Source organism: Thiothrix sp., assembly GCF_028714775.1.
In the GTDB taxonomy this organism is placed as follows: domain Bacteria; phylum Pseudomonadota; class Gammaproteobacteria; order Thiotrichales; family Thiotrichaceae; genus Thiothrix.
In genome coordinates this window covers 1-115343 of the sequence record NZ_JAQTLS010000006.1, presented here as the reverse complement: position 1 = coordinate 115343, position 115343 = coordinate 1, and the positions used below count along the sequence as shown (strand labels likewise).

Here is a 115343-nt window from a genome sequence, read left to right as displayed (position 1 = left end):
CGCACCCTGATCGGCGAACAGATGCAGGTTAATTGGCGCGAATTCGACGTGAACCACCCCGCTGTCGCGCATATCGGTTTTGGCGATGACTTGGGCAAGCTGCATTTCCAAGGTGTATGGCTGGCATTGGATGGTCAACGCCTCTACCCAGCACCCTTGTTGCTAATGCAAAAAGACCAAATATTTTATCGCTTAACGTTGGACACTAAAGGCATCTGGTGTGACTTAGGCAAACAGGTACGCCTACCGAAGTTACCCAATGACAATGCCAAAGGCAGCAAACCCCTGGAAAATACGTGGCTAACCGCCGATGGGCTGATTGCCGTATTGAATGGTGACAAGCCAGACGCCAAGCACGTTAAAACTGCCAAAGACTTATTCGGGCGGGAATCACGGGTTGGTATTGCCCGCGATAACACCAGCCGTACTGTCGAAAAGGGCTTGTTGTATCAGACCCAGCACATCCGCCCTCACCAAGGGCTGTCGGTTGAACTGGATGCCAGCGGCTTGCCGAATGATATGCCACCCAAAGCGATGATCCGTTTAGGGGGTGAGGGGCGTACTGCTTGCATAGAAGTTAAAAGCTCACCGGATGCGTTCCCCAGCGCAAGGATACTCAGCAACAAACCACAAGGGCTGCTGTTGTACCTGCTAACGCCGTTATCCATCCAACCAGCAGGCAAGGAATGGCAACCGCTCCCCGGCTTTACTCGCGAAGAACGCGATAACCAAACGGTCTGGACAGGCACACTCAATGGCATTGAACTGGAATTGCACGGAGCAGTTACCGGCAAAGCCTTGCGCGAAGGCGGCTGGGATATGGCAAAGCACCAACCCCGTGCTGTCACCAGCTTGATTCCGGCAGGTAGCGTGTTCTTCTGCACCGCCAAAAATGGCGATACGCAAGCGGCTATCCAAGCCTTAAACAATACACAAATCGGCGAACTCAGTGCATATGGCTACGGTCATCTGGCGGCTGGGCTGTGGTCAAAAGATTAAAAGGAACAACATCATGCAACAAGCAAACACTATTCTGGGCTTACTGGCACAAACCTCAATCCACGCTGGTACAGGTTCAAACACAGGCGTTATCGACCTACCTATCCAACGTGAAGGGCATAACGGCTACCCTTGCGTATTTGGCTCGGCGATGAAAGGCGCATTGCGCACTCGTGCTGAAACCCAATACGGCAAAAGCAATACCAGCGTGACTTTCGTTTTCGGCCCTGACACCAACAACGCCAGCGAACACGCCGGGGCAATCATGGTCAGCGATGCACGCTTGTTACTATTACCGATCCGCTCCCTGACCTCACAGTTCAAATGGGCAACATGCCCCGATGCGTTAAAACGTTTCCAACGTGATGCCGACCGCTTTGGGGTAAACACTGCAAAAGTGGCCATTCCAGAGGTGAATGGGAATAACGCCGTTGTACCAACGCAAACCACCGCTGGCGCACTCTTCCTGGAGGAATACCGTTTTGAGGCAAAATCAGAAAACGTGGATAGCCTGATTTCCTCACTGGCAAATCTGATCCAGCGTGATGATGCGCAAGCAGCCTTGCAACAGCAACTGGTGATCGTCAGTAACGATATGTTCGCGCATTTGTGCCAACATGCCACTCCCGTCAATGCTCACATTGCTATTGATTCTGACACCAAAACCGTCCGCAGTGGTGCATTGTGGTACGAAGAAACCTTACCACCGGAAACGCTGTTATACGTCGGTATCAGTGCCGTCAACGCCCGTGCCAAAGATGCCGAAATGCCCGCAAGCGCCATCTTGGGTGCGGTTACAGGCTTGTTTACTGATAAACCGTGGCTACAAGTCGGTGGCAATGAAACCGTCGGTATGGGCTGGTGTGCAGTCAAGAACATGGGAGGCAAATAATGCAAACCATCCAGCAACAACGTGCTAAATATGCCCTGGAAAAAGTCAATCAAGCAGCGACTAACCCACGTATTAGCCACAAAGAATACAAAAGCTACGCCTCCAACTTACCCGCGATGATTCACATGAATGGATTGGGGCAAGCTGCCGCGTTTTTCAAATCCAAAGGTGACACGCATGGCGAGTTGTATAACCTGCTATCTGGTTGGTTGTGCCAACAAGGTCAGCCGTATGCAGGCTGTGCCAACTTGCTGGAAGGCATTACAACCAAAGACATGCACGCTTACCGTCTTGCTCAAGCCGAAGCACAAGCCCTGATGGATTGGGTCAAGAAATTCGCCAAAGCCTTCATGACTGATGGCGATGATAATCAAGGGGGAAGCGGACAATGACAGCACCGTTATACGCCAACTGTGAAAAACCCACTAAATGTGAAGGCAACCTTGGGCTGTGGTTCGAGCGTTTCTTTGACCAATACGACCCGCGCAACTGGGATGTATTAAAACCAACCACCAATAACAACCAGATGGGGAATGCTTACTGGTTGCTCAGAAATTTCGCCAACAAGAAAGCAGGTGATGACAAACAGCTTGCCGCTCATATCCAAGCCCAAATGCGGTTAGCCGCCAGCTTGCAAGGGCAAAGCCATGTATTCAAAGCCAGTTGGCATTTTGTGACTGGCATGGGCAATCCGCATCCGGTAGAAAATGGTTTCGCGTGGCATCCAACCTTGGGCGTGCCCTATCTAATGGGTGCTGCGGTTAAAGGACTGGTACGTAGTTACATTGAAAACTATCTGGATGATACGCTTGAAAATCGCCAGAAATTGCTGTTCGATTGGTTTGGTAGTGACCACAAAGACCCTGCGAAACAGGTTTATGACAGTCAAGCGGGTAATCTGGTTTTCTTTGATGCGTTGCCTATCAAACCCGTGACATTAGGTGTGGACATCATGACCCCTCACATGGGGAAGTGGTATGAGAAAGGTGGGGACATCACTGATGTTACTCGACAAACCGAAGCCGTTCCTGCTGACTGGCATGACCCTGTTCCGGTTTCATTTTTGGTGGCAAAAGAAGTTACTTTACTGTTCAGTTTTGCGCTGCGCCAATACCCAAATGCTGACAGCAAACGCCCAGCGATTGATTTAGCCGATGTCGCGGATGTATTGAATCGCGTCTTGGAGCAAGCAGGTGCAGGTGGCAAAACAGCAACAGGTTATGGCGGAATGCAGCCAGAGTCTGCTAACAAAACCAATGCACCAACGATCCAGAAACAGGATGAGCAATGGGAAAAAGCCACATTCCAATACCAAAAAGGCAGTGGGGAAATTACCGCACTTGGCAATAAGAAGCGTGCGTCCATCAAGGGGGAAACCGCCAAAGGCTTATTGGCAAAGCTATCCGATGACAAGCGCAAGCTCTTGGAAAAAAACAGGTTAACAGCAACTGCTATTGTCCGTAGCCAAGGCAACTTAAATGAACTGTTAGATATAATGTGATGTTCATTTATATGACAAGCTTGCCAAACCTGCCAATCCGTTTCCCTTGAGGTACATTGCGCATTCTTGTAACAACAAAGGCATACCATGACTACCTACTTCATCTCCCGCCACCCTGGTGCTGCGGACTGGGCAGAATCCGAAGGCTTTCACGTCGATGAGCGACTAGCGCATTTCGATGTGGAAATCGTGCAGCCGGGTGACACGATCCTTGGAACACTGCCAATCAATCTGGTAGCTGAAGTAAACGCACGCGGCAGCAGGTATTTCCATCTTACGCTGGAACTGCCTGCTGGTGCGCGGGGCAAGGAATTGACAGCCGATGATATGCGCAGCTACGGTGCACGGTTGGAAGGCTATTCTGCCCACAAATCACAATGAACGTTATATCATGATAAATAAGGACACCAATACCTTGAGCAAGCCTACCCTAATTAGCTTTTTGGGTAAAAAGCCCCATAGCGGCTATAGCCAAACCAGCTACCAAATCGACGATAAATTATACAAAACTGCTTACTTTGGGTTTGCTTTGGCTGAACATGTGCAACCGGGAAAAATTCTGTTGCTGGGGACATCCGGTAGCATGTGGGATGTGCTGATCGAAGACCATGCCACCGACACAGAACAAGAAAGCAGCCGCTTGCGTCTGATGGAGTTGACGCAAAGCAACAGCGTGAATGAAACTATCTTGAACGAATTCGCACCACTAATTGAAAAACGTCTTGGTTGTGCCGTCGAGATGAAGATCATTCCCTATGCCCGTGATACCTCTGAACAGATTGGTATTCTTGCCGCAATTGCTAACCACATCCAACCACAAGAACATGTCATCATGGATGTAACCCACGGTTTCCGACACCTTCCCATGCTAGGTTTATTGGCAGCGCATTATCTGGAACGGGTCAAGCGCATTGAGGTCGAAGGTATCTACTACGGCGCACTGGATATGACCCAAGCGGGTAAAACCCCTGTGCTGAACTTGCGCGGCTTGTTGCGAACGATGGATTGGATTCAAGCCTTCGCCGCTTACGATGCTAGCGGTAACTATGCTCCATTTGCTGACTTATTGCCAAATGAAGGTTGGAGCGATACCGAATGCCAAACCCTACGCGAAGCAGCATTCTTTGAACGTACCACTAATGTGGTCAAAGCACGGCAAAAGCTTTCCAGCCTAAATCAGGCATTAGATCGGCGTAACGGCACATTCCTTTCCTTGTTTGGTGACGAACTCAAACGCCGCCTCTCATGGTGGAAACCAAACCAACGTGCCGAATGGGAAGCCTCACTTGCAGATGCCTACTACCACCAAGGTGACTATCTACGTGCCAGCATCTTTACTCAAGAAGCTTGCCTGAGTGACTCAATGCCTAATGACCAGCAAAGTGAATTTAACGACCAGCGCGAAACCAACCGAAAAACCATGCAAAAGACTGATGGACGTTTTGCACGTCTCAGTGACATCCGTAACGGCATGGCGCATGGCATCAAAGGCTGGCGACAAGAATCTAGTAAAGTTCTGCAAAATGAGCAATCCCTGCGTGCCACCCTCGGCGACTACATCAAAAACTGGCGGACACTAGGAAAATCATCATCACAGGGCATCAAGCATGACAACAATAACTAAAACCAAACCGGAAGACTTTGAGCAGCGTATTTTATTGGCGGTCGCAGGCGGCACACCTGCGATTGTTACTGAAACACTTTACGCACTGACCCAAAAAGCAGAACCACCTTATCTGCCGACGGAAATATATATCATCACCACAGCAGGAGTTTACGCAAATCTACAAGAAAAACTGCTGGGTGATACGGGCAAGATTTACCAACTGTATCGTGACTATGGAATGATACCCCCCGCTTCCAACAAAATTCACCTGTGCTGCATTGGTAAAGACAAGCGGTATCTGAATGACATTACCACATCAGAAGAAAATGAAATTGCCGCAAACTTCATCACCGATAAAGTGCGCAAACTGACAAAAGAAGATTCCAGCCTGCATGTTTCCATTGCTGGTGGACGTAAGACTATGACCTATTATCTTGGTTACGCCATGTCAGTTTTCGGACGCATCCAAGACTGTATGTCACATGTATTGGTCGATGACCGCTACGCTGTACCCGGTTTTTACTACCCCACTGCACAGAGTCAGATAATTACCAACCAGTGGACGGGTGATAGCTTCGATGCCCGCGATGTCAACGTAATGCTGGGCAAATTACCCTTCATCCGCCTGCGTGATGGTTTGACTGATGATTTATTGAATGACTCCGACAAAAGTTACAGCGACATTATCGCCATTGCTCAAAGGCAGCTTGCACCTATTAGCGTGCGTATCGTTTACGAGGCTGTGGTAACACTGTATTGCGGCGGGGAAGAAATCAAGTTGCCACCTGCTCAACTGGCATTATATGTATGGATGTTGCAACGTCACAAAGCCGGAAAAGTTGTCATTACGTTAGCTGACAAAGTGACAAAGTCGGTACTTGCCGAAGAATTCAAAGCCGTTTATGCCGAACTATCCAAGGAATCTGGACATTACATCCATGCTGAGGAGAGCGTTAATAGCATGGATACCGACTACTTTGGTGCACCACGCACGAACATTAATAAAAAACTTAATGCGACACTCGGCAAGCCCAAAGCAAAAGCCTATTTACTACAATCAAGCGGAAAAAAAAACGCCATGCAATACAGCTTATCTGACGAGTTGAAGCCTGAACACATCAGTTTTGAATACCCTGTAAAACAACTCAAGAAGCCCATTTTTTAACCAGCAAGCTTGTGTAAATCGTTGCCCTGATTTTTTCATTCAAACTGTCCCCATCGAAACAACAGATGAGGACAACAACATGAACTGCATCCCACGTATCCCCAAGGATAAGCACTTCCCGTTCCATGCCCGCCGTCCACGTGATTGGTGGGACATCCTCCACGACGTAATCATCGTCCACTGAGACACCGACCGATGGCAAGTTCGCAAGTTTGCCATCGGTTAAGCAGCCATCCAAATGCCTTAACCTACGCCCACTTTATTACACGCCGTTAAGGAGGCAACCATGAACCTGATCATCAACATCATCACTGCCATCGTCACCGTAATCCTCGACCATAACTGCGACTGCGACAACGACGACTGAGCCACAACCAACGTGCAGGCGGTCATAAGGCCACCTGCACAAAATAAACACAGTAATCCGTAAAAGCGAAGGAGAACACTATGCCCATTATCCTAATCGTCATGATCGTCGCGGCTGTTGTCGCTAAAGCCAACTGCCCCTGCAACAAACCCTAAACCGACACAAGGAGAACAACCATGCTGCCAATCATTGCGGCCCCCGTCCTCACGGACATCATCATCCCGATCACCATCGCGGTGGTGACAACCATCCTCAAACACAAGTGCAAATGCGATACCAAACGCTGACGCACACCAGCGGGTAGCCCTGCGGGGCTGCCCAACCCTATGCGAACCATTCAACTCCCACAAACGCAATAACCAATGAGGTGATTCCGCATGGCACTGAAAATCCGCTTCCTGCTGACCAGCCGCTGCACGGCTACCTGCGCTTACTGCCACAACGAAGGGCAGGACAAACAAGGTGCATCATTGCTGCATCTGCACACGGTCACGTCGATCCTCGACAAACTGGCGGCGGCGAACATCGTTCCGGCGGAAATCATCCTCAGCGGTGGTGAACCAACCCTGCACAAGCAAGTGGGTGAAATCGCCCGCCAGTGCAAAGCTACCGGCACGCACGTCTCGATGGACTCACACGCAGGCCATCCGCAACTGCTGCAAGCCGCCCTGCCGTACCTCGACGAGCTGAAAATGCACATCGACTCGTTCGACCCGGCAACGCAACAGGCCAGCATGGGCATCAGCATCCACAACGTGCTAGGCAGCATCCGCCTCGCGCAACAGTTCCCCGTGCAACTGCGGGTCAACCACCCACTGCGTGACGTGCAGGAAACTGCTGAGTTCGTGAAACGCACCCGTGAACTGGGCGTGGACTGCAAGGTGATCGAGATGTTCGGTGATGATACCTGCACCGCTAACCTGCGCACCGTGAACTGGGAAAAACTCGGTTACAGCCGTCAAGCCTGCGGTGACTGGCTGCACACCGATGGCGCACACCGCGTCTTCCACAAACGCTGCGGCGCAGAACACAACCAGCATGATAATGCGCTGTTCATCGGTGCGGATGGTGTGCGCCGCGCCCTCGACAGTGACGTGATCGGTACAGCGGACAACTTCCATGTGGACATGCTGCAAGGGGTCAACGCATGAAACGCAGCGCCGCCGTCATCGCTTACGACATTGTGGAAAACAGCCGCCGCCGTCAGGTACACCGTTGCCTGAAGGCGTGGGGGCTGGCTTCCCAATACTCGCTGTTTGAGTGCCAACTGGGTTCGCGGGAGGCGGAGGAGCTGTTCCTGCAACTCAGTGGGTTAATCGACCCGCAAACGGACAGCCTGATGCTGGCGTGGATGGATAAGCAACGCACCCCGCGCATGGTGACGGCGGTCAAGCAAAACCACCATTTCCAAGCGCCACTTTGGTACGAGGGTTAGCCCATGAAGCAATGGCACATTCTGGCGTATGACGTGCGTGATGAGAAACGCTTGCGCAAGGTGCATTACTACCTGAAAAAACAGGCCGTGCCACTGCAAAAATCGGTGTTTTTGCTGCATTGCTCGGCGGCTGACCTTGCCCAAACGCTGCAAGGGGTACGTGAACGGGCGCATCTGCGTGAGGATGACATCCGCCTGTACCCGGTGAATTCGCCGCACAGCATTTGGGCTGCGGGGCAACAAAGCAATGCCATGCAAGGGCTGTATGCGGGCAAAGCCGCTGCTACGCCGGAACAGGGCTGGATAGGTCGTGTCGTGCAAACCTTATTTGGGTAAAGGAGGGGAACCATGTTACTGGTCATTGACCGTAAAGAAACCACCGTGCGCCATGTCACGGGGGCATTACGTATCGAACGCCCGGACGAACCTGCCAAAACTGTGCCCATCCAGATGTTGGGGCAGGTTGTGGTCTACGGCAACCCGTTGGTGGAAAGCGCGGTGTGGCGTGCCTTGGCTGATGCGGGTGTGCCCGCCATCTTGGTGGACTTGCGTGGCAAGCAACAAACGGCCTTTTTGGGGGCTGGCTTGGCAACCCAATTGCCCGTGCGCCGGATGCAACACCGTTGTGCTGATGACGCGGGCAAACAGTTAGTGATGGCGCGTTATGTCGTGCAACAAAAACTGTTGGGTTACAGCTTGCCTGCACAATGCTTGCAAAGCCTGTTTGCTGCTGACCCTGATGGCGTGCAGCGTTTCCAACAACAGGTGACACAAACCTTGGCGAAACTGCCGGATGCCGCCAGCATCAATAGCCTCACCGGGTTGGAAGGCCAAGTGGCGGCAGCATGGTTTGCCCTGTTAGGGACAGTGCTGGCAGAACCATGGGGGTTCAATGGGCGCAACCGCCAACCGCCGCGTGATCCGGTCAATGCGTTGTTGTCGTTGGGGTATACGCTGATGCTGGGGGAAGTGCGCCATGCCGTGTTGCTGGCGGGGTTCGACCCGGCGTTGGGTTTTTTGCACCAAGATTATCCGGGACGTGAGTCCTTGCCGCTGGATGTGCTGGAAATCTTCCGCGCCAGTGTGGATGCCTTTGTGTTGGGGTGGTTGCATAACACCCGCTTGGATAAGGGCAGTTTTTACTACCGTGAAGCCGAAGGTTGCCGCCTGAGCAAGGGGGTGCGCCCACTGTTTTATGCGGCTTGGGCGCAATTCCGCCAGCATTGCCCGCGCCCATTTTGTCCTGATGGGGGTGGCGATTGGCCCCACGCGGGTTTGGGGGAAATCATCAATGGGCAGGTGATGCGTGTGCGTGATGTGTTAAAGCAAACTGATTTGGGATAACAAGGGGGAAAGACCATGAGCATTCTTGAAACGGCGATGCAGCCTGACATTCTGGACAAGGCATGGAATTTGCTGAAAACCGAGCATACGCCGTGGTCGGTGACGGTTGACCGCGACCAGTTGCAGCGCAACCTGATGCGCCACTTGCTGACTTGCCGGGAGGATGTATTATCCGGGCGTTACCAGCCGGAGCCACTGCGCCAGTTTGCAATGACCAAGCCCGATGGCAAGCAACGTATCATTTCTGCGCAATACTTGCGGGACAAGCTGGTGCAGCGTGCTTTGCTGATTGTGCTGGAACCGAATGCAGAGGCCATTTTCCATCATGACAGCTACGCTTACCGGCGTGGGCGCAGTGTCAAAATGGCCTTGGACAAGACCAAGGAACGGGTGCGGATCGGGCAGGATTGGCTGGTGGATGCGGACATCAGCAAGTTCTTTGACAATATCCCGCTGACGCCACTGCAAAAGAAGTTGAAAGCCTTCATCAAAGACAGCGACGCACTCAACCTGATCGACAAATGGCTGAAACAGGGTGTCCACAGCAGCAGCTTGTTTGGGACTTCGCGGGGGATTTCGCAAGGGGCGATTTTGTCACCGATGTTCTGCAACTTGTACATGAACGAGTTTGACCAAGCATTGGGTAATGCCCACATCCCATTCGTGCGCTTTGCGGATGATTTCCTGTTGTTCGCCACCGATCAGGGTAAGGCAGAAAAAGCCTTGGTGTTCGCCCGTAAAAAACTCAATGACATGGGCTTGACGTTGCACCCAGAGAAAACCCGCGTCATCCGTAGTAACCGCCGGGTCATCTTCCTCGGTGAGCCGTTGCCAGAGGCCAGACGGGTTGCCGCATAATCTTATGCGGCGCTGGTCGGAAAAACATAGTCCGGCTGAGCGTTTCGTTTTATTATGGAGGTATGGGTAATGGTGTTTACCCATGTTCTTGTAAAATTTGTCGACTGAAACCATGTCGTGTATGGCTGTTACTGGTCTATTCGTATTCGATCCATGCGCTGTAAAATGCTAACTCTGAAGTGTCGATTTGATGTCATTTTTCATACACCGCAACTCGTTGAAATTTAAAATATTTTTACGAAGCACGGGGTTTGAATGCTGCCCTGTTTGAGAAGGGATTAAGACAATCATAACCATCTTCAATATCGTCAACATCAACCGTTTGAATGCTGCCCTGTTTGAGAAGGGATTAAGACTAAACTCGTTCGGCGTCTCTATCCTGTCATTTAATGTTTGAATGCTGCCCTGTTTGAGAAGGGATTAAGACTAATAGATCGCCAACTGTTTCCTGTTTTGCAGAAAGTTTGAATGCTGCCCTGTTTGAGAAGGGATTAAGACATCAACATAACTGTTGACTTCCTCAATGGTACCGTTTGAATGCTGCCCTGTTTGAGAAGGGATTAAGACTTCACACCATTAACCAGTGTGGTCCACGCCCAGCGTGTTTGAATGCTGCCCTGTTTGAGAAGGGATTAAGACGTAACCACAGACGCAACTAAATTATGCTCTTCAGGTTTGAATGCTGCCCTGTTTGAGAAGGGATTAAGACCATTCAGCGCGGCATCATTGATTTGTTGAACTGGAGTTTGAATGCTGCCCTGTTTGAGAAGGGATTAAGACTTTAGCTCAAGTATGGAAGTACTTGGGGTAATAGGTTTGAATGCTGCCCTGTTTGAGAAGGGATTAAGACTACCAGTAGAGATGAAGCTTTCAGTCGCTGATGAGTTTGAATGCTGCCCTGTTTGAGAAGGGATTAAGACCTCAATCACCTTGGCATACCCAATACCAAGACAGTGTTTGAATGCTGCCCTGTTTGAGAAGGGATTAAGACTAACTTCAGAAAACCAGTATAGATGGCCTTAAAGTTTGAATGCTGCCCTGTTTGAGAAGGGATTAAGACTAATAGCTGCATACGGTACTGACGATAACATTGCCGTTTGAATGCTGCCCTGTTTGAGAAGGGATTAAGACGGTAGTGTTGCTGCCTATTATTTTAATCTTCCTGTTTGAATGCTGCCCTGTTTGAGAAGGGATTAAGACCTTCCTACTTTAAGGAAGTTAACAAATCTATCTGTTTGAATGCTGCCCTGTTTGAGAAGGGATTAAGACATTCTCAGTGGTTGCGCCAATACAGGCCATCTTAGTTTGAATGCTGCCCTGTTTGAGAAGGGATTAAGACGTTACAAGAGTACCAGCAGCGTTATGGATTCCATTGTTTGAATGCTGCCCTGTTTGAGAAGGGATTAAGACACTTTTACAGCCTCCAGTGCTTTGGCAACTGCGGTTTGAATGCTGCCCTGTTTGAGAAGGGATTAAGACTGAAAAAAGCTACTCCAGCAGTAAATCCAGAAAGGTTTGAATGCTGCCCTGTTTGAGAAGGGATTAAGACGGCCATCTTAAAATGTTGCCCTTCGCTAAGGGCGTTTGAATGCTGCCCTGTTTGAGAAGGGATTAAGACACCTGCGGCCTTCACCTTTGCTTTCGGAGTGACGGCGTTTGAATGCTGCCCTGTTTGAGAAGGGATTAAGGGCGACACAAACTGTACATTCCAGCCAACGGCCAAAGGGTTTGAATGCTGCCCTGTTTGAGAAGGGATTAAGGGTACCAACACTTTTCAGTCAGATCATGTATCAATCGTTTGAATGCTGCCCTGTTTGAGAAGGGATTAAGGGGGTAGCCCGCGCGTTTCAGCAGCTCAAACACAGGTTTGAATGCTGCCCTGTTTGAGAAGGGATTAAGACACTGTGAGACTCGGTGGCTCCAGAAGTGAAACGGTTTGAATGCTGCCCTGTTTGAAACAACCTCTGACAGTGGGGAAAAAGCCGAAGACGCTCAGGAGCGTTGACCTAAACACTGGGGACAGGCAGGGATACAGGGTGATGGTTTTCAGACTTGGGGGGAATACGCCGCAATGATGGCGCAGGAGCAGCACACACTGGCGGCTGGATTCACACTCTCAAAAAATGTCAACCGTATCCGCAAGGGTAATGCCACAGCCATGATGACCAACGTAGCACCGACATAGTAACGAAAAACGTTGGCTTTTTGACAACGAACAAAAAATCACTTAACTTGCTGATTTAACGGAGTTCGTTTGACGTATTAATGGTGCCCGGAGCCGGGGTCGAACCGGCATGACATCGCTGTCGAGGGATTTTAAGTCCCTTGCGTCTACCTATTTCGCCATCCGGGCAAGAGGGATAGCTGAAAGCTTAAGCAAAAGTAAGGCGTGCATTATAGGGATTCAGCGCCACCAACGCAACGCTGAGGCTACTTTTCAAGCGGCTTCAGCAAATCCATCAGATCATCGGCACTGAAACGTAACCCTTCGTCGGCTTCCTTGTCTGAATATAGCCCATCTGCCAGTGCTTGCTTCTTTTCTTGCAGCTTGAGGATTTTTTCCTCCACGGTTTCTTCTGTAATCAGCTTGTAGACAAACACCGGCTTATCCTGCCCTATGCGGTAGGCACGGTCAGTGGCCTGCTGCTCCACCGCTGGATTCCACCATGGGTCGTAATGGATCACGGTATCAGCAGCAGTCAGGTTCAGCCCCGTCCCCCCTGCCTTCAAGCTGATCAGGAACACTTTTGCGTCACCCTCTTGGAACATTGCCACCGCCTCGTCGCGGTTTTTGGTCTGCCCAGTTAACTTGCTGTAACTGATGTCCTCTTTGACCAACTCTTCCTCAATCAGCGCCAGCATGGAGGTGAATTGCGAAAACAGCAGCACCTTGCGCCCTTCTTCCAGCATTTCCGGCAACAGAGTCATGAGCAATTCGAGCTTGGCTGACTGTTTGACCTTTTGCGCTTTTTCAAGTTTGACCAGACGCGGGTCACAGCACACTTGGCGCAGCTTCAGCAGGGCATCGAGGATCATGATTTGGCTGCGGGCGAAACCTTTCTTGCTGATTTCTTCCTGCACCTTTTTATCCATCGCTAGCCGCACAGTTTCGTACAGGTCACGTTGTTTGCCATCCAGCGCTACGCTACGGATGATTTCGCTTTTGGGTGGCAATTCGCTGGCGACATGCTCCTTGGTGCGACGCAGCATGAAGGGTTGCACACGGTTGCGTAGTTGTTGCTGCCGCCCCATATCGCCCTGCTTTTCAATCGGGGAACGGAACAGCCGAGTAAATTTTTCATGCGCCCCCAGAAAACCGGGCATCAGGAAATGGTACATCGACCACAGTTCACCGAGGTGGTTTTCCAGCGGCGTCCCGGTCAGGCACAGGCGGTGGCGGGCTTTGAGGGTGTAAATGACCTGTGTGGTTTTGGAGGCGGCATTCTTGATGGCTTGCGCTTCATCAAGGATCAGGTAGTGGAACGCCTGCCGTTGGTATTGCTCTTCGTCACGCAGCATCAGCGGGTAGGTGGTGAGGATCACATCGTATTCGCTGAAGGAATCAAAATGCTGTTGGCGATCAGAGCCGTGGACAATCTGCACGCGCAAATCGGGGGTGAACTTTGCCGCTTCGCGCCGCCAGTTGCCCATCAGGCTGGTGGGCGCAATCACGAGGGAAGGCAAATCCATGCGCCCGCTTTGCTTTTCCAGCAACAAATGCGCCAAGGCTTGCAGGGTTTTGCCCAAGCCCATGTCATCCGCCAGCGTGCCGTTAAATTGGTATTCGCGCAGGAATTGCAGCCAGTTGATACCTTCGTGCTGGTAGGGGCGCAAGTCGGCGTTCAAACCTTCCGGCAAGGTAACGGTTTGGATGCCGCTGAAATCTTTGAGCTTTTGGGTCAGCGCCAAAAGTTCTTCCGCGCCTTTCCATTTCATACCGGGGGCATTGAGCAGGTCGGCAAGGTTTGCGCCTTGGTATTTACTCAGTTCCAGATTGCCGTCAGCGTTCAATGGCTGGTGATCGTAGAGTTCAACCAAGGTTTCCATGATGCTTTCGAGGCGGCGGGATTCGAGCTTTGCCCAACGGCTCTCAGAAACGGGCACGAGGATGTATTCTTGGCGTTGCAACAGGTCGCGCAGGGCTTGCGGGCTTTCCATCTGTGACAACATTTCAACCAGAATTGGCAGTAAGTTGATGCGCTGACCCTCGACTTCAAAGCCGAGGCTGATTTCAAACCAATCTGTACCGCTATCGCTTTCCTCCCAAACGGCTTCGAGGTCGTCTACCAAGTCGAATTGCAGGTCAAAATTATCCGCCAAGGTGATATTCCAGCCATCTAGCCGCAGCGCGTCTAAGCCGTGATCAAGGAAATCATGCCAGCGCAAGGCCGATAACGTCTTACTTTCAGCCAACATCAGCATATCCAGCGGGTGCAGGCTGGAAAACCGCGCAGGGGCAGGCTCAAAACCGTAATCCCGTAAGGCGTCGATAGCTTCCTGTTCGCCCTCTTTGTCACGGTGAATACGGTAGCGCGTACCATTCACCTTCAACAAACTGGTCACAGCGGGTGTTTCAGGGCGCAAGATATGCCCACTGTAATTGAAGCTTACGCAAGCCGTGTGGACAGTGCGACCCAATTCCGGCAGATGCACCGACTGCAACAGCAAACCGGGCTGCAATTCGCTGAGCAGGTCTTCCACTTGCTGGCGGGCTTTGGGGGAAGGTGCGGGAATATCTGCATCAGGCAATAATTCCAGCAAACGTTCGCTGACTGCTTCGGCTTGCTCCTCGGGGATCGGCGGGGCATTAAGCAGCTTTTCTACCTGTTGCGGATTGAGGTCGGGGTGTTCCAACAACCCGCATTCCAAGGTGCGGTTGTCGACGTACCACGCCTTGCCGTTCAGCCAGAAGTGCATGTCTATGGCTTGCTCGGGTTCCAAACTGACGGTGTATTGCGCCGCCTCGTTTTTCTTCCACTGGAACTGGAAATAGCGCGGTTCACCCGCCTGCAAGGCACGCGCATCGTGCTTCCAACCTTCTACCGTTGACCAAAACAAACGCCCGGTTTTCAGCACTTCGGTTAATACTTGCTCGCCCGTTTTACCTGTCAGCGCACCGCTGTTCCAGTAAGGCGAAAAGCGTAAGTCGGGAACCGCCAGCAGTTGCGCAATCATCAAATCATGCGGCTCGTAATGGTAGCTGCGTGCGCGTTGCGTGGTCAGCAGGCTATCCAAAGCCACTGCCGCCGGTTTGCCATAGCCGCCTTTTTTCAGCAGCGAGGATTTATACAAACCGAGTGTCACCAAGCCCTGCCTACGCAGGTCGGTATGCAACAAATACAGCAATTGGCTTTGGTAAGGTGCGGATTCTACGCTTGCCTGTTCCGAACTGGTCGTGGGTTTACCCGCCATCGCTACCGTCTGTAACCACATATCTATCGGGTTAACGGAAGCCGCACGTGCCGTTGGCAAGCTAGCCGCCGTAAACAGTGGAGTCCCCTTGCGCAGGGTTTCAATCACCTTTTGGCGGGAAGCGTATTCAAGGTAGGCAAACAGTGCCGCAACCGTGTGTTTGCAGCTCATGGTCACGGGGCAAGTGCATACGCCCGTAATCCACTTGGGTGCATTTTCATTGTAATTGACCACCGTCAAATACGGCTTTTTGCCACTGCCTTGAACTTTGGCGTGTAAGGATACATTGCCATTAGCGCTTTTTTCGGCATGGAAGCTGACAACCTTGCCAGCAGCAAAGTAGCTTAAACCACGCTCAATGGTGGCGGTGTCAAACACATTAAACAAAACCGGCTGGGGAAGGTTGCCGTCAGCCAGGAGGTCAATATATTTGGGTAACAGGTGCATGTATCCATCCGTGAAAAAAGCAAAATCGTGTTACTATGCCCCGATACCGGCAGCAATGCCACAATGACCACCAAAAAAGGATTTCGCCGTGATTACAGCAGAGCAGCAAAAGCAAGTCGATGGTGCGATGGAACTCTTGAGTGCCTACATCGCCAAAGCCCCGTGGGAAGAATGGATGGTCGAAGTGTTCACCGAAGCCGTCGACTACGCCGCCGAAATGCTGGAGCTATCCGCTGACGAAGTGCTGGATTATCTCGAAGAACAGCCGCTGGGGCAAATGGCGCACGCGCATGTGTTTGAACATTTTGTCACAACCGAGACCAATGAAGGCGACGAAAGTGTACTGAGCGAATTCATGCGCACCCGTGTCGAACAGGACGAAAACTCATTTGCCTGCCAATACTTAAAAGCGCTCAGCAAATCTGAACTCGCCATCTGGGAAGTATTGAACTTCAAAGCCGGAAAAACAGCGCAAGTACGGCGTTTGGGTACTGACGGCCCTACCCTGCAAGTCCCGATGGAAGCCGACAGCATCCCCGCGAACATTTGCATTGCCTCACGCCTGCTGCAATTGCCGGACGGTAGTTATACCTTCAGTTTCGGTTTGCTGCCGGTTGAACGCAGTGAAGCGGAAGACATCCTTGCCTATTTGCAGCAAGTGCGTACAGAAATGCTGGAAACCGCACAAAACGAAGACCAAACCTACGAAGCCGCCGATGTAGAAGCCGCTATCGCTGAAGAGTTAATTGACGTGATTTTCCATGAAACCTTTGCTTCATGGATTGCCCAAGGGTTTGAGGAATAAGCCTAACCCGCGATAGGCGGGAAGCAAAACAGGCGGCTAAACATGACCCACTGCGGCTTGTTCAGCCATGCTCGCTTCCCGCGTCATATTCAGCAGTTCAATCAAAGACGTAGCGTGCATTTTTTCCATCATGTGGCTGCGATGGAATTCAACTGTTTTGACGCTGACTCCCAGTTTTTCCGCCATTTCCTTATTGGAGTGATTATTTGTGACCAACTCCATCACTTCACGTTCACGGTCAGTCAGGTTAGCAATCCGCGCCCGGATCATGGTCAAACGGATACGTGCTTGTTGGTTTTCCTTATCCAGCGCTAAAGCTTCATTGACGTAATCAAGCAATACTTGGTCTTCAAACGGCTTTTCCAGAAAGTACATCGCCCCCGCTTGCATGGCACGCACCGCCATCGGAATATCGCCATGCCCGGTAATAAAAATGATCGGCACGGAATACTGCTGCTTGGTCAGGTGTTGCTGTAATTGCAGGCCACTCATACCCGGCATCCGCACATCCAAGATCAAACAACCAACCATGTGCATGGTATAAAACTTCAGGAAGGCTTCGGCAGATTCAAACGTTGCCACTTTCAGGCGCATGGACTCCAACAGCCAGCGCAAAGAATCGCGTACTGCCGGATCATCATCGACAATAAAAACGGTAGGCGGGTAATTCATCTGTGGGCATTTCCTTATAACGGCAGTACGAAGCTGAAGGTTGAGCCTTTGGTAAGGTTATTAGTGGCCTCAAGCTTACCACCATGCGCTTCGATAATGGAACTGCTGATCGGCAAGCCCATCCCCATCCCGTTCTTTTTGGTAGTGTAGAACGGGCGGAAAATATTCACCTCGAAATCCCCTGACAACCCCGTTCCTTGGTCAACCACCAAGACCCGCAAGGCATGTTTGCCCTCTTTTTGGGTGCGGATGCGCAACACCCCGGTTTTGCCATTTTCCGCTTCCGCCATCGCATCCAGTGCGTTTTGCACCATATTGATCAGGACTTGCTCGATCTGGATTTTATTGATGGAAACCTTGGGCAAATCGGTATCCAGTTCCACCACCAGTTTCACTTCCTTGAATTGCTCGGTTGTTTCCAGCAAATACAAAGTTTCTTGGATGACATCGTTAATGTCGCATGAAACCCGCTCAACATCTTGATCCTTGCGGGTAAAGTCTTTGGCATAACGCAGGATGTCGCCCGCCCGCCGCACTTGTGTGCTGACCAATTGCATCACTTCGCGCAACTCATCCATGCTGCACTCATCCATCTCTAAACGGCGCTCGCAGCCCCGAATATAGTTGGCAATCGCAGACAATGGCTGGTTGAGTTCATGCGCAATACCGGAAGCCATTTCCCCCAGTGTGTTGAGGCGCATGATGTGGGCAAGCTCTTGCTGGCGTTCGGCAAGCAATTCCTGCGCTATTTTCCGGTCGGTATGGTCGACAATAATCGACATGATGCGCAGTTCATCATCAGCAAGATGGATCAGCACCGAATGGATTTCTAACCAGCGGCTATTGCCCTTGAGCGTCTTGATCTTAACTTCACGTTTGCGGACTTCGCCTGTTTGCCCTATGCTGGTAAGGCAGTGTTCGATCTCGGCAACGTATTCGGGGAACACATATTCCTTGAGTGAATGCCCCACCAATTGCCCCGCATGTTCCACTTCCATAATGGTAAAACCTGCCGGATTGACCTCTTGGATAGTCCCATCCAAGGTGCAGATATTAATCCAGTTAGGTTGGCACTGAAAAATGGTGTCGAGCTTGGCACGTTCGATTTCCAAACGTGCTTCCGCCCACTTGCGCTCTTCAACTTCGTGGGTCAATTGCTCATTGGTGGCTTTAAGCTGTTGGTTGGCAGCTTCCAATTCCGCACTTTTGACGCTGACTTCCTGATTGACCGTGCGCAATTCTTCATTGGTGGATTGCAACTCCTCATTAGAGGTTTGTAGCTCTTCGGTGGAAGTATAAAGCTCCTCGTTGGTTGACTGGGCTTCCTCGTAGGTGGATTGCAATTCCTCGTTGGAGGTTTCCAGTTCTTCAATGGTGGTTTGTAAACTTTCGCGGGTTTCGCGTAATTCATCTTCCAATTCTTTCAGGCGGATGGTGTCAATCACCTGTTCCGCCGCACGTTCCGCCGCACCCGGATCGTTATCAGGCAGAACCTCAAAAATGACCACGCTGACTTCATTTTCCGTCAATTTACCTGCCGGAAAATGGCTGACGCGCATCACCACCCGTACATTTTCGCCATTGATACGCATGGCAATACGGCGGCTCGTAAGGGTTTCATCAGTACGCCGGGCTTTATACAACATCCCGCGCATATCTTGGCGTAGTTCAGGACGTATCAATTCCAAGGCACTCAGCGCGGCACGCCCTTCCATAAAACGCAGGAATGGGTCTACTTGGCCACGTACATAAGCAATTTCTTGGCGGTCATCCAGCAAAATACAGGCAGGCTGGTAGATGCTAACCAATAGTTTATCGAACACATCTTGGAGCTTCACTTGGCTCTTTTCACGCACGCCCGCCCCTTGGTAAGCAGTGCGTTGTTCGCGCTGGTGACGGTGTTGCAGTAAATATGGCAGATGGCCTTTCACATCACCCCGGCGGCGGTAGATGCGTGCCTTGCGATCAACCACGGTAAACAGGTGGTCAGTATTGCCAATGGTTTCGGATTTTCCCAGCAGCAAGATAGCCCCAGTTTCCAGCGCGTAATGGAAAGACTCCAGCACTTTACGTTGTAAATTCTGGTTAAAGTAAATCAACACATTACGGCAAGAAACCAAATTCAAGTGCGAAAAAGGCGGGTCACGTACCAAATTATGCCGGGCAAACAGCACCATATTACGGATCGACTGCACAAGCTGGTAAGCACCATCTTTTTGGATGAAATACTTATCCAATAATCGCGGCTCAATACCTGCTACCGCCGCTTTAGGATAACGTGCCTGACGCGCAATCGACAGCACCCCTTCATACAAATCAGTACCAAAAATTTGGACTTTATAACGGGTAATGCGATTACCCAAATACTCCGCCAACATAATGGCAATGGAATACGCCTCTTCCCCAGTTGCACACCCCGCAATCCAAATGCGGATTTCAGTGCCATTTTGCGGCAGAATATCTTCCAAAGAGCGGTGCAATGCTTGATACGCATCGGTATCGCGGAAAAAAGCCGTGACGGAAATCAGAATATCGTTATGCAACTCATACAATTCTTCCGGCTTTTCTTTCAAGAACGCAGAATATTCATCCAGCCGCTTGCATTTGTGTACAGTCATGCGCCGTTCAATGCGCCGCAGCAGGGTATTGCGCTTGTAATCACGGAAATCCGTACCAGTCTGCTCTTGCAATAAGCGCAGGATTTCCTGTATCTCGTCTTCGGAAGGTTCCGGCTTGTGCGCAAACAGGAAGGATGAGTTCGGTTGGCTCAGTAAGTCTTGGATTTGTTGGGCAATATCTTCCGGGGGCAGCACCAAGTCGACATGCCCGGTATTAATCGCCGCGTGGGGCATACTGTCGAAACGGGCGGTGGATTCCAATTGCGCAATGGTAATACCACCTTCCGCCTTGATCGCACGGATACCATGCGCCCCATCCATACCTGTACCGGAAAGGATAATGCCAATGGAACGTTCGCCGTGGTTTTCCGCCAACGAAGCCAGTAAACGGTCTACCGAAGGTTTAGGGCCAATACCAGTGGCTTTTTCCAAGAAGATACGTTTCTTTGCGTAATAAGCATCCATTCCCGGCGGGATAATATAAAGCTGGCCCGTTTCCAATACTTGGTCGTGCTGTAATTCATTAACCTGCAAATGGGTTTCACGCGCCAGAATCGGCACTAACATACTGCTGTGTTTAGGGTCAAGGTGTTGGGCTAGAATATAGACAACCCGATTATCAATCGGAAGTTTCGGAACCAGTTGGCGTAATGCCTCCAGTCCTCCTGCTGATGCCCCAATGCCGACAATGATTAGACCCTCATCATGATTATCATCATCAACTGAGCCAGAAGAACCCGTCATATACTGATCCTTGTCGTATGTCCTGAAAATTATGAAGTGAGTATGGTGTGAAGCAAACCTAAAGCCGATTATCAAGAAGGTTACGAAAAAAGAAAAGGGTCAGGGGAACTGACCCTACGATATAGGCTTTTTCTTGCTTTTGGCTTGGTTCTATTATTCTTACAAAACGTTATCACAACGTGAAAAGATGTACTTGCGTTCCTCCTAGCTTTGCGTCGAGCGCGTCGTCCAGCGCAAGTACAGGCTCGTATTATAAGTGGCAGGACTGCTAATGCGAATACTTTGCTACCAAGGAATATTGCAGTGCTGCCAAGGGTTTTCCCTAAAACGGGATGTCATCATCAAAATCTTCAAATCCACGGTCAGGCGTATGGCTTGCACTCGGGGATGCTGCCGGAGCGCTGCTACCGCCGCCGCCATAACCACCTGTATTAGCGCGTGGTGCTTCATCATAGTTACCAGCACCCATGCCACCACCTTGACGCCCGCCTAACATTTGCATTTCGTTGGCAACGATCTCGGTAGTGTAACGGTCTTGCCCATCCTGCCCCTGCCATTTGCGGGTACGCAGGCTGCCTTCAACGTATACTTGCTGGCCTTTGCGCAGGTATTCCCCGGCGATTTCAGCCAAGCGATTGAAGAATACAATGCGATGCCACTCAGTGATTTCCTTCTTTTCCCCAGTATTCTTGTCTTTGTAGGAATCGTTGGTTGCCAGCGTCACATTAGTGATTGCACCGCCGCTGGGCATGTACTTCACTTCCGGGTCGCGCCCCAGCGTGCCGACCAAAATAACTTTATTGATACCACGTGCCATGTCTTTATCCTTGCTTTAAATACGGTTGCCGATTTTACGCAGAAGGGGCAGAGAATGCATCCAGTGCCGCCTCATCCAAGGTGGCTTTATCGTATTTCAGATAAGCGATACATTCGTCAGCGGATATTGCCACTTCCTTGACCCCCGCGACTGCCGTTAGCTCGTCATACAGGCGTTGCTTGTCTGAGAAAAGCAACGGGTCAAGTTTGAGTATCTTGCTAGTATAGAACGTTGGGGCTGGCAATTGCAGCGCAACTAACAACCATACCAAGGTGATAAGTGCGCTAAAAATAAACACGCCCGTTGCACCCCACGTATGGTTGACCATGCCGCCGAGTGAACCGCCTGCAAAAATACCTAAAAATTGTGAGGTGCTGAACAATCCCATTGCCGTACCTTTGGTGTTGACCGCCGAGTATTTGACGACCAAGGAAGGCTGCACTGCCTCCAAAAAGTTGAAGCCAATAAAAAACAGTAAAAATGCTACCAACAACCAAACCGTATGCGTGTATCCCCAACCCATGACGAGTTCTGCCACAATCAGGGCAACGGTACAGCCCAGTAACAATGGACGTATCTTGTGCTGCTTTTCTGCGATGATAATCAAGGGGATAGACAGCAAAAACGAACCGAGGAAGACGGGCAAATACACTTTCCAATGTTCCGCACTGGGCAAGCCCAACTCATTTTCAAAAATGCTCGGGAGCACCAAAAAGTTGGCCGTCATGACCAAATGCAGGATAAAGACCCCCACATTCATACGCAATAAGGCAATATTCGCCAATGCTTTGCCCAAATACCCTTTAATAATGCCCGCATCATTATGCTGCAAAGTCCGTGCTGGGGTGGGGATGGCAAATATCACCAAGGCAATGCCGATGAATGCCAGCAACATGGTGAACCAAAAAATACTCGGTACGCCGCCGAGTTGGCTGATCACTGGCCCCAACATCATGCCCAACATGAAAGAGATGCCGATGGTCAAACCAATGATACCCATCGTGCGGATACGGTTTTCTTCACGGATCAAATCCGCCGCCAGCGCCATTGTCGGTGCAGCGACTGCGCCCATGCCCTGAATCGCCCGCCCCACCACAATCATCCACATGGTGTGCGAAAGGGCTGCTACCACGCTCCCTATTGCAAACACCAGCAAGCCACCGATGATCACTGGCTTACGCCCAATTTTATCAGAGAGGATACCCAGAGGGATTTGGAAAAGTGCTTGTGACAAGCCGTAAATGCCGATCGCCAAGCCCGCCAGCCACGGGGTGGAGTCGGGCAGTGTTTCTGCATACAGGGCGAACACGGGCAAAATCATGAACAATCCCAGCATCCGCACGGCATAAATCGCCGCTAATGAGGCTGTGACGCGCCATTCCAAACTATTCATTGATACAAGCTCTAAATTTCGAGGGGAGTGAAAAGGATGGCATAATAACACAATCGCCCACAAGCACCCGCCCTGCGATAAGGGCTTGGCGTGTGTTATCCTCTACCTCAAATAAAGCAAGCAAATGGATGTTATGCGAAGCAAATTTCTTCATTTATGGCTGGTGTGGCTTGCCCTGTGTGTACTGACCGCGTTGCCGGTACAAGCGGATAACAGCGCCACCCCAGCATTGTTGGAACCCATCAACCAGCAATTGGATGCTGCCGAACAAGCCTTGCCAGAAGCCAGCGCCGACCCACTACGTCTGGACAAATTGGCAACCCAAGCCGCCGCGCTATCGCAACAAGCCCAAACCTGCATCAACGATTACGGGCAACAACAAACCCAAACCAAACAAGCCGTCGACAGCTTGGGCGAAGCCACCCCAGAAGAGTCCGCCGATGTCAAACTCAAACGCAAGGAGCTGGAAAAACAGCAGCAGCAAACCGAAAAAACCCTGTCGCAATGCCGCCTTTCCAGCCTGCGGGCAACTACCTTATTGGAAGAAACCAACCGCATCCGCCAACTGATCCTCAAACAACAACTGTTTACCCCCTCCCCCTCAGTACTGGCGCATCTGTATGCCATCCTACTGGAACCGGGTGTGTGGAAGCTGGAAATCATCGACACCGTTTCGCGTCTGTTCCAATCGCCCATCCAGTGGGGCAACCTGTTGATGGCAATCCTGTATGGTAGTGCCGGATTGCTTGCCGGGCTATTTTGGCGCAAAAACATGCAGCAACGCCATCAAGGGCGAGCGCTTACTATTGCTACCAGCAGCCCCACGTTGGGGTATATGTGGCGTTACGTATTGCGATTCCTGCCGTATACGCTGTTTGCCCTGCTAATGGCATTATCCTTGTACATCGCCCCCGTTGGTTTCCCCTTGCTGCCAGAAAACCACCTGATTGGCCTGACGAGGATTTTCGGCGGAACGCTGCTGGGGCTGGTGCTGATCCGCTTCATTTGGTTGATGTCCGGGCGCTTTCCGTGGTTGCAAAATACCCGCCTGTACTTTTTTGTTTCGATTGCCTTGCTGCTTGCTGTTGGCAGTTTGTGGCTGGGATACCAGAATTTCTCGGCATTCTTGTTTAGCGGTGTGATCGGTACGCTGTGCCTGCTGCTGCTTGCGGGGCTGTTACTCAAAATTCCAGCGGAAATATTCGACGGACTGGATGAAGGCCGCGCCCCCTGGCAACAACGCATCCGCCAGCATCTGGGTTTGAAGGACAAGCAATTTGTACCGGGACTGGTATGGTTACGCCTGACCCATACGCTGACCATTACCGGCTTGGCTGCACTCCTGATGTTGCGCCTGTGGGGTGTGCCAGAACAATATCTGGCGCTATTCCTCAATCGACTCGACAATGGTTTTGAAATTGCCGGGTTCACGCTGGAACCGTTACGCATCATCGGTGGGCTGCTAGTGATTGCCTTGCTGATCAGCATGACCCATGTCCTCAAGACACATTTGGCAGACAATTGGCTGCAACGCACCGGCCTTAGCCGCGCTGCACAAGAAACAGCGACCACCGTTTCCGGTTATGTGGGCATTTTGCTGGCGATATTGCTGGGCTTGTCGGTGGCGGGCATTGAGTTCAAGAACCTCGCCATCATCGTCGGGGCACTGTCGGTCGGTATCGGTTTTGGCTTACAGAATATCGTCAATAACTTTGTTTCCGGCCTGATCCTGCTGTTTGAACGCCCTATCCGCAAGGGTGACTGGATCAAGGTGGGCAATGCGGAAGGTTACGTGCGTGAGATCAGCATCCGTTCCACCACCATCCAGACCTTTGACCATTCGGACATTATCGTGCCGAACTCGGACATCATTTCCGGGCAAGTGACCAACATGATGCTGACCGATAACATGGGCAGGATCATCGTCCCCATCAACGCCGCCAGTGGTTCGGATGCCGAACAGGTCATGCGGATTCTGCGTGAGGCTGCGGAAGCTCATCCGGCAGTTATAAAAGACCGCAGCAACATGAAAATCAACGTATTATTCCGTGGCTTCGGGGAAAATGGCCTGAACTTTGAACTGCGCTGCTTTATCCGCGAAATTGAAACCCGCTTCACCATCGCCAGTGACTTGAATTTGGCAATCAACAAGGCTTTCCGTCAGCAACACATTGAAATGCCACTCCCACAGCGCACCATACACTTGCTACCGCCGGAAACAGAGCCTGCCAAACCGACAAAAACGCCAGATTCATCTGCCAAACAGGTTGATTTGCGCTAGAATACCCAACCTGCACGGTGGCTCCATAGTTTAATGGATAAAACGGCCCCCTCCTAAGGGGCAGCTACAGGTTCGATTCCTGTTGGGGCCGATGCCCTCCCACCACCTCAAACATCGGTCGGATATATGCCTGCACCCCCTACCCGCTTTGACTTGCTGGACGCGCTACGCGGCTTTGCCGTGGTACTGATGATGGCTTTCCACTTCAGTTTTGACCTAAGCATGTTCGGCTATGTGCGGATTGATTTCTACCAAGACCCTTTCTGGCTGAATGCGCGGATTTTTATTGTCACGCTATTTGTCGGAGTAGCTGGAGCCAGCCTGTCGCTGGCAACGCGGGATGGCATCCATTGGCAACGTTTCCTGCGGCGTGAGGCTATCTTGCTGGCTTGTGCCTTATTGGTCAGCGCTGGCAGTTATGCCATGTTCCCGCAAAGCTGGATTTTCTTTGGTATCCTACACTTTATGGCCTTGGCGGGTTTGCTGGCAGTTCCATTCCTGCACTTTGGCATCAGCAATCTGGTAGTGGGCGTGCTGATCTTGCTGGCAAGTTGGCTATTTACCCACCCGCTGTTTGATGCGCCTGCGTTGCAATGGCTGGGGTTCATGACCCACAAGCCGATTACGGAAGATTACGCGCCGCTGGTTCCGTGGTTTGGTGTCTTGTTGCTGGGGATATTCATCGGCAAACAACTCCCGAACTCCAACCTGTTCCAATACCCGTTGCACACACAACGCTGGGCAAAACCACTGTTGTGGCTAGGCAGGCATAGCTTGCTGGTTTACATGCTGCACCAGCCCATTTTTATCCTCCTATTGGTGTTACTGGCACTGTGAATACCCCACTCCTTACCCTGACCGGTATTGTCAAACGCTTCGATGCGCAGGAAGTGCTGTCTGATTTCAGCTTGAGCATCCATAACGGTGAATTTTTTACCCTGCTGGGGCCTTCTGGTTGCGGCAAAACCACCGTACTGCGCCTGATTGCCGGTTTCGAGCAACCCGATGAAGGCAAAATCCGGTTGGATAGTGCCGATATTACCCAGCTTCCGGCAGAAAAACGCCCGGTGAATACCGTGTTCCAAAGCTACGCGCTGTTTCCGCACATGAGCGTATTCGACAATGTGGCTTTCGGCCTGAAAATGGCAAAGATTGGGGTGCAGGAACAAGCCTTGCGCGTAGCGGAAGCCTTGGCAACAGTGCAACTGACCGAATACGCCAGCCGCAAACCGCATCAGCTTTCCGGCGGGCAAAAGCAACGTGTCGCCATTGCCCGTGCGATGGTTAACCGCCCTAAAGTCTTGTTGCTGGACGAATCCCTCAGCGCCCTCGACCACAAATTACGCCAACAAATGCAGATCGAACTCAAGCAGTTGCAGCGCAAGTTGGGTATCACTTTCGTCTACGTGACCCACGACCAAGAAGAGGCACTTTCCATGTCTGATCGGGTCATGGTCATGCACAATGGGCAGGCGCAACAGGTCGGTACACCGCGCGAAATTTACGAATCCCCGCGCAACCTGTTTGTTGCCCGTTTCATCGGTGAAAGCAATGTATTTGCCGCCACCATCCTGCGTGACCTCGGTGATTACCGCTATGTTGTCGACATTTACGGCGTGGAAAAGGAAATCCGCACCAGCCAGCGCTTTGAAACCGGCGAACAGGTCAACGTCATCTTGCGCCCGGAAGACCTGCGCATTGATTGCCGCACCGATACCATCCGCCAAGGTTTCCCCGGCAAGGTCACAGAGCGCAACTACACGGGGCAAACCTTAAATTCGCAAATTCTGTTGGAAAACGGCCTGACGGTGATCGCGCATGAATTTTTCGACGAAGACGACCCGGATTTTGATTACCGCATCAACCAACAAGTGGGGGTAGATTGGGTCGCTGGCTGGGAACACGTCATTCGGGCGGAGTAGCTTGCTGCACGGCTAAGCACGCTGCTGCCCGCGCTTCAATCTCATAGGGGTTATCCCAATACCGATGCTTGCCCTGCCGCTGCACCCGCAAGCCCGCCAAGGCATAGATCAGCGGAAACAGCACACCCCAACGCTCAAACTGTGCCACATGGGTGCGCTCGTGTACCCGGCTGCATTCCAGATGGGCAGGTGAAATACCCACCACCAGATGCCCCAGCGTAAATGCATTCACCGCCCCGAATACCGGCAAACCACGATCCAACCATGCACCGACCTTACCGCCCCAAACTTCCAACACCCCGGTATGCACGGCAAAACCGCCCCCCGTCCATTTCGCCAGCCACGCCAAGGGCAAGCACCACAAGGTAATCGGTGCAACCCACAGGTAGAGCAAAACTTTCAGCCAAACGGGACGTGTTTTCATGCTTATAAAATGAACTATCCAGCAACAATAAGCGTCAAGAATAACGGAGATGGCATTTCTGCAACTGAATGTATTTGTTGCACCCGCCGAATCCGTTAAACTCTATCACAGCGACAGGCATAAATACTTCAAGACATGCAAACCTGCGCAAAGGGGACTATGTGGGACACACCATTGATCTATTACACGGCATCCTGCTGCTGCTGGTGCTTTCTGTTGGCGCGGTTACAGCCTTCCGCTCATTCAACCTGCCCCCCATTCTTGGCTATCTGCTGGTCGGTGCGTTAACAGGCGAATACGCACTGGGCTGGCTTAAGGAAAATGCCGATTTTGCCTTTATGGGTGAAGTGGGCGTGGTGTTCCTGCTGTTTGCCATCGGCTTGGAATTCTCGCTCAAACAATTTCTGTCCATGCGCAATACCATCCTCGGACTGGGCGGGATGCAAGTGCTGTTTTCGACGCTCGGCGGGCTGGCGATACTGTCTTACTTCGGCGTGCCTTGGAAAGGCGCTTTGGTCGCTGCTGGGGCGCTGGCGATGTCTTCCACCGCCATCGTAGTCAAACAATTGACTGATCAGGCAGAAATGCGGGCGCGGCACGGGCAACTGGCCTTGGGGGTTTTGCTGTTCCAAGACATTGCGGTTGTCCCGTTTCTGGTCATTATCCCGATCCTGTCAGGCGCTAATGCAGAAACCAAAACCGCGTTGGAAATCGGCCTGAACGTGTTTGCGGCTGCGATCCTGTTCGTCACCATGCTGGTGGTCGGACATTACACGCTGCGCCCGCTGTTCCATTACATTTCCCGTGCGCAATCCACTGAATTGTTCAACATTACCGTTTTGCTGGTAGCACTGACTGCCGCGTGGATTACTGAATCCCTTGGCCTTTCGCTGGCGCTGGGGGCATTCCTTGCCGGGATGTTACTGAGCGAAACCGAATACAAACATCAGATTGAAATTGAAATACGCCCCTTCCGCGATATCCTGATGGGGATTTTCTTTATTACTGTCGGGGCAAAACTGAATGTCGCTGTATTGCCAGAACTGTGGCAACCGATCCTGCTGCTGGTATTGGGGCTGACTGTCGGTAAAAGCCTGCTGGTGGCTTTCTTGACCCGTTATTTCGCCGCTGACGATGGCACTTCGCTGCGTACTGGCTTGGTATTGGCGCAAGGTGGGGAATTCGGTTTCGCTTTGCTGTCACTGGCGCTGAGCAACCATTTGCTGACGGCTAACGAGTCCCAAGCGGCGCTGGCCTCCATCATTATCAGCATGGCGCTTTCCCCAGTGATTATCCGTTACAACGAAACCCTGACTAAAAAACTGCTGGGCGACACCTACCTGAACCAACGTTCCAAAGACGCACACGATGTCAGTGCCGCCATACAGGAGGTTGAAGGGCACGTCATCATCTGCGGCTACCGGCGTATGGGGCAAAGCCTAGCACGCTTACTTGATACGCAGGGCGTACCTTACATCGCGCTCGACCTTGACCCTGCCATCGTACAAGAGGCGTGGGAAGCAGGTGACAAGGTGTATTTCGCCGACGGCACACGCCCCGAAATCCTGCTGGCTGCGGGGCTAGACCGCGCCCGCATGATCATCATCACCGTCATCGACATGGAAGTTGCCAAACGCACCACCGAAGCTGCCCGCCAAACCCGCGCAGACATTCCCATTTTGGTACGTACCCGCGATGACCGCTACATGGAATTGCTGGAAAACCTCGGATCAACCTGCGTACTACCGGAAAACCTCGAAGCAACGGTGATGGTTGCCGAACGCATGTTGCAGCAACTCGGCATGGCTCCTGACGAATTGTTGCCAGTCATCGAAAACATCCGCAGTGACGGCTACAAGAGCTTGCGCAGCTACTATCACGGCGATAAGGCAAAATCCGCCAAAGACACGGGGGAAACCTTCCTGCGCACCTTTATCCTGCAAGACAAAGACTACGCTAACGGCAAAGCCATCGGTGAACTCAACATGCTGCGCTTTGGCATCAGCGTCAAGACCTTACGGCGTGGGAACATCCGTGGTGATCACCCGGATATGTCCACCCGTCTGCAAGCGGGTGACAAGTTGGTGCTGGAAGGTAAAGTTGACCGCTTCCGTGAAGTTGAAAACCTGCTACGTAGCGGCGGGAAAGCCGCCAAGAATAACCTGTCAATGCTCAAGGAAGCGGAAGATAACCCCCACTAATTTGCCCGTTTCAACTACAATTAGACAGCTTTACACATTGAACCTTAAGAGGGACTCGACTGTGAACAAACGGATTCACTACCTATTTGTTTTTCTTTTCTGTCTGGGGATGCTCGGCGTTGCCTTGTTTTTCCAGCTAGTCGTCAAACTGGAACCCTGCCCTTTGTGCATCTTCCAGCGCATGGCAATCATGTTCATTGGGCTGGTCGGGTTACTGGCTTTCCTACATAACCCACGCGGCATCGCCGACCGGCTGTACGGGCTGTTACTGATCTTGGGTGGAATCGCCAGCGTCAGCGTTGCCTCGCGCCATGTTTGGCTGCTCAGCCTGCCCAAAGACGAAGCGGCATCCTGTGGCCCTGGAATGGAAATCTGGCTTGACCGTTTCATTGCGCTCCTTCCACAGGGGCAACTCACCGAAACCCTGCTCCGCAGTGGTGCAGAATGCACAGAAGTTACTTGGTCGTTATTTGGCCTTGGCATCCCTCAACTGACTTATCCTGTGCTTATTCTGTTCGCAGCCTACCTCGTATGGCTTTTTTTCAAACAAGATAGAAGAATGTTTTATTAAGCATTCTTGATAACATCTATTGTTCATTGAATAAGCTATGATTCTTCACTTTAGTCGCTTTTTTAGCCCGCTAGTCGGCTCAGTGAGTGATTTTAGTGCTGATAGTGGTAATCTTTTAGCTGAAGTTATGCGTTATCTGGATGCTTAGCATAGGTTCATATACACTGAAAAATAATCTGTTTCTCGCGCCCATGGCAGGAGTCACAGATTATCCATTTCGGCGTTTGTGCAGGCAGTACGGAGCTGCTGTAGCAACCTCCGAAATGCTCAGTGCGGATATGAGTTTATGGGGAAGCAAAAAATCCCGGACGCGGTTCCCCGAAGAACTGGAAGTTGCCCCGCGCAGCGTCCAGATAGCAGGCAGTGAACCTGAGCAGATGGCCAAGGCAGCATACGCGAGTGTGCAAATGGGCGCCCAGATTATAGACATCAACATGGGATGCCCTGCCAAGAAAGTCTGCAACAAGGCCGCTGGTTCTGCCCTACTTCGGGACAAACCGTTAGTACAGGATATTTTGCAAACCGTTGTTTCTGCTGTCGACGTGCCAGTGACCCTAAAGTTTAGGACTGGTTGGTCGGTATCAACACGGAATGCCGTGGAAATTGCCCAAATTGCCGAACAATCCGGCATAAAGGCAATCGCCATCCACGGGAGGACTCGTGCTGATGCCTATCAAGGATACGCCGAATACGAAACCATCCGGCAGGTTAAGGCTAACGTCACCATCCCCGTAATCGCGAATGGTGACATCCGAACCCCGCTGGATGCTGCTTTCATTCTGGATTACACACAGGCAGACGGCCTGATGATTGGGCGCTCCGCTTGGGGTCAGCCTTGGATATTCCAGCAAATTGGTGAATTTCTCAGAACTGGGGAACTCTCCGACGCGCCAGATGTCCATATTCGGCTACAGGTGGTAGTTGAGCACATCAGGGCTATTCATGACTTTTACGGTGCGGATACAGGTGTCCGGGTCGCAAGGAAGCACATCGGCTGGTATTTTGATCGGATGTTGTCCGATCCAAGGTACAAACAACGGATTTTCGCCATCACTTGTCCCAGTAAACAGTTAGCTGCGGTCAATGATGTATTAAATATGATCGCACTAACACAATATTAAAAAAGGTTATAGAAACATGACGAATACATCTTCTCGTGCAGTTGGTCTGGATTCATCCTTGTCAGAAACGGTCAACCGTACTCTGCAAGATTATCTGGATACATTGGGTGACCACGAAGCGAGTAACATTTACCGCCTCGTGCTGGATGAAGTTGAACGCCCCATGCTGGAAATCATGATGCGTTACACACATGGCAACCAGTCGCGGGCAGCCCAATGCTTAGGGATCAACCGTGCAACCCTGCGTACAAAACTGAAACGCCATAACCTGCTTTAATTGCGGATAAAATGGCATTTCTCCGGTAAACAGCGCCCGTAGTGGGCGCTGTTATGGTTTTTTACGCGCCTTTATTTTGCGCTTGAAAATCTTTCAGGCCTTTCCAATCGCCTTCTGCTGCCAGCTTAGCCTGCGCCGCCCACGTTTCTGCTGCCGTTTTGTTGTAGCGTACCCCGCTTTCGCTCAAGGACTTGCTTAGCTCATCACTGCTCATCGCTGCGATTTGTGCATAAGTCGTAATGCCTGCCGCATTCATCGCTTCCGCCAGTTTAGGCCCAATGCCGCCCAAACGGGTCAGGTCATCATCCTTTGCAGCTTCAACGGCTGGCGCTTCGGCTTCAAGCGTTTCAGCAACAGACTCTAGTTCCTCTACAACAGCTTCTGCCACGGGCACTTCAACCTCAACAATAGGCTCTGCTTCCACCGCTACAGGTGCTACCGCAGGTACTGCAACAGCCTTGAGGGACGCCTGCAATTCGCGGTTTTGTTTTTGCAGGTTTTCCACTTCCTTACGGCTGGCTTGCAAAGCAAGCTCGACTTTCTTCTTTGGGTTTGGCACAAATAAACGGACAAATATCCACTCCATCAGCCAGCCACTAAGAATCCCAAGAATAAATACTCCTAATAATGCGGACATCACAAACTCCATTAATTTTAAATATATGAGCGATCATAAACTGTTAGCTAAATCCTAAACCGATACGTACAGGGAAGGAATACACCAAATGGTAGGGATAAGCAGACAAACTACCTCTCTCCTTGAGCGGTGACGGTGTGATAATACTGGCATAAACCCCAAACATATTGCCTATATCATGCAGTTAAAATTTGTCGCATTGGCTTGCACATTGCTATTGGTTGCTTGTGAGGAAAAGCGTCCTCCTGATGCCGATAGCCATACCCCTTCCAACAGCACTGCCCCGGTGTTGCGCTCGGAGTTGGATATTACCCTGAACCACATTATTCAGCAGCACGGACTGACAGGTAATCCGGCACAGACGCCCTTACCCTCAATAGATTCGCCCAAAGCCCAATTGGGCATGAAGCTATTTTTCAGCAAAACGCTGTCTGGCAATCTGGATGTGGCTTGTGCCAGTTGCCATCACCCGCTCTTGGGCGGTGGGGATAATTTATCCCTGTCTATCGGCGTGGACGCTTCTGACCCGGACGTGCTCGGGCATACCCGTACCCTGAAAGGCAACAAAGCACCGGGCGTCCCGCGCAATGCCCCAACCACCTTCAATATTGGCTTGTGGAAACACGTCATGTTCCATGATGGGCGGGTTGGGCAAGTCACCGCAGGCATTACCACGCCCGACAGCACCTATCCCCAAGCTGACCCGAAGGCGGGGGATAATCTGGTCCATGCGCAAGCACGTTTCCCCGTTACGTCCTCGGCTGAAATGCGCGGCAAAAACTTTGACATCGGCGGTACGTCCCAATCTTGCCGTGACTTGCTAGCGGCACGTTTAGGTGGCTATGCGCCCGCACCGCATCCACTGCAATCGGCGGAAACCGCCTATTGGCTGACAGAATTCCGCAAGGTTTACCAATCGCCCGACAACAGTGCTAAAACACTCATTACGGAACAAAACATCGCGGCAGCATTGGGGGAATACCAACGTTCCCAAGTATTCGTAAATACCCCGTGGCGTGATTATGTGCAAGGTAATCTGGATGCGATCAACGAAACAGCCAAACAAGGTGCATTACTGTTCTTCAAGAAACGCGAAGATGGTGGGCGCGACTGTGCAAGCTGCCATAAGGGAGATTTCTTTACCGATGAACAATTCCGCAATGTACTGATACCACCGATAGGCCCCGGTAAAAATACCCCGGATGATGGTTCGCAGCAGGACTTGGGGCGTTCACTGGTGACAAATAAACCGGAAGACAAATTCCGTTTCCGCACCCCTAGCCTATTGAATGTGGCAGTAACTGGCCCGTGGGGGCATAACGGCGCTTACACCACGCTCAGCGGTGTTGTGCAGCACATGCTCAACCCCTTCGATACTGCCGTCAATTACGACGTGGCGCAACTGAAGCAACCTAATGTCCAGACGAAACAACTCCAGCAAAACCTGCGCGAAATGTTGGGGGAAAATACTGACCTCGCCGGGCAGCAGTACGAGGAACAGGACGTGCGGCAACTGGTGGCGTTCCTACAAACATTGACTGACCCGTGCGTAACAAACCCAATCTGCATGGCGAAATGGACACCACCACCGGATCAGCAAGACCCAATGGGGTTGCAATTGAACGCTAAATTGCCCTAATCAAATACCGTATTGGTTGCGGTATGCTTGTACTTTTTCCAACAGGGTGGGATCGTTCAGGCTGCTGCCAACGTGGTTGATCACTTCTTTTAGGCCAACAATGCTGATCACGGAAATGCCGTACAGGGCTTCGACTTCTTGCACTGCCGACTGTTTGCCCGTGCCACATTCTTGACGGTCGAGGGAAATGGCGACACCCGCCAGCGTTGCGCCCTGCCCCGCCACGATGTCAGCAGATTCGCGGATTGCCGTTCCGGCAGTGATCACGTCATCCACCACCAGCACGCGACCTTGCAAAGGAGCACCGACAATCGTGCCGCCTTCGCCGTGGGCTTTGGCTTCCTTGCGATTGAAGGCATAGGGGTAATCTTTGCCATGATGTTCGTACAGTGCCATCGCCGTAGCCGCAGCCAGCGGGATACCTTTGTAGGCAGGGCCAAACAGCATGTCGAATTCCAAACCAGAATCAACAATTGCCTGTGCGTAAAACTTGCCTAAGCGGGACAACGCCGAACCCGTTTGGAACAAACCGGCATTGAAAAAATACGGGCTGATACGGCCTGATTTGAGGGTGAACTCACCAAACCGCAACACCCCTTGGGAAATGGCAAATGCCAGGAATTCCTGTTGATACGCTTTCATCACATCCAGTCCTATGCTTGTAAATCTGCTAATGCCTGCCCCAATTGCAGCGGGACATCCGCGCCAAGGCCGTTTGCCCATGCGGTTTGCGGGTTTTCCAGCAGCAAAATGACGGTGGAACCCATGTTAAAGCGCCCCATTTCCGCACCTTTTGCCAAACTCACATCCGGGAACACTTGGCGCTTTACGCCCCAACCTTGCGGTGGCGTCACCAAGCCATCCCACACAGTTTCAATCGCGGCGACATTGATTGCACCGACCAGCACCATTGCCAGCTTGCCGTAAGCGGTGTCGAACATTGCCACCACCCGTTCATTGCGGGCAAACAGGCGCGGGATGGTGCGGGCGGTATGCCCTGCCACGCTGAACAAACGCCCCGGCACGTATACTTGCTCGGTCAGCGTCCCTGCCAGTGGCATGTGGATGCGGTGGTAATCACGCGGCGACAAGTAAATGGTTGCAAACTGCCCATTCATGAACGGTGCAGCACACTTTTCATCCCCGCCCAACAATTCCAGTGCGGAATAGTAATGGCCTTTGGCTTGGAAAATGCGACCTTCTTCAATCTTGCCCATCTGGCTGATACAACCATCCACCGGGCTTGCCAGCACGTTTTCACCTTCGGCGAGTGGGCGTAACCCCGGCTTTAGCGGGCGGGTGAAGAATTCGTTGAAGGTTTTATAACTGGCGGGATCAGGGTTGGTAGCTTCTTCCAGATTGACTTTGAAAACGTCGCTGAACAGGCGGATCGCGGACGGCACAAACGTCGGACATTGAATCCGCGTCAAGCGAAAAACCAAGCGGGAAATAAAATGGTGCGGCAACACATACAGTGGCCAAGATTTCAGGATGTCCAGTATGTTCATTTGAGTTGATGTACCCGTTGCAAATGCGGGATGATACGGCAATTTTAAGCCAGTGTATAACCCATGAATTTTAATCACGCCGAACTGCTGACCATCAAGGACTACATCCGCTGGGGTGCAAGCCGCTTTGCCGAAGCCGAATTGAGCTTTTCCCACGGCATGGCGTCTGCCATCGACGAAGCCGCTTATCTGGTGCTGCATACCCTGTTCATGCCAGTGGATACGCCTGATTTGTATTTCGACAGCCGCCTGACTATCGTTGAGCGCGAAGCCGTTGCCGACATCCTGCAACAGCGCGTGGAAACCCGCAAACCCGCCGCCTACCTCACGAATGAAGGCTGGCTCTGCGGCTTGCCGTTTTACGTGGATGAGCGCGTGCTTGTGCCACGTTCGCCGATTGCCGAATACATCGAAAAGCAGTTTGCGCCGTGGATTGAGGCTAACGACGTTAACAGCATCCTTGACCTTTGCACTGGCAGCGGTTGTATTGGTATCGCTTGTGCCTACGCTTTCCCTCATGCGCGGGTGGACTTGAGCGATATTTCTGCGAATGCCTTGGAAGTTGCCCAAGCCAATATTGAACGCCATAACCTGATCGGGCAGGCTGAAGCGATCCAATCCGACCTATTCGAGGGCTTGCGGGGGCGTAAATACGACATCATCGTCAGCAACCCGCCGTATGTGGATGCGGATGATATGGCGGCACTTACCCCCGAATTCCTGCACGAACCGGCGGATTTAGCACTGGCTTCCGGCAATGATGGCTTGGATCATACCCGCCGCATCCTGCGAGAGGCAGCCGAGCATTTGACCGACCACGGCATTTTGGTGGTGGAAGTGGGCAACAGCCAGTATGCGCTACAGGCCGATTACCCGGATGTGCTGTTCCATTGGTTGGAATTCGAGCGCGGCGGTGACGGGGTTTTCCTGCTCACCGCCGAACAAGTGCGTGAACTCGCAGCTTACTGATAGGAATAGTAAGAGCCATCCCCACGCCCACCTGTGTAGGGGTAGGTTATCCCATCGCTACTAGTGGTAGTGCTGGCGCTGCTATTATTGCCACGGTAGCAACTGGTGCGCTGCGCCCCCGGCAAGTCACTAAACAGGTAATAACCGTATGACCTTGCTGCGTTCACTGCATCGCTGGGGATGCTGAAAACATTGATTTTGCCATCCGCCCCGCCGCAGAACGCGGGGTACATGCGCCCATCCATCCCGCAACTGCTATTACTTACTGGAATGTTAGCGGCCTGTAATTCGCGCTGCATTTCAGCCAGCGGTACACCGCCGTTTTCGCACTGACGTGAGCCTTGGTATTTGTACACGTCGACGTAAGAAATCGGGGCTGGCGCGGGTGTTGAGTAAGGCGGTGCCCACGGGTTTCCGAGACCACCGTTTACCATGTTTGGCGGCAAACAGGCAGTCAGAAACAGGCTGGAAAACAGGGCAATTCCCCCAAGACGAATAACAGACATAATCCGCTCCCTAAGTGGTTGTTGTGTTGCTGGTTTGACCGGGAAAATACCACGGCAGTTCCCTGCCAGCACGTTATCAAAATTTCGTCAGACCGTCTGCCAATCTGCTCAAGTCGCTGACGGTTTCAACGTGTTCCAGTTGTTCATCGCTGATGGCAATATTGAATTCTTCTTCCATCGCCATCGCAACTTCAATCATGCTCTGTGGGTCTGCACCAAAATCTTTGAACAAGTGGCTTTCCGGCCTCACATCCAGCGCGACCAACCCCCACTCAATACAAATGATTTCTCTGATACGGGCGAACAGATCAAACAGATACCTACCATCTTGCTGCCCGAAGTGCAGCACTGTAGAACTCGCTTCCTGCATTTTTGACACTCATCCATCTACGTTATTATTAACCAGCACCGCCCCCTCGCTTAGTGGCAATGCTGACCTACGCTTAGGTAGACCGTGATAAACGTTATTTGTTCTCTGTGATTTTATACACAGAATCCAAACCCGCTGCGTTGTATGCTGAATCCCATCAACAAAACAGCACAGAACGGAGGGAACGCGAGATGAAACGTTTAATTTACATCAGCTTACTGGCAGCAGCCCTGATTCCTGCCGCAAACGCCAGCCAAGTAGCCGTAGAAAATTGGTACATGGGTGATTCCAACTGCACGATTGACGGTCGCCCTGCCCGCATGAACTGGAAAGTGGTGAGCGAATGGGTCGGCAGTTGTAGCGGTGACATTTGTTCGGGCTATGAAAGCGCGAAACTGGTCGGCAAGTTCAGCGACAACGGCGGCGCATGGGTTCCATTGGCGCGTACCAGCAGCAGCCACAACGCGCTGAACATCCGCTACTTGGGCGCGGAACCGGATAACTGGATGCTGCAATACAACCCACGCCTACGTCGTGCCATTGGCTGGACGACGTGGCATGGGAACCATTACCCATTGGTATGCTGGAAGTAGTACTCAGTCATCAGCCGCCTTGTACTGCGCCATCAACGCCTGCTGGGTCTTTTCCGTGGTCGGCTCGTAGTGGCTGAACTGGATGACCCAGCTACCTTCCCCGCCAGTTAGCGAGTTCAGGCGGGAAGCATAATCACTCAGCTCAGCCAGTGGAACCTTGGCCTGTACGACCATGTTACCTGCCGCATCAGCTTGCGTATCATGAATCTGCGCCCGGCGGGTCGCCAAATCGCCGGAAATGTCGCCCATCGCAACGGCAGGAACGGTCACTTCCAAATCAACCAGCGGCTCCAGAATAATGGGGCTAGCCTCGGCAACAGCTTGCATGAAGGCTTTGCGCCCTGCCACCACGAAGGCAATTTCTTTGGAATCGACGGAATGCATCTTGCCATCAACCAGCGTTACCCGAATATCCATCAGCGGGTGTCCGCTAACCACGCCGGATGCCAGTAGCTGACGCACACCTTTTTCCACCGCCGGTATCAATGAGCCAGAAATCGCGCCGCCCACAATGCGGTTGACGAATTCAAAGCCTGCACCGCGTTCCAGTGGCTCGACTTCAATTTGCACTTCGCCAAACTGCCCCGCGCCACCGCTTTGCTTTTTGTGGCGGTATTGCGACTGCACCGACTTGGTGATGGTTTCACGATACGGAATTCGGGGTGGGGCTGCATCGACTTCCACATGATATTGCTTGTCCATGCGTTCCAGTGCGATACGCAAGTGCAAATCGCCTAAACCGCGCAGCACGGTTTCATTGGCTGCCGCATCGTATTCAATGCGCAGGCAAGGATCTTCCGCGACCAGCTTGTGCAACACATCCGACAGTTTCTGTTCATCGCCGCGTTTCTTGGCACGCAGGGCAAAACCTACCAGTGGCGTGGGCAGCGTCATACCGGACATTTCGACGCCATCATCTTCATGGCGCTCGTGCAAAATGGTGTCTGGCTCAATTTCGCTGATCTTGGCAATGGCACAAATATCACCCGCTACAGCCTGCTGAACAGGAATGCGCTCTTTACCTTGTAAGCGATACAGATGACCGATTTTGACAGGTTTGCCTTCAGCGCCAACCAGTACCTGAGCGCCCAGTTTCAAGCTGCCTTGATGCACACGCAGCAACGCCAACTTGCCCACAAACGGGTCGAATTCCACGTGGAAAACATGCGCCAGTAAGGGCTTATCCGGGTCGGGAACAGCCCACGTTTCTACCGTCTTTTCACCTTTGTGACGAATAAATGGATGTGGCGTGGCCTCTAACGGATTGGGCGCAAGTTTGGCGATAATATCCAGCAGTTCGGGAATGCCAGCCCCCGTCCTAGCGGAGGTGAAGCAGACCGGAACCAGATGGTTTTCACGCAATGCTTGTTCAAAGGCTGCGTGCAATTCCTCTGCTGGCACTGTGCCCTCTTCCAGATAATGTTCCATCGCGGCTTCATTCGCCTCGACTACCTGCTCGATCAGCGAGGTATGGGCGGCATCCACGGAGGAAAAGTCCGCTTCGCCCGATTCGTGGTCATACACTTCCACCACAGTTGCGGCGTGGTTGACGGGCAGCTCCAGTGGCAGGCATTCACGACCGAAGACTTCGGTAATTTCTTGAAGGCACTTTTCCAGCTTTTCCGGTGCGGCGTCGATGCGGTTGATCACCACCATGCAGGGCAAATGCTGGTTGCTTGCCCACTCCATGATTTTGCGGCTCATTGGCTCAACACCCGCCACGGCATTGATGACCACCACGACAGTATCTGCGGCTGACAGGGCGGTCAGTACTTGCCCCTGAAAGTCGGGGTATCCCGGTGTGTCGATGAAGTTGATATGGCAACCAGCATGATGAGCGGTGGCGACGGAAACGTAGAGGGAATGTTGATGTTGCTGTTCGAGCGGGTCAAAGTCAGTGACGGTATTGCCTTTTTCAATATCGCCTTGTTGGGTGGTTTCGCCTGCTTGAAATAGCAGGGCTTCGATCAGGCTGGTCTTGCCAGAGCCTGTATGTCCGGTGAAGACAATATTTCTGATGTCCTGAGTAGTATGCACGCTGACTCCTTTTGGTTTGAGTTTTCCGCCCATTCTACTCCGCAGGGAGGCTGGTTGTCTGACCTATGTCACGTAAAATCCTCCCCCAGTCCCCCATAAATTCTTCCAACCTACATTGATGGCAACCTGAGACTTGAAAGAACTTCAGCATTATACTCTGCTGTATAATAGGTCAGCGTTCATCATTCACGGGAAATCTCCGATTAAAGGAACCATCATGAACTCCTCAAGCAAAATTCTCTTGCCGTTACACAACCCAGAGGCGGAGCAAAACGTTGCGTCTAGTGCGGAAGCCCTATCTCAGCGGCAGTCCGACGCACTCAAGGCGAATGTGTTTATCTCTCATCGTAAGCACGATACTGAGCTGGCGGAACGCCTGAGCCAGACATTGGAGCAGGCTGGACATACGGTATGGTTTGACGAATGGGAAATTAATCTTGGCGACTCCATTGTCGAGCGTATTAACCAAGGGTTGGAAGGTATGTCTTACTTGGTGTTGTGTTATTCTTCAGCAGGCATGTCCCCTTGGGTTAACCGCGAATGGATGTCTACCCTGCATCGGCAATTGAGCGACCAAAGTGTGAAAATTCTCCCCATCTTGCTCAGCGGCAACGGAAAACCTCCCGCGATTTTAGCGGACATCAGACACGCAGATTTGGCCAAGGATTGGGATAAGGGTGTGCAAGCCTTGCTGAAAGCGATTCGATAAATAAAAGACCGGGAACCAGTATGAGCATTAAAGTCCTGATAGCCCACGCCGAAGGCGAGGAAGATAAAGCGGAACTGCTGGCAAAGCCATTGGAGGAAGCTGGTTATGAGCCAGTGCATTACGGCACAATTCTGGTCGGTGAATCCTTTACCGAGGAAGCATCCAAGTTATTGAGTTGCAATGGTCCGGTGGTACTTTGTGGCAGTATCAAAGCGGCAGGTACTGGTTTGCCATATCGTTTAATCAATGCTGCTCGTAGCGGCGATAACATCCGCATTTTTCCAGTGTTGATGGAAACTGGCGCGTATCTGGGGCCGTTGGCACAAGATGGCAAAGTAACCAATTGGCAAAACCCCGCTCAAGCCGCGCAAGAACTTGTCGCCGCCCTCACCCGCCATTACCCTCTCGATGCTGACAGCCGTCAGGTACTGCAACAAAACGACCTTGAATCCCGCTACCGCGAGTTGCTGCTGAAGACCTACGACATCGTTGATTTGGCGGAAATGGGTGACGACGACCGCCATCTGGCGACACAAGACCTGAAAATCCGCCGACTGTATGTGGCGTTGCGGATGCGACTGGAAATTCAGGCCGGGGATGAGGTCAACGATGCCACTTTGGAAAAATTAGAAAAACGCCGTGCCACTGGCTGGGATTGGGAACAACAGCATTCCCGTGAGGATGAAGAAAAAGTTTCTTTGGGCGATCGTCTGCAAGCGGCACGGCGTTTGGTGGTGTTGGGTGATCCCGGTGCGGGTAAGAGCACTTTGCTGCGCTGGCTCACCACCGCTTATTTGTTGCGCCTGAAAAGCGACCCCGACTGGAGCGATTTGCCCGACATAGCGACCTTGCCAAATCAGGAATGGCTGCCGGTGTTGATTCGCTGCCGGGATTTACCGCCGAATTGCGGCACACTGGATGAGATGCTGCACCACAGCCTGCGTAAGGCGCAATTGAACGAGGCCGAATGCTGCGGTCTGCGTGATTTGCTGCGCGGTAAACTGGAACGTGGCGAAGCCCTGCTGCTAGTGGACGGATTGGATGAAATCACCGACCCCACCGCCCGGATTCGCTTTGCCAAAGACCTGGAACAGATTCATCGGAGGTTTTCCGATGCACCTGTCGTTATTACCTCGCGCATTGTCGGCTACCGTGAAATGGGCTACCGCATCCGCAGCGGTTTTGAACACCTTACTGTGGCGGATTTATCCAAGGAGGACAAAGACGAATTCGCGCAGCGCTGGTGCGAACTCACCGAAAAAAGCAGACCGCCAGCGGACGTGGCGGCAGAACTGATGCGCGACATCCACAGTAACAACCGCATCGAGCGCCTCACTGGCAATCCCATGCTGCTCACCACCATGGCGCTGATCAAGCGCAAAATCGGTCGCCTGCCGCAACGGCGGGTGGATTTGTACGAAAAAGCGGTGGAAGTGCTACTCAACTGGCGACGCGAAGTGGACACTCCGTTGGACAAGCGTGAAGCCCTGCCGCAACTGGAATACTTGGCTCATGCCATGTGCGATCGCGGCGTTCAGCAAATTCGCGAAGACGAAGTACTGGACTGGCTGCGCCAAGCACGACAGGACTATCCGAATATCCACTCTATGCAACAGCACAGCCCAGAAGAGTTTCTAGTTTTGCTGGAAGGCCGCACTGGATTGCTGATTCAAAGTGGTCACGTGCGCCACAACGGGCACAGTGTGCCGGTATATGAGTTCCGCCACCTAACTTTTCAGGAATATCTGGCGGGTATGGCATTGGTGCAGAAACATTATCAGGGGCACGACAAGAACAAGACTTTAGCTGAAGTAATTGCACCGTTGGCAGGGCAGGTAAAGAAAATCAAAAACCAAATAGGAGGGGAAGAATCCGCTGTGGTTGAAAACTGGCGCGAAGCATTGCGCCTGTGTTTGGCTGCCTGCAATGACGATGTGGTCGATACGGCATTGCTGGCGATTTTACGTCCGTTGCCGGAAGAAACCGATACTGAACGTGCACGTGCAGTGATGGCGGCACTATGTCTGGCGGATGAACCGAATGTCAGCTCAGCGGTGGCACGGGAGGTACTGGAGAGATTGACGGTACAGGTGGGGGACGATGATGGCAATGGAAGTGTTCAAACCGCCATAGATGCGGCGACGATGGAATTGGCGGTCTCGCGTTGGGCAGATAACTTAAGCGAGAGTTTGTTGAGTGAGTTTTTCCAGTGTGAGGCAGGAAGACGTGGCACTCTAGGAGTCCTTTGTAGCATGGTGCGAGAAGCACAAACACCGACGGAAGAAACCGCCTTCACTGCTTGGTTGAACACCCAAGCTGAACGCTTGTCTGGATGTGAGGAACAGGAAGCCACAGCCATTGCATTGACTGTAATGATCAATGCCTTTCGCGGTAAAAACTGCCAAGTGTCTGGCATGACGGATGCGCTGATTCAACGACTATCCGGTGGTACAGCATTGAGCCATGCGGCGGCTTGGGCTTTGTGCTGGATGAATCAACAAAGCAGTTGGCATCCATCGCCGGAGCAACTTTCTCAATTATTGGCGGCGACCGCCAATCCGAACTGTGATAGCGAAACAGTGCGCTGGTTGACCGAGATTTTCAAAAATGAACACACCGTCCAAGCGGTTGATGCTTTGCTGCTGCATTTGCCGCGAGTCCTAAACAATACTCGCAACGCCATTGTTGGAGCTTTAGTGGCTATCGGTGATGCCCGTGCCGTGGATGCCCTGCTGGAACGCCTCCAAGACCAGCAGGAGGACAAGGAACTGCGGGGCAAGGTGGTTGGGGCTTTAGGCCAAATTGGTGATGCCCGTGCCGTGGATGCCCTGCTGGAACGCCTCCAAGACCAGCAGGAGGACAAGGAACTGCGGGGCAAGGTGGTTAGGGCTTTAGGCCAAATTGGTGATGCCCGTGCCGTGGATGCCCTGCTGGAACGCCTCCAAGACCAGCAAGAGGACAGGGAACTGCGGATGAACGTGGCTGGGGCTTTGGGTCGAACTAATGATGCCCGTGCCGTGGATGTCCTGCTGGAACGCCTGCAAGACCAGCAAGAGGACAGGGAACTGCGGATGAACGTGGCTGGGGCTTTGGGCCAAATTGGTGATGCCCGCGCCGTGGATGCCCTGCTGGAATGCCTGCAAGACCAGCAAGAGAACATGGAACTGCGGGGGAGTGTGGCTGGGGCTTTAGGTCAAATTGGCGATGCCCGTGCCGTGGATGTCCTGCTGGAACGCCTGCAAGACCAACAGGAAAACAAGGAATTGCGGAGAACCGTGGCTGGGGCTTTAGGAAAAATCGGCGATGCCCGTGCCGTGGATGCACTGCTGGAACGCCTCCAAGACCAGCAAGAGGGCATGGAACTGCGGGACAGAGTGGTCGAGGCTTTAGGAAAAATCGGCGATACTCGTGGTTTGATAGTGGTGCGTTCTTACATGAAAGATGAAGACAAATCTCTACGTTGTACCGCGATGAAAGGCTTGGCACAGACCTGCAAAGATGAAATCGACCGCAAGTTGTTATCCCGAGATTTGGATGCGTTTGGTCCTTGGATAGACCCACAAGCCGTCATCCTGAAAAGCCGCATTGAACAAGCAGCACAAAAATTGAAAAAAACACCAGAAGAGATAAGGCAACACTACGCAATACTGGCGGAGCGGTTCGACTTGAAGTTGGAACGGCGAGAGTCAATCAGCATTCAAAAATGACTATTCAACTGCAAAACCTTCGTCAAATGCTGATGAGCAGATGAATGTTTTGCTAAAGCCCCCCTCACCCGTTTGGTGGGAGAGGGGGAGATGGTCTTTACGCGATTGCCAGCATCAGCCTGTTCAAGCGATGTACGAAGCCCGCCGGGTCTTCCAACTGCCCGCCTTCGGCAAGGATGGCCTGATCCAGCAGCACGCTTGACCATTCGGCAAAACGCGCATCGTCAGTTTCCGCTTCCATGCGCTTGAGCAGCGGATGGGTCGGGTTGATTTCCAGCACAGGCTTGGTAGTCGGCATTTCGTGCCCGGCTTGCTTGAGCAGGTTTTGCATGTACAGCGCCATATCCTGATCATTCAACACGATACAAGACGGTGAAGTGGTCAGGCGGTGGGAAACGCGCACGTCTTCCACTTTGTCAGCCAGCACTTTCTTGATGTGTTCGATGATATTTTTAGCTTCTTTTTCGACTTCTTCCTGTGCTTTTTTGTCTTCTTCAGACTCCAGTTTGGACAGGTCGAGTTGGCCTTTGGCGACGGATTGCAGGGATTTACCCTCGAATTCCATCAAATGCTGCACGAGCCACTCGTCCACGCGGTCGGAAAGCAGCAGCACTTCGATGCCTTTCTTGCGGAACACTTCCAGATGCGGGCTGTTTTTCGCGGCGGTATGGGTATCGGCAGTGATGTAGTAGATTTTTTCCTGACCTTCCTTCATGCGGCTGATGTAATCAGGCAGGGAAACGGTCTGCTCGGCGTTGTCATCCTGCGTGGAGGAGAAGCGCAGCAGTTTGGCAATTTCTTCACGGTTGGAGAAGTCTTCGCCGGGGCCTTCTTTCAACACCTTGCCGAATTCTTTCCAGAATTTTTGGTATTTTTCTGTCTCGTTGGTCGCCATGTTTTCCAACAAACCGAGGACTTTTTTCACCGAGCCGCTTTTCATGTTCTCGATGATTTTGTTGCCTTGCAGGATTTCACGCGAAACGTTCAACGGCAGGTCGGCGGAATCCAGCACCCCACGCACGAAACGCAGGTAGCGTGGCATCAGCTTGAATTCCTTGTCTTCCATGATGAACACGCGCTGCACATACAGCTTCAAGCCATGGGTGTTGTCGCGGTCAAACATATCAAACGGGGCTTTGGATGGCAGGTACAGCAAGGATGTGTATTCGTATTTGCCTTCCACGCGGTTGTGTGACCACGCCAGCGCGTCTTCCCAGTCGTGGGAAACGTGCTTGTAGAATTCTTGGTATTCCTCATCCTTGATGTCGGACTTGGAACGTGTCCACAGCGCGTTGGCTTTGTTGACAGTTTCCCATTCGTCCTTGATTTCGCCAGCTTCGGTTTTACGCATGTTGACCGGCAGCGGAATGTGGTCAGAATATTGGCGGATGATATTGCGTAAACGCCAGCCATCAGCCAGCAACTTTTCGTCCTCTTTCAAGTGCAGGACGATTTCAGTGCCACGGGTAGCCTTGTCGACATTTTCCAATGAGTAACCGGATTGTGCATCAGATTCCCAACGCACACCTTCGGAAACCGGCGTACCAGCGCGGCGGGTAGTCAGCGTTACTTTGTCGGCAACGATGAAGGAGGAATAGAAACCAACCCCGAACTGCCCAATCATGTGCGAGTCTTTTTTCTCGTCGCCAGTCAGTTTGCTGAGGAATTCCTTCGTGCCGGATTTGGCAATCGTACCGATGTTGTTGACGACTTCATCGCGGCTCATGCCAACGCCGTTGTCACGCACGGTGATTGTGCCTTCCTTACTGTCGTATTCCACTTCAACGCGCAGCTCGCCGTCGTTTTCGTAGAGGCTATCATTGGCAATCGCTTCAAAACGCAGCTTGTCGCAAGCATCCGAACCGTTGGAAATCAGTTCGCGCAGGAAAATTTCCTTGTTGGAATACAGCGAGTGGATCATCAGGTGCAGAAGCTGGTTCACTTCGGTCTGAAATTGCAGGTTTTCCTTATTCGCAGTCGCAGTCATGGGTGGTTGTTCCTCGTATCATCAGAATATAGTGGGGAGGAAGATGGGGCGGGCGCGAGGGATTTCAAGGGGAGCTTGCCCCCAATCCCAATGCACGTCTAAACTGCCCTACACTCCGCCACCAAGGTTTCCCATGAATTCAAAACTGCTTCTCATCCCCCAACTCGGTGCAGTCGTGCTGCTCGGTTTGCTTTGCGGCAACTTTATGGCGTTTACGCTGGATATTTCCCCCGCCCTGCAACATTTGGATGCCACCGCCTACACCCAAATCCAGCAGCAGTTGAACCAAACCGTCAGTAACAGAGGCTTTGCCGTGCTGTTTTTCGGCGCAACCCTGTTCCCCTTCCTGTCGGCGGGGTTCGCTGCGTGGCAAAGCCGCCGCTCTCTGGCGATGTACTGGCTGCTCGTGGCTTTGCTGCATTTTATTGGGGTGTATTGGGTCAGTGTCGTTACCAACATTCCCTTGCATCAGGAAATGCTGGCATGGAACCCACTTGCCCCGCCTTCCGATTGGCAAAGCACACGGGATAGCTGGGCAAGCAGCAACCTGATACGCACCTTCGTGGAACTGGCGTGTTTCAGTGGCGCGTTGATGCTCGTGGTGCTGCGCGGGAAGATTGCCGCACAGCCCGTATATGTGATGCGCAGGCAGCACTGAACTGATGCGCCCACATCCAATCGGCACTAAACTTACAACAATAGCCTTGATTGGCGAGAGGAGAATCCCATGAAACACTACCAACGCATTCTGGTTCCGGTTGATTTTTCCGAAATGGGTGATGTTGTGCTTGAGCAAGCGCAAGCCGCAGCGACCGCTTACCACGCGCAATTGACCTTGCTGCATGTGGTGCAAGACATCCCACCGAGCCTTGAACCCTTCGGCGAAACTTCCGGCTTGATACTAAACGGCGAACTGGAACAACAACTGCTTGAGGACGCCGCCGAGAAGATGCGCCAGTTGGCAGAAAAACTGGGCTTACCCGCCGAAGCCGCCCAAGTGGAGATGGGCATCGACACCACCGACACCATCCTGCAAGTCGCCGCAGACAGTCATTTTGACCTGATTGTGATCGGTCACAGCGGCAAAAAAGGATTTTTCGGGCTATTGGGGTCTACCGCCACGGCAGTGGTCAAGTCCGCCACCTGCGATGTATTGGTGGTGCGGCGCTGAAGCGCATTGGCAAATTAGCGTAAATTGCTGGTAAAACACTGGCGGGACGTGGCAGACTTCCCGCCTTATCATGGTCGTATCCTGAAAGCCCGGCGAGATGCATAGCCGCTCCCTAACCCTAGCTAACAACAAAGCACAATGACCAACAACACCTACAACGCCTCTGCCATCGAAGTTCTGACCGGGCTTGACCCCGTGCGCAAGCGCCCCGGCATGTACACCGACACCACGCGCCCCAACCATTTGGCGCAAGAAGTGATCGACAACAGTGTGGACGAAGCGCTCGCCGGACACGCCAACCAAATCGACGTAACTCTGTACCTCGACGGCTCCGTTTCCGTTTCCGACAATGGGCGCGGGATGCCAGTCGACATCCACCCCGAACAAGGCAAACCCGGCATTGAGGTCATCCTCTGCACGCTACACGCAGGCGGTAAGTTTTCCGACCAGAATTACCAATTTTCCGGCGGCTTACACGGCGTCGGTGTCTCCGTGGTCAACGCCCTCTCACGTAAACTGGAAGTGACCATCAAACGCAACGCCCAGCTTTACCGTATGACCTTCGCCGACGGCAACAAAGCCAGCGAACTGGAAATCATCGGCAAAGTCGGCAAGCGCGAAACCGGGACGACCGTGCATTTCTGGCCTGACGCCAAATATTTCGACACGGTAAAATTCTCCGTTGCCCGCCTCAAACACAACCTGCGGGCAAAAGCCGTGCTGTGTCCTGGCCTGCGTATCCGTTTCACCGACGCTTCGACCACCGAACCCGAAACGACCGAATGGTATTACGAAAACGGCCTGCGGGATTACCTGCGGACAGCGGTCAGCGAATACATCACCCTGCCCGAAGACCCATTCACCGGCTCACTTTCCGCCCCGCGTGAAGCACTCGACTGGGCGCTGCTATGGCTACCGGAAGGCGGAGAAAGCGTGCAGGAAAGCTACGTCAACCTGATCCCCACCGTACAGGGTGGCACACACGTCAACGGCCTGCGCACTGGCGTCACCGATGCACTGCGCGAATACTGCGAATTCCGTAACCTGCTCCCGCGTGGCCTCAAGCTGACTCCCGATGACGTGTGGGAAAACATTGCATTCGTGCTGTCGTTCAAGATGCAAGACCCGCAATTCGCCGGGCAAATCAAGGAACGCCTGTCTTCCCGCGAAGCCGCGAGCTTTGTCAGCGGAGTCATCAAGGACGCTTTCAGCCTTTACCTCAACCAGCACACAGGCATCGGCGAACAACTCGCGCAACTGGCGATCAACAACGCCACTAAACGCCAAAAAGCTAGCAAGAAAGTCATCCGCAAGCGCGTCACCGCAGGCCCCGCTCTGCCCGGCAAGCTGGCGGATTGTTCTTCGCAAGATACCACCCGCACCGAACTGTTTCTGGTCGAAGGTGATTCCGCAGGCGGCTCGGCGAAACAAGCCCGTGACCGTGAATTCCAAGCCATCATGCCCTTGCGCGGCAAAATCCTGAATACGTGGGAAGTTGATTCCGAACAAGTATTGGGTTCGCAGGAAGTCCACGACATTTCCGTCGCCATTGGTGTGGAACCGGGCAATGTCGATTTAAGCCAATTGCGCTATGGAAAAATCTGCATCCTCGCCGACGCGGATTCGGACGGGGCGCACATTGCTACGCTGCTTTGTGCCTTATTTGTCAAACACTTCCGCCCCTTAGTTAAAGCTGGGCATGTCTTCGTAGCGATGCCACCACTGTACCGCATCGACATTGGCAAGGAAGTCTATTACGCGCTGGATGAAGCCGAAAAACAGGCACGCCTCGACATTATCGCGGCTGAAAAAAAACGCGGCACGGTTGCCGTCACTCGTTTCAAAGGCTTGGGTGAAATGAACCCATTGCAACTGCGCGAAACCACCATTTCCCCCGACACCCGCCGTTTAGTGAAACTCAGCATTGACGACAGCGATGCCGCCGATACGGTCATGGATATGTTGCTGGCAAAGAAACGCGCAGGCGACCGCAAGCAGTGGCTAGAAACCAAAGGCAATCTGGCGAGCATCTGATGGATACGGCTGCCCTCACCCAACACCTGCGCCTGTTGCACACCAGCTTCCGCCACTACCTCGGGCGTGAGCTGGGCGGTCTGGCATGGCAAGGTGAAAGCACGGCACTTGCCCTCGACCAAGCCCCCTTCGTGCTGCTGTCGCACAACACCGCTGCCGACCCGGTTTTCACCTACGGCAATAAAAAAGCGTTGGAACTGTTTGAAATGGATTGGGAAGCCCTAACCCACCTGCCCTCGCGTTATTCCGCCGAACCATTGGCGCGGGAGGAACGCGAACACCTGCTGCAAACCGTCAACCGGCAGGGTTACATCGACCATTACGCGGGAGTACGTATTTCCAGCACAGGCCGCCGCTTCATGATCCAAAACGCGATTGTCTGGAATTTGCGGAATACGCAAGGCAATTACTGCGGGCAAGCGGCGTACTTCGACAACTGGCAATATCTGGCGTAAAAATCCCTATCTTTCCTGCTTCATCCACAAATCGGCACTTTTCATCGCGGATTAGCGCATAGCAGCTATACTCAAGCACATAATCACCCAACCAAAAACCAAAAGATTGCGGGGGTTCCCCCCGGATCGCCAAGGAGTTGTCCGCATGTCCAATGATGTAGAGAAGCAAATCAACGAAGAACTCGCGGCATTCGCCAGCGATACCATCGCCTTCATGAACCGCCAGCCGCCCAAGAAAGATGCAGCGGGCAATGAAATCAAAGGTTCCACGCTCTTTTCGGCAAAACTCATTGCTAACAAGGGTTATATCGAAGCCCGCGACAGCCAGCGTGCACACATCCTGCACCCTGCGGGGGAAATCGCTACCCGTGCGCCTATTGAGGCCAATGATAAGGCCGAAAATCTGGTTGATACGTTCAAGTACCAAAAACTGGATGAAATGGAAGCGGCTGGGCTAATGCAGTCCAAATTGGATGAATCCCCGTGGTCGGACGACTATTGGGGCATTTACAAAGGGATACTCGGCGCACGTTACGCTGACCCCAGTTTTCCGTCTGACGGGGATTGGAAGAAAAATCAGGATTACATCCGCGCCAACCCGACTGCCACCATCCTCAACAGCGGCAGCATTGCACGCATCAACAACCTGTCGCCTTCAGAAAAATATGACGCGCTGGTCGGCGATACCAGTGAAAGTTTGACCCGCCATTGCTGGGCAGAAGGCAAAGGCTATTACGACTCCAACGGTTCGGTAGAAACATGGATGGGTATCTGCCACGGTTGGGCTCCCGGTGCTTATATGCTCCCCCGCCCCACCAAAGCTGTTATCCTGAAAACCCCCAGCAATGTGCCGATTACCTTTTACCCTTCGGACATCAAGGCACTCTCATCGCTGCTGTGGGCTAATGCTGCCAGCAGCACCCGTTTCATCGGTGGGCGTTGCAACGATAAAGACCCTGCCACTGACACAGCAACTGGGCGCGTGACCTCAGGGCAATGTTTCGACACCAACCCCGGTACGTGGCATCTGGCTATTGTGAACCAAATCGGTGTATCGCGGCGCGGTATGGTGATGGACGTTACCTTCGACTACGAAGTTTGGAACCAGCCCACTTACGGCTACAATTACCGCTATTTCGACCCACAAACCCGCATTTACAAAGCCACGCTGGCGGAAGCCACCATCCCGATGGCGAGCTACACTGCCGATAAGTTCCGCACTTTCCGCAGCCCTGCGGCAAAGTTCGTGGTCGGTATCAAGATGACCGTGTTCTACGTGGTAGAAACCCGCCCCAGCCACCGCGAAGAAGATAACCCTAGCCACGACGCCATCCAGCAGGTCGATTACTATTACGACCTTGAATTGGATGCAAGCCAGAAAATCATCGGCGGCGAATGGTATCAAAACAAACACCCCGACTTCCTGTGGACACCGGGGAAAGGTGCAAAAGCCCAAACCAAGTACGAAGCACAAGCAAGCGGGACGTGGAAACAGGGCGACGCAGTGCCAGCAGCATGGCGGGTAGCGGCGAAATCGGCTGCCAGCAACCAAGGTGCACCACTGGCTGCTATCGTTGAGAACTTGATCAAGTTTTCCAATGCCAGTGCGGTAACGGTAACACCTACTCCGACGCCCGTGCCGACACCAACCCCAGTTCCAACGCCTACACCCGTGCCGACACCAACCCCAGTTCCAACGCCTACGCCCACATCGACCCCGGCTCCAACACCTAGACCGACGCCCGCACCTGCCCCGTCTTGGCTGACACGTCTGTTACGTAACTGGTTTCGCTGAAACCTGACGCCGTGCGCGGAAAAAAGCCCTCAAGCTTTCCGCGCACGCCTCTTCCAACACACCGCCGGTAACAGTTAGCCGGTGGTTATGGCGCTCATCCGTCAACAAGTCAAACATACTCCCAGCCGCGCCAGTCTTGGGATCAAATGCTCCAAAAACCACCCGCTCTACCCGTGCATGAACCATCGCCCCGGCACACATCGGGCAGGGTTCGAGCGTTACGTACAGCGTGGTTCCGGGCAGGCGATAATTACTGGCAGCAACTCCGGCAGCACGTAACGCCAGCATTTCGGCATGGGCGGAAGGGTCATGGAGGGTAATTGGCTGGTTCCAGCCTTCGCCGAGGATTTCCCCGTTACGCACAATCACTGCACCGACCGGCACTTCGCCTTGGGCAGCGGCTTTGTCGGCTAGGCTTAGCGCATGGTGCATCCAGTATTCATCGGTGGAAAAATCGTGTTCTTCATTCATGGCTCAAGCTTTACCATAAAAATCCACGCGACACAGCTTCAACGCACTTCCAGCACTGCTGCGGCAAAGGATATATCCGGTTTTGCCCGGCAAACGTCCAGACTTCGTTGGTAAAAAGCCGCAGTATCTGCCGAAGCGCTATGTTTGTTTTGCTGGCTCGGCATCAGGTACGCCCCCAACCACGCCTTGTAAACTGCTTCCCCCAAGCGCGAACGGGTACGTTGGACAACGGTTCCGCACTTATTCCTCCCAATGCCGACCACGGCAGCATCCTGCAATACCCTCTCGCGGTACTGCGGCTTCAAGGTGTCGGAGAGCTTGATGCCGATTTTCTCACGGGGATACACACTTGCCAAACGTTGCGCCAACACCTCACTGACCAGCGCGGCATAGTCATTTTTGTGTTTGCTATCCGCGCAACGGGCAACCGCCTGCTTGATCATGAAGGTATTGCTGGCATCTTTGGGGGTCAACATTTCCGCATGATTGGAAGCCAACAGCGCTTGGTTGTAGCGGGTTGTCCTGCCGTCAATCAGGGCGCGGTAGAGCAAAAAGGTTCCCGGCGCATCCGTTGCCTTGCCTTCGAGGCTGCCCAATAGCTGTGCGCACGTCCCATCGACCTTGAGGGTAACGGGGAAAACGCTGGCTTCATTCGCTTGCAAAAAGCTGCAACTCAACAGGAGGCAAAGGCAAAGCACTAAGGATTTCATTGACACACTTTTACGCTGACACAGGGGTGTAGCTTATATAGCAGTAAAAGCGCTTATCCACACCCTGCTTGCCAGACCAGCGGCATTATGGGCGGCTTATTGGGGCATTTTACTGACGCAGGGGTTTCTTAAAGCGACCGTGAATCCTATAATCCTGCCTTTGCCATAGCCGATATAGAAAAGCACAATGCGAGTATCCCGTTTCCCCCTGACCACCCTGCGTGAAACACCCGCAGACGCAGAAATTATCAGCCACCAATTGATGCTGCGGGCTGGCATGATCCGCCGCCTCGCTTCCGGCCTGTATACGTGGATGCCGTATGGCCTGCGCGTATTGCGCAAAGTCGAAGCCATCGTGCGCGAAGAAATGAACAACGCAGGCGCAATCGAAGTGCTAATGCCTTCCGTGCAACCGGCGGAACTGTGGCAAGAATCCGGGCGTTGGGAAAAATACGGCGCGGAACTGTTACGCATCAAAGACCGCCACCAGCGCGAGTTTTGTTACGGCCCGACCCACGAAGAAATCATTACCGACTACGCCCGCAAGGAATTGAGCAGCTACAAGCAGTTGCCGATCAATTTCTACCAAATCCAAACCAAATTCCGTGACGAAGTACGCCCACGGTTCGGCGTGATGCGGGCGCGTGAGTTTTTGATGAAGGACTCCTATTCCTTCCACCTCACGCAGGAATCCTTGCAGGAAACCTACGACATCATGTTTGCTGCTTACTCGCGCATCTTCCAGCGGTTGGGCTTGGATTTCCGCCCCGTACAAGCGGATACCGGCTCGATTGGCGGTAATGCTTCGCACGAATTCCACGTATTGGCAGATTCTGGGGAAGACGCAATTGCCTTTGCCAGCGGCAGCAATTACGCGGCGAATATCGAGTTGGCGGAAGCGGTTTGCCTGATTGCCGAACGCGCTGCCCCCACCGAGTCCATGCGCGAAGTCGATACCCCTAACGCCAAAACCATCGAAGAATTGGTCACGCAATTCAACCAACCAATTGAAAAGACAGTCAAAACCTTGATCGTTGAAGCCTCCGACACTGTTGATGCTGATTTCATTGCCCTGCTGGTGCGCGGCGACCATAGCTTGAATGAAATCAAGGCGGAAAAGCTACCCGAAGTCGCTGCTCCACTGCGTTTCGCCCGCGAAGACGAAATCCGTACCCTGATTGGCGCAGGCCCCGGCTCCCTCGGCCCAGTCGGTTTGAACATCCCGGTGATTGCTGACCGTACCGTTGCCAATATGTCCGACTTCAGCGCGGGCGCAAATGTCGACGGCAAACACCTGTTCGGCGTCAACTGGGAACGCGACGTAGCATTGCCTGCGGTTGCTGACCTGCGCAGTGTGCAAGAAGGCGACCCTAGCCCCGATGGTTGCGGCACACTGTCTATCGTGCGCGGCATTGAAGTCGGGCATATCTTCCAATTGGGCAAAAAATATTCCGAAGCGCTGAATGCCACCGTGCTGGACGAAAGCGGACGGGCGCAAGTCATGACCATGGGTTGCTATGGTATCGGCGTTTCCCGTGTGGTCGCTGCTGCCATTGAGCAAAACAACGATGAATACGGCATCCGCTGGCCTGCGGCGATTGCCCCCTTCACCGTGGTGATTGCCCCGTTGAATATGCAGAAATCCCCTGCCGTTGCCGCCAAAGCCGAAGAGCTTTACGCACAACTGCAAGCTGCTGACATCGACGTACTGCTGGACGACCGCGTATTACGCCCCGGCGCGATGTTCGCCGACCATGAACTACTGGGTATTCCGCACCGCATCGTGGTATCCGAACGTGGCTTACAGACAAGCGAATTGGAATACAAAGCGCGTAGCGGCGGTGATGCGATGAAAGTGCCAGTTGCTGAGATCATGGCGTTTGTGCAAGGTCTGATGGGCAAATAGCACGTAATAATCCTGTATGGACAATTCAGGTTGAAACGGACACAAGAGTCATGTAGCGCAGTCGGGTAGGTCACTCTGCTATAATCGGCACATTGACCAATACCAGCGAGCTAATTCATGACTCCGCAAGCACTGCAAACCCTCATCCAGCAAGGCGAAAACGTTGCTGTTGAATTCAAAGCGCTACCTGTTCGCCCAGAAGTTGTAGCGCGGGAAATGGTAGCATTTGCGAATGGTGCAGGCGGAACACTGCTGCTAGGTGTTGCTGATGATGGCACACCTACTGGAGTCGATGATATGGAACGGCTCGAAGAATGGGTGATGAATATTGCCCGAACTTTAGTTACACCAGCCATCGCTGTTCATTGTGAATTCGCTCAGTCAGCAGACAAACAAGTTTGCGCCGTTATCGTTCCCAAAGGCAAAGATAAACCTTATCAAACAGGTGACAAATACCTGATCAGGGTCGGCTCGACCAATCGACTAGCCACACAGTCTGAACTGATGCGTCTATTCCAAATGTCCGGGGTCTTCCACTACGATGCCATCCCTGTTGCGAACGCTTCCCTTAACGACTTGAATATGGCGGCACTTGATCGCTTCTTTGTCAGTTACGGTTTTGAATTCTCTAAGGAAAGCGAAGAGGCGCGGCGGCAATTACTCATTAACACTGATGTGTTAGCGACAACAGGTGAACCAACAGTGGGTGGTTTGCTGATGTTTGGTATTAACCCGACCCGTTACCTGTCACAAGCAGCAATTATGTTTGCGCATTTCAAAGGCAAGGAGATTTCGGATGAACTGATCGACCGGCAGGAAATTATCGGCACATTGCCTCAGCAAGTGGATACGGCAGTCGCCGTCATAAAGAACAACCTGCTGCAACCTTCCGTTATTGAAGGAACTAAACGCAAAGATACGGTTGACCTTCCACCGGATAAAGTACTGCGGGAAATGGTGGTGAATGCCTGTGTACACCGCAATTACGCCATCACCGGATCACGTATCCGCATTTTCATGTATGACGACCGAATTGAATGCATCAGTCCGGGGCGTTTACCCAATACCGTTACAGTGGAAAAACTGCGCTCCGGCGTTTCTTACGCCTCCAATCCCATACTGCTGAAATTTATGGATAACTTGCGCTACATCGACCGGCTAGGGCGTGGTTTTCCAATGATTTTCCGCGAAATGCAGCAGATTGGAAAAGCTGTGGAAGTGTATGAATTTGGTGAGGAATTACGGGTAGTGCTACCTTTATAACCCGCACTTACAATCACACACTGCGCAACCATTGCCTAGCTTCAAGGGAAGATAATGACCAGACGCTACGCCCCATAGGTCTTTTAAGCAATATTTCAGGCACTTCGCCATAATGGAGCTCGCAATATGCAGCGGCTTGTAAGCACACTTGGTTCCAGAAGAAATATTCCCTTCTCCTGTATTTTGTGCAATCCGTGTACGATGTGCGGCTCTATGCACGGCATGTTTCGCCAAGAATTTACTTTGTGACCAGAAAAACCGATGCCACCAACGTTTATTTTGGCTTTCACGGTTTTGACGACGCACAGCGAAACCCGAGTAGCTCGTCAGCTCTTCGGATCAAGCGCATCGCGCAGCCCATCCCCCAGAAAGTTCAAGCACAGCAATGTCACCGCCAAAAATCCGGCAGGGAACAATAGCATCCACGGCGCTGTTTCCATCTGCGCCGCACCTTCTGCGATCAATACCCCCCAACTGGTAAGCGGCTCTTGCACACCCAGCCCCAAGAAACTGAGGAAGGATTCAAACAGGATCACCTGCGGCACGGTCAAGGTTGCATACACGATCACCGCGCCCAACGTATTCGGCACGATGTGGCGGCGGATAATCCCGAAATGCCCTACCCCGCTAACCCGCGCCGCCTCAATGAACGCCCCGCCTTTCAGCGATAACGCTTGCCCACGCACAATCCGCGCCATTGTCAGCCATTCCACCGCACCAATCGCCACGAAGATCAGGAAAATACTGCGCCCGAAATACACCATCAGTAAAATCACGAAAAACATGAACGGCAACGCATACAGCACATCCACAAAGCGCATCATCAGCGCATCGGTGCGCCCCCCCAAATAACCCGCCGTTGCCCCATACAGCACCCCAATCAACAGACTGACTAGCGTCGCTGCCAAACCCACCATCAGCGAAATGCGCCCCCCGACCAACGTGCGCACTAACAGGTCGCGTCCATTTGCATCCGTACCAAAGTAAAAACCCGCTGCACTATCCGGCGGCGTGCCCATGTTATCCCAGTAAATTTCGTCGTAAGGGTGAGGGCTAAATATCGGCCCCAGCACGCACAGCAGCGCAATCGCCAGTAATACCAACGCACTGCCGATTGCCATGCGGTTGCGCATCAGACGGCGTAAGGCTTTTTGCCATAGGCTTTGGTTATTCATAGCGCACCCTCGGATCAACCAGCCCATACACCACATCCACCAGTAAATTCATGGCAATGATCAGTACCCCGTAAAACACCACCACGCCCATCACCAGCGTGTAATCGCGGTTCAATGCGCCTTGCACGAAATGCCGCCCAATCCCCGGAATCCCGAAAATCTGTTCAATCACCACCGACCCGGTAACAATTGCCGCCGTCGCAGGCCCCAACCACGAAATCAGCGGCAACAACGCGCCTTTCAGCACATGCCGCCATAACACCAGCCGCAGCGGCAAGCCTTTGGCAAAGGCCGTGCGGATATGCGGGCTGCCCAACGTTTCCAACATACTCGCCCGCATCATGCGTGCGGCGTAGGCAATCTGCGGTAAAGCCAACGCAATTACTGGCAGCACCACCGCTTTCCAACTGCCCTCTTGCCAACCCGCGACCGGCAACCAGTGCAGGAACACCCCAAACACCAAGGCCAACAACGGCGCCATGACGAAATTGGGGATGGTAATGCCCGTCATTGCCAGCGCCATGACTGTGTAATCCAGCGGACGGTTCTGGTTCATGGCAGCGAGCATTCCCGCCGGAATCCCGACCAGCAAGGCCAACAGCATGGCAAATGCGCCCAATTGCAACGACACCGGGAAGCCTTGCGCAATCAGTTCGCTGACACTGTGATCCTTGTATTTGAACGAAGGGCCGAAATCGCCCTGCACCACATTCAGCAAGTAATACCCGTATTGCACCGGCAACGGCTGGTCAAGGTGATAGGCACGTTCAAGGTTAGCGGCAATTTCTGCCGGAACCGGACGTTCGCTGTCAAACGGCCCGCCGGGTGCAAGGCGGATGAGGAAAAATGCTAGCGTAATGATCACCAGCAAGGTAGGTAATGCGCCCAACAAGCGCCTGACAATGTACCGCAGCATGTAAAACGCGACCTTTGTAAAATTTACAGGTGACAAACCATCCCAAATGGCATATTATTTAGTTTATTCTAATATACTAATAATCATGTACCTGCTAGGAACCTTTGAAAACATAACCTGGACGGGATAAATGATGCACGATCAAGATTACGATTTAACAATGGATGGTGTGCCGGTGCAAGAAGAAGACATCGAAGCTGCCTGCCGCTCCCTCAAAGCCATCGCTCACCCGTTGCGCCTGAAAATCATGTGCGTATTGGAAAAGCACGAGATGACTGTGCAAGAAATTGTCGATCACGTCGGCACTAGCCAAAGCAATGTTTCCCAACACCTGACCATCATGCGCGAAAAAGGCTTGCTGCATTCACGCAAGGATTCCAACCGCGTGTTCTACCGTATCTCTGAAAACCGCGCCAGCCTCCTCCAAGCCTGCTCATCCCTCCGCTAAACCGCCGCATCAAGGCTTGATGCCCAGATATTGCGTCTGATGCACATCCATCACATTATCCATCCACCCGGTGACTGCCGGGCTGAGCAAGTGTTGGGTGGTGTAATGGTACACCGGGATGATCGGCATGTCGGCGAGCAGCACACGTTCAGCCTGCTCCATCGCTTCTGCCCGCTTTTTCGCATCCGCCTGATTTTCCGCCTCTTGCAGCAAACGGTCGAATTCTGCATTTTTGTAATTGGACGGGTTCATTTCACCCACATCTGACTTGAACAGGCTCAAGAAGGTGTGCGCGTCATTGTAGTCGCCGATCCAACCGGAACGGATTACTTGGAACTGTTTCTGGCTGCGGGAACTGAGGTACACCTTCCACTCCTCATTGCGCAGCTTGGTTGTTACCCCCAAAACCTGTTTCCACATCGCCGCAACCGCAACTGCCAGCTTCTTGTGGTTGTCACTGGTGTTGTAGAGGATTTCGAGTTCCAAAGGCTTATCGGCGCTGTAACCGCTTTCGGCATAAAGCTGTTTGGCAAGCGCCGTGCGGGCAGCCTTATCCAAGGCTTTTTCTTCCATGCTCTGCTGGGTATAGCCCTCGACTGCCGGAACCCAACCGTAGGCAGGAATTTCACCGGACTGGGTAATCTTTTCGGTCAATATCTCGCGGTCAATCGCTAAGCTGAGGGCGCGGCGCAGCTTGGGCGCATCCTTGAAAGCAGCATTATCCAGATTGAGCGCATAGTAATACGTGCCGATGTAAGGCGAATTGTGGAAAGCATCCGGCAGGTTTTCTTTCACCCAACCCGTTTGGTCGGTGGGGATGTCGTCGGTAACATCCAACTCCCCAGCACGGAAGCGCTTGAGTTCAGTGTTTTTGTCTTCGGTGGGGATGTAATACACCGTGTCGACACCAACTTCCTTGGCGCGGCGGTAATTGGGATTCTTTTCCAGCTTGATCTGCGCTTGTGGTTGCCATTCGCTCAGGCGGTATGCGCCATTGCTGACGAGGTTTTCCGGCTTCGTCCAATCTTTGCCAAACTTTTCCACCACAGCTTTCGGCACGGGGTAAGCCATGTGGTGCATCAACATGCCGAGGAAATACGGGGTCGGGACTTTGAGATGGACTTCCAGCGTTTGCGGGTCAAGCGCTTTCACACCGATGCTGGCGGGGTCTTTCTGCGCCCCCTTACTGTAGCTTTCCGCACCGTCGATAGGCCACAGGATGAAGGCGTAATCCGATGCGGTTTCCGGCGCGAGCGCACGCCGCCATGCATAAACGAAATCATCGGCACTGACGGCATCGCCATCCGACCATTTGGCATCGGGGCGCAGGTGAAAAGTGTAAGTCTTGGCATCGGGACTGATGTCCCATTTTTCTGCCACACCGGGCTGGAGTTTGCCATCTGCACCTTCCGTAACCAGCCCTTCAAACAGGTCGCGCTGAATATTGGCCTCTGGGACACCGGAAGATTTGTGGATGTCGAGTGTTTCAGGTTCCGCACCATTGCCACGGTGCAGGACAGTTTCCGCCAACGCCAGCGGTGAGCAAAGCAAGTAAGACAGCAGTGCCAAACGGAGTGTTTTTCTTAACATCGGGTGGATTCCGGGGCTTATTGTTGGATACGGTGCGGGCATTATGCCACAAGGCTTTCCCAGAAAATATTCGCAAGCCCTTTTCTGGCATGGATTTATCTGTTATACCCTTTGGGCAACTTCCAATGCTAACTATTGGAAGTTTCAATGATTATATAATGAGGAGGAGCTTTACATGATCAAACACACGGCAATCGTATCCGGCCTGTTACTGCTGGCATCTACCCACGTACAAGCGGGCGAATTCATGGACGCGGCTTGGGCAAAACAAGCCTGCGCCGCATGGAACGCCGACGCCACCCTAACCGCAGGTCTGATGGATGCTGACGGTTATTCTTGGGTCAAAAATAACGCAGGTCGCAGTTATAAGCTGGTACAAATGTACCGCACCCAATGCGGCGACACTACTAAAGTCCAGCTCAATATTGTTGAGCAAGATGGCAAAGCTATCTGTAACTACGGCGGCGCACCGGATGGTAAAGCCATGGATTACGGCGTTGATTACCTGATGCACGCTAACGATGCCGACTGGACTTGCATGGGCAAGGGCGAATTCGGCTGCGGGGCAATGGGTGCAATGATGTCCGGCAAGCTGAACTTCAAAGGGCCAAAAGTCGAAGCCATGAAGGTCATGACGCCGTTTGAAAACTTCCTGAAGTTGACAGGCAAAGTTCCCGGCGACAAAAGCGAGTGCAAAAAGTAAGGATGCACCGGAGGGCGTAGCCATACGCCCTCTTTCACCCCGGTTTCGTGCTATATTCAGGCGCATTGAAACAGGATAATCTTCATGTCAGAACAAATCCCCCCCCCCTCCCGCCGCAGCTACTTGACTAGCCTTTACCAGTCGCTGGGCTTCCGCACCGTCGTGATCGCCTTGTTGGTACTGTTGATGTTGATCCCCTTATTCATGGTGGAAAATATCGTGCGTGAGCGCAACAGCTACCACCAACAGGTATTACAGGACATCGCCGCAACGTGGGGAGGCAAACAAACCCTCGTTGGCCCGGTCATGGTATTGCCATATGTCGAACACTTCACCAGCGTGGATACCGTAACTGACAAGGACGGCGAATCCCGTATCGTCAGCAAAGACATTTACAACGACCGTACCGCGATCCTGTTGCCGGAAAATCTGGAAATACGCGCCGACATCAAAGAAGAACACCGCCAACGGGGTATCTATGACGCGCTGGTTTACACCGCTAACCTTAGCCTGACGGGCAAGTTTGACCATGCGGTACTGTTGCAGGGCAATGCCGAAGGCGAACGCCGCATCCTGTGGGACAAAGCCTTTATCATGATCGGCGTCAGCGACACCAAAGCCATTGATACCGCTTCCGGTTTCATGCTGGATGATGGGCGTATCGGGCTGGAACCGGGAACACGGATACCTGCCTTGCTGCCTGCCGGTTTCCACGCACCGTTGCCCGCCAACAACAATACCGCGACTAGCCACGATTTCAAATTGACCATGAGCTTGCGTGGCAGCGACAGCTTGCTTTTCGCCCCACTGGGGAAAACCACCAAAGCGCGGATGACATCAAGCTGGACGCACCCCAGTTTCCAAGGCGAGTTGTTGCCGGATAAGCGTGAAATCAACGATCAAGGTTTTAATGCCGAGTGGGACATCCCCCATCTGGCGCGTAATTACCCGCAGCACTGGGTGGTTGAGGACAAACAGGATTACAAGCTGAATGAATTTACCGCTGGAGTAAGCCTGTACGAGCCTGTTTCCTTGTATACGCAAACTGCCCGTGCCGTTAAATATGCCATCTTGTTCGTCGGCTTGACCTTCCTAGCTTTCTTTGCTTTTGAAATCAGTCTGAAACGGCGCTTCCACAGCTTGCAATACGGGCTGGTCGGGGTGGCATTGGCGCTGTTCTACCTGATCCTATTGGCATTGGCGGAACACATCGGCTTCTTGTATGCCTATCTGGCGGCGGCAAGCACTACGGTGTTGCTGATTACGGGGTATCTGCGGGCAATCTTACGCGAGAAATGGCGCACGCTGGGCATTTTCTTGCTGCTATCCGCGCTGTATGGCCTGCTTTACCTGCTGTTGCAGATGGAGGATTACGCGTTGTTAGTGGGAGTCGGGCTGTTGCTGTTAGCGACGGGAACCCTGATGTACGTTACCCGTCACTTACCACAAGCGGATTAACTGGGACGCCGATGCCGTGAGGGTTTCCCTTCGCGGCGTGGGGCGTGCTGACCATCACCACGGTGATGTTCTACCCGTTCGCGCTGGGTACGTTGCGGGCGACGCAAATCAGTTGGCAGCAAATCAGCAGTGATTTTGCTGACCGGGATGGATTTACCCACGTACTCTTCGATTTCCGGCAAGTAGAAGGCAGTATCCTCGCACGCGAAACTGTGCGCTTCACCGGATGCCCCTGCCCGCGCTGTACGCCCGATACGGTGGACATAATCTTCCGCCATTTGCGGCAAATCGAAATTGAACACGTGTGACACATCCGGGATGTGCAAACCCCGCGCCGCCACGTCGGTGGCAATCAGCACTTGGAAATTGCCTGCCTCGAAATCTTTCAGCAAACGCTCGCGCTTATTCTGGCGCACATCACCGGAAATCAGGTCGGAAGAAATCCCGTTACCGCGTAAATAGTCATCAATCTTTTCCGCAATGTGCTTGGTATTCACGAACACAATCGCGCGGAACGGTGTCAACTTGCGCATCAGGCCAATCAGCAGCGGAATCTTTTCCTCATTCGCAGGAAAATAGACATGCTCGGTGATATTGTCCGCACGTACTGATTCGGCTTCGATCTGTACTTTTTGCGGGTTGTTCATGTGCTCGTAGGCCAGTTCCAGCACCCGATGTGATAGCGTGGCGGAGAATAGCATGTTCAAACGCTTATCCGGCGGCGGCAGCTTACGCATCAAGTAACGCACGTCTTGAATGAACCCCATGTCGAACATGCGGTCTGCCTCATCCATCACCATCGCCTGCACGTATTTGAGGGTAAAGACGTGCTGTTTCCAGTAATCAATTACCCGACCCGGCGTGCCGATCAGAATATCCACAGGCTCTTCAAACTGGCGGCGCTGCTTGTCATACCCTGCCCCACCGTAGACCAAGACCGTGCGCAAACCAGTGTGCTTACCCAAGCTTTCAGCATCACGGGCAATTTGGATCGCCAGTTCGCGGGTAGGCGCGAGGATCATGCAACGCACTGTCCCTGCTTCCGGGTTCGGCAAGGGGTTATCCAACAAACGTTGGAAGACCGCAATCAGGAATGCGCCAGTTTTGCCCGTTCCTGTTTGTGCTTGGCCTGCCACATCTTGCCCCGCCAATGCCAGCGGCAAAACCTCGGCCTGAATCCGTGAGCAATACTCAAAACCAGTCTCCCGCACCGAGGCCAGCAGACGTTCATCCAAGGGAAACGCATCAAAGCGTGTTTGACTTAAGTAGAGATTTTCCATGGTGCGAGAATATCACACTGACGGGTTTCGACGGCACAAAATCCATGATTATTTATTGGGACTTTAGCCAAAAATCTTTAAACCCAGACCATTATCAATAATGCGCCTGAATTAAAGCATTTTAGTGCCTAACATTCTTCTAAAAGTCGACAATATGCCTTATCATTCTTCGCCTCCTTCTGCTATACACACACTATTGTCGACACATATCCGCCACCGGAGGCGTAAAATGAGCACAACAACCGTCTTGGCACAACACCTAGCAAGTACGCTGGGTTTGGACAAGTTACAAAATATCCACTGGAACCAATCATCCCCCGTCCTCTACGAGCAAGCACTCAGCCGTTGCGAGGGCAAAATCAGTGCAGATGGTGTGTTTGTGGCCTATACCGGCATGTTTACCGGACGCGCCCCCAACGACAAATTCATCGTTGACGAACCTGACTGCCACGACAAAGTATGGTGGGGAAAAGTCAACAAAAGCATGACTGAAGCCAACTTTGACCGCATTCTGGGCGATGCCATCAAGTTTCTGGAAGGCAAGGAAGTATTCGTGCAAGACTTGCTGGCAGGCGCGAATGAAGCTGACGAACTGCCAGTGCGCATCATTACCCAATACGCATGGCACGCACTGTTTGCCCGCAATATGTTTATCCGCCCGGATGACCTGAACCGCACTTTGGGCGTTACCGAACCCAAATTCACTGTCGTCCACGTGCCAGACATGCAAGCTGACCCGGATGAACACGGCACAAATTCCGGCGCATTCGTGCTGCTGAGCCTGTCACGCGGGCTGATACTGATCGGCGGCACGCATTACGCGGGCGAGATCAAGAAATCCATTTTCTCCGTGCTCAACTACCTGTTGCCGCAACGCGGGATCATGTCCATGCACGCTTCCGCCAATGTCGGTACAGAAGGTGACGTTGCCATCCTGTTCGGGCTTTCCGGCACGGGTAAAACCACCCTTTCCGCCGACCCTAGCCGCGCCCTGATCGGCGATGATGAACACGGCTGGAGCGATCATGGCGTCTTCAATCTGGAAGGCGGCTGCTATGCGAAAGTCATCAACCTCTCGCATGAACAGGAACCACTCATCTACAAAACCACCCACACCTTTGGTACAGTGCTGGAAAACGTGGTAATGGATCAGGCCACCCGCATCCTCAACCTCGACGACAACAGCATCACGGAAAACACCCGTGCCTGTTACCCCATTACCCAAATTCCGGGCGCACTGTATCCCGGTAAGGCCGGACACCCGAAACACATCATCATGTTGACCTGTGATGCCTTCGGCGTGTTGCCACCGATTTCCAAACTGACCACCGAACAGGCGATGTACCACTTCATTTCTGGCTACACCGCCAAAGTAGCGGGCACTGAAAAAGGCGTTACCGAACCGAGCGCCACGTTCAGCACCTGCTTCGGCGCACCATTCATGGCGCTGCATCCATCCGTTTACGCAGGGCTGTTGGGCGAGAAAATCAACCAACACGGCGTTTCTTGCTGGTTGGTCAATACCGGCTGGACAGGTGGCGGCTATGGCGTGGGCAAACGCATGAATATCCACCACACCCGCCGCATGGTCAACGCTGCCTTGAATGGCGAATTGGATAACGTGGAAATGCGCACTGACCAGATATTCGGCCTGAACATCCCTGCTTCCTGCCCTGATGTACCGGCGGCGGTACTTGACCCTGCCTCCACTTGGGCGGACAAAGCGGCCTATGAAAGCAAGGCTACCCAGCTAGCTAAAGCATTCCACCAGAATTTTGCTGCTTACAGTGCTGGCGTAGCGGAAGAAATCCTTGCTGCGGGGCCATTAGCAGGCCGTTCCTAATACGAAAGCCAGCATCTGGTCATTAAGCCATTTTTTCAAGCCGTATCGGTTTTTTACTGATACGGTTTTTTTTCGCCACTAGCACCCTGATTTTTTCCCAAAACTCACCCCATTCAGACAATATTCATAAAACTTTTCTATTAATGCATTTTTTAGGCAAGATTAACCTATAATGAATGTAAGGAAAGATTTTTATGTAACGTAACTCAGCAGTGTCACGACACAAGGAGAGTTGTATGGTTATCAAATCAATACGTTTGATGGTTTTGGCTTCATGCATTGGTGCTAGTTTGTTCTTTACTTCCGCTGTTCCAGCAGCAGAAAGTCCTGTAAAGGGAAGCGTCAATCTGATGGCGACGCTGAAAGATGCACCGGCTTTTACGCCAGTTGAATGGAAAGTACTCAGGTTGGACAATAACAGTACAATTAAGACCACCCATGCCCATTCCCTCAACCTGCCGCTTAGTCCGGGGACTTACAAAGCTGTCGCAAGCTATCAGGATGTTACCCGTGACCGCACGTTCACGGTCAACAACAATGGGCAAGTCAACATTATCATCGCGATGGATAAATAAGCTGGCGATGGGTAAGGCCCGGCAATCTTAGTCCGGGCTTGTTTTTTGGCGAGGAGCTTTCCTCAATTCATTCAGCTTATCCCTGATCTTGATTTCCAGCCCGCGAGCTACGGGTTCGTAGTAGCGTCTGCCACGCAGTTCTTCCGGGAAGTAGTTTTCCCCCACTGCATACGCGCCCTTTTCATCATGCGCGTAACGGTAGCCTTTGCCGTAATCCAACGCTTTCATCAGCTTCGTGGGCGCATTGCGTAAGTGCATGGGTACATCCAGTGAGCCAGACTGTTGCGCATCTGCCTTCGCCAACTTGTACGCCGTGTAAACCGCATTGCTTTTGGGTGCGCAGGCCAAATACACCACAGCTTGGGCAATCGCCAGCTCACCTTCGGGGCTACCCAAACGCTCGTAAGTATCCCACGCATTCAGCGCCAGTTGCAGGCCGCGCGGGTCGGCATTGCCAATGTCTTCGGTCGCCATGCGTACTACCCGACGGGTAATGTACAAAGGGTCGCAACCGCCATCCAACATCCGGCACAACCAGTAGAGCGCCGCATCGGGGTCAGTGCCGCGTACCGATTTGTGCAAGGCTGAAATCTGCTCGTAAAACAGGTCGCCACCCTTGTCAAAACGGCGCACATTTTCGGTCAGCACTTCCTTTACTGTGCTTTCGGTCAGTTGTAAACCAGTGGGGGTTTCTTCGGCAAGGTCAGCCGCTTGCTCCAGCCAGTTGAGTGCACGACGGGCATCACCATCGGCAGCCGATGCCAAAGCATCCAGCACCACCTCACTGACTTGCACCTGCAAGCCACCCAGACCTTTATCTGCATCCTGCAAAGCCCGTTGCAGCACCTGCTTGATGTCAGCCGGAGTCAGCGAACGCAATACGTAAGTACGCACCCGCGACAGCAGCGCATTGTTCAGTTCAAACGAAGGGTTTTCGGTAGTCGCACCAATGAACAGCAAAGTCCCATCTTCAATATGCGGCAGAAAAGCATCTTGCTGCACCTTATTGAAACGGTGGACTTCATCGACGAACAGCACGGTGGTACGCCCAAATTGCTCACGGTTCTGGCGGGCAACATCGACCGCTGCACGGATTTCCTTTACCCCTGCCAATACGGCGGAAAGGGTAAGGAATTCGGCCTTCCAGTAATGGGTGATCAAGCGGGCGAGCGTGGTTTTGCCAGTTCCGGGTGGCCCCCAGAATAGCATCGAATGCGGGCGGGATTCCTCAATCGCTCGCCGCAGCGGTTTGCCAACGGCGAGCAGGTGAAGCTGCCCGGCATACTCATCAAGCGTTGCCGGGCGCATACGTTCAGCGAGCGGGGTCAAAAGTTGCCCCATTGGATCAGGATGGCTTGCCGATCACATCCGCCCCGGCTGGTGGTGTGAAACTAAAGCGTGAAGCGTCAATATTGCCGTTGGTGCTTAAACCTTGGAACTTGATGTAAGTCTGTTGCCCAAACTTATCGTTCAGGATCATTTCTTGGATACCAACATCGCTGATACCCAAATCCATGGTAGTAAAATCGGAATCCTTCTTGTGCGGGGTCAGGCGGAACCACTCCAGTTTGCTGCCATCCGCCTCCATGTCTTGCACGGAAAACTGCGCATCCACCGCCTGCTTTTGCAGCAACATGCCGACAGGTGCAGAAGAAAGCGCCTGTTTCATCGGTTTGACGGTGACTTGATCTAACTCCACGTCGTAAATCCAGACGTTTTTGCCATCTGCCACAATTTGGTGTTTGTCCGGTGCGGCATATTCCCAACGAAACTTGCCGGGGCGTGACAGGAACACATTGCCACTGGAAGACTGGCGTACTTTGCCCTTGTCATCCACCACCTGCTGGGTGAAAGCGGATTGCATGGTATCTACTTGCGTGAAAAATTCGTTGAGCTTTTCGCGCCCCCCAGCCCATGCGCTGTTAGTCAAACCAGCGACCAACAAAACCAACAATGTTTTAGCAAATGTTTTTTTCATCATAAACCTCTATGTATTTAATCCTTTACAGGCGGTGGAGCCAGCACGTCACGAGTACCATTACTCAGCACGGGGCTTACCACACCTGCGGTTTCCATGTCTTCTATCATGCGGGCGGCGCGGTTGTAACCAACCTTGAGGCGACGTTGCAGATAGGAAATAGACGCACGGCGGGATTCGGTCACAACCGCAACGGCTTCATCAAACAGCGGGTCTGATTCGCCTTCCCGTTCCGCCAGCGGCTCCAAGCCCGGAATGGAATCCGATGGAGACGTTGTATCAGCTAAGACATCATCAATGTAATCCGGTTCCCCTTGCAGCTTGAGGTAGTTGGCGACATCTTCAACTTCACGGTCTGTCACCAACGCGCCATGTACCCGCAATGGCAGCGACGTACCCGGCGGCATGTAGAGCATGTCACCGTAACCCAGCAACTGTTCCGCCCCGCCCTGATCCAAAATCGTGCGAGAGTCGATCTTGGTGGAAACTTGGAACGCAATGCGCGTGGGGATATTCGCCTTGATCAAGCCAGTAATGACATCCACCGAAGGACGTTGGGTTGCAAGGATCAAGTGGATGCCGGATGCCCGCGCCTTTTGTGCCAGCCGCGCAATCAGCTCTTCCACTTTTTTGCCCACGACCATCATCATATCGGCGAATTCGTCGACGATCACCACGATGTAAGGCAAGGTTTTCAGCGGCAATGGATGCCCATCCACCGCCGTCAGCGGGTCAAACAGCGGATCCATGATCGCTTCGCCGCGATCCTGTGCTTCGCGGACTTTTTCGTTGAAGCCTGCGATATTGCGCACCTTGAGCTTGGACATCAGCAGGTAACGCCGTTCCATTTCCGCCACACACCAGCGCAAGGCATTGGCTGCGTGTTTCATGTCCGTCACCACGGGCGCGAGCAAGTGCGGAATATGTTCGTAGCTGCTCAACTCCAGCATTTTGGGGTCGATCATGATCATGCGCACTTCTTCTGGCGTGGCCTTGTACAACAGGCTCATCAGCACCGCATTGATGAAAACGGATTTACCTGAACCCGTCGTCCCCGCCACCAGCAAATGCGGCATCCGCGCCAAATCCGCCACAATCGGTTGCCCGGAAATATCTTTACCCAAGGCCAAGGTCAGCGGTGAAAGGTTTTTCTTGTAAACCGCCGCACTCAGCATTTCACTGATCGTCACCACATCGCGGCGGTCGTTGGGCACTTCGATCCCAATGGTCGGACGCCCCGGAATAACTTCCACCACCCGCACACTAGAAATGCACATATTGCGTGCCAAATCAGACGATAGACCGGAAATCTTCGAGGCTTTCGTGCCTTCGGGCAGTTCCAATTCAAAGCGGGTAATGACGGGGCCGGGTTCTGTCCTGACCACTTTCGGCAAGCCTTTGGCTTCGTCTTTGATACCGTAATGCCCAAGGGCTTCAACCAGCTTTTCCGCAAGCTCATTCAGGCGTTCTTTGGACTGGGTAACACGTTCGCTGGGCGGTGGGTTCAGCAAAGTCAGGCGCGGCAATACCAACATCCCGTTTTTGCCGCCAAGGGCAGGAATGTCATCTGCCACATTGCGCAGCACATCTTCATCGGCATCAGCGGTTTTCTTAGCGGCACTTTTTTCTTTGGCTGCGGCTTTGCCGTTACTGACGGCAGCAGCGAATTCTGGCACGCCCAATTCTGGTTCGCGCCGTCCACCGGGAGCATGTAAATCTGTCAGGTCAACACCTTCGCCGTCCAGCACCGGGTCAGTTCCCCGATTGCCGCTCAAACCACCCGTAGCCCGTTCCACCCAACTGGAGGCTTTCCCCAGTGATTCCTTGCCTGTTTTCAGGTAATCCTTGCTGGAACCCACGACACCAGAAATGCTACCCAGCAAGCCGGGTTTGCCGTTCGCACTGGCTTCAGCCTGTTGGTTTTTCACATCCTGCGCTTTGTTAAACAGTAGCAGCACGTAATCGCCCAATTTCTCTGCCACCACCGGCCAAGAGATGTCCGTTACCAGCGTCAAGCCCCCCAGAAACAGCGACATCAACAGTAACGCTGCCCCGTAAAGCCCCAAGAATGAACCTGCCACCAAGTTGCCAATCACCTTGCCCAACATGCCACCACCGCCGTAGTTGCCGTGGCCTTCAAACAGCAAATGCGCCAAGCCACTGCCTGCCAGCAGCAACAGCACCGCACCAACGGTACTGATGACATCGTTGATCCCACCCACCGGATTGTTAGGGTTTTTCATGTAAGGGCCAATGCGGAATGACACCAGCCCCATCACCACCAGCACAATCGGCAAACCGTAAGCGAAATACCCCATCAGGCCAAACAGGAAATCTGCCAACCACGCTCCCGGCGCACGTGCCAAGTTGTACACCATACCCGGATTACTATTGAGGTTGAACGGCCCCGGATCGCGCGGGTCGTAAGTCAACAATGCCAGCATAATGACTGACGCAATCCCAAGAAAAATGATGACCGATGCCTGTTGCACCGCGAGCCGCTTCTTCGGGTTGAGAATAACTTTGTTAGCCAAACCAAATATCCCTGTTCGTTTTGTGACGGTTATACCGTAATATTAGCCGATTCAAATGGGCGGATGTTCCTGACCCGTCCGTATAAAAGGAGAATTATACATGAATACAACGAAACATTGCCGTTTACTCATTCTCGGTTCTGGCCCTGCGGGTTACACCGCTGCTGTGTATGCGGCACGTGCCAACCTCAACCCTGTACTGGTAACAGGTATGCAACAGGGCGGGCAGTTGATGACCACGACCGAAGTGGACAACTGGCCCGGTGATGACGCAGGGGTCATGGGGCCGTCCCTAATGGAACGGATGCAGAAACACGCCGAACGTTTCAATACCGAAATCATTTTCGACCATATCCATACGGTAGACCTGCAAAACCGTCCGTTTACCTTGACGGGCGACAGTGCCACTTATACCTGTGACGCGCTGATTATAGCAACAGGGGCATCTGCCCAATATCTGGGCTTGGATTCCGAAGAAAAATTCAAAGGCCGGGGCGTTTCCGCCTGTGCGACCTGCGACGGTTTCTTCTACCGCAACCAGCGTGTTGCGGTCATCGGTGGCGGCAATACTGCTGTAGAAGAAGCGCTGTACCTTGCTAACATCGCTTCCGAAGTCATTTTAGTACACCGCCGCGACGAATTGCGTTCCGAAAAAATCCTGCAAACCCAACTGTTTGAAAAGGCCGAACAAGGCAAGGTCAAACTGATGTGGAACCACAACCTTGACGAAGTACTGGGTGACAAAACTGGCGTCACTGGGATGCGCATCAAGCACACCCAAACTGGCGAAACCCAAGACATCGACCTGCAAGGGATTTTCGTTGCCATCGGTCACAAGCCGAATACTGAAATTTTCAACGGGCAATTGGAAATGCACAATGGCTATCTCAAAGTCAAAAGTGGGATGGAAGGCAACGCCATGCAAACCAGCGTTGAAGGCGTATTCGCAGCAGGTGACGTGATGGATCATGTCTATCGCCAAGCGATTACCTCCGCCGGGACAGGCTGTATGGCAGCACTTGATGCCGAGAAATACCTCGACCAACTGGCGAAAAAAGGCGCGTAAGCCGTTTGACCCAATCGCTCAGCCTCACATTGCTCAATGCCAACTGGCAGGAAGAACCTTTCCCGCCAGTTGGCTTGGCGTGGGAAGAACCCAACGGTTTGCTGGCAGTCGGCGGTGATTTAAGCCTTAAACGCCTGCTCAATGCTTACCGGGGAGGCATTTTTCCGTGGTTTGGGCCACGTGAACCGATTTACTGGTGGTCGCCAGACCCGCGTACCGTGTTGTTTCCGCACAAAGTACGCATTACCCGCAGTTTACGTAAATCCCTGCGTAACAAGGGCTACCGGATTACCTTCGACACTTGTTTCGCCGATGTGGTGAATGCATGTGCTGCCCCGCGTGCCTACGCCAGCGGCACGTGGATTACCAATGAAATGCATACCGCTTACTGCCGTTTACACGCGGCGGACGTTGCCCATTCCATCGAAGTTTGGAACAAGGCTGGGGAATTGGTCGGCGGGCTGTATGGGGTTGCGGTCGGCGGCATTTTCAGTGGCGAATCCATGTTCAGCCGCGAGCCGGGTACCTCGAAAATGGCACTGGTGGCGCTGGCTTACCACGTACAAAAATGGGGCTTTGCCGTTATTGACTGCCAAATTGAAAATCCGCATTTGATGAGCATGGGGGCAGAAAACATCCCCCGCCGCGATTACCTCGCGCTGTTGCAAGCCAACTTGCAGCATCCACCGCCGCGTTGCTGGCAAGCTGATCCTGATTTCGACCTATCACATTGGGAACCTGAACAATATGTACGATGATGAGCCGCAAAAACCACCGTTCAGCGCCGAAGAAATCCGCATCCTCGGTTGCCTGATAGAAAAGCAACTGACCACCCCGAACAATTACCCACTGACCTTCAACTCACTGATGTTGGCCTGCAACCAAAAAAGCAGCCGTGAACCGTTGATGAACCTCAAGGAAGGCGTAGTCAGTCATATCGCCAAAGATTTGGTGGAACTCGGCTGGGCAATCATCCAAAACACCGAACGTGCCCAACGGGTCGAACACAAAGTTAACCGCAAACTGAAGCTGAGCCAGCAACAGCAGGCCATCCTTGCCGTGCTGATGCTGCGCCGCCCGCAAACCCTGAATGAAATAAAAATCCGCACCGAACGCATGGCGGAATTCGGCAGCACCGACGAAATCCGTGACATCATCGACGCATGGTTAGCCAGTGAAACGCCGTTGGCGATGCGTTTGCCTGCGGGCTCAGGCCGCCGCGAAGACCGTTACTACCACACCCTCGGCACAGAAAAGCTGGAAGATTTACAGGAAGAACAACCTGCTACCGCAGCGACGACTGCCCCTAAACAAGATTGCTGCGAAGCACTCGAAACCCGCCTTGTCGCATTAGAAAAACGCCTCGCTGAGTTGGAAGCACAACTGCGCTAAGGGCAAACATTTTCCCTCCCCCACCATAACATTGCTAACCGCTGGGGCTGCTAGGTTGCGCCGTTGGTAGTGCGCGACCTAGAGACGCTGATGCTTTTGTTTTAAACAAATGCAATACCCGCACGGGTTATCCCATTCATCGTCATCAGGGTTAGTAATACTGTATGTCAGATAGCGATTTTCCACGCTTGGCCTCCGGTGAGGAGGCGGATATTTGTTTGCTGCTGGAGGGGAGTTACCCCTATATACGCGGCGGGGTATCCAGTTGGGTGCACCAACTGATTCAAGGCTTACCGCAATACCGTTTTGCTGTCATTTTTGTCGGTGCGAGTCCCGAGCATTATGAGGGCATCCGTTATGCGTTCCCGCCTAATCTCTGCCACTTTGAAGCACACTTTTTAAATCAGGCATTGGATGTTTCCGCACCGCACGGGCGCAAAGGCAATGACGCATGGTTTCAGGCGGTAGAACACCTGCATTCGCAGTTCAAAAATCGGCGGCACGGGCTGGATTTGGTCTCTGTTACGCCCTTCATACAGCAGTTACTGAGGCTCATTAGCACTGGGGCAGATGACTTTTTCTACAGCGAACAGGCTTGGGAACGCATCACCCGCGAATACGAAGCCAATTGCCCGAATATGCCGTTCAATGAGTATTTCTGGACGATCCGTTCCATGCACACGCCGTTGTTTGCCTTGCTGACAATAGCGCAACAAGCCCCGACAGCGCGTATTTACCACACCATTTCCACTGGCTATGCAGGTGTTTTAGGGTTCTTTTTACGGGTAATGCGCAACCAGCCTTTGCTGTTAACCGAGCACGGAATTTACACCAAAGAACGTTACATCGACCTCTATCAGGCGGACTGGATCCAAGAACAAGAGGCGACACTTCCCATTGGCCTGCACGGGCAAATCAGTTACGTGCGGCGCTTATGGGGACGTTTCTTTGAAGGCTTAGGGCGTCTGGCGTATGCCGCTTCCCGTGAAATCATCACCCTTTACCCCGCCAACCAACGCACCCAAATCGAATACGGGGCAGACCCGGCGCGTTGCCAAGTGATTCCCAACGGGGTCAATGTTGAACGCCTGAAAGCCACCCGCCAACACCGTGCTGACACCATCCCCCCCATTATGGGGTTGATTGGGAGGGTCGTCCCCATTAAGGACATTAAAACCTTTATCCGCGCCGCAGGCTTGGCAAAGCAGCAACTCCCCAGTTTAGAAGCTTGGATCATTGGCGGAGAAGATGAAGACCCCGGTTATGCCGCCGAGTGCCATGCCTTGGTTGCCCACATGGGGTTGCAGGACACGGTGAAATTCTTGGGCTTCCAATCGGTGGATGTGATGTTGCCGCAATTGGGCTTGGTGATCTTGAGTTCCGTCAGTGAAGGACAACCCTTGTCAGTGCTGGAAGCGTATGCCGCTGGCGTCCCCGTTGTCGTCACCGATGTCGGCTCCTGCCGGGAATTGGTGGAAGGTTATACCGAAGCGGATAAGGCATTAGGCAAGGCAGGTTGCGTCGTGCCGCTGGCAAACCCACAAGCCATTGCCGATGCTTCCGTCGCGCTGTTAGGCAACCCCGAAGCGTGGTATGCCGCCCAAACTGCGGCGATTGAGCGGGTTGAACGGTTTTATACAGAAACGGAATTTTTACGCTGCTACGACAATTTGTACCAGAAGGTATTGGAACATGGCCGGAATCGGATTTGAACTCAAAAAAATGATGGATGATGGAAGCTGGTTCGGGCTTGCCAAGGCGTACACCTATGCAGGCATTATCGGCTCTGGCCCGTGGGTATTGTCCATTATTGGCATCCTGTTGGTGGGCGGGCTTGGCTTGGCGGGGCGCGGGACGGCAACAGGCGATGAATTTGTCTTATCCGTAACCTACCTCATTTCGCTCTCGTTAATCCTCAGCGGTGCATTGCAATTGGTGTTCGTGCGCTTTGTTTCAGACCGGATTTACCAAGGCGACGAGGATTTAATCTTACCCAACGTATTGGGCGCTATTGGTGTGATGACCTTGGTTTCGGGGGTAATCGGCACGGTACTGGCACTGACTTTGTTCCGTTATGACCCGGTTTATGCCGTGTTGATGCTGGTGAATTTTGTGGTGCTGTGCAATGTCTGGGTGGTAGTGGTGTTTGTCGCTGGCATGAAAAACTACCACGCGGTACTGATAACCTTTTTTGCGGCCTACGGCGGTATCCTTGCGCTGGCGTGGCTACTGCGCGGAGCAGGCACGGCGGGCGGTTTAATCGCGGTGTTGGTAGGGCATTCCTACCTATTACTGGCGCTATTGGTAATGGTGATGCGCGAATACCGGGCAGACATGTGGTTACGCTTGGATTTTTTGCAACTGGATAAAATACAGCCCAGCCTGATCGTCACAGGCGTTTGCTTTAACTTGGGCGTGTGGGTGGACAAGTGGATTTTCTGGTTCTACCCCGCCACCTCAGATGCGGTGAACGCGGTATTGCGGGCATCAGTCATTTACGACCTGCCCTTTTTTCTTGCCTACCTTTCCATCGTGCCCGGCATGGCGAGTTTCCTGATCCGGGTTGAAACGGATTTCGTCGAAACTTACCGCGACTATTATTCAACCATCAACGGGCGCAGTACTTTGGCAGAAATCAAAGCCAAACGTGAAACCATGATCACCAGTGTCCGCGATGCCTTTTGGGAAATTGTCAAAATTCAGGGGCTTACGCTGATGATTTTTTTCTTGCTAGCGGATGACATTATCGCGTGGCTAGGGCTGTCATCCTTGTACGTGCACCTGTACTACCTTGATCTAGTCGCCACAATGCTGCAAGTGCTGTTCCTGACCACGCTAAGCATCACGTTTTACTTCAACTTATTGCGGCAGGCCATGTGGATGACGATAGGGCTGTTTATAAGCAATGCCACGCTGACGCTCATCAGCTTATGGCTAGGCCCTTCATTTTATGGCTACGGGTTTGCACTGTCCCTATTAGGGATGACAGTGGCGGGCATGGCGGCTTTATCCGGCAAACTGAACCGCTTAGAGTACCTGACATTTATGATGCAGCGCTGAGGTCTACCCTTCCCTTAAAGCTTGCGAACTTATGGATAAGAGGTAAATTACATCATGAAAGATACAGTGGTAAACAGCCATCGGCTGAAATTCTATTTAAATGCCACATTAATTGGATTAATCAGCATTGGCTCACCCGCGATGGCGGCAATTACCATAGATGGTGGTATCACAGATTGGACGGCGGCTGACCGGATAGATACATCTGCTGGCTTTACGGTTGCCGGTTATGAATTGTCGGGGCGCTATGAAAGTGGGGCATACAAATTTTTGTTAAGGTCAGTTCCACAAACAGGAACTACTGCTACAACAATTGGCCCTAACACCACCATTTGGTTAAATACAGATCAGAATGCCACAACGGGTTATAAGATTTGGGGCTGGGCAGGTGGTGAAGAATTTAGTGTTAACATCGCTAGCGACAATACACTGGACTTATACAAATATGCGACTGTTAATGGCGTTGCCACTGAAACTTTAGTTAAAAAACTAGCGACCACTGATTATGTATTAATGGTTGATGCCGCCACAGGCAGTCAAGCACTAGAATTCCAAATCGCTGAAGCTGACCTGACTGCCGCTGACGTTGCCACACCCAGCAGTGCAGGCATTAAGTTATATTTGGATGTCAATAACAGTTATTTTCTACCCGCAGCTTATGCTAATGGTGAATATGCCATTTCCCGCGCTGAGTTACCTGTCGCCGTAAAAAATGGCAGACGTATCGGTATTGTCTATTCTGCTACCAGCGCCAACCGTTTCTGGGCGTTGAAATCGTATTCACAATTAATCATGAGTGCGCAAGTCCAAGCTATGCAGTCTGGCATTCCATTTGATTTACTGAGCGAAGATGACCTGACTGACCTCACCAAGGTCATCAAGTATGACACGTTGGTATTCCCGTATTTTGCCAATGTCGATACCAGCAAACTTGCCAAAATTGAAGAAAACCTGACCTTAGCCGCAACAAAGTACAATATTGGTTTCGTAGCAGCAGGCAATTTCATGACCAATGACCAAGCAGGTAATGCCTTGCCGGGCGACTCCTACACCCGCATGAAAAACCTGTTGGGGATCACCCGCGTGAATGGCGCAGGCCCCGTAGCATTAACCGTCAATGCTAGCAATTCCACCCACCCACTATTACAGGGTGGTTATACGGCTAATGAAAATGTCCTGACTTACGGTACGGCATACACGGACTATTTTGATACTGCCAGTATTGCCGGATACACCGTAACCCCTGTGCTGAACCAAGTCCTTGGCGGCACTGATACCCGCAATGCCGTGTTAGCATCGACTGGAGCAAGTGGCGCACGCAATGTACATTTTGGCGCCCTCCAATTCATGCAAGATGCCAACTTATTATGGCCTGCTTTACAGTGGAGTGTTTACGGTGGCAAAGCACCCGCAGCCTTGAAGATGGGGCGTGAAACATCGCTCTTCGCTGCCCGGAATGACATGGATGAAAGCATGTATCCCGACGAAATCGCCACCGTAGAAACACCGCTGTTAACGTTGCTGACCACTTGGAAAAATACCTACAACTTCGTGGGTTCCTATTACATTAACATCGGTAACAAACCTAATGATGCCAATGACCAGCAAATGACTAACTGGGCTGTTTCAGGGCCACTCTATAAAAAATATTTGGCGCTCGGTAACGAAATCGGAACCCATTCCTACACACACCCCATCGACACCAATGTGTTAACGCCTACCAACATCCAATTTGAAATGGGGCAATCAAGAACTGAGATTGAAGCGAATCTTGGACTCACTAACCTTGGTGGAGCCGTGCCGGGTGCGCCTGATGCCATGCCTGCGGCGACTGAAATGCTCAAGCATGTCAGCTATCTCAGCGGTGGATATTCTGGCGTTGGCGCGGGCTTCCCGAACGCACTTGGCTACTTGACCCCAGCGGACACGAAGGTCTATCTCAGCCCCAACATGACCTTTGACTTCACTAATATTGAATTCCTAAAGAAAACACCAGCGCAAACCGAAGTTATTTGGGCGACAGAATTTGACAAATTGAATAAACATGCCAACCAAGCGTTAGTCCATTGGCCTTGGCATGATTATGGCCCAACGATTGGAACGGTTAAGAACTACGGCGGGACAGGCATTAATTATACCGTTGCGATGTACACCAACCTGATCAAGAAAGCATTTAATGCAGGCACGGAATTTCTCACGGGTGCTGACCTCAGCAAACGCATTGCCAGTTTCCGTAATAGCATCCTAACCATCACCCAACCGGATGCTTCGACGGTGAACGTCAACCTGACTTCTACCGATGCAGGGCGGTTTGCCATTGCCACAGGCTCACCGATTGCATCCGTGGATAATTGGTATGCCTACAACACCCAGAAAGTGTTTCCTGCACAAACTGGCGGTGCATATACCGTGCGTTTAGGGGCAACACCAACAGCAGTTACGCATATCACCAAACTTCCGATGCGGGCTAATTTGTTATCCACGAACTTAAACGCCAAAACACTCACATTTAGTTTTAAAGGGCACGGCTCAGTGGAAATCACTCCAAACTGTACCGCAGGCACCTACAAACTAAACAATGCCAGTGCCACCAACACAAAGTTCAACCTCTGCACGACCAAGAAACCCATCACCTGTAGCAAGGTATTACTTATGAAATTCATACCCGCTGCGACGGATTTAAAACCTGATGAGACTGTCCAAAATGCAAGCATGACCTGTCAGTAGTAAAAATGTGTGTCAGTAATTAAATCAAACGAGATAAATAATAAATGCATGTTTTATTTAAGACGCTGGTTTTGGCAATGGTCTTAGTTACATTGCCGTTACAGGCAGCAGAAATGCATAGCACCGCCGTGTTCTACGCGGCAGACTTACCCATTGACCTGCTGGGAAAATTCCAGCGGGTGATTGTGGAAGCCGATAACGTCAAGCCCACAGAATTGCAGGCATTACATCAAGCAGGAGTCAAGGTGCTGGCTTATGTCAGCATCGGTGAGGTCGCACCAAGCCGCAAATGGTATGCACAAGTCAAACCCGAATGGATATTAGGCAAAAATCGGGTTTGGGACAGCGAAGTCATGGATATTGCCAATCCCGGCTGGCAACAGTTTGTTATTGAGCAATTGGTTGCACCCTTGGCAAAACAAGGCTATGACGGCCTGTTTATGGACACCTTGGATAGTTTCCAATTACTCGCCAAAACCGATGAAGCAAGGCAGCAACAAGCCAATGCCTTGGCAGATTTATTACGCAATATCCGTAAAGAATACCCACAGATAAAACTGGTTGCCAATCGTGGGTTTGATGTCATGCCACAAATTGCTCCCTTGCTGGATGCGGTGCTTGCCGAATCACTGTATGCCTCGTGGGACAATGCCCATCAGGAATTCAAACCAGCTACCCCTAGTGATACAGAATGGTTATTACAGAAACTTAAAGGCATTCAACAAGAGTTTGGATTGGAAATCATCATTCTCGATTACCTGCCACCAACCCAAGTCGTTGAAGCCCGCCAACTGGCAAAGAAGATTCAGGAACAAGGTTTTGTGCCGTGGATCAGCACTGCTGCGCTGGATGGTATGGGAACCGGCATGGTTGAAGTTGTACCAAAAACGTTTTTGCTACTATTTGATAGTGCCAAAGACACCGCGACACCCTTACAGTCAAAATACTATCAGGCGGTGCAGCAAGCACTGGAAAAGCGCGGTTATCAATTACGTTTACACGATATACAGTCTGGTTTACCGAATGCCCCGCTGCTGGGTCGCTATGCAGGTATCCTGAGCTTCTTAGCTTTTACAGACCAACCTGCTTCATACCAAATTTGGCTTACTCAACAACAAGAAAAAGGTGTGTTGATCAAAAGCCTAAGATCAGAAGCAGATATTCCAACTGCTGATAAAGCAGGAGTAAAATAATGCAAAAATCCAGCCTATTCGCATCATCTAACTTGATGATTGCCACCACCTTATTTGGAGGGATGCTGTATGAACTGTATCCCAACCATGAAGCATTACTTCACATCGGTCAAAGCGGCGACGACTTAAAAACACAATTCGCCAATCCGCTTCAAGCCGAATACGCCCGTGTGAAAATCCGGGAAGATGTACCACCCAGCAAAGTTCTCGCTTTGGCTGAACAATTAACTGCGCAACACTTTTGGCGAGAATCCAGTCACTTATTAGGACGCTTATCCAACCATGCTGACCAAAATATAAGGCAGCAAGTTGATTGGTTATTATTGAAAAATCGTCTGGATGCTTATTACAGCACTACCACGAATAAAGCAATCAGCGAGCCAATGCGCAACGCTGCCAAACAAACCGTCCGTACCCAGCTCGTCGTGCTTGCCAAATACCCTGAGTGGGATAGCAAGAAACTCATGGCACTGGCGCAATATTGCTCAGATTTCAATCTATTACCGCAAGCCGCACGCCGTTTTGCACAGCTTGCGGAAGTGGACACAAAGAAACGGCAACAATGGCTGATAACAGCCGCATCATCGGCAGAGCTGGCAGGGTTATGGCCAGATGCCGAACGTTATTTGCGGAAAGTACGGGATGATAAAGCAACCGTATTCAGCAAAAGCTCGACGGCCTGCGCGTGGATGGAAGCAGCCATCAAGACGGGACAACGTTCAGAAGTTGTCGACTACCTGTCTACTATCCAGAAGAAATTACCGGATGACCCCGCAGCATTAGTACAGTTAGCCACGCTGAGTTTAAAGATTGGTGAGCCAAAAATAGCCGTATCCATCTACCAAAAACTTGCCAGCATCGACCTAAGAAATGCGCAAACTTGGCATGAAAAAGTGGCTCACTGGGCACAATCTGCTGGCTTATACCAAGAATCGGCTGATGCATTAGATTATGCCCAAGCCTTAGCCCAAAATCCTGCTGAACAACTTTCTTTACAGCGCCGTAGTATCGACCTGTGGATAAAAGCGAAGCAACCCGATAAAGCACTGGCAGCACTAAAACCCTTATTGGCGCATCCAGAGTATAAAGAACGGGTGCTAGAACAAAGTATCCGCGTAGCTTATTTGGCAGAACAACAGCAACAAAACAAATTGGCAGTAAGCTTATGGCAATGGATACTACCACGCAGTGATGAACCATCATTATGGAAACACGTAGCACTCTGGCAAAGTGGACATAAACGCTATGCTGCTTCATTGGCTACATGGGAACAAATAGAAAAACGCTTTGGGACGGACACCCAAATCACCTTAATGAAAATTCAGTTACATTGGGAGCTTCGCCAATATCAACAAGCATCCCAGTTAGCACGAAACCATAGTAATAAACTGGGAAAAACAGCTAGTACTTACCAACGCACTATTCTAGCTAAGTTACCAAGAATATCTAAAGAAATTTGAGGCTCGCCGACAAGAAGTCGCCATGAGGTAAGGTTATGATGGATCAAGCCATAGAGTTAACACGGTCAAAAAAGAAAATACACAGATGGATAGAAGTAACATTACTTTCCATCGGCTTGCCTGCGAGCGCATGGCTATTAAATATGTCTGATCCTTTCTTTTTAAAAGCTGCGTTTCCTTGGATTATTACGCCTCCCTTATTAGCTTCACTGCGCTATGGGAGCCGATGCGGATTTTACAGTTTACTACTATTGGCGGTACTGTCACGGACATATTTATGGACACAAGGCATTGAAACTGACCACAACTGGTTTGAACTGTGGGCAGGTGGCTTGTTTGTGTGCTTAGCAGCAGGTGAACTGGCAGGGCATTGGAAACAACATTATTTAACAGAAAAACACCGCGCCGAAGCAATGCAGTCGGAAGTCACCAACATCGAACAAAAAATTCAATTGTTACAAATATCCCACACCCAATTGGAAGTAGAATCAATGGGTTCCAACCGCTCACTCTGGCGTTCCCTGAAATTATTGGAAGATGAAATCCCTGCCGGACAAGCTTCACTGGAACGCCTGCCCAGCCTAGCGAAAAAAATGATGCAGATTTTGAAAACCTACGAATGGTTAGAAGTTGCTGCATTCTATGCCATCAGTAGCAGGGGAAAACTGTGCCAACAACCACTGGCTAGAACAGGAAATATGATAGCACTAACGCCTCAAGACTACCTCTTACAACAAGTACTTGAAACAGGCCGCCCGATCAGCTTGAACCGGAATTCCAGCCTTGCAGGCTCTTATCAAGAATTAGGGACTTCCCTCTTAGCGGCATTTCCAATAGTAGATAAACAGCAAACGGTACATTTGGTTTTAGCTGTCCAGCAAATTAACTTTTTAGCCTTTGAACCTAAAAACCTGAACTTGCTGGCGACCTTATGCGCTTGGCTGAGTGCACGGCTCGAAGATGCAACCGCACACCAAGCACTCATACCCACAAATCTCTCCCCGCTTTATAACCAGTGGAAAACCACCGAGAAAGAAGTCCACTCTGCCTTGGAATTGGTTGCTTGCCACCACAAATCGACATTACTGGTCGGATTCAATATCGAAAATTCCGCCGATAAAGAAAACTACCTCACGCATTTCGCAGAAAATATGCGCGGTGGCAACCACTGTTGGCGCGTTGAACGGGAAAGCGATACCGTACTGATTTTATTGCTACCGATGCTGGATGGGGAATCCTTTGGGATGTTGCACCGGAAGCTAGAAAACGATTTCTACCGGCGTTTTAACCAAACATTTACGCAAGCGGGTGTACTTTTCTACAGCCAATATTTTCACCGTTATCAGCATCGTCAGGAGCTGGTTGGCTATTTGGACTTACTGAGGCAGCCCCATTATGCACTGGCTACTGCTTAGTCTTGCGGGAATTGACACCCTCTGTCTGGCAGGGCTATTGGGTGTCTCCCCACAACTTAACACCGTATTTAACGCACCTGTGTGGCTAGCAGCACACCTCTTGGTGATACCGGTTGGCTCACTGTACTTGGCAAAAAAGACCCAAACGGTTACACCTGTATACACCTTATGGCTAGTGCTCCTCACCTTCTTGCCTGTTATTGGCTTAGTATTGGGCTGGGTGTTTTTGCGTAAGGAAGCGTGGTACAGACCTCCTGTCGTAAAAGCATTGTCACCGCAAGAAGCGGCAGGTTACTTTGACATTACCACTGAAGCACAAAGCCCTTATGAGTTCACCCAAGCTAGCCAACGGATGAGTGCCTTAACGACTGATGATTATTTAGACTTACTGAGCGCCACACGCCAATTGGATGGAAAACATTCCATTACCTTATTAAAAGATGCCCTCGATAGTCAGACAGAAAGTGCGTGGTTGTTAGCCCATGCCTTATACACCAAAAAAGAACAACAGTTAGCGCAACAATTATCTGCCCTCATTGAGCAATTTAAACAGGGGCAAGGACGCAATCCACAGCTTCATTTAGCCTTTGCGCAATTGTATTGGCATTGGTTCGGGCTTGGGGTATTGGGTGAGGAAGGATGCCGCGAAATGCTAGCTAAAATTCGCTTACATGCCGACTTTGTGCTGAAACTACTACCTAACCTCGCGCAAGCACATTGGCTAATTGCGCAGACCAACCTGCACAACCAACATTACCAGTCCGCCAAACAGGCTTTTCAGCAGGCATTGGTGCAAGGGTACAGACCAGAATTGGTATTACCGTATTTACAAGAAATTGCCTTCCGGCAAAACCGCCCAAATGCACACGAACATTTTAATAAGGAACTACCATGAAATTACCACTGCAAGTCATTCCTACCGGCTTATTACTACTAACTTCAGCTCATGAAGCATTAGCCGCAGAGTGGGATGGCTGGTCTGAAGTCAACGCCAGCACCGATCATTACGACACTTCCGACAATTACCGCAGAAATACCGTAAAGCTCAATTACCAACGTGTCAAAACCAATGCTGGCGCACTCACGCTGGGCGTCAATGCTGCCGAGCACCGCGTCAATAATAAGGGGGCAAATTACCAAGCTACCGAAGTGGGGGTCAAAGCACGCAAAAAAGTCACCGAACAATTCGCAGTCGAAGGCAATCTTGGGGTCATTAAGATCAAAAAACCTGTGGGTAGTAGCAACCAAACGACAGCAACCCACCGGGTACGGGCAGAACTTAAACCCAACGCCAAAACCATGGTGGCACTGGAACACAATAAGGATGTGCTGTTCAGGGAGGAAGTTGGGCTTAGCACCAGCGGCGAAATCCTGACTACCGAAGCGACCGCTATGGAAGTGATCGTAACACCAAGCAAACGGACTTCCGTTTCCAGCAAGTTACAACATAAAAAATTCAGTGATGGCAACCGTAACCGGGAAGCGTATGTGGGGGCGTTTTACGGTGTGACACCTGCTGCCGAACCGCGCCTGTGGGTCGGTGTTGAGGGGACGCAATTGGATCATGACCGGCAAGAAACCGGCTATTGGTCGCCAAAAAATTACCGCTATGTCGGCGTAAACGCACATGGCAACTTGCCCGTCAATGAAAAACTCGATTTAACCGCAAGTGTCAGCAAAGGCCGTAGCAAAGACGACAAATCAAACGGCTATGTATCAACCCTCAACGCTTCCGTGGGAGCTAAGTTCAACCTACAAAAAGACATGAACCTTTCACTGGACGTGCGGCACGGGCAATCTCACCGCAGCGGTGAAAAATGGCGCGGTGACGGCGTGATGATGGCATTCAATTATGCGTTCTAAGGCCACGCTACTGGGTTAGCGATGGGGGCAACACGAGGAAGTGCTGCTACATTTAGCGCCGCGTTGCAACAATGACCGTTCATGCGCATCACTTCAAGCGCATGGACTGCCTGCAGCAAACCTTGCGCTGCTGAGAGCTTAAACCACAAAGCGGCGTTTTCATTGCTTTGCAAAACCCCTTGACCGCCGTAATACATTGTCCCCAATTTATATTCCCCGATCGGGTTGCCCTGCTCCGCCGCCATTCCGTAGTAATACGCTGCCTGTGTGTAATCTTGTTCTATCAGCTTGCCTTCGCGGTACAGTTTGCCCAAGTGTAACTGGGCATCCACATCACCCACGGCAGCAGCTTGCTGATACCAGTACACTGCCTTGGGCATATCCGCAACATGCTCGTAGCTGGCTGCCCGCAGGTACAATTCATTGGGAGTTTCCGCCCAAGCAACGCTACTCAGGGCAACCAATCCCCCCCCAACGATCACAGCCAAACACTGATTCCATGTGCGCATATTTCACCTTTAGTTATCCATCGCAATGCCATAGAGTATATGCAAGCTTTGGTAAATTGCCGGTGGAAGCATTAGCCGCTGGCTGACGGAAGGTCGCAAATGTGCCGCCATGCAGGATGTGTGGCAATCGCCTGTAACGCAGCCTGCAACAGGGTTTTTCCCGGTTCCATGCGAGGCCACGTCGACAAGCCAGAGGGATGCGGCAAGGGAATAAAATCCACTTCACGCCCATCAATCACCTGCCGATGGCAAAATCCCACCACTTCATCCAGCTTTTTCGCGCGTAGGAACTGGTTTATGGCAAGTTTTCCCACCAAGATGACCAATTGCGGTTGCAGCAGGTGAATTTCGGCCTGTAACCAGCCCGAACAGTTCGCCACTTCCAGCTCTGACGGCATCCGGTCGCCACCTTTGGGGTTTTTGCCGGGAAAGCAGCGGCACACAGCAGACATATAAACCCGCTGACGGAAGGTTTCCTCATCCAGCCCAATGCCTTCAAACCACTTGAACAGGGTTTTGCCCGCCGTCCAGCCAAACGGGCGCATCACTTTCGCTTCGTGGATACCGGGTGCTTGCCCAATAGACATGACTGGCGACATCACAGGCTCGCCCGTGATCACCGGGCGGATCATTTGCGGGCAAAGCGTGCATTGGCGCAACGCCTGCTGGTGGATAACAAGTTCAGGATGTGGGTTGATGATACTGACCTTATGATGCAGGTGGTGGTGCTTCACGCCACGCCCGTATCCAGCGAACCAGCCCACGGATAAACCCGACGATAAACATAATCCCGCCCACGATGCCGAAAACAGCCCCCACAATCATTGACAATAATGGCCCTGCCACCGCAAATAAAACCTTAGCAAGGTATATGGGGAGCGCAAAAACCGGGTTATCTGTCTGCGTGCTTGGCGCTTGAATGGAATCGGTCGACCCACTGCTCATGTCAGGAACATAGAAAACCAGAAAATACGCAACAAGAACCATAATTGCCCCGACAACGAGGGTTCGATTCAGCAGATGTTTCGCGAATTGAAATGATCTCATGATTAGTCCTTGCTATGCTGGATAGCCATTAGCTTAGCACGCTTTGAAATAGCTTTCTGGAGAGGCCGACGACATGAAATTTGCCACCTTCAACCTTTACCAGTTTGTTGCCCCCGGTTGTTACTGGTATGCGCGGGATGAGCGCAACACCTACAGCCCCGCCGAATGGGAGCAGAAACAACATTGGGTCAGCGCCCGCCTCCAGCAAATGGCGGCGGATGTGGTCGGTTTCCAAGAAGTTTTCAGCGTCCCGGAACTGCAACAATTGTGTGCCGCTGCGGGCTACCCGCATTTTGTCACGGTGGATGAACCCGGCGGTCTCGCCGATGCCCCTGACATTTACCACCGTTCGGTCGTGGCACTGGCTTCACGTTTTCCGGTGCTAGCAGTACATCCGTTGGAAATCCCCGCTGAGTTACGCAGCGAATTGTCCTTGCCCGATAGTTTCCATTTCAGCCGCCGCCCCATTTGCGCCGATCTGGACGTGCCCGGTTTGGGCTGTGTGACGGTATACGTGCTGCACCTGAAATCCAAGCGTCCGCCCGGCCTCGACATGCATTACGACGATACGCTGGAATGGCGGCAACGCATCCGCGATACCCTGCTGCGCCTATCACGTGGCACGATTGCATCGCTATGGCAGCGCGGCATGGAAGCAACCTTGCTTTACCACCACATCAGCCAACGCTTGGGGCAAGATAGCCAACACCCCATCGTGGTCATGGGTGATTTCAACGACGCGCAAGATTCTATCCCACTGGCGGCACTGACCATGCAGGAACGCATCCACCACATCGGCAGTGTCGGAGAAGAAAACTGGCCGCACGGCATCAAGCTGCACCTGCACGAATACCGGCTGGCAGACACTTTCCGCTTGGCAGCCAACATGCGCCAGCGGGTACGCCCATTCACCCATATCCACCACGGGCAAGGTAATGTGCTGGATTATGTGCTGGTTTCCAACGCGCTGAACCCGAAAAATCCGGCAGCATTGGCAGAAGTCAGCCACTACGAAGTTTGGAACCAACATCTGGAAGACGATGGGGTAGAAAACCGCCTGCAATCCGACCACGGGCAAGTGTGTGTCGAATTCCTACCCTGCGACGTGCAACCCGATTACATCGCTACCCTCCACCAAAAACCTGCCCACAGCATCACCAGCGTGGCGGACATCGTAACCCGACAAGATTTCGTCGAATACGCAGGCGGTGTCTACCAATCACCGCAGCACTTCAAGCAATGGCAAAGTAACGACAAGTGGAAGCATTTCTGGTCATTTTTCTTTGACACCGAACACGGCTGGGTCACGGCGATTTACGGCACATCACCCGTCACCGAGTTGTACCAAAAACAGCGCCACAGCATTGAACACATTATCCCACGTGATTTCCTCGACCGTTATCTGGCGCACAAAGGCGTGCCGCGCCATGTGCGTTACGGCGCGACCACCAATCCCTTTAACTTTGCCCCTTCTGAGCGTGGTTTGAATGCCAAACGTTCCAACTTCCCGTTTGATTTCAATGACGACAAAATCGTGCGTCCCTACCAGTTGGAATTACACCCGGAAAACTTTTCCGGCACAGGTTTCGATGCCGACCACGAATGGGTGATCCCATCGCGTAACCGGGGCGATATTGCCCGCGCCATCCTGTACATGCTGCTGGTGTATGAAATCGACGAGCTTTACAACCAACATATCAGTACGTTGACTCACTGGGCGAAAATCGACAGCCCCAGCGCCTGGGAAATCGCCTACAACAATTGGGTCTATGCCCGCATCGGCATCCGCAACCCGTTCATTGATTCCCCGGAAAATGCGTTGCACCTGTTGGACAACAAACAACTGATGCAATCGCTGGAAGTGCGCTAAATCCAAACCGTGTTACACTTCCCCCCATCCAAACCAACGGACAACGACTGATGCAAACTCCCGACCCTAACCCTAATTTTTGGATTGGCAACGGCCTGTTGGCCTTGTCTTTGGCAATGCTGTTTTTTATGGACACCCTTTCCCAAATGCTTGGTCTTGGTGCAGTCGCCTTGTGGATGCTGATGGCGGCAGCAGGCATGTATTTCATGATGAAAAGCTAAGAATAACAAGCAACTAAAAGTAGAAAAGATGAGTAAGGATACCCAGACCCAGCACACGCCGATGATGCAGCAATATTTCCGCATCAAGGCCGAATACCCCGACATCCTGCTGTTCTACCGCATGGGGGATTTCTATGAACTGTTCATGGATGATGCAAAAAAAGCCGCCGCCCTGCTGGACATTACCCTCACCGCACGCGGCTCTTCCGCTGGCGAACCGATTGCGATGGCGGGTGTGCCTTACCATGCCGTCGAGCAATACCTCGCCAAACTGCTGAAAGTCGGTGAATCGGTTGCCATTTGCGAACAAATCGGCGACCCCGCCAAATCCAAAGGCCCGGTCGAACGCAAAATCACCCGCCTGCTCACCCCCGGCACTGTCACTGATGACTACTTGCTGGACGACCGCCGCGATAACCTGCTGGTAGCGATTGCCCGTACCGAAGACCATTACGGTATCGCCGCCATCGACCTCAGCACCGGACGTTTCACCGTACAGGAAGCCGATTCCGCCAACACCCTGCACAATGAAATCGAACGTCTGCAACCGGCTGAAATCCTGCACGATGAAGACTGGAAGCCCGCTTTCGTCCGCAACCGCATTTCCACCCCGCGCCCGCAGTGGCATTTCGATCTCGACACCGCCAAACGCCTGCTATTACGCCAGTTTGGGGTGCACGATCTCTCCGGTTTCGGTTGCGATCATTTACCACTAGCCATTGCCGCTGCGGGGGCATTGCTCAATTACGTGCAAGAAACCCAGCGTACCGCCCTGCCCCACATCAACAGCCTAACGGTAGAACTCAGCGACGAAGGCATCATTCTCGACGCTGCCAGCCGCCGCAATTTGGAACTCGAACACAGCCTGAGCGGTGAACACAAAAACACCCTGATTTCGGTAATCGACAAAACCGCCACCAGCATGGGTAGTCGCCTGTTGCGTCGCTGGCTGAACAAACCGCTGCGTGACCGTTTCACCCTGCGTAACCGCCATCAAGCCGTCGGTTCGCTACTCGACCAATACCGTTACGAAACCATCAACGATACCTTGCGCGGCATCGGCGACATCGAACGCATCGCCAGCCGTATTGCCCTCGGTAGCGCCCGCCCGCGCGACCTTTCCACTCTACGCAGCTCTTTGCATGTATTGCCACGCATCCATCAGCTAATCCAGCCACTCGATAACCCGCACATCCAGCAGTTGCAATCCCATATCGACCTGCACGCAGAACTGCGCCACCTGCTCGACAGCGCCATCATCGACAACCCGCCGGTAGTCATCCGCGATGGCGGCGTGATTGCCCCCGGTTTCGATGCCGAACTCGACGAACTGCGCAACTTAAGCGAAAACGCCGACCAGTACTTGCTTGATCTCGAAGCGCGGGAAAAAGTCCGCACCGGCATCACCAACCTCAAGGTAGCCTACAACCGCGTGCACGGCTATTACGTAGAAATTCCGCAAAGCCAGTTGAGCAAAATTCCACCTGACTACATCCGCCGCCAAACTTTGAAGGGCGTAGAACGCTACATCCTGCCGGAACTGAAAAAGTTTGAAGACAAGGTACTGTCCGCCCGCGAACGGGCGCTTGCCCGCGAAAAAGCCATTTACGACAACCTCTTGCGCGATTTACTGGAGCACCTCACCCCGCTGCGCAACAGTGCGCAAGCCATCGCTGAATTGGACGTGTTAAGCAATTTCGCCGAACGCGCCAACACCCTGAATTACAACTGCCCTGCGTTGGTTGACGGCGCAGGTATCCAAATTGAAGGTGGACGCCACCCCGTGGTGGAACGCACTTTGGACGCACCATTCGTGCCGAATGACCTGTACATGGATTCGCGCCGCCGCATGTTGATGGTGACGGGGCCAAACATGGGCGGCAAATCCACCTACATGCGCCAAGTCGCGCTGATCGTTTTGCTGGCGCATATCGGCAGCTACGTCCCCGCACAGACTGCCCGTCTCGGCAATATCGACCGCATTTTCACCCGCATCGGCGCACACGATGATTTAAGCACCGGACGTTCAACCTTCATGGTGGAAATGACCGAAGCCGCCAACATCCTCAACAATGCCACCGCCCATAGCCTTGTACTGATGGATGAAATCGGGCGCGGAACCAGCACTTTCGACGGCCTATCGCTGGCATGGGCATTCGCCGAATACCTCGCCCGCGACCGCAAGGCTTTTACCCTATTCGCCACCCACTATTTCGAGCTAACTTCACTCGCGGAACAAATCAGCACCATTGCCAACGTGCATATCGACGCAGTGGAACATGGCGACAAGATTGTGTTTTTACACGCGGTGAAGGACGGCCCTGCCAACCAAAGCTACGGCTTACAAGTAGCACAACTGGCAGGCGTACCGAAAAGTGTGATTGCACAGGCGAAAAAGAAACTGGTTTCACTCGAGAAACACAGCCAGCAAGCCCCAAAGCCGGGGCAAACATTGCCCTTGATGTTCGACCTACCTTCAGAACCCAAAGATGCGGTAGCAGAGAAAGTAAAAGCGGCGCTGCAAGCCATCGACCCGGATGAACTCACCCCACGGCAAGCGCTGGATGAACTCTACCGTTTGCGCAAACTATGCCCGTAGGTTGATGGCTTATATCCCCTGCCCGGTCAGTACAATGCGGGTCGTTTGCAGCAATATTTTCAAGTCCATCCACAGGCTTTGGTGCTTGATGTAATACATATCGTGGCGGTGTTTGTGCATCGCATCTTCAATCGACGCGCCATACGTGTATTTCACCTGCGCCAATCCGGTAACGCCTGGCTTGACCATGTGGCGAAAACGGTAGAATGGGACATGCTTTTCCAGATCATGGATAAAGACCTCACGTTCTGGGCGCGGGCCAATAATGGACATCTCGCCACGCAGCACATTGATCAACTGGGGTAACTCATCCATCCGGGTTTTGCGCAGGAATGCACCGACCCGCGTTATCCGGCTGTCATTCTTTGACGCCCAACGCACCCCGTCCTTTTCTGCATCCTGACGCATGGAGCGGAACTTGAGGATGTCGAATTCCTTATTAAACAATCCAGTACGGCGCTGGCGGAAGAACACTGGCCCCGGTGATTCCAGCTTGATCGCCAACGCAATCAATGCCCAGAAAGGCAGGGTCAACACCAACAGGGAAACCGCCATAATCGTGTCGATAGCAAATTTCTGCCACTGCCGTGACTTATCCAAGGAAAGGCGCATCAGGTTATTGTCCAACAAATAATCACTGTGCAGTAATTCCACTTCAACAAGACTCAAGCGTTGCTCAAGGTAGTCCAACAAAGCAACGACTTGTCCGCCAGCACTCACCGCGTTCACTAAAAAGTCCACTTGTGCATCGCTTAGGTTGCTGCGTTTATGGAAGCAGAACACTTTTCCAGCGTAATCACGAATCTCGTACTGATTAATACAGTGCCGAATTTTAGCGCGATCCAAAATACTGGCAACGTGCCCAGCCTCACCTTCCGGCGAATAAACATAAATAAATGCCGCTTGTGTGTCGGCGCTCTTGCTAAGGTCGCGGGTTTCGGTTTCCTGAAGGAAGGAGGTTGTTGCTAACCGAAATGCTAAGCTCGTATTAGACATGGCTCACGCTCCACTCTTATTTGTTATAAACATGATCAACATCCTTATCGGTCATTAATTTTTACTATTTATCTAATGAATTTTTTCATTTCTTCTAGGGTGACTATGCGACCGAAAGTCCCTATGTCTCAATGGCAGGGCTTACAACCGATGGCTTTTGGCTGACGAAATGCACAGGCAGCACTTCCAGCAACTGCTTGTTGTTACTGCATGATGGATGCTTGCCGAGTAGACCGATGGATTTTCTACGTGCTTGCTTTGGTGTTTTGTAGGATTAGCGGACGTTTATGCGCATTCGTCAAAAATATCCGCCTTTTCCAAGCTGAATACTTCTACACTTCAATAAATGCCCACAATAAGCACATGCCTTTAACCAAAAACCGGGAAATATGGAATGCACCCTGAGACATTGAGCAAAATACTGACTGACTTGAATGGAACTAATGCAGGCATTGAAGCATCCGCGCTCGTTACCATGACGGGTTTGCCTATTTACACAACACTTTCTCAGGATATAGATGAAGATAGTGTCAGTGCATTAAGTGCAGCCGTCATTTCATTGGGTAAACGTTCACTGGAAGAATTGCTTTGCGGGAATCTTGAGCAGGTCGTAATAACGGGAAAGGAAGGACATGTCCTAATAACGCAGGCCGGAAACAAAACAGTCTTGGCGATGCAAGTACGGCTGGATGCACCCATTGACCAAATATTGCAGGATGCCCGCAATATACCCTACGAATTTTAGGCTCCCTCCCCATTTTTCGGGGAGAGAGCTGGAGGGGAATTATCGACTAACGGCAGGCACATTCTGCCGAAGAAATCCGGTCATTCCAGTGCTCCCCGACATAGTTGTAATCGCCTTCCAAAAAGACCCGGCTACGCCCACCCAAACCTTCGTGGCTGTAGACCGTCAAGCTACAACCTTGCGGCACTTTGACCGAAGAGGCTTGGTCATTCATCCCTGCCCCCAACATGCTGTAGCTGTTGTTGGCTGCTAGCGCCAGTTCACCACCCACAAAATTTACGTCACGGTATACGCGGCATGACTGCCGGACAGGTGGCGGCGGTGGGCGGCGGCCAGCACCATCGCCGTCACGCCAATGATGCCAACGGCGACCGCTCCATTCGGGTGGCGCGGTGCAAGTACACATTGCTGAAGACGTTTGGTTATCCCACAAGCTGCCAAGGTAAGGGCTTGATGTGGAAAGTACTTTGCTATCTCCCCGGAAATTAGGGTCGGAATAGAGCGTCAGTTTGCAGTTTTCGGTGATGTTGGCTGAAGACGTGTGGTTATCCCAGCTTGCCCCCAAATTTCCCAAACGTTCACCCGGCCCCAGTGTGCGGGTTGCCCCCTGATAGCGTGCGAAATCGTACAAATTACAATCGGCATACAGCATCGGGGTAAACAGCAAAAGTACAGAGGCCAGCGCACCTGCCCCACCCAGTTTCATCCTTTTCATTGGCATTCCTCGTGTTCTGGATTTTTTAACAATAGCCACGCGCAACAGCGTGATCTAGTAGGTTTGACCGTTTCAGGAAAACAAGTTCAGCATGGGTTAATATTTTTAATTTTCCTGAGATTCATCAAGCGTCTGCCGATAGAGCGGCGTACTGTGGAAGTATAGGCAAAGATTCTTTAAACCCATCAAGGAGGGCGAAAAAATGAACGCATTCCGTTTATCACTTATCGGCCTGCTGGTAGCAGCACCATTATGCGTGGTTGAACCAGCCGAACCGCTGTTACCGAGCGAAGGTGTCGGCGTGGACATTACCCAACCAGCAGGAAAAGTCCTGCGTGAAGGCGGTTGGGAATTGCAAATCTGGTATCGCGCCAAAGGCAGCCGCAGCGAAGGCCAGCACGGTGTATTGTTGCATGATGGCAAGACCATCAAAGGCACAACAGTTGGTGCAGAGTTGGATACCGCACTCGGCAAGATGAAATATTACGGCACTGCACCGGGCGTACCGTGGAACCCCAGTGGTTGGCATTTCGCCGACAAGGGTTTGATCAAGCCATCTACGTTTTGCCCATGAGGGTGTAAAGGCTGAAAGTACGTTTCCCGTGCTAAGATAATGGCTCTTATCAGGAGAGAGCCATGAGTGCAGCGGATTCCTTTCACCTCAACACTAGCTACCAACCCGCTGGCGACCAGCCGGAAGCGATCCGTTCGTTGCTCACTGGGTTGGCTGATGGTTTATTGCACCAAACGCTGCTGGGGGTAACGGGTTCAGGCAAAACCTTCACGATGGCGAACATCATCCAGCAGACCCAGCGCCCCGCGATTGTCGTTGTGCATAACAAAACGCTGGCAGCACAGCTTTACGGCGAGATGAAGGAGTTCTTCCCGCACAATGCGGTGGAATATTTCGTGTCTTACTACGACTACTACCAGCCGGAAGCCTACGTGCCGTCTAAGGACGTGTACATCGAAAAAGATTCCGCCGTGAACGACCACATTGAGCAGATGCGCCTTTCCGCCACCCGTAACCTGTTCGAGCGTAAGGACGTGATCATCGTCGCCACCGTTTCTTCCATTTACGGCTTAGGCGACCCGGAATCCTACCTGAAAATGCTGCTGATTTTGGTGCGCGGCGACAAGATCGACCAACGCACCGTGTTGCGGCGGCTGGCAGAAATGCAATACAGCCGCAATGACCTTGACCTGCAACGCGGCACGTTCCGGGTGCGCGGCGAGGTGATCGACATCCACCCGGCAGAATCTGACCGCGAAGCCATCCGCATTGAATTGTTCGACGACGAAATCGAAACTTTGAGCTATTTCGATCCACTCACGGGCGAAGTGCTACGCCGCGTGCCGCGCCTGACGGTTTACCCCAAAACCCACTACGTCACCCCACGTGAAGTACTGTTGGAAGCGGTCGAACACATCAAAGAAGAACTCAAGCAACGCCTCACCCATTTACGCGACAATGACCGGCTGGTGGAGGCGCAACGCCTCGAACAACGCACCCAATACGACATCGAAATGATCATGGAAACCGGCTTTTGTTCCGGCATCGAAAACTATTCGCGCTACCTGTCAAAACGTCCAGCGGGTGCGCCCCCTCCCTGCCTGTTCGATTACCTGCCCAAAAACGCCATCGTGTTCGTGGACGAATCGCACGTCACCCTCCCGCAATTCGGCGGCATGTACAAAGGCGACCGTTCGCGTAAAGAAACGCTGGTGGAATACGGCTTCCGCCTACCTTCCGCACTCGACAACCGCCCGTTGCGTTTCGACGAATTCGAGCAACTGATCCCACAAGCCATTTACGTTTCCGCCACCCCCGGTAATTATGAAAAGGAGCACTCTGATAATGTCGCCGAACAGGTCGTGCGCCCCACCGGACTGGTTGATCCAGAAGTGGAAATCCGCCCGATTGCCTCGCAGGTCGATGATGTGATGTCGGAAATCAGCATCCGTGCCAAACGCAACGAGCGCGTACTCGTGACTACATTGACCAAACGCATGGCAGAAGACCTCACCGATTACCTGATGGAACACGGCATCAAGGTGCGTTACCTGCACTCCGACATCGACACGGTGGAACGGGTAGAAATTATCCGCGACTTACGCAAAGGCGAATTCGATGCCCTGATTGGCATCAACCTGTTGCGCGAAGGCTTGGACATCCCAGAAGTATCGCTTGTCGCCATTTTGGATGCGGACAAGGAAGGTTTCCTACGCTCCGAACGTTCCTTGATCCAAACTATTGGGCGGGCAGCGCGTAACTCGGCAGGCAAAGCCATCCTTTACGCCGACAAAATTACCGATTCCATGCAAAAAGCCATCGGTGAAACCCAACGGCGGCGGGAAAAGCAAACGGCTTACAACCTGCAACACGGCATTACCCCGCAAACCATCCGTAAACGCATTGCCGACGTGATGGAAGGCGCTTACGCCAATGCCACCAAAGGCAAGGGCAAAACGCGGGGAGAAAAGAAGGTAGCGGAAGAAGCGGCAGAATACCGCACACTTACCCCCGATCAAGCACTCAAGCAGATCAAAAAGTTGGAAGAAAAGATGTTCCAACATGCCAAGAATCTGGAGTTTGAACAAGCGGCATCTGTGCGTGACCAGATTGCCCATATCCGCGCACGGGTATTTGGCTTGGAGTGAGAAATCACCTTAATGGGTGGTTTCTTATGCCTGTAATTTGCATACACGGAAAGGATACGGAGTGCTAGAATCACCCTACTTTCCGGTTAGACCATAGGTTTCCATTGTTCATGAATCAAAACAAATGCACTCACCACAAATACCTGCGGGCAGGTTTGTTGGCGTCGACACTGTGGTTAGTGGTTGCCTCTACCTCATTGAACGCGGAAGACGTGACCGCATTGAATTTGCGGGATGTTTCAATTGCCAATGCGGTTGAAATTGTTGCCAAAGCGACCCATAAAAACTTCCTGATTGACCCCACCGCCCAAACCGATAATAAAAAGATTACCTTGGTAACGGGCGGGACGATGAGTGGAGACCAATTGTACGAGGCGTTCCTGTCCATTTTGCAGGTGCATGGATTGGAGGCGGTAGAGTCTGGTAATTTAATCAAGATTGTACCTTCCGGCAAGGCACGTTCCCAAGTCGCCCCGCTTGTCGCCAATGCCCGCGAAAGTGATGTGGACGAAACCGTTACTGAAATCGTCAAACTGAGTTACATCCCGGTAGCGACAGCCATGCAGACCTTGCAACCGCTGGTCGGCGCAGGTGAAACCCGTGTGTTACCCAACCAGTCAAGCAACGCTGTGGTCATTACCGGACGGGCGCAAAATGTGGCGCGGCTGCGCGATGTGTTGGAAAGCACGGACAAGCCGAATAATGACGATTTTGAACTGGTGGCACTGGATTATGCGGTTGCTTCGCAAGTGGCGGCTACTTTACAAGGTTTGATGACGACGGGAGCAGCAGGTGACGGTGCGCTACCCACCGGGGGTAAGGTTTCCGCCGATGAACGCACCAACAGCGTATTGATTTCTGGCGACAAACAGACCCGCGAGCGCATGAAAAATGCGATTGCCAAACTGGACGTGCAACGCGCTACCGAGGGTGACACCAAGGTTATTCCGTTACGTTATGCCAAGGCGGAAGATGTGGTGGCGGTGCTGAATGGGGTTTCCCCAGCCATCCAGCAGCAAACGGGTGATGCACCTACAACACCGGGTGGTGCTGCCCCTACCCCAATTCCTGCGGCAGCGATGAGTGCCAGTAAGGGTGGCGTGACGGTACTGGCTGACAAGTCCAGCAATTCCATCATCATCAGTGGCCCACCCACCTTGCAGAAAAGCATGATGAAAGTCATCGCGCAATTGGATCGCCGTCGTGCGCAAGTGTTGGTCGAAGCCATCATCGCTGAGGTTTCCACCGACTTGTCCAACAAATTGGGCGCGGCACTTGTATCTAACGGCGCAACAGATGGTTCTGGCCCAGTCGGGATCAGTAATTTCGGTGCATTATCAACCGTAGCTGGTTTGTATGGCAGCGTACAGGCTGGCGCAGTTCCCAATGTTCCCAATGGTTTATTATTAGGGGGCGGCAACCGAAGTTTTGGTGCGATTGTGGAAGCGCTGAAAGGTGATGCAGCAACTAATATCCTATCTACCCCAACCTTGGTAACGATGGATAATGAAGAAGCAGAAATCACCGTCGGTCAGGAAGTGCCGTTCATTACAGGAAAAAGCACCAGCAGTTCCAGTGACACCACCAACCCGTTCACCACCATCGAGCGTAAAGATGTCGGCCTGAAATTTAAAATTACCCCGCAAATCAACCGGGGCGAAACCGTCAACCTAAAAATCGACCAAGAAACATCCAACGTAGCTTCCAGCAGTGCGGGTGCTTCCGACTTGATCACCAATAAGCGCCGCATTACCACTAACGTAATGGTTGAGGATGGGCAAATTTTGGTGCTGGGCGGCTTGATCGAAGACAATTACCGTGATTCCGCCAGCAAAGTTCCGGTGCTGGGTGACATTCCGGTGATAGGCAGTATTTTCAGCAGCAACTCCACCAGCAAGACCAAGCAAAACCTGATGGTGTTCATCCACCCAATGATCATGCCGGATGCACAGTCGGCAGATGCCTATACGCGCCAAAAATACCACACCATGCAACAGCAGCAACAGCGCAGCAATGTGGCAAACCGGGGCATCCTACGGGAAGGTTCAGGTGTATTACCTGCGGACATGAGCCGGGTGGAACGCGGTTCAGCAGACGATTTGCACAATCCGCCACCGCCTCCCCCACGCAAGGTGCAGGCTGTGGGTAATGGTAAGTGCAATTCCATTGACCCCTTCTGTAACAGTTCCTTATGAGCACGACAGAGACTGCTGCTATCGGGCAAACCGTGCCATTGGTGCGGGAGTTACCATACAGTTTCGCCAAACGTCACGGGATACTGTTGCAACCCAGCGCCGGGCAAGTGGTGGTGCAATGCCGTGTGGGGGTAACACCGATGGCATTGGCAGAGGTGCAACGCTTCGTTCCGGCTGAACTGCATTTCCAAAGCGTGGATGCGGAAACTTTCGAGCGCTTGCTGACGACGCATTACGACCGTAGCCAAGTGGGCGCGTCGATGATGCAAGACATTGGCGACGATGCTGACCTTCAGGACATTGCTGGTTCCTTGCCTGAGCCAGAAGATTTGCTCGAATCTGAAGATGATGCGCCGATCATCCGCCTGATCAATGCATTGCTGACGCAGGCGGTGAAGGAAAACGCTTCCGACATCCACATTGAAACCTTTGAAAGCCGTATGTCAGTGCGGATGCGGGTGGATGGCGTGCTGCGTGAAATTATTGAGCCGCCGCGCAAACTTGCCCCCATGATCATTTCGCGCATCAAGGTCATGGCGCGGTTGGATATTGCCGAAAAACGCTTGCCACAAGACGGGCGCATTTCCCTGCGGATTGCGGGGCGAGCCGTGGATGTGCGGGTTTCTACCCTGCCCTCTGGGCATACCGAGCGTGTGGTGTTGCGTTTGTTGGATAAGCAGGCGGGACGTTTAAACCTGTCGCATCTGGGCATGTCCGCTGTATTGCATGAGCGTTTGCAGGAACTGATCAAAAAGCCTCACGGGATTATTCTGGTAACAGGGCCGACAGGTTCGGGCAAAACCACGACTTTGTACGCCGCGCTCAGCAATTTAAATGATGCCCGCCGCAATATCCTCACCGTTGAAGACCCGATTGAATATTACATCGACGGCATTGGGCAGACCCAAGTTAATAACAAGGTCGAAATGACGTTCGCGCGGGGCTTGCGGGCCATTTTGCGCCAAGACCCGGATGTGGTAATGATCGGTGAAATCCGTGACCTTGAAACGGCGGAAATTGCGGTGCAAGCCAGTTTGACCGGGCATCTGGTGTTTTCCACTTTGCATACCAATACCGCGATTGGGGCAGTGGCACGCTTACGCGATATGGGGGTGGAACCCTATTTGCTGTCATCCAGTTTACTGGGGGTATTGGCGCAACGCTTGGTGCGGGTGCTTTGCCCCAAGTGTAAAGAGCCGATTTTGCACGATAAGGCCGAACGTGATTTGCTACGCCAACATTTATCTGAAGGCGATGATTTACAAGGAATGCACCCGTACCGTCATGTGGGGTGTCCGGCTTGTAACCATTCGGGGTTCGTGGGGCGGATGGGGATTTACGAATTCATAGAAATGGATGACCAGTTACGCCAGATGATCCATGACTGCGCGAGTGAAATCCAGATGGGTGAATACGTCCACCAGACTGCACTGACCTTACGGGATGATGGCATCCGCATGGTGCTGGCGGGGCTGACCTCGTTGGATGAGGTCTTGCGCGTCACACGGGAGGATAACTAGTGCCCGCGTTTGAGTACGTTGCCCTGAATGCCGCAGGTAAAGAAGAACGTGGCATTATGGAGGCGGATACGCCCCGGCAAGTACGCCAGTTATTACGCAATGGCGAGCTGATCCCGCTGGAAGTGAACGAGGTTGCGCAAAAACAGAAAAGGGCTGAAAACCGTTCTTTTTTGGGCAGCGGACGCCTCAATCCCGCCGATCTTGCGTTGATGACCCGTCAATTGGCAACGCTGGTGGGTTCAAGCTCGCCAATCGAAGAAGCCTTAGGCGCGGTGGTGCGCCAAACCGAACGCAATGCTTCCCGCCGCATATTCTCTGCAATTCGTGCGCGGGTCATGGAAGGCCACACCTTTGCCAATGCCTTGGCCTTATTTCCGGGAGCATTTCCGGTACTGTACCGGGCAACCGTGGGCGCAGGGGAACAATCCGGACATTTGCCGGAAGTCTTGGAACGCTTGGCGGATTACACCGAAAACCGCCAGCACAGCCAACAGAAAGTCATGGCAGCGCTGGCCTATCCGACGGTGCTGTTGCTGGTCGCCATTGGGGTGGTGTCAGCATTGCTACGTTTTGTAATACCCAAAGTGGTGGAAGCCTTCGCCAGCTTGCGGGATGTGCATGGCAACCCACTCGAATTGCCGTGGTTGACGCGCATGTTGATTGCCTCCAGCGACTTTTTGGGCAGTTACGGCTTGGTATTACTGATATTCATAGCGTTGCTGATTGCCGGAATTGTGTGGCTATTACGCCGCCCGTTGTGGAAACACCGTTACCACCGCTTGCTGTTACGCCTGCCTGTGATTGGGCGGATTGTACGTGGTATCAATACAGAACATTTCGCCCGCACTTTCAGCATCTTGAGTGGCAGTGGCGTGACAGTATTGGACGCGATGAAAATTTCCGCCGAAGTCGTCATCAATATCCCGATGCGTGAGTCGGTTTTGGATGCCGCCGAACGGGTGCGGGAAGGGATGCCAATCCATAAAGCGTTGGAACGTTCCGGCTATTTTCCACCGATGATGGTTTATCTGATCGCCAGTGGCGAAGGCAGCGGTAAGCTGGATGCCATGTTGGAGCGGGCGGCAATCCAACAAGAGCGTGAAATTCAGGCGCGGATGGCGACTTTACTCAGCTTGCTTGAACCCGGCCTGATATTGTTCATGGGCGGCATTGTCACCCTGATTGTACTTTCAATCATGCTGCCAGTGATGGGTGGGATGTCACAGATCATGCATTAGGCAGCGCCCTACTGTAATTTTTTGCTTTTATCGAAGTAGGTTACATGGGGAAGTGCTTGAAAGTGGTCATCTGCTGTCACCAATATGGCTTCTTTTTGGCGGGCGGTGGCGTAAATGATGGCATCGGCAAAAGATAAGCCATGCTGCAATGCCAAATCTGCCGCCAGTAACCCAATCGCCGTATCCAATGAAACGACTTTGCATTGTTCCGTTAGTGCTATCACTTCTAAGGCTTTGATTTCGTCCCGCTCTCGTTTGACCCATTTGTACAGTTCAAACTGAACGACAGTGGGAACATATATCTCTTCAAGATTACCCAGCCACGGTTCAAATTCTGCAACTAATACACCGTCTGTCAGCCATTCAATCCAGCCACAGGTATCAACCACACACGCCATCAGAAACGATCCTCGCGGTCACGGTAGTTTTGGGTGTTTGCGCCCTTAAGAATACCGCGCATCTCACGCAGGGAACGCATCGGGACTAACTCAATTGCCTTACCTTTAACCAATACGGTGAACTGTTGCCCTGCTTGCAGGTTCAACAAGTCGCGGACACCTTTAGGAATCGAGAGTTGGTATTTACTAGAGAGCGTTGCAGTGTGCATTTTACGGTTCCTCGATCTATGTAGGATAACGTAAGATTACGCGCACTTGACTGAAACCTCAAGCTGAGAGATTTACTCAACTTCTAGCTAGAACTAACGGACAGAGCGTGTAAGACACCAAACTAAGCAATACACTGCAAAGCAGCACCACTTTACCCTGTCACTTTGTCTTCGAGCGAATGCTAACAATTCCAAGAGACTGCCGCCTACGATTCCGTTTATTACGACCTAAACGAAATCGCAGGCTACATGACAACTCCCGCAAATGCTGATTACGGCAAAAACGTCTTACCCATCAAGAAGCGGTCGCATTCCCGCGCTGCTTCGCGCCCTTCGTTGATTGCCCACACAACCAAACTTTGACCACGGCGCATGTCGCCTGCTGCAAACACACCAGGTAGGTTGGTGGCATACTTGCCGTAGTCGGCTTGCACGTTGCCACGCGGATCAGTGTCGAGCTTGAGCGCGTCGATCAAAGTTTTTTCCGGCCCGGTGAAGCCCATTGCCAGCAGCACCAGTTGTGCAGGGCGAACTTCTTCTGTGCCTGCGACTTCCAGCAGCTTCATGCGGCCTGATGCGTCGTGTTCCCAACGCACGCCAACGGTATGGATTTCTTTCACATGCCCGTTTTCATCGCCAACCAGTTTCTTGGTGGAAACGAGGTAATCACGCGGATCGCGCCCGAACACGGCGGCAGCTTCTTCCTGACCGTAGTCGATCTTGTGGATGCGAGGCCATTCCGGCCACGGGTTATCAGCAGCGCGGCTGTCTGGTGCACGCGGCATGATTTCCAGTTGCGCAACCGATTTGCAGCCGTGACGCACGGATGTGCCCACGCAGTCAGTGCCGGTATCGCCACCACCGATGACCACCACATCCAAACCCTTCGCGGAGATGTAGTTGCCGTCTGCCAAGTTGGAATCCAGCAAGCTCTTGGTATTAGCAGTGAGGAAATCCATCGCGTAATGCACGCCCTTGAGGTTGCGTCCTTCCACTGGCAAGTCACGCGGTTGGGTAGCACCTGCACACAAGACAACCGCATCGAAATCGTTACGCAGTTGTTCGGCAGGAATGTCTTTGCCTACTTCCACGCTAGTGACAAAGGTCACGCCTTCGGCTGCCATCAGGTCAACGCGGCGTTGCACGATTTCCTGCTTATCCAGCTTCATGTTGGGGATGCCGTACATCAGCAAGCCGCCGATGCGGTCAGCGCGTTCGTAAACGGTGACTTCGTGGCCTGCTTTGTTCAGTTGATCAGCGCACGCCAGACCCGCAGGACCGGAACCGACTACTGCCACTTTTTTGCCAGTACGCTCCACAGGCGCTTCAGCCGTGACCCAGCCTTCTGCAAACGCCTTATCAATGATCGACACTTCGTTGAGCTTGATGGTTACGGACGGTTCGTTGATGCCGAGGGTGCAAGAGCCTTCGCACGGCGCTGGGCACACCCGCCCGGTGAATTCCGGGAAGTTATTGGTCATGCGCAGGCGTTCAAACGCTTCCTTCCACAAGCCCCGGAAGATCATGTCATTCCATTCCGGGATCAGGTTATGGACAGGACAACCGCTCGCGCCGCCGGGTAAGATTTTTCCGGTTTGGCAGAACGGGATGCCACATTCCATGCAACGTGCGCCCTGTTCGCGGCTTTCCGCCTCGCGCTCGAAATGCAGGTGGAATTCACGCCAGTCCTTGATGCGTTCCATCGGTGCACGGTCGGCTGGTAGCTCGCGTTGATATTCGAGGAATCCTGTAGGTTTTCCCATGACTTACTCGCTCCTTAGTTGCCACCGACGCGCGAGGCATCGCTATTGTTTGCAGTGAAGGCTGCCATCAGCGCTTCTTCGCCGGAAAGCCCTTGTTCTTCAAAAGAACGGATTGCTTCCAGCATACGTTTGTAGTCGTTCGGCATGACCCGTACGAAGCTGCCGGAAAGTTCGTCCCAGTCCGCCAAAATCAGTTTGGCGCGGGCGCTGCCGGTATACAGCAAGTGCTTTTCGACCATCGCTTTGACTTCGGCCTTTTCGTCAGCGTCTGACAGCGGGCTGTAAGCCACCATTTCGGTGTTACCGCTGACAGCCAAGATGCCGGTCGGATCATAGACGTAAGCCACGCCGCCGGACATGCCTGCACCGAAGTTACGCCCAACTTTGCCCAGCACGACCACGCGCCCGCCGGTCATGTATTCGCAACCGTGGTCGCCCGTGCCTTCGACGACGACACGCACACCGGAGTTACGCACGCAGAAACGTTCGCCTGCCACGCCCCGAATGTAGGCTTCGCCGTTACTCGCGCCGAAGAATGCCACGTTACCGATCAGGATATTATCCTCAGCCGTGAACAACGCATCTTTCGGTGGGTAAACGATGATTTTACCGCCGGACAAACCCTTACCGATGTAATCGTTGGAATCGCCTTCAAGTTCCAACGTCATGCCTTTCGGGGTGAATGCGCCGAAACTCTGCCCTGCTGAACCGTGGAACTTCAGGCGGATCGTATCTTCCGGCAAGCCAGCAGCACCGTATTTACGGGTCACTTCTGAGCCAGTAATAGTGCCTGCCACGCGGTCAGTGTTCTTGATGGCAAATTCCGCTGTGACGGATGTGCCGTTATCAATTGCAGGTTGACAAGCCGTGAGGATTTCGCGTTCGTCGAGTGATTGGGCGATGCCGTGGTCTTGGACACGGGTGCAACGGATGCCGTCGCATTCTTCCAGTTCAGGGGTATGCAGCAAAGCACGTAAATTGACCATGCTGGCTTTCCAGTGGCCTTCGGCAGAACCTTGACGCAGTTTGTCGACACGCCCGACCATTTCATCAATGGTACGGAAGCCGAGTTTCGCCATGTATTCGCGTAACTCTTCGGCGATGAACATCAGCAGGTTGACCACGTATTGCGGGTCGCCAGCATATTTCTTGCGCAGCTCAGGATTCTGGGTAGCAATACCAACTGGGCAGGTATCCTGATGGCATACACGCATCATCACGCAACCCAAGGCTACCAATGGCAAGGTCGCAAAGCCGTATTCCTCCGCACCCAGCAAGGCAGCCACAGCAACATCGCGGCCTGTCATGAGCTTACCGTCAGTTTCCAGACGCACGCGACTACGCAGGTTGTTGAGCAACAGGGTTTGGTGCGTTTCTGCCAGACCCAACTCCCACGGCAAACCGGCGTGCTGTACGCTGGTTTTCGGGGAAGCACCCGTGCCGCCATCGTAGCCGGAAATCAAAATGACATCCGCCTTACCTTTGGCAACACCCGCCGCGATGGTGCCGACACCGACTTCGGATACCAGCTTGACGTTGATGCGGGCGCGTTTGTTGGCGTTTTTCAGGTCATGTATGAGCTGCGCCAAGTCTTCAATCGAGTAAATGTCATGGTGCGGCGGCGGGGAAATCAGCCCCACGCCCGGTGTCGTACCACGGACACGCGCTACCCACGGGTAAACTTTCTTGCCCGGTAACTGACCACCTTCACCCGGTTTTGCGCCTTGTGCCAGTTTGATCTGGATTTCTTGCGCATTGTTCAGGTAATGGCTGGTAACGCCGAAACGCCCGGATGCGACCTGCTTGATCGCACTGTTACGTGAATCACCATTAGCATCGGGCGTGAAACGTGCCGGGTCTTCGCCACCCTCGCCGGAGTTGGAACGCCCACCCAAGCGGTTCATGGCAATCGCCAGTGCTTCGTGCGCTTCTTGGCTGATGGAGCCGAACGACATCGCACCGGATTTGAAACGTTTGACGATGCTGACGGCAGATTCCACTTCGCTCAGCGGCAGCGGCTGCTCGGCGTAGTTGAAGTCCAGCAGGTTACGCAGGTTGAATTTCACCTCAGCGTCTTCGTGCAGCAAGTGGCTGTATTGCTTGTACAGCTTGTAATCTCCCGTGCGCACCGCCTTTTGTAAGGTGTAAATGGTCGCCGGGTTGTACTGGTGTTCCTCTTCCTCATTACGCCACTGGAACACGTTACCGGAACGCAATGAACGCTGTTCGGCATCATGGAAGTCATACGCGGTTTGATGGCGCATCAGGGCTTCTTTGGCGATCACGTTCAGGTCAATACCACCGATACGGGAAGCGGTCGCGGTGAAGTATTTCTCAATCACGGCGTTGCTGACGCCCAGCGCTTCAAAGATTTGCGCCCCACGGTAGGACTGGATGGTGGAAATGCCGATTTTCGACATGACCTTGATCACACCCTTGGTGACGGCCTTGATGTATTTCTGTACGGCGTAATCAAGTTTGAGGTTAGGCAGCAAACCTTCGCGGATCAGGTCATCAAGTGACTCGAATGCCAGATACGGGTTGATAGCTTGCGCACCGTAGCCAAGCAGAGTGCAGAAATGGTGCACTTCACGCGGTTCACCGGATTCGAGGATCAGGCTCACGAGGGTACGTTTGCCGCAACGGATCAAATGGTGGTGCAAGCCACCAACCGCCAACAGCGACGGGATCGGTGCATTATCAGCATCTGCCAAACGGTCAGACAACACGATCAGGTTTGCACCGTCTTCGATGGCGCGGTCAGCAGCAGCGAACAAGTTTTCCAGCGCCGCTTCCAGCCCGCTTTCACCCGCAGTCGCGCGGAATGTGATCGGCAAAGTAACGCACTTGAAGCCTTCGCGGTCGATATGGGTCAGTTTTGCCAATTCCTGATTGCCCAGAATTGGCGTTTTCAGCAGGATTTGATGGCAACTTGCTGCGGTTGGGGCAGTAATGTCACCTTCGGAACCCAGCGTGGTGTAAGCCGACGTAACGATTTCTTCGCGGATGGAGTCAATCGGTGGGTTCGTGACCTGTGCGAACAACTGCTTGAAATAGTTGAACAGTGGCTGCGCCTGATTGGACAGTACCGCCAGCGGCGAGTCGATACCCATTGCGCCGAGTGGGTCAATGGCAGTCAACGCCATCGGAACCAGCACCTTACGCACGTCTTCGTAGGTATAGCCGAACATTTTCTGGCGCTGTACCAGTGTTTCATGCTCTGGCAAAGCGCTTTGCGGAGCTTCAGGCAGGTCTTGGAGTTCAATCAGGTTGTTTGCCAGCCAATCTTGGTACGGCTTGGCAGTAGCCATCTGAAGCTTGATTTCTTCGTCAGTAACGATGCGGCCTTGTGCTGTATCGACCAGCAACATACGTCCCGGTTGTAAGCGCTGCTTAGAAACGATAGTGTTTTGGTCAAGGTCATCCAACACCCCTACTTCAGAGGCGAGGATGATCATGTCATCGTTGGTGACGTAGTAACGTGAAGGGCGCAGGCCATTACGGTCGAGGGTAGCACCGACTAGTGTGCCGTCGGTGAAGCCCATTGCCGCAGGGCCATCCCACGGTTCCATCAAGCAACTGTGGTATTCGTAGAATGCTTTCTTTTCTGCGCCCATGCTTTCATGGTTTGACCACGGTTCAGGAACCATCATCATCATCGCATGAGGCAAGGAATAGCCAGACAGGTACATGAATTCCAGCGTGTTATCGAACATCGCCGAGTCACTGCCGTGCGGGTTGATGATCGGGAAAACTTTTTCCAAATCAGTCTTGAACACATCAGTCTTGATCATGGCCTGACGTGCATTCATCCAGTTGACGTTACCGCGCATGGTGTTGATTTCACCATTGTGGATCAGGTAACGGTTCGGGTGCGCACGTTCCCAGCTTGGGAAAGTGTTGGTTGAAAACCGCGAGTGGATCATCGCAATTGACGCTTCCACTTTCGGATTGGATAAATCTTGGTAGAACTGCCCGACCTGTTCGGTGGTCAGCATCCCTTTGTACACCAGCGTGCGCGACGACAAGCTAGGGAAATAGATGTGGCCTGACACATCAGCAGTTTCCACAGCTTTTTCGGTACGTTTGCGGATGACATACAGCTTGCGCTCGAAATCAATCCCCTCGGCGACATCCGCAGACTTGCCAATGAAGGCCATACGGATGTAGGGCATCGCTTTCAGCGCGGTCTTGCCAATCGGTGTGGGGTTGACGGGAACGTCACGCCAGCCCAGCAGAGTTTGACCTTCTTCTTCCACAATGCGGGCGAAGATCGCAGCACATTCGGCGCGTGCGTCGCTTTCCTGTGGCAAAAACACCATGCCGACTGCATAATGACCGGGCGCAGGCAGCTTGATGTTGAGCGATTTACACTCGGTCGCCAAGAAGCCATGCGGAATCTGGATCAGGATGCCAGCACCGTCGCCGGTATTTTCCTCACAACCACATGCACCACGGTGTTCCATGTGGGTCAGCACTTTTAATGCCTGTTGGACGATTCTGTGCGACTTGACACCCTTCAGGTGCGCCACAAAACCCATGCCGCAAGCATCGTGTTCATAGCCAGGGTTGTAAAGCCCTTGCGCTGGGGGTAATTCAGTGTATCTCATCGGAATCTCAGGCAACAAAAGGGTTGCTATTATGGTACAAAATAGAGAGTCAGGGCTAGACACATTAGCGCGTTTTTACGACCAAGAAAAGAGAACCCATGAGTACGGCAGGCCGCATCCCTAAAGAATTCATCGACCAACTCCTCACCCGCGTCGATATTATCGAAGTCATCGGTGCGCGAGTGCCCTTAAAAAAGGCAGGGCGGGAGTACATGGCCTGTTGTCCTTTCCACAATGAAAAAACGCCGTCCTTCACGGTTAGTCCCACCAAACAGTTCTACCATTGTTTCGGCTGCGGCGTACACGGTTCTGCGATTTCTTTTTTGATGGAGTACGAACACCTAGAGTATGTCGAAGCGATTGAGGCGCTGGCACGCTCCGCCGGGGTGCAAGTGCCTCGTGAAGGTGCAGAGGATGCACCAAAACGCAAACGTGTCGGCAAGGATGTGTACGCGCTGATGGAAGAATCCGTTGCGTGGTTCCAATCCCAACTCAAGCAAAGCCCTAGCGCACGCGAGTATTTGCAGAAACGCGGGCTGAGTGCGGAAGTGATCACCCTCTTCGGTGTCGGTTACGCCCCCGCTGGTTGGGACAATCTGGGCAGGCATCTGGCGCATTACGGCAATGACAAATTGCTGGAAACCGGCATGGCGACCCGCAACGAAGCGGGCAAGGTGTATGACCGTTTCCGCGAGCGCATCATGTTCCCCATCCGTGACAAACGTGGGCGGGTGATCGGTTTTGGTGGGCGCGTGTTGGGCAACGATACCCCCAAATACCTCAACTCGCCGGAAACCGACATTTTCCACAAAGGTTCGGAACTCTACGGCCTGTTTGAAGCTCGCCAGCACACCCGCAAGTTGGAACGCTTGCTGGTGGTCGAAGGCTATATGGATGTCATTGCCTTGGCGCAATACGGCATCACTTACGCTGTCGCCACTTTGGGAACAGCCACTACGCCAGAGCACGTCCGCCAGTTATTCCGCGTCGTGCCGGAAATTATTTTCTGTTTCGACGGCGACCGTGCAGGCAAACAAGCCGCATGGCGGGCGCTCGAAAATAGCCTTTCGGAATTGCAGGATGACAAAAACGTGCGTTTCCTATTCCTGCCAACCGGCGAAGACCCGGATACCCACATCCGCCAAATTGGTAAAGAAGCATTTGAGACGGCGTTGGATAAAGCCTTGCCACTGACAAAATTCTTTTTGATTGGACTAAATGCACAGCTAGGCTTCCGTGAAAATTACACCTTGAATGTGATGGAAGACCGCACCCGTTTTGTCAAAGAAGCGGCGGGTTTGCTGGCAAAGATGCCCAATATCCTGCAAAAAAAGCAGTTAATGCCGGAGCTAGTACGCTTGGGTTATCTCGATGAAGGGCAGAAAAAAATCTTTAAAAGCTACTCCCCTGCCCCACAGGATGAACCATCTGCGGGCAATTGGCGACTAAATGAGCAGGAAGTCCGCCGCACACCAATGCGCCACGCTATTGCCCTACTGCTGAACTATCCAGCACTTGCCCATGATGTGGGCAACCCTGAGCAATGGGCACGTTACGACATACCCGGTATCGACTTGTTTCTGGCTATCCTTGAAATTATCGAAGCCGACCCCACTATACACACCGCTGCCCTCGTTGAACGCTTTCGGGGGACGCAGCACGCGAGGGTGCTGGCTCGCCTCAATAGTGGGCAGTTCCAGTATGAGGCTGACAGCGATGTTCCAGCGCGTGAATTCCGTGATTGTTTGGGCCAAATTAGGCGTCAGGCACAACAAAAACAACTGGATGTGTTGTTGCAACGGGAACAGGTTGAAGGTTTAACCGAACAAGAGCGTAACGATTTACTATGCTTATTGTCTGAAGTACACAAATCTGCCGGTTAGCGGTTGCAAAACGGCAGACTTTACTTCAGAAAAATATGCTATGATTACCGACCTTTTTTCCAGAGAGTTTAGGGCATGAGTCAAGAAGAGCAGCAGCAGTCAGGCTTGAAAGAACTGATTGCCAAGGGTAAGGAGCAAGGCTACCTGACCTATGCCGAGGTTAACGACCATCTTCCCGATACCATCGTTGACCCGGAGCAGATTGAAGACATCGTTGCGATGATCAACGATATGGGTATTACTGTCTATGAACATGCCCCGGATGCGGATTCCCTGCTGCTCAACGATGAAGCGGTGCAGGCCGACGACGAAGCAGCGGAAGAAGCTGCCGCCGCGCTGATCAATGCTGACAGCGATTTCGGGCGCACTACCGACCCGGTGCGGATGTACATGCGCGAAATGGGCACGGTTGAGCTGCTGACCCGCGAAGGTGAAATTCAGATTGCCATCCGTATTGAGGAAGGGCTGAATGAAATCCTGCGTGCGCTTGCCCAATACCCCGCCTCTACCGAAGTCCTGCTGGAAAAGGCTGATCGGATTGACTCCGAAGAAGCGCGTCTGACTGACATCATCAACGGCTTTGTTAACCCGGATGATGACTTGAACGCATTTCAAGCGGCTGCGGCAGCAGCGGCTGAGGCACTGGAAGCTGCGAAGGCAGCAGAAGCCGAAGATGATGCGGCTGCCGATGAAGATGAAGATGATGAGTCAGCCGATCCTGTCGATACTGGCCCCGACCCGGAAGAAGCCCGCATCAAATTTGCGGAGTTGCGCGAACTGTATGATGCAGCCAAAGTTGCGTCTGCCAATAATGATGCCGTCGCTTACACTGCTGCGCGTGAAGCCCAAGCCATCAAGTTCATGGAATTCCGCCTAGCGCAACCGATCATTGACGAGTTGACTGTCCAGTTGAATGAGATCGTTGACCGTATCCGCCAAAATGAACGCCACATCATGAAGCTGTGTGCACAAAAAGGCGGCATGTCACGTCAGGATTTCATCGACAGTTTCCCGCAAAATGAAACTGATCTGGAATGGCTGAACCGCTACACCAGCACCAAGCGTGGTGATCACAGCCGCTTACTGAAGCAAGTTCCCAAGGTTCAAGAAGCGCAAGAACAACTGCGCGAAATTGAGCGCGAATGCAACCTGAGCATTCCACAAATCAAAGACATTAACCGCAGCATGTCGGTCGGTGAAGCCAAAGCCCGCCGCGCGAAAAAGGAAATGGTCGAAGCCAACCTGCGTCTGGTTATTTCCATCGCCAAGAAATACACCAACCGGGGCTTGCAATTCCTCGACCTGATCCAAGAAGGCAACATTGGCCTGATGAAAGCGGTCGACAAGTTTGAATACCGCCGTGGTTACAAGTTTTCCACTTATGCTACATGGTGGATTCGTCAGGCGATTACCCGTTCGATTGCGGATCAGGCACGTACCATCCGTATCCCGGTACACATGATCGAAACCATCAACAAGCTCAACCGCATTTCGCGCCGCTTGTTGCAGGAAATGGGGCGTGAGGCTACGCCGGAAGAATTGGCAGAAGCAATGGACATGCCGGAAGACAAAATCCGCAAAGTCCTGAAAATTGCCAAAGAACCGATTTCAATGGAAACTCCAATTGGTGACGACGAAGATTCGCATCTGGGTGATTTCATCGAAGACAGCAATATCCTGTCGCCGATTGAATCCGCCACCACATCGAGCTTGTCGGAAGTAACCCGCGAAGTGTTGTCCAGCCTGACTTCCCGTGAAGCCAAGGTACTGCGGATGCGTTTCGGTATCGACATGAACACCGACCACACATTGGAAGAAGTCGGCAAACAGTTTGATGTTACCCGTGAGCGTATCCGTCAGATCGAGGCCAAAGCGCTGCGTAAGTTGCGCCATCCGAGCCGTTCGGATATGCTTCGCAGTTTCTTGGAATACGACCCCGGTCAGTTGCCAACCAACTAAACTTTTTTCAGGGCCTATGGCGCAATGGTTAGCGCAGAGGACTCATAATCCTTTGGTTCACAGTTCGAGTCTGTGTGGGCCCACCAATTTTTGTCAGAATGAATCCGTTAAAATCAATAGTTTAGCTTGATTTTAACGGACTGTCAAAAAGCAGCGTTATTGTTGTTAGTTTATCGGTGCTACGCTGGTGCTACACCAAAGCATGGTGCTACATCTAATGTTTCTCCTGTAATCCTACGACTCTGTTCAAGACAATTTTCCTAATCTCCAAATTCAAGACCAATGTCCCCTCCCCTTCATGGATGGTGGTCAAGTTGGGAGTCTACAAAGACAGCACCAACAACCTGACAGCATACCCACAAACTGCCGGAAACCATGCGGCACACTATTGGCCATGTCATCCCCCCCCATAACTGATTTCCAGTAAGTCCATGGCTTTCTTGATACAGAAATACTTGGTCAGGCCAGTATCCTCCCAATGGAAACTCCAGCTTTCCAGTCATTAGGAAAGGCAATGAATAGGCTACCGAAACGCCAGCAACCCTGCGTAAACCTCCCAGCCCACAAAACACTCCAGACAGAGTTGAACGTACTTTTAGGCTTATTCCCCCCAGTTTCTGTCTCCTTCTTCGTCCCTGGAGAGTGAAAGATATATACGACTGGCAATCAGCCACTTAAACATAAAGACATTAAAATCAATAAATTACCAATGCCACTGTATACATATACACTCCATCTATTCTCGCATGTGTTAATTTTTTTATACTAATGCTGAATCTCCCTTCAATTCGGCACTCTATAGCTACTTTTTAAGCTGTTAGGGACGTGTTTATGGTTAAGCGAAATTTACTGCCAGATTGGTATCCCGCAAGGTGTCACCGCGAGAACCTGTATTGGGATGTCCCCCAATGGATCAGGGCATTGTCCCATCGCAGCCAGTTGGTCAGGGCAGAAACTGAGGGCTGTTTGGCGAAAGAGGATTTAGAAGCTGCCATTATTTGGGGGCAACACCCGGTAATGCCACCAGTGACCTTTTCGCTATCAATCGAAACAGGGCAACCAGATGCCCTGTTGTTCCGGTATTTTGCAGAAGCATTGGAGGCTGCCCGTAAGCGGCCTTACTCACCAGCCGGTAGTGGCATTTGCCAAAATATCACCCTACAGAAAAGCAAGTTCAAGTTGCTCAGCCTAATGGATGGGTTGGGTAAGTTGCATCATTTACGTGTGCTGGACTGGATTGACCTGTCTTTATGGTCACGTTTGTCAGGCATCACATTGGAAACCACCTATTTGGGGGATATTTTTTGGTCTGATGAAGAAATTGATAGGCGTTACCGCCTTGCCACAAGTACCCGCCCATTAGCCTGCCAATTGGTTAGCCAATCAGTGATTTACAGCCTATCACGGGTGGGCAGCACGCTTTAGGTGTTGGTCAGATACTTCAATATTGATTACTTTTCGAGACATACCCAAAAGCGCAAAAACTCAATAAAAAGCACTTTAACTTGTCTTAACACAACTTAAGGGGGACTTTCTATGCATCCACGTTTGGCTGCGAAACCTAAACGGAGCACAACTAAGGCGGTGGCATATTCGATGCCGGACATTTCCGAGCCACTTGCCCCTGTCAATTTTGCCTTGGAGAACAGGTTCTCAACCCAAACAGCCGCACATTATCTGGGTATCCGGGCGGAAACACTTGCACGTTGGCGTTCTGAACGGCGGACACTAGGGGTTGAGCAGCCTAATTTCTACCGAATCGGCAAAAAAATCACCTACCTCAAAAACGACCTTGATGCATTTCTCCTAAAAAGGGGGGAAGCATCATTGGCAACCTCAAGGGTGCGTTAACAGTTCTTTGGGGGGAAGGTTTGGTTTCAAATGCATGGAGCATCCGGTATTCCCCAATGTCATCACCAACGCACACCATAAATACACAGTAATGTACAACATTGTACGTTACCCACAATAAATGGGATTTTCGGCATGGGCAGCTTATTAAATCCAATATGCCATGATAATGACAAATCCCTTTACTAACTAACACGTTAAGGGATTTTGTCATGAGTAGTGATTCTGAAAGGAAACCGACAATAATTACCATCTGCTCCACCAAAGGCGGGGTTGGCAAGACCACACTCACTGCCAACCTTGGCGGTTTTCTTGCCAGCCTAAACAAACGTGTTTTGCTGGTTGATGCTGATGTACAGCCAGCCCTGTCCAGTTACTACGAATTGGCTCAGCAAGCTGACTGTGGGCTGGAAAGGTTACTGATTGGCGGGGATTTAACTAATACCATTAGCGCCACATCCGCTGGTTGTGACCTGATCTATTCCGATGACCCAGAAGGTAAATTACAGGATTGGGTGCTACATACACCGGACGGGCGCACCCGACTCAAGTACCTGCTAAACCAACTAAAGGCAAACTATGACTTCATCCTGATCGACACCCAAGGTGCTGTCGGCCCCTTGCAGGATGCTGCTGTCATTGCCGCCGATTTGTTGCTGTCCCCGATCCCTACCGAAACCATGTCTGCCCGTGAATTCGCCCGTGGCACATTAGGCATGTTGGGACGCCTCCAGCCAATGACGTATTACACAACGCTCACCCTTGCCCCATTGTACGGGGTGCTTTACCGGGTTGACCGTACCAAGGACGCGGCAAACGTGGCACTAGAGGTGCGGGAGGAGTTGGGTGGCGGAGGTAGTGGCATCACGATTATGGATGCCGTTATCCCTTCTGCGGTTGCATGGCGGGAAGCGGCAACCCAACAAGTGCCAGTCCACACCCTGACTAAACACCCTATGGCAAAACTGTCGTTGATGGCGGTTATCGCCGAACTGGGGATTTTGCCTGTTGCCCAAGGAGGCGGAAACCATGCGTAACAGAACCACAAAAAAGAAATCTCCTCCGGCTCTCGATTGGCTGATCGACCTAGATGTGCCCCGAAGAACGGCGAGGATGCTGTAATGGGTGCAAAAAATATGACTGATGAAACCAAAAAGAAAAGCAGCTTGTTCGCAGGGCATTTCGGCAAACCCGGAAACATCCCGCCACCCGGCGACCCGATACAGGTCACGACGATGGTGGTGGATGTTGACCGGATTTCATTTTTTGCCGGGAACCCCCGGCGTTCCCCAAATGAGAAGTACCAAGAAATCAAGGAATCCATCCGGGACACCGGCTT

Annotated in this window: 92 protein-coding genes, 3 tRNA genes, 1 pseudogene and 1 CRISPR repeat array (1 of these 97 running past the window's edge); of the genes and pseudogenes, 64 read left to right on the top strand and 32 right to left on the bottom strand. The window is 52.3% G+C overall.

What is annotated here, in order from left to right:
• The 12 genes from cmr3 to PHE17_RS06875 all read left to right on the top strand — a co-directional run.
• Positions 1–999 carry the 3' portion of a type III-B CRISPR module-associated protein Cmr3 gene (gene cmr3, locus PHE17_RS06930; RefSeq protein WP_301015095.1) on the top strand. It extends 129 nt beyond the left edge of the window, so the window shows 999 of its 1128 coding nt (coding positions 130–1128); the start codon falls outside the window, past its left edge; its stop codon occupies positions 997–999.
• A gap of 13 nt (positions 1000–1012) precedes the next feature.
• A complete protein-coding gene (gene cmr4 / locus PHE17_RS06925) occupies positions 1013–1891 on the top strand; it encodes a type III-B CRISPR module RAMP protein Cmr4 (protein WP_301015094.1) in 879 nt (292 codons plus the stop codon).
• Positions 1891–2283, top strand: a complete 393-nt coding sequence (gene cmr5, locus PHE17_RS06920; protein ID WP_301015093.1) for a type III-B CRISPR module-associated protein Cmr5 — start codon at positions 1891–1893, stop codon at positions 2281–2283. Before cmr4 ends, cmr5 begins: the two co-directional genes overlap by 1 nt.
• Positions 2280–3392, top strand: a complete 1113-nt coding sequence (gene cmr6 / locus PHE17_RS06915) for a type III-B CRISPR module RAMP protein Cmr6 (RefSeq protein WP_301015092.1) — start codon at positions 2280–2282, stop codon at positions 3390–3392. The genes cmr5 and cmr6 overlap by 4 nt, the downstream gene beginning before the upstream one ends.
• Before the next feature lie 87 nt (positions 3393–3479).
• Complete coding sequence (gene csx16, locus PHE17_RS06910) at positions 3480–3773, top strand: CRISPR-associated protein Csx16 (RefSeq protein ID WP_301015091.1); 294 nt, start codon at positions 3480–3482, stop codon at positions 3771–3773.
• A 10-nt stretch (positions 3774–3783) separates the two neighbouring features.
• Positions 3784–5016, top strand: a complete 1233-nt coding sequence (csx2, locus tag PHE17_RS06905) for a TIGR02221 family CRISPR-associated protein (protein WP_301015090.1) — start codon at positions 3784–3786, stop codon at positions 5014–5016.
• A complete protein-coding gene (gene csm6 / locus PHE17_RS06900) occupies positions 5000–6163 on the top strand; it encodes a CRISPR-associated ring nuclease Csm6 (RefSeq protein WP_301015089.1) in 1164 nt (387 codons plus the stop codon). The genes csx2 and csm6 overlap by 17 nt, the downstream gene beginning before the upstream one ends.
• Before the next feature lie 744 nt (positions 6164–6907).
• Complete coding sequence (locus tag PHE17_RS06895) at positions 6908–7681, top strand: radical SAM protein (protein WP_301015088.1); 774 nt, start codon at positions 6908–6910, stop codon at positions 7679–7681.
• Positions 7678–7965, top strand: a complete 288-nt coding sequence (gene cas2 / locus PHE17_RS06890; protein ID WP_301015087.1) for a CRISPR-associated endonuclease Cas2 — start codon at positions 7678–7680, stop codon at positions 7963–7965. The genes PHE17_RS06895 and cas2 (PHE17_RS06890) overlap by 4 nt, the downstream gene beginning before the upstream one ends.
• A gap of 3 nt (positions 7966–7968) precedes the next feature.
• Entirely contained in the window at positions 7969–8301 is a 333-nt protein-coding gene (gene cas2, locus PHE17_RS06885) for a CRISPR-associated endonuclease Cas2 (RefSeq protein WP_301015086.1), read from the top strand.
• A gap of 12 nt (positions 8302–8313) precedes the next feature.
• A complete protein-coding gene (gene cas1 / locus PHE17_RS06880) occupies positions 8314–9309 on the top strand; it encodes a CRISPR-associated endonuclease Cas1 (RefSeq protein WP_301015085.1) in 996 nt (331 codons plus the stop codon).
• A gap of 15 nt (positions 9310–9324) precedes the next feature.
• Positions 9325–10167, top strand: coding sequence for a reverse transcriptase domain-containing protein (locus tag PHE17_RS06875; protein WP_301015084.1), 843 nt, complete (start codon positions 9325–9327; stop codon positions 10165–10167).
• A gap of 249 nt (positions 10168–10416) precedes the next feature.
• A CRISPR array of direct repeats spans positions 10417–12137; the repeat unit is 34 nt; unit sequence GTTTGAATGCTGCCCTGTTTGAGAAGGGATTAAG.
• Between the two features lie 296 nt (positions 12138–12433).
• Here PHE17_RS06875 and PHE17_RS06870 read toward each other — a convergent pair.
• Positions 12434–12520 (bottom strand) — tRNA-Leu (locus PHE17_RS06870).
• 77 nt (positions 12521–12597) lie between these two features.
• Complete coding sequence (locus PHE17_RS06865) at positions 12598–16026, bottom strand: DEAD/DEAH box helicase (protein ID WP_301015083.1); 3429 nt, start codon at positions 16024–16026, stop codon at positions 12598–12600.
• A gap of 88 nt (positions 16027–16114) precedes the next feature.
• On the opposite strand from PHE17_RS06865, the gene PHE17_RS06860 reads away from it, so the two are divergent.
• Positions 16115–16831 (top strand): hypothetical protein, encoded by a 717-nt coding sequence (locus PHE17_RS06860; protein WP_301015082.1) that lies wholly within the window; start codon positions 16115–16117, stop codon positions 16829–16831.
• 36 nt (positions 16832–16867) lie between these two features.
• On the opposite strand, the gene PHE17_RS06855 is transcribed toward PHE17_RS06860, so the two are convergent.
• The 4 genes from PHE17_RS06855 to PHE17_RS06840 all read right to left on the bottom strand — a co-directional run bounded on the left by PHE17_RS06855 (position 16868) and on the right by PHE17_RS06840 (position 23075).
• Complete coding sequence (locus PHE17_RS06855) at positions 16868–17503, bottom strand: response regulator (protein ID WP_301015081.1); 636 nt, start codon at positions 17501–17503, stop codon at positions 16868–16870.
• Between the two features lie 14 nt (positions 17504–17517).
• On the bottom strand, positions 17518–20865 hold the full coding sequence (locus PHE17_RS06850; RefSeq protein WP_301015080.1) for a chemotaxis protein CheB: 3348 nt from the start codon (positions 20863–20865) through the stop codon (positions 17518–17520).
• A gap of 322 nt (positions 20866–21187) precedes the next feature.
• Positions 21188–21682: a single-stranded DNA-binding protein gene (gene ssb, locus PHE17_RS06845; protein WP_301015079.1), complete on the bottom strand. Its 495-nt coding sequence runs from the start codon at positions 21680–21682 to the stop codon at positions 21188–21190.
• A gap of 34 nt (positions 21683–21716) precedes the next feature.
• A complete protein-coding gene (locus PHE17_RS06840) occupies positions 21717–23075 on the bottom strand; it encodes an MFS transporter (RefSeq protein ID WP_301015078.1) in 1359 nt (452 codons plus the stop codon).
• Between the two features lie 133 nt (positions 23076–23208).
• Here PHE17_RS06840 and PHE17_RS06835 point away from each other — a divergent pair, with 133 nt between their 5' ends.
• The 4 genes from PHE17_RS06835 to potA all read left to right on the top strand — a co-directional run bounded on the left by PHE17_RS06835 (position 23209) and on the right by potA (position 27278).
• A complete protein-coding gene (locus PHE17_RS06835) occupies positions 23209–25356 on the top strand; it encodes a mechanosensitive ion channel domain-containing protein (protein WP_301015077.1) in 2148 nt (715 codons plus the stop codon).
• A 19-nt stretch (positions 25357–25375) separates the two neighbouring features.
• Positions 25376–25447 (top strand) — tRNA-Arg (locus PHE17_RS06830).
• Positions 25448–25482: 35 nt separating this feature from the next.
• A complete protein-coding gene (locus tag PHE17_RS06825; RefSeq protein ID WP_301015076.1) occupies positions 25483–26193 on the top strand; it encodes a heparan-alpha-glucosaminide N-acetyltransferase in 711 nt (236 codons plus the stop codon).
• Positions 26190–27278 (top strand): spermidine/putrescine ABC transporter ATP-binding protein PotA, encoded by a 1089-nt coding sequence (gene potA / locus PHE17_RS06820; RefSeq protein ID WP_301015075.1) that lies wholly within the window; start codon positions 26190–26192, stop codon positions 27276–27278. Before PHE17_RS06825 ends, potA begins: the two co-directional genes overlap by 4 nt.
• Here potA and PHE17_RS06815 read toward each other — a convergent pair.
• Positions 27262–27702 carry a hypothetical protein gene (locus tag PHE17_RS06815; protein ID WP_301015074.1) on the bottom strand — a complete coding sequence of 147 codons (441 nt, stop codon included), beginning with the start codon at positions 27700–27702 and terminating at the stop codon, positions 27262–27264. The two genes, potA and PHE17_RS06815, sit on opposite strands and share 17 nt — an antisense overlap.
• Positions 27703–27863: 161 nt before the next feature.
• On the opposite strand from PHE17_RS06815, the gene PHE17_RS06810 reads away from it, so the two are divergent.
• The 4 genes from PHE17_RS06810 to PHE17_RS06795 all read left to right on the top strand — a co-directional run bounded on the left by PHE17_RS06810 (position 27864) and on the right by PHE17_RS06795 (position 31872).
• Complete coding sequence (locus PHE17_RS06810) at positions 27864–29903, top strand: cation:proton antiporter (RefSeq protein WP_301015073.1); 2040 nt, start codon at positions 27864–27866, stop codon at positions 29901–29903.
• A gap of 61 nt (positions 29904–29964) precedes the next feature.
• A complete protein-coding gene (locus PHE17_RS06805) occupies positions 29965–30474 on the top strand; it encodes a disulfide bond formation protein B (RefSeq protein WP_301015072.1) in 510 nt (169 codons plus the stop codon).
• Between the two features lie 140 nt (positions 30475–30614).
• The gene (gene dusB, locus PHE17_RS06800; protein ID WP_301015071.1) at positions 30615–31595 is read left to right on the top strand and encodes a tRNA dihydrouridine synthase DusB; all 981 of its coding nucleotides are present in this window, start codon (positions 30615–30617) and stop codon (positions 31593–31595) included.
• 16 nt (positions 31596–31611) lie between these two features.
• On the top strand, positions 31612–31872 hold the full coding sequence (locus PHE17_RS06795) for a helix-turn-helix domain-containing protein (RefSeq protein WP_301015070.1): 261 nt from the start codon (positions 31612–31614) through the stop codon (positions 31870–31872).
• Positions 31873–31933: 61 nt separating this feature from the next.
• Here the strand turns inward: PHE17_RS06795 and PHE17_RS06790 are convergent, their stop codons facing one another.
• Positions 31934–32509 carry a helix-hairpin-helix domain-containing protein gene (locus tag PHE17_RS06790; RefSeq protein ID WP_301015069.1) on the bottom strand — a complete coding sequence of 192 codons (576 nt, stop codon included), beginning with the start codon at positions 32507–32509 and terminating at the stop codon, positions 31934–31936.
• A gap of 178 nt (positions 32510–32687) precedes the next feature.
• Here PHE17_RS06790 and PHE17_RS06785 point away from each other — a divergent pair, with 178 nt between their 5' ends.
• Positions 32688–34148, top strand: coding sequence for a cytochrome c peroxidase (locus tag PHE17_RS06785; protein WP_301015068.1), 1461 nt, complete (start codon positions 32688–32690; stop codon positions 34146–34148).
• On the opposite strand, the gene pyrE is transcribed toward PHE17_RS06785, so the two are convergent.
• Both pyrE and asd read right to left on the bottom strand, forming a co-directional pair.
• The gene (gene pyrE, locus PHE17_RS06780) at positions 34149–34790 is read right to left on the bottom strand and encodes an orotate phosphoribosyltransferase (protein ID WP_301015067.1); all 642 of its coding nucleotides are present in this window, start codon (positions 34788–34790) and stop codon (positions 34149–34151) included.
• A gap of 11 nt (positions 34791–34801) precedes the next feature.
• Positions 34802–35656, bottom strand: a complete 855-nt coding sequence (asd, locus tag PHE17_RS06775; protein ID WP_301015066.1) for an archaetidylserine decarboxylase — start codon at positions 35654–35656, stop codon at positions 34802–34804.
• Between the two features lie 63 nt (positions 35657–35719).
• On the opposite strand from asd, the gene prmB reads away from it, so the two are divergent.
• Complete coding sequence (gene prmB / locus PHE17_RS06770; RefSeq protein ID WP_301015065.1) at positions 35720–36625, top strand: 50S ribosomal protein L3 N(5)-glutamine methyltransferase; 906 nt, start codon at positions 35720–35722, stop codon at positions 36623–36625.
• Here the strand turns inward: prmB and PHE17_RS06765 are convergent.
• Together PHE17_RS06765 and PHE17_RS06760 are read right to left on the bottom strand one after the other, a co-directional pair.
• The gene (locus tag PHE17_RS06765) at positions 36619–37131 is read right to left on the bottom strand and encodes a hypothetical protein (RefSeq protein ID WP_301015064.1); all 513 of its coding nucleotides are present in this window, start codon (positions 37129–37131) and stop codon (positions 36619–36621) included. The two genes, prmB and PHE17_RS06765, sit on opposite strands and share 7 nt — an antisense overlap.
• Before the next feature lie 76 nt (positions 37132–37207).
• Positions 37208–37501, bottom strand: coding sequence for an acyl carrier protein (locus PHE17_RS06760; RefSeq protein ID WP_301015063.1), 294 nt, complete (start codon positions 37499–37501; stop codon positions 37208–37210).
• 191 nt (positions 37502–37692) lie between these two features.
• On the opposite strand from PHE17_RS06760, the gene PHE17_RS06755 reads away from it, so the two are divergent.
• Entirely contained in the window at positions 37693–38094 is a 402-nt protein-coding gene (locus tag PHE17_RS06755; protein WP_301015062.1) for a DUF6006 family protein, read from the top strand.
• 3 nt (positions 38095–38097) lie between these two features.
• Here the strand turns inward: PHE17_RS06755 and fusA are convergent, their stop codons facing one another.
• Positions 38098–40131: an elongation factor G gene (fusA, locus tag PHE17_RS06750; RefSeq protein ID WP_301015061.1), complete on the bottom strand. Its 2034-nt coding sequence runs from the start codon at positions 40129–40131 to the stop codon at positions 38098–38100.
• A 217-nt stretch (positions 40132–40348) separates the two neighbouring features.
• Here fusA and PHE17_RS06745 point away from each other — a divergent pair, with 217 nt between their 5' ends.
• Together PHE17_RS06745 and PHE17_RS06740 are read left to right on the top strand one after the other, a co-directional pair.
• On the top strand, positions 40349–40840 hold the full coding sequence (locus PHE17_RS06745; RefSeq protein ID WP_301015060.1) for a toll/interleukin-1 receptor domain-containing protein: 492 nt from the start codon (positions 40349–40351) through the stop codon (positions 40838–40840).
• Between the two features lie 20 nt (positions 40841–40860).
• Positions 40861–44547 carry a HEAT repeat domain-containing protein gene (locus PHE17_RS06740; RefSeq protein ID WP_301015059.1) on the top strand — a complete coding sequence of 1229 codons (3687 nt, stop codon included), beginning with the start codon at positions 40861–40863 and terminating at the stop codon, positions 44545–44547.
• Positions 44548–44644: 97 nt separating this feature from the next.
• On the opposite strand, the gene htpG is transcribed toward PHE17_RS06740, so the two are convergent.
• Complete coding sequence (htpG, locus tag PHE17_RS06735) at positions 44645–46534, bottom strand: molecular chaperone HtpG (RefSeq protein ID WP_301015058.1); 1890 nt, start codon at positions 46532–46534, stop codon at positions 44645–44647.
• Positions 46535–46667: 133 nt separating this feature from the next.
• Between htpG and PHE17_RS06730 the strand changes: the two genes are divergently transcribed.
• The 5 genes from PHE17_RS06730 to PHE17_RS06710 all read left to right on the top strand — a co-directional run bounded on the left by PHE17_RS06730 (position 46668) and on the right by PHE17_RS06710 (position 51989).
• Complete coding sequence (locus tag PHE17_RS06730; protein ID WP_301015057.1) at positions 46668–47192, top strand: anthrone oxygenase family protein; 525 nt, start codon at positions 46668–46670, stop codon at positions 47190–47192.
• A 69-nt stretch (positions 47193–47261) separates the two neighbouring features.
• Complete coding sequence (locus tag PHE17_RS06725) at positions 47262–47705, top strand: universal stress protein (protein ID WP_301015056.1); 444 nt, start codon at positions 47262–47264, stop codon at positions 47703–47705.
• A gap of 138 nt (positions 47706–47843) precedes the next feature.
• Positions 47844–49739, top strand: a complete 1896-nt coding sequence (gene parE, locus PHE17_RS06720; protein ID WP_301015055.1) for a DNA topoisomerase IV subunit B — start codon at positions 47844–47846, stop codon at positions 49737–49739.
• On the top strand, positions 49739–50194 hold the full coding sequence (locus tag PHE17_RS06715) for an MEKHLA domain-containing protein (RefSeq protein WP_301015054.1): 456 nt from the start codon (positions 49739–49741) through the stop codon (positions 50192–50194). Before parE ends, PHE17_RS06715 begins: the two co-directional genes overlap by 1 nt.
• 145 nt (positions 50195–50339) lie before the next feature.
• Complete coding sequence (locus PHE17_RS06710) at positions 50340–51989, top strand: hypothetical protein (protein WP_301015053.1); 1650 nt, start codon at positions 50340–50342, stop codon at positions 51987–51989.
• Here the strand turns inward: PHE17_RS06710 and tadA are convergent.
• Both tadA and PHE17_RS06700 read right to left on the bottom strand, forming a co-directional pair.
• The gene (tadA, locus tag PHE17_RS06705; RefSeq protein ID WP_301015052.1) at positions 51969–52460 is read right to left on the bottom strand and encodes a tRNA adenosine(34) deaminase TadA; all 492 of its coding nucleotides are present in this window, start codon (positions 52458–52460) and stop codon (positions 51969–51971) included. The genes PHE17_RS06710 and tadA overlap by 21 nt on opposite strands.
• A gap of 38 nt (positions 52461–52498) precedes the next feature.
• The gene (locus PHE17_RS06700) at positions 52499–53122 is read right to left on the bottom strand and encodes a hypothetical protein (protein WP_301015051.1); all 624 of its coding nucleotides are present in this window, start codon (positions 53120–53122) and stop codon (positions 52499–52501) included.
• Positions 53123–53357: 235 nt separating this feature from the next.
• On the opposite strand from PHE17_RS06700, the gene PHE17_RS06695 reads away from it, so the two are divergent.
• Both PHE17_RS06695 and PHE17_RS06690 read left to right on the top strand, forming a co-directional pair.
• A complete protein-coding gene (locus PHE17_RS06695) occupies positions 53358–55076 on the top strand; it encodes a proline--tRNA ligase (RefSeq protein WP_301015050.1) in 1719 nt (572 codons plus the stop codon).
• Positions 55077–55193: 117 nt separating this feature from the next.
• Positions 55194–56339 carry an RNA-binding domain-containing protein gene (locus PHE17_RS06690; RefSeq protein WP_301015049.1) on the top strand — a complete coding sequence of 382 codons (1146 nt, stop codon included), beginning with the start codon at positions 55194–55196 and terminating at the stop codon, positions 56337–56339.
• A 326-nt stretch (positions 56340–56665) separates the two neighbouring features.
• Here the strand turns inward: PHE17_RS06690 and PHE17_RS06685 are convergent, their stop codons facing one another.
• Positions 56666–57514 carry an ABC transporter permease subunit gene (locus PHE17_RS06685; RefSeq protein WP_301015048.1) on the bottom strand — a complete coding sequence of 283 codons (849 nt, stop codon included), beginning with the start codon at positions 57512–57514 and terminating at the stop codon, positions 56666–56668.
• Positions 57507–58430 carry an oligopeptide ABC transporter permease OppB gene (oppB, locus tag PHE17_RS06680; protein ID WP_301015047.1) on the bottom strand — a complete coding sequence of 308 codons (924 nt, stop codon included), beginning with the start codon at positions 58428–58430 and terminating at the stop codon, positions 57507–57509. The genes PHE17_RS06685 and oppB overlap by 8 nt, the downstream gene beginning before the upstream one ends.
• Before the next feature lie 130 nt (positions 58431–58560).
• On the opposite strand from oppB, the gene PHE17_RS06675 reads away from it, so the two are divergent.
• Positions 58561–58878, top strand: a complete 318-nt coding sequence (locus tag PHE17_RS06675) for a metalloregulator ArsR/SmtB family transcription factor (protein ID WP_363320084.1) — start codon at positions 58561–58563, stop codon at positions 58876–58878.
• 9 nt (positions 58879–58887) lie between these two features.
• Here PHE17_RS06675 and PHE17_RS06670 read toward each other — a convergent pair whose 3' ends face one another.
• Positions 58888–60468, bottom strand: a complete 1581-nt coding sequence (locus tag PHE17_RS06670; RefSeq protein ID WP_301015046.1) for a peptide ABC transporter substrate-binding protein — start codon at positions 60466–60468, stop codon at positions 58888–58890.
• Positions 60469–60643: 175 nt separating this feature from the next.
• Between PHE17_RS06670 and PHE17_RS06665 the strand changes: the two genes are divergently transcribed.
• Positions 60644–61171, top strand: a complete 528-nt coding sequence (locus PHE17_RS06665) for an SCP2 sterol-binding domain-containing protein (RefSeq protein ID WP_301015045.1) — start codon at positions 60644–60646, stop codon at positions 61169–61171.
• 84 nt (positions 61172–61255) lie between these two features.
• Positions 61256–62629 carry a cell envelope integrity protein CreD gene (gene creD, locus PHE17_RS06660; protein ID WP_301015044.1) on the top strand — a complete coding sequence of 458 codons (1374 nt, stop codon included), beginning with the start codon at positions 61256–61258 and terminating at the stop codon, positions 62627–62629.
• Here the strand turns inward: creD and PHE17_RS06655 are convergent.
• Complete coding sequence (locus PHE17_RS06655) at positions 62626–63909, bottom strand: DEAD/DEAH box helicase (RefSeq protein WP_301015043.1); 1284 nt, start codon at positions 63907–63909, stop codon at positions 62626–62628. The two genes, creD and PHE17_RS06655, sit on opposite strands and share 4 nt — an antisense overlap.
• 229 nt (positions 63910–64138) lie before the next feature.
• Between PHE17_RS06655 and pckA the strand changes: the two genes are divergently transcribed.
• Entirely contained in the window at positions 64139–65752 is a 1614-nt protein-coding gene (gene pckA / locus PHE17_RS06650) for a phosphoenolpyruvate carboxykinase (ATP) (RefSeq protein ID WP_301015042.1), read from the top strand.
• Positions 65753–65988: 236 nt separating this feature from the next.
• On the top strand, positions 65989–66327 hold the full coding sequence (locus PHE17_RS06645; protein ID WP_301015041.1) for a hypothetical protein: 339 nt from the start codon (positions 65989–65991) through the stop codon (positions 66325–66327).
• A gap of 27 nt (positions 66328–66354) precedes the next feature.
• Here PHE17_RS06645 and PHE17_RS06640 read toward each other — a convergent pair whose 3' ends face one another.
• Genes PHE17_RS06640 through PHE17_RS06630 form a run of 3 tightly spaced genes read right to left on the bottom strand, consistent with a single transcriptional unit; the run spans position 66355 to position 70839 of the window.
• Positions 66355–67668 (bottom strand): replication-associated recombination protein A, encoded by a 1314-nt coding sequence (locus PHE17_RS06640; RefSeq protein ID WP_301015040.1) that lies wholly within the window; start codon positions 67666–67668, stop codon positions 66355–66357.
• Between the two features lie 4 nt (positions 67669–67672).
• Entirely contained in the window at positions 67673–68305 is a 633-nt protein-coding gene (gene lolA, locus PHE17_RS06635) for an outer membrane lipoprotein chaperone LolA (RefSeq protein ID WP_301015039.1), read from the bottom strand.
• Between the two features lie 17 nt (positions 68306–68322).
• Positions 68323–70839, bottom strand: a complete 2517-nt coding sequence (locus tag PHE17_RS06630; protein WP_301015038.1) for a DNA translocase FtsK 4TM domain-containing protein — start codon at positions 70837–70839, stop codon at positions 68323–68325.
• A gap of 100 nt (positions 70840–70939) precedes the next feature.
• On the opposite strand from PHE17_RS06630, the gene trxB reads away from it, so the two are divergent.
• From trxB to PHE17_RS06575, 11 genes are all read left to right on the top strand, one after another.
• The gene (gene trxB / locus PHE17_RS06625) at positions 70940–71905 is read left to right on the top strand and encodes a thioredoxin-disulfide reductase (RefSeq protein ID WP_301015037.1); all 966 of its coding nucleotides are present in this window, start codon (positions 70940–70942) and stop codon (positions 71903–71905) included.
• Positions 71906–71910: 5 nt separating this feature from the next.
• Entirely contained in the window at positions 71911–72663 is a 753-nt protein-coding gene (aat, locus tag PHE17_RS06620; protein ID WP_301015036.1) for a leucyl/phenylalanyl-tRNA--protein transferase, read from the top strand.
• Entirely contained in the window at positions 72653–73297 is a 645-nt protein-coding gene (locus PHE17_RS06615; protein WP_301015035.1) for a DUF480 domain-containing protein, read from the top strand. Before aat ends, PHE17_RS06615 begins: the two co-directional genes overlap by 11 nt.
• 164 nt (positions 73298–73461) lie before the next feature.
• Positions 73462–75009, top strand: coding sequence for a GT4 family glycosyltransferase PelF (pelF, locus tag PHE17_RS06610; RefSeq protein WP_301015034.1), 1548 nt, complete (start codon positions 73462–73464; stop codon positions 75007–75009).
• Complete coding sequence (pelG, locus tag PHE17_RS06605; protein WP_301015033.1) at positions 74990–76357, top strand: exopolysaccharide Pel transporter PelG; 1368 nt, start codon at positions 74990–74992, stop codon at positions 76355–76357. The genes pelF and pelG overlap by 20 nt, the downstream gene beginning before the upstream one ends.
• 54 nt (positions 76358–76411) lie before the next feature.
• Positions 76412–79084 (top strand): hypothetical protein, encoded by a 2673-nt coding sequence (locus tag PHE17_RS06600; protein ID WP_301015032.1) that lies wholly within the window; start codon positions 76412–76414, stop codon positions 79082–79084.
• Positions 79085–79128: 44 nt separating this feature from the next.
• Entirely contained in the window at positions 79129–80277 is a 1149-nt protein-coding gene (locus PHE17_RS06595) for an endo alpha-1,4 polygalactosaminidase (RefSeq protein ID WP_301015031.1), read from the top strand.
• Positions 80277–81737, top strand: a complete 1461-nt coding sequence (locus tag PHE17_RS06590; RefSeq protein WP_301015030.1) for a hypothetical protein — start codon at positions 80277–80279, stop codon at positions 81735–81737. The genes PHE17_RS06595 and PHE17_RS06590 overlap by 1 nt, the downstream gene beginning before the upstream one ends.
• Before the next feature lie 35 nt (positions 81738–81772).
• On the top strand, positions 81773–83152 hold the full coding sequence (locus PHE17_RS06585; RefSeq protein ID WP_301015029.1) for a PelD GGDEF domain-containing protein: 1380 nt from the start codon (positions 81773–81775) through the stop codon (positions 83150–83152).
• Positions 83133–84047, top strand: coding sequence for a hypothetical protein (locus tag PHE17_RS06580; RefSeq protein WP_301015028.1), 915 nt, complete (start codon positions 83133–83135; stop codon positions 84045–84047). The genes PHE17_RS06585 and PHE17_RS06580 overlap by 20 nt, the downstream gene beginning before the upstream one ends.
• Positions 84044–85015, top strand: a complete 972-nt coding sequence (locus PHE17_RS06575; protein ID WP_301015027.1) for a hypothetical protein — start codon at positions 84044–84046, stop codon at positions 85013–85015. The genes PHE17_RS06580 and PHE17_RS06575 overlap by 4 nt, the downstream gene beginning before the upstream one ends.
• On the opposite strand, the gene PHE17_RS06570 is transcribed toward PHE17_RS06575, so the two are convergent.
• The 3 genes from PHE17_RS06570 to PHE17_RS06560 form a co-directional block, all read right to left on the bottom strand.
• Positions 85012–85524, bottom strand: coding sequence for a tetratricopeptide repeat protein (locus PHE17_RS06570; protein ID WP_301015026.1), 513 nt, complete (start codon positions 85522–85524; stop codon positions 85012–85014). The genes PHE17_RS06575 and PHE17_RS06570 overlap by 4 nt on opposite strands.
• 71 nt (positions 85525–85595) lie before the next feature.
• The gene (locus tag PHE17_RS06565; protein WP_301015025.1) at positions 85596–86258 is read right to left on the bottom strand and encodes a uracil-DNA glycosylase family protein; all 663 of its coding nucleotides are present in this window, start codon (positions 86256–86258) and stop codon (positions 85596–85598) included.
• On the bottom strand, positions 86233–86571 hold the full coding sequence (locus PHE17_RS06560; RefSeq protein ID WP_301015024.1) for a hypothetical protein: 339 nt from the start codon (positions 86569–86571) through the stop codon (positions 86233–86235). Before PHE17_RS06560 ends, PHE17_RS06565 begins: the two co-directional genes overlap by 26 nt.
• 73 nt (positions 86572–86644) lie before the next feature.
• On the opposite strand from PHE17_RS06560, the gene PHE17_RS06555 reads away from it, so the two are divergent.
• Genes PHE17_RS06555 through mutS form a run of 3 tightly spaced genes read left to right on the top strand, consistent with a single transcriptional unit; the run spans position 86645 to position 91261 of the window.
• Entirely contained in the window at positions 86645–88441 is a 1797-nt protein-coding gene (locus tag PHE17_RS06555; protein ID WP_301015023.1) for an endonuclease/exonuclease/phosphatase family protein, read from the top strand.
• Positions 88442–88491: 50 nt separating this feature from the next.
• Complete coding sequence (locus PHE17_RS06550) at positions 88492–88662, top strand: hypothetical protein (RefSeq protein ID WP_301015022.1); 171 nt, start codon at positions 88492–88494, stop codon at positions 88660–88662.
• A gap of 28 nt (positions 88663–88690) precedes the next feature.
• Positions 88691–91261, top strand: coding sequence for a DNA mismatch repair protein MutS (gene mutS, locus PHE17_RS06545; RefSeq protein ID WP_301015021.1), 2571 nt, complete (start codon positions 88691–88693; stop codon positions 91259–91261).
• Positions 91262–91270: 9 nt separating this feature from the next.
• Here the strand turns inward: mutS and PHE17_RS06540 are convergent, their stop codons facing one another.
• Positions 91271–92257, bottom strand: coding sequence for a sugar transferase (locus PHE17_RS06540; protein ID WP_301015020.1), 987 nt, complete (start codon positions 92255–92257; stop codon positions 91271–91273).
• Between the two features lie 394 nt (positions 92258–92651).
• Between PHE17_RS06540 and PHE17_RS06535 the strand changes: the two genes are divergently transcribed.
• Positions 92652–93002: a roadblock/LC7 domain-containing protein gene (locus PHE17_RS06535; RefSeq protein WP_301015019.1), complete on the top strand. Its 351-nt coding sequence runs from the start codon at positions 92652–92654 to the stop codon at positions 93000–93002.
• Positions 93003–93048: 46 nt separating this feature from the next.
• On the opposite strand, the gene PHE17_RS06530 is transcribed toward PHE17_RS06535, so the two are convergent.
• Positions 93049–93717, bottom strand: coding sequence for a peptidase inhibitor family I36 protein (locus PHE17_RS06530; protein WP_301015018.1), 669 nt, complete (start codon positions 93715–93717; stop codon positions 93049–93051).
• Between the two features lie 202 nt (positions 93718–93919).
• Here PHE17_RS06530 and PHE17_RS06525 point away from each other — a divergent pair, with 202 nt between their 5' ends.
• From PHE17_RS06525 to gspF, 5 genes are all read left to right on the top strand, one after another.
• Positions 93920–94291, top strand: coding sequence for a hypothetical protein (locus PHE17_RS06525; protein ID WP_301015017.1), 372 nt, complete (start codon positions 93920–93922; stop codon positions 94289–94291).
• Between the two features lie 62 nt (positions 94292–94353).
• Entirely contained in the window at positions 94354–96378 is a 2025-nt protein-coding gene (uvrB, locus tag PHE17_RS06520) for an excinuclease ABC subunit UvrB (RefSeq protein WP_301015016.1), read from the top strand.
• A 110-nt stretch (positions 96379–96488) separates the two neighbouring features.
• Positions 96489–98573 (top strand): type II secretion system secretin GspD, encoded by a 2085-nt coding sequence (gene gspD / locus PHE17_RS06515; protein ID WP_301015015.1) that lies wholly within the window; start codon positions 96489–96491, stop codon positions 98571–98573.
• Positions 98570–100093 carry a type II secretion system ATPase GspE gene (gene gspE, locus PHE17_RS06510; protein ID WP_363320082.1) on the top strand — a complete coding sequence of 508 codons (1524 nt, stop codon included), beginning with the start codon at positions 98570–98572 and terminating at the stop codon, positions 100091–100093. Before gspD ends, gspE begins: the two co-directional genes overlap by 4 nt.
• On the top strand, positions 100093–101331 hold the full coding sequence (gene gspF / locus PHE17_RS06505; RefSeq protein ID WP_301015014.1) for a type II secretion system inner membrane protein GspF: 1239 nt from the start codon (positions 100093–100095) through the stop codon (positions 101329–101331). Before gspE ends, gspF begins: the two co-directional genes overlap by 1 nt.
• 8 nt (positions 101332–101339) lie before the next feature.
• Here gspF and PHE17_RS06500 read toward each other — a convergent pair whose 3' ends face one another.
• The 4 genes from PHE17_RS06500 to gltB all read right to left on the bottom strand — a co-directional run bounded on the left by PHE17_RS06500 (position 101340) and on the right by gltB (position 108311).
• Entirely contained in the window at positions 101340–101729 is a 390-nt protein-coding gene (locus PHE17_RS06500) for a type II toxin-antitoxin system VapC family toxin (protein ID WP_301015013.1), read from the bottom strand.
• Positions 101729–101938 carry an AbrB/MazE/SpoVT family DNA-binding domain-containing protein gene (locus PHE17_RS06495; protein WP_301015012.1) on the bottom strand — a complete coding sequence of 70 codons (210 nt, stop codon included), beginning with the start codon at positions 101936–101938 and terminating at the stop codon, positions 101729–101731. The genes PHE17_RS06500 and PHE17_RS06495 overlap by 1 nt, the downstream gene beginning before the upstream one ends.
• A gap of 272 nt (positions 101939–102210) precedes the next feature.
• Complete coding sequence (locus PHE17_RS06490) at positions 102211–103701, bottom strand: glutamate synthase subunit beta (protein ID WP_301015011.1); 1491 nt, start codon at positions 103699–103701, stop codon at positions 102211–102213.
• Between the two features lie 14 nt (positions 103702–103715).
• Positions 103716–108311 (bottom strand): glutamate synthase large subunit, encoded by a 4596-nt coding sequence (gene gltB / locus PHE17_RS06485; RefSeq protein ID WP_301015010.1) that lies wholly within the window; start codon positions 108309–108311, stop codon positions 103716–103718.
• A 98-nt stretch (positions 108312–108409) separates the two neighbouring features.
• Between gltB and dnaG the strand changes: the two genes are divergently transcribed.
• From dnaG to PHE17_RS06455, 6 genes and pseudogenes are all read left to right on the top strand, one after another.
• The gene (gene dnaG, locus PHE17_RS06480; protein ID WP_301015009.1) at positions 108410–110194 is read left to right on the top strand and encodes a DNA primase; all 1785 of its coding nucleotides are present in this window, start codon (positions 108410–108412) and stop codon (positions 110192–110194) included.
• Positions 110195–110269: 75 nt separating this feature from the next.
• The gene (rpoD, locus tag PHE17_RS06475) at positions 110270–112153 is read left to right on the top strand and encodes an RNA polymerase sigma factor RpoD (RefSeq protein ID WP_301015008.1); all 1884 of its coding nucleotides are present in this window, start codon (positions 110270–110272) and stop codon (positions 112151–112153) included.
• Between the two features lie 10 nt (positions 112154–112163).
• Positions 112164–112239 (top strand) — tRNA-Ile (locus tag PHE17_RS06470).
• Between the two features lie 745 nt (positions 112240–112984).
• Positions 112985–113578, top strand: coding sequence for a hypothetical protein (locus PHE17_RS06465; protein WP_301015007.1), 594 nt, complete (start codon positions 112985–112987; stop codon positions 113576–113578).
• 638 nt (positions 113579–114216) lie between these two features.
• Complete coding sequence (locus tag PHE17_RS06460) at positions 114217–115041, top strand: ParA family protein (RefSeq protein ID WP_301015006.1); 825 nt, start codon at positions 114217–114219, stop codon at positions 115039–115041.
• Positions 115042–115125: 84 nt separating this feature from the next.
• Positions 115126–115343 (top strand): annotated as a pseudogene (locus PHE17_RS06455) (hypothetical protein); the annotation flags it as partial.

What these genes read in the sequence shown, in the direction of transcription:
- cmr4 (WP_301015094.1), top strand. Translation starts at nt 1,013, where the DNA reads ATGCAACAAGCAAACACTATTCTGGGCTTACTGGCACAAACCTCAATC.
- cmr5 (WP_301015093.1), top strand. Translation starts at nt 1,891, where the DNA reads ATGCAAACCATCCAGCAACAACGTGCTAAATATGCCCTGGAAAAAGTC.
- cmr6 (WP_301015092.1), top strand. Translation starts at nt 2,280, where the DNA reads ATGACAGCACCGTTATACGCCAACTGTGAAAAACCCACTAAATGTGAA.
- csx16 (WP_301015091.1), top strand. Translation starts at nt 3,480, where the DNA reads ATGACTACCTACTTCATCTCCCGCCACCCTGGTGCTGCGGACTGGGCA.
- csx2 (WP_301015090.1), top strand. Translation starts at nt 3,784, where the DNA reads ATGATAAATAAGGACACCAATACCTTGAGCAAGCCTACCCTAATTAGC.
- csm6 (WP_301015089.1), top strand. Translation starts at nt 5,000, where the DNA reads ATGACAACAATAACTAAAACCAAACCGGAAGACTTTGAGCAGCGTATT.
- PHE17_RS06895 (WP_301015088.1), top strand. Translation starts at nt 6,908, where the DNA reads ATGGCACTGAAAATCCGCTTCCTGCTGACCAGCCGCTGCACGGCTACC.
- cas2 (WP_301015087.1), top strand. Translation starts at nt 7,678, where the DNA reads ATGAAACGCAGCGCCGCCGTCATCGCTTACGACATTGTGGAAAACAGC.
- cas2 (WP_301015086.1), top strand. Translation starts at nt 7,969, where the DNA reads ATGAAGCAATGGCACATTCTGGCGTATGACGTGCGTGATGAGAAACGC.
- cas1 (WP_301015085.1), top strand. Translation starts at nt 8,314, where the DNA reads ATGTTACTGGTCATTGACCGTAAAGAAACCACCGTGCGCCATGTCACG.
- PHE17_RS06875 (WP_301015084.1), top strand. Translation starts at nt 9,325, where the DNA reads ATGAGCATTCTTGAAACGGCGATGCAGCCTGACATTCTGGACAAGGCA.
- PHE17_RS06865 (WP_301015083.1), bottom strand. Translation starts at nt 16,026, where the DNA reads ATGCACCTGTTACCCAAATATATTGACCTCCTGGCTGACGGCAACCTT.
- PHE17_RS06855 (WP_301015081.1), bottom strand. Translation starts at nt 17,503, where the DNA reads ATGAATTACCCGCCTACCGTTTTTATTGTCGATGATGATCCGGCAGTA.
- PHE17_RS06850 (WP_301015080.1), bottom strand. Translation starts at nt 20,865, where the DNA reads ATGACGGGTTCTTCTGGCTCAGTTGATGATGATAATCATGATGAGGGT.
- ssb (WP_301015079.1), bottom strand. Translation starts at nt 21,682, where the DNA reads ATGGCACGTGGTATCAATAAAGTTATTTTGGTCGGCACGCTGGGGCGC.
- PHE17_RS06840 (WP_301015078.1), bottom strand. Translation starts at nt 23,075, where the DNA reads ATGAATAGTTTGGAATGGCGCGTCACAGCCTCATTAGCGGCGATTTAT.
- PHE17_RS06835 (WP_301015077.1), top strand. Translation starts at nt 23,209, where the DNA reads ATGCGAAGCAAATTTCTTCATTTATGGCTGGTGTGGCTTGCCCTGTGT.
- PHE17_RS06825 (WP_301015076.1), top strand. Translation starts at nt 25,483, where the DNA reads ATGCCTGCACCCCCTACCCGCTTTGACTTGCTGGACGCGCTACGCGGC.
- PHE17_RS06815 (WP_301015074.1), bottom strand. Translation starts at nt 27,702, where the DNA reads ATGAAAACACGTCCCGTTTGGCTGAAAGTTTTGCTCTACCTGTGGGTT.
- dusB (WP_301015071.1), top strand. Translation starts at nt 30,615, where the DNA reads ATGCTTAGCATAGGTTCATATACACTGAAAAATAATCTGTTTCTCGCG.
- PHE17_RS06795 (WP_301015070.1), top strand. Translation starts at nt 31,612, where the DNA reads ATGACGAATACATCTTCTCGTGCAGTTGGTCTGGATTCATCCTTGTCA.
- PHE17_RS06790 (WP_301015069.1), bottom strand. Translation starts at nt 32,509, where the DNA reads ATGTCCGCATTATTAGGAGTATTTATTCTTGGGATTCTTAGTGGCTGG.
- PHE17_RS06785 (WP_301015068.1), top strand. Translation starts at nt 32,688, where the DNA reads ATGCAGTTAAAATTTGTCGCATTGGCTTGCACATTGCTATTGGTTGCT.
- pyrE (WP_301015067.1), bottom strand. Translation starts at nt 34,790, where the DNA reads ATGAAAGCGTATCAACAGGAATTCCTGGCATTTGCCATTTCCCAAGGG.
- asd (WP_301015066.1), bottom strand. Translation starts at nt 35,656, where the DNA reads ATGAACATACTGGACATCCTGAAATCTTGGCCACTGTATGTGTTGCCG.
- prmB (WP_301015065.1), top strand. Translation starts at nt 35,720, where the DNA reads ATGAATTTTAATCACGCCGAACTGCTGACCATCAAGGACTACATCCGC.
- PHE17_RS06765 (WP_301015064.1), bottom strand. Translation starts at nt 37,131, where the DNA reads ATGTCTGTTATTCGTCTTGGGGGAATTGCCCTGTTTTCCAGCCTGTTT.
- PHE17_RS06760 (WP_301015063.1), bottom strand. Translation starts at nt 37,501, where the DNA reads ATGCAGGAAGCGAGTTCTACAGTGCTGCACTTCGGGCAGCAAGATGGT.
- PHE17_RS06755 (WP_301015062.1), top strand. Translation starts at nt 37,693, where the DNA reads ATGAAACGTTTAATTTACATCAGCTTACTGGCAGCAGCCCTGATTCCT.
- PHE17_RS06745 (WP_301015060.1), top strand. Translation starts at nt 40,349, where the DNA reads ATGAACTCCTCAAGCAAAATTCTCTTGCCGTTACACAACCCAGAGGCG.
- PHE17_RS06740 (WP_301015059.1), top strand. Translation starts at nt 40,861, where the DNA reads ATGAGCATTAAAGTCCTGATAGCCCACGCCGAAGGCGAGGAAGATAAA.
- htpG (WP_301015058.1), bottom strand. Translation starts at nt 46,534, where the DNA reads ATGACTGCGACTGCGAATAAGGAAAACCTGCAATTTCAGACCGAAGTG.
- PHE17_RS06730 (WP_301015057.1), top strand. Translation starts at nt 46,668, where the DNA reads ATGAATTCAAAACTGCTTCTCATCCCCCAACTCGGTGCAGTCGTGCTG.
- PHE17_RS06725 (WP_301015056.1), top strand. Translation starts at nt 47,262, where the DNA reads ATGAAACACTACCAACGCATTCTGGTTCCGGTTGATTTTTCCGAAATG.
- parE (WP_301015055.1), top strand. Translation starts at nt 47,844, where the DNA reads ATGACCAACAACACCTACAACGCCTCTGCCATCGAAGTTCTGACCGGG.
- PHE17_RS06715 (WP_301015054.1), top strand. Translation starts at nt 49,739, where the DNA reads ATGGATACGGCTGCCCTCACCCAACACCTGCGCCTGTTGCACACCAGC.
- PHE17_RS06710 (WP_301015053.1), top strand. Translation starts at nt 50,340, where the DNA reads ATGTCCAATGATGTAGAGAAGCAAATCAACGAAGAACTCGCGGCATTC.
- tadA (WP_301015052.1), bottom strand. Translation starts at nt 52,460, where the DNA reads ATGAATGAAGAACACGATTTTTCCACCGATGAATACTGGATGCACCAT.
- PHE17_RS06695 (WP_301015050.1), top strand. Translation starts at nt 53,358, where the DNA reads ATGCGAGTATCCCGTTTCCCCCTGACCACCCTGCGTGAAACACCCGCA.
- PHE17_RS06690 (WP_301015049.1), top strand. Translation starts at nt 55,194, where the DNA reads ATGACTCCGCAAGCACTGCAAACCCTCATCCAGCAAGGCGAAAACGTT.
- PHE17_RS06685 (WP_301015048.1), bottom strand. Translation starts at nt 57,514, where the DNA reads ATGAATAACCAAAGCCTATGGCAAAAAGCCTTACGCCGTCTGATGCGC.
- oppB (WP_301015047.1), bottom strand. Translation starts at nt 58,430, where the DNA reads ATGCTGCGGTACATTGTCAGGCGCTTGTTGGGCGCATTACCTACCTTG.
- PHE17_RS06675 (WP_363320084.1), top strand. Translation starts at nt 58,561, where the DNA reads ATGATGCACGATCAAGATTACGATTTAACAATGGATGGTGTGCCGGTG.
- PHE17_RS06670 (WP_301015046.1), bottom strand. Translation starts at nt 60,468, where the DNA reads ATGTTAAGAAAAACACTCCGTTTGGCACTGCTGTCTTACTTGCTTTGC.
- PHE17_RS06665 (WP_301015045.1), top strand. Translation starts at nt 60,644, where the DNA reads ATGATCAAACACACGGCAATCGTATCCGGCCTGTTACTGCTGGCATCT.
- creD (WP_301015044.1), top strand. Translation starts at nt 61,256, where the DNA reads ATGTCAGAACAAATCCCCCCCCCCTCCCGCCGCAGCTACTTGACTAGC.
- PHE17_RS06655 (WP_301015043.1), bottom strand. Translation starts at nt 63,909, where the DNA reads ATGGAAAATCTCTACTTAAGTCAAACACGCTTTGATGCGTTTCCCTTG.
- pckA (WP_301015042.1), top strand. Translation starts at nt 64,139, where the DNA reads ATGAGCACAACAACCGTCTTGGCACAACACCTAGCAAGTACGCTGGGT.
- PHE17_RS06645 (WP_301015041.1), top strand. Translation starts at nt 65,989, where the DNA reads ATGGTTATCAAATCAATACGTTTGATGGTTTTGGCTTCATGCATTGGT.
- PHE17_RS06640 (WP_301015040.1), bottom strand. Translation starts at nt 67,668, where the DNA reads ATGGGGCAACTTTTGACCCCGCTCGCTGAACGTATGCGCCCGGCAACG.
- lolA (WP_301015039.1), bottom strand. Translation starts at nt 68,305, where the DNA reads ATGAAAAAAACATTTGCTAAAACATTGTTGGTTTTGTTGGTCGCTGGT.
- trxB (WP_301015037.1), top strand. Translation starts at nt 70,940, where the DNA reads ATGAATACAACGAAACATTGCCGTTTACTCATTCTCGGTTCTGGCCCT.
- PHE17_RS06615 (WP_301015035.1), top strand. Translation starts at nt 72,653, where the DNA reads ATGTACGATGATGAGCCGCAAAAACCACCGTTCAGCGCCGAAGAAATC.
- pelF (WP_301015034.1), top strand. Translation starts at nt 73,462, where the DNA reads ATGTCAGATAGCGATTTTCCACGCTTGGCCTCCGGTGAGGAGGCGGAT.
- pelG (WP_301015033.1), top strand. Translation starts at nt 74,990, where the DNA reads ATGGCCGGAATCGGATTTGAACTCAAAAAAATGATGGATGATGGAAGC.
- PHE17_RS06600 (WP_301015032.1), top strand. Translation starts at nt 76,412, where the DNA reads ATGAAAGATACAGTGGTAAACAGCCATCGGCTGAAATTCTATTTAAAT.
- PHE17_RS06595 (WP_301015031.1), top strand. Translation starts at nt 79,129, where the DNA reads ATGCATGTTTTATTTAAGACGCTGGTTTTGGCAATGGTCTTAGTTACA.
- PHE17_RS06590 (WP_301015030.1), top strand. Translation starts at nt 80,277, where the DNA reads ATGCAAAAATCCAGCCTATTCGCATCATCTAACTTGATGATTGCCACC.
- PHE17_RS06585 (WP_301015029.1), top strand. Translation starts at nt 81,773, where the DNA reads ATGATGGATCAAGCCATAGAGTTAACACGGTCAAAAAAGAAAATACAC.
- PHE17_RS06580 (WP_301015028.1), top strand. Translation starts at nt 83,133, where the DNA reads ATGCACTGGCTACTGCTTAGTCTTGCGGGAATTGACACCCTCTGTCTG.
- PHE17_RS06575 (WP_301015027.1), top strand. Translation starts at nt 84,044, where the DNA reads ATGAAATTACCACTGCAAGTCATTCCTACCGGCTTATTACTACTAACT.
- PHE17_RS06570 (WP_301015026.1), bottom strand. Translation starts at nt 85,524, where the DNA reads ATGCGCACATGGAATCAGTGTTTGGCTGTGATCGTTGGGGGGGGATTG.
- PHE17_RS06560 (WP_301015024.1), bottom strand. Translation starts at nt 86,571, where the DNA reads ATGAGATCATTTCAATTCGCGAAACATCTGCTGAATCGAACCCTCGTT.
- PHE17_RS06555 (WP_301015023.1), top strand. Translation starts at nt 86,645, where the DNA reads ATGAAATTTGCCACCTTCAACCTTTACCAGTTTGTTGCCCCCGGTTGT.
- PHE17_RS06550 (WP_301015022.1), top strand. Translation starts at nt 88,492, where the DNA reads ATGCAAACTCCCGACCCTAACCCTAATTTTTGGATTGGCAACGGCCTG.
- mutS (WP_301015021.1), top strand. Translation starts at nt 88,691, where the DNA reads ATGAGTAAGGATACCCAGACCCAGCACACGCCGATGATGCAGCAATAT.
- PHE17_RS06540 (WP_301015020.1), bottom strand. Translation starts at nt 92,257, where the DNA reads ATGTCTAATACGAGCTTAGCATTTCGGTTAGCAACAACCTCCTTCCTT.
- PHE17_RS06535 (WP_301015019.1), top strand. Translation starts at nt 92,652, where the DNA reads ATGCACCCTGAGACATTGAGCAAAATACTGACTGACTTGAATGGAACT.
- PHE17_RS06530 (WP_301015018.1), bottom strand. Translation starts at nt 93,717, where the DNA reads ATGAAAAGGATGAAACTGGGTGGGGCAGGTGCGCTGGCCTCTGTACTT.
- PHE17_RS06525 (WP_301015017.1), top strand. Translation starts at nt 93,920, where the DNA reads ATGAACGCATTCCGTTTATCACTTATCGGCCTGCTGGTAGCAGCACCA.
- uvrB (WP_301015016.1), top strand. Translation starts at nt 94,354, where the DNA reads ATGAGTGCAGCGGATTCCTTTCACCTCAACACTAGCTACCAACCCGCT.
- gspD (WP_301015015.1), top strand. Translation starts at nt 96,489, where the DNA reads ATGAATCAAAACAAATGCACTCACCACAAATACCTGCGGGCAGGTTTG.
- gspE (WP_363320082.1), top strand. Translation starts at nt 98,570, where the DNA reads ATGAGCACGACAGAGACTGCTGCTATCGGGCAAACCGTGCCATTGGTG.
- PHE17_RS06500 (WP_301015013.1), bottom strand. Translation starts at nt 101,729, where the DNA reads ATGGCGTGTGTGGTTGATACCTGTGGCTGGATTGAATGGCTGACAGAC.
- PHE17_RS06495 (WP_301015012.1), bottom strand. Translation starts at nt 101,938, where the DNA reads ATGCACACTGCAACGCTCTCTAGTAAATACCAACTCTCGATTCCTAAA.
- PHE17_RS06490 (WP_301015011.1), bottom strand. Translation starts at nt 103,701, where the DNA reads ATGGGAAAACCTACAGGATTCCTCGAATATCAACGCGAGCTACCAGCC.
- gltB (WP_301015010.1), bottom strand. Translation starts at nt 108,311, where the DNA reads ATGAGATACACTGAATTACCCCCAGCGCAAGGGCTTTACAACCCTGGC.
- dnaG (WP_301015009.1), top strand. Translation starts at nt 108,410, where the DNA reads ATGAGTACGGCAGGCCGCATCCCTAAAGAATTCATCGACCAACTCCTC.
- rpoD (WP_301015008.1), top strand. Translation starts at nt 110,270, where the DNA reads ATGAGTCAAGAAGAGCAGCAGCAGTCAGGCTTGAAAGAACTGATTGCC.
- PHE17_RS06465 (WP_301015007.1), top strand. Translation starts at nt 112,985, where the DNA reads ATGGTTAAGCGAAATTTACTGCCAGATTGGTATCCCGCAAGGTGTCAC.
- PHE17_RS06460 (WP_301015006.1), top strand. Translation starts at nt 114,217, where the DNA reads ATGAGTAGTGATTCTGAAAGGAAACCGACAATAATTACCATCTGCTCC.